We start from the raw sequence: 113609 nt of genomic DNA, 5'->3' as shown, positions 1-113609 counted from the left end.
GCTGGGCGCCCGCACCGAGGTCCTGGGCGGCACCGATCTGGTCGAGGCCGTGGTGCGCTACGCGCGGCGCCACAACATCACCAAGGTGGTGCTGGGCCGCACCGCGCCGGGCGGCCTGCGGCGCCTGCGCCTGTCGCTGTCGGGCCTGCTGTCGCGGCTGCTGGCGCCGGGCTGGATCTGGCACCGCCACAGCTTCGCCGACCTGTTGGCGGCCGCCTGCCCGGAAATCGACGTGATCCGCATCGCCGCGCCACCCCTGCCCGCGCCGGCGCGCGCGGCGGCAACGGCGCGGGCCGGCGAGCGACAGCCGCGCGGCGCCTCCCACCTGCCGGCCTATCTCTGGGCGCTGGTGTATTGCGGCGCCGCGGCCGCGCTGTCCTCGCTGGCCTTCCCGGTGCTGCACCAGACCAACATCGTCATGCTGTTCCTGCTGGCGGTGATCGGGGTGGCGCTGCGCCATGGCCGCGGGCCGGCCGCCCTTGCTTCGCTGGTCAGCGTCGGCCTGTTCGATTTCCTGTTCGTCCAGCCCCTGTGGTCCTTCGCGATCTCCGACATCCAGTATGCGCTGACCTTCCTCGTCCTGCTGGCGGCGGGGCTCGTGGTCGGGCAGTTGACCGCGGGGCTGCGCCTGCAGGCCGAAACCTCGGTCCGCCGCGAGGCCGAGGCGCACGGGCTGTACGAATTCGCGCGCGAGCTGTCGTCGGCGCTGCAGCCGGAACAGATCGTCGAAGCCACGTCCTCGTATGTCCACGCGGCCTTCGACACCCACTGCGTGCTGTACGTCCTGGACACCGCCGACCGGCTGCTGTCCGCGACCCCGGCCGATGCCTCCGCGGGGCTGGAGCCGGCTCTGGCGCAATGGGCCTACGACCACGGGCAGCCCGCCGGCGCCGGCACGGCCACGCTGTCCACCAGCGCCTTCTACTACCTGCCCCTGCAGGCCTCGATGCGCACGCGCGGCGTGCTGGCGATCGCCTGTGGCGGCCGCCCCGACCTGGACGACGCCGAAAGCCGCCGGCAGATGGCGGCCTACGGCACGCTGGTGGCCATCGCGCTCGAACGCCTGCACTATGTGGAAGTCGCCCAGCATGCGCTCTTGAACGTCGAGTCCGAGAAACTGCGCAACTCGCTGTTGTCCGCCGTCTCGCACGACCTGCGCACGCCGCTGACCAGCCTGGTCGGCACATCGGAGACCTTGCAGCGGCAGCATCCCGAACTGCCGCGCGGGGTGCGCGACGCGCTGCACGGGCTGACGGTGCAGGCCCGCCGCATGCACGCCATGGTGGACAACATCCTCGACATGGCCCGGCTGCAGAGCGGCGATGCGCCGCTGCACCGCGAATGGCAGTCCATCGAGGAACTGGTCGGATCGGCGCTGGCCTACATGCGCGATGCCCTGGGCCAACGACGCGTCGCCGTGGGCCGCCTGTCCGACCTGCCATTGGTGGAATGCGACGGCGTCCTGATCGAACGCGTGCTGTGCAACCTGCTCGAGAACGCCATCAAGTACACCCCCGAGTCCAGCACCCTGCGCATCGACGCCGAAATCCGCGGCGACCGGCTTGCCACGCTGGTGACCGACGATGGCCCCGGCGTACCGCCAGACATCGCGGACCGCATCTTCGACAAGTTCGCCCGCGGCGAACGCGAATCGTCCACGCCAGGCGTAGGCCTGGGCCTGGCCGTCTGCCAGGCCATCATCCGCGCCCACGGCGGCGACATCGGGCTCGAAGCCGCGCCGGGCGGACGCGGCGCGCGTTTCGCGTTCACTCTGCCCCTGGGCACGCCGCCGGACATCCATCCCGAACCGGACACGCCATGTTCGACTACCGACCCAACATCCTGATCATCGAAGACGACGCGGCCATCCGCCGCTTCGTTCGCAGCGCGCTGGAGGGCGAAGGCGCCGCGATCTTCGAGGCCGAGACCGTGCAGCGCGGACTGATCGAGGCCGGAACCCGGCACCCCGACCTGGTCATCCTGGACCTGGGCCTGCCCGATGCCGACGGCATGACGCTGATCCCCGAGCTGCGCGGCTGGACCGAAGTGCCGGTACTGGTGCTGTCGGCCCGCGACGCCGAAAGCGACAAGATCGGCGCGCTGGACGCCGGTGCCGACGACTATCTGAGCAAGCCCTTCGGCGTGGGCGAACTCCTGGCGCGGGTGCGGGTCCTGCTGCGCCGGCACGCGCGCGGGGGAGCCGGCCAGCCGGCGGAAATCCATTTCGGCGAAGTCACCCTGGATTTCGCCCGGCGCACCGTGACCCGCGGCGGCGAGGCCGTGCACCTGACCAACCGCGAATACCGCCTGCTCGCCACTTTGGCGGCGCACCGCGGCAAGGTCCTGACGCACCGAGAACTCCTGCGCGAGGTGTGGGGTCCGGCCTACGTCGGCAACAACCATTATCTGCGCATCTACATGGGCCATCTCAGGCAGAAACTCGAGGCCGACCCGGCTCAGCCGGCCTACCTGCTGACGGAGGTCGGCGTCGGCTACCGTTTCGCCGGCTGAACACCCTGGCGGCATCGCGCGCGCAAACGTGAACGATTCTTTACAAGCAGTTTCATTCCTGGGCGTCCCTTCCTAAGATACGGCTACCTGTCCCGGCAAGGCTTCATAGACCGGGTCGTTCAGGAGTGCCAAATTGGACTCGTCCCTGCCACTTACCGCCAGCCAGGCCCTGGCGCTCGGCAATCCCGCGATGTGCCTGCTGTTCGCGCTGGGCTTCGCCTGCCTGTGGGCCCACGAGCGTCCGCGCGCCTATCTGCTGCTGTACGCCGCCGCCTTCGCCGTCTACGCCGCCGGTACCCTGTTGCGCATCTTCGATCACGCCGATATGACGGGCGACGACCTGGCCGCCGCCGTGCTCTACGTGGGCAGCGCGCTGCTGCTTGCCCGCGGCCTGCTCGCGCGCTGCGGCATCGACGCCGACGGATCGCCGCTGGGCGCGCTGGGCATCGCCATCCTGGTCCTGCTGCTGCACTTCCACATCATGCAGAACGACGTCCCCGCGTTCGCCTATACGCTGGGCGTCGGCCTGGGCGCGCTGCTGCTCCTGGCCTGGATGCGGCTGGGCACGCTGCGCCGCGGGGGCATAGCCGACCAGGTCCTGTACTGGATGCTTCCGCTCGTTTGCGCCTGCCTGTTCCTGGGCATTTCCTGGGTCGCGGGCTCGACCCCGCCCCAGTCAGGCGAGTTCGTGCAGCCCAACGCCTGGCTGCTGGCTCTTCCGCCCGCCGCCCTCGTCCTGGTGCTGGGCGGGTCGCTGTTCGCCAGCGCCCTGTCCGACATCATCGCGCCGCTCAAGCACGAACGCGTTACCGACCCGCTCACGCAACTGAAGAACCGCCGCAATTTCGAAGACCTGAGCCTTGGCCGCCCGCAGCGTCACCCGGAGTATCCGTTCAGCCTGGTGCTGCTGGACCTGGACACCTTCAAGGCCATCAACGACACCTATGGCCACGCCGCGGGCGACGCGACGCTGGCCGAGATGGGAAGGATCATCCGCGACTGCACCCGCACCGGCGACATGGCCTGGCGGCTGGGCGGCGACGAGTTCGCGATCCTGATGCCGGGCACCCCGGCGGCCGGGGCGGTCCAGGTGGCCGAGCGCATACGCGCGCAACTGGCGCTGACGCGCCTGGAAAACCCGCGCGGCGATTTTTCCGTGACGGCCAGCTTCGGCATCGCGCAGTCCCGGGTGGACGAACCGCTGTACGAACTTTTCGCCCGCGCCGACATCCTGCTGTACGCCGCCAAGCGGCAGGGACGCGACCGGATCTCCTGTGCATCCGGACAGGAACGGGGGGGCGCCCGCGACGCCGCGGCGCCGCGCGAGGGCGAAGAAATGCTGTCGCTCTAGCCGGCGACCACCCGCCTTCGAAACATCCGATTGTTGGTGAAACTGGAAAAGTCATTTCCAAATCTTCGGTATTTAAAAGGATTCTTGCGCGCCCATCTTCAAAGCACGGCGGTTGACACGACGTCCAGCCGCCCGACACCCCACACTTTGGAGATATGCCATGAAAGCCATTGCCTACACCACCCTGATCGCCGCGACTCTGTTCGGCGCCGCCGCCCATGCCGACCAAGGCAACAACTACGGCAACGATTTTCCGCCCCCCGACATCTCGACCACGTCCCAGTTGACCCGCGCCCAGGTCCTTGAAGAACTGGCGCAGGCCAAGGCCAACGGCGGCATCGTCTACGGCCAGGAAGGCTTCCCCGACCAGACCGTCCAGCAAGCCAGCAAGCCGGTTGACCGCGCGCAGGTCCGGCAGGAGCGCAACGAATACAACGCGGCCAATCGCGTCGGCGGCCCGGGCGAATACCCCGCCAACCTGTAAGCAGACAGCCGCTGTTTCGCAAGGCGTGCCGGGGCAAACCCCCGGCACGCCTTCATTCGGCCCAGAGACTGGCCGGCGCGCCCAGCAGGCGCGACAACGCCCTGCCCTTTTCCCGTAGCGCCCGGACCTGCGTACTGTCCTTGCTCGTGTCCAGCAGCGACATGGGCGACGTGATCGTCAGGCCATAGGCCACCTCGCCGTGCACGTTCCACACGGGCACGCTGACCGCCAGATAGGTCGGCAAGGCACGCAGTTCCACCACCGAATACCCCCGCTCCAGTACCGGGGCACGCATGGCCGCGAGCCTGGCCTCGGCCTCCTGCGGCGTGGGCGCCAGCCCATTCGCCTCCAACTCCCTCTTGAGCACGGGCAGCACCGCCTGGTCGGCAAGATGCGCCGCGAACACATGGCCGGCGGCCGTGTGCAGCATTTCGACCGGGCCGTTGCGCAGCTCGAAGACCCGGCCGCGCACCGCCGACTGGTTGACCAGGATGACCGGGCCGTTGCTCCAGATGACCACCGCCACGCCCAGGCCGGTTTCCTCGCTCAGCGCGACGGCGGCCTCGCGCACCAATTCGAAGTGATCGACGTCGCGGGCGGCGGTCATGCCGAGCGCCGCCAGGCTGGGACCCAGACGGTACAGGCCGCGGCCGTCGCTCTTGACCATGCCGACGCGCACGAAGCTGGCGAGATAGTTGTGGGCCGCGCTGGCCGTGATGTCGGCGCGCGCCGCGATGTCTTTCAAGGCCACCGCGCCGGGGCCCATCTGGATGGCCACCAGGATGCGATAGCCGATTTCCAGGGATTGGATGCCCCGAGGCCCTGGGCCGGGTGCCGGAGCGGTGCCTGCCTTCATGGGTGTCATGGATCCGATAGACCGATCAGGAAATACGCGCCGCGTGGGGCCGAGCGTGGCGCCGATTGTACCTGCCGCCCCCCGGCCCCTCTTGACAGGGGGCCGTCGCGCCGCCTACGATAAATTTAACAATATCAAATTATTCAATAATATTGAATATAGGAGACACCCTAATGGGTATGTCCGACTCCGCAGCCTTCAAGACGGCCATGCGGCGGGTTCCCGCCCCCGTCACGGTCATCAGCGCCGCCCATCGGGGCGAACGCCGGGGCCTGACCGCCACCGCCGTCTGCAGCGTCAGCGCCGAGCCGCCGCAATTGCTCGTATGTGTGAACAAGCGGGTCCGGGCCCACGACGCCATCGGACAGGCGGGCTATTTCGGCGTCAATTACCTCAGCCATGGCCAGGCCGACATCGCGCACGCCTTCTCCTCGCCGTCGGGCGCCCCGGGCGGGCGCTTCGAGACCGGCGACTGGACCGAGGGCGAGACCGGCGCGCCGCTGCTGCGCGATGCGCTGGCCACGTTCGAATGCAGGGTGGTCCAGGCCGTCGACGGCGGCACCCACACGCTCTATATCGGCGAGATCGTCGGCATGACCGACAGGGACGATCTGTCCCTGCTCTACAAGAGCGGCCTGTTCAGCGCCGCCTGACACCCATCTGGAGGAAAGACCGATGACGGTTTCTTCGATACGCATGGGCTACCACGTCGCGCGCGACATGGCCGCCCTGAGCGCCTTCTACCGCGATGCGCTGGGACTGGCTCCCCGTTTCGCCGACGGCTCCCGCTGGGCGGAGTTCCAGGCGGGGGCATCCCGCTTCGCCCTGGCGGCGCCGCAGGAAGCCCCGCCCGATGCACGCGGCGCGGTACTCGTATTCGCCTGCGACGACCTGGACGGCATCCGCGCCCGGGTGCTGGCCCAGGGTGGCCGGGTACTCGATCAACGCGACATGGGCGGCCATGGCCGGGTCGTCACCGCCGCGGATCCCGCGGGCACCGTGTTCCAGCTGTTCGCCCGCTAGGGCCCGTTCTCCCTAGCCTCCGGTTCGAGCCGGCCCGCTTTCCACGCCTACAAGGGAAATCCCATGAAGTTCGCCGTTTTCGATCATATGGACCGCGGTACCGTCCCCCTCGCCCAGCAGTACGAAGAAAGGCTGATCCTGACCGAAGCCTACGACCGGGGCGGCTTCCATGCCTATCATGTCGCCGAGCACCATTCGACGCCTCTGGGCATCGCGCCGTCGCCCAGCGTCTATCTGGCCGCCGTCGCCCAGCGCACCCGCAGGCTGCGCTTCGGCCCGCTGGTCTACACCCTGGGCATGCATCACCCGCTGCGGGTCATGGAAGAAATCTGCATGCTGGACCAGTTGAGCCACGGCCGGCTCGAAGTCGGGTTCGGACGCGGCATCTCGCCCTACGAGCTGGGCTACTACGGCGTCGATCCCGAGCAATCGCAGGGCATCTACCACGAGTCCTACCAGATCATCATGCAGGGACTGACCCAGCCCGTCGTGAATTTCCAGGGCAAGCACTTCGACCTGCGCGACGTACCGGTGGAAATGCAGTGCCTGCAACGGCCCACCCCGCCGATCTGGTACGGCGCCGGCACGCCGGCCGCCACGCAATGGACCGCGGCCAACGCCATCAACATCGTCTGCAACGGCCCCGCGACGCAGGTCCGCGCCATTACCGACCAGTATCGCCTCCACTGGCAGGAACTGGGCCATGCCGCCGAGGCCGTCCCCTGCCTGGGCATGAGCCGGCACGTGGTCGTGGCCGACACCGACGCGCAGGCGATGGACTCGGCCCGGCGCGCGTACCGACGCTGGTACACGCACCTGATGCACCTGTGGGTCAAGCACGGGACCCTGCCCAGAACCCTGTCCTTTCCCGACAACTTCGACGACGCGCAACGCGCCGGCCTTTGCATCGCCGGCTCGCCCGCCACGGTCCGGGACTGGATCGCCGAAGCGGCGGACCAGGCCGGCATCAACTATTTCGTCTGCCGCCTCGCTTTCGGCGATCTCACCCTGGCCGAATCCCTGCGCTCGACGGCACTGATGGCGGAGTTCGTCCTGCCCGCGCTGGCCAGCCCCGTGACCACGGAGGCCTGATCCGATGCCCGCCCTGTCAGCCGTGGACCGGCGCCTGCTCGGATCGGACCTGCCCCCGCTGCGGCACGCGCTTCTGCCTTCGGGAAGCACCCTGGAATACCGCGACACGGGCCATGGCGCCGACGCGGTCCTGCTGCTGCACGGCATCGGATCGAGCTCGGCCGGCTATCGTGCGCAACTGGCCGGCCTGTCCACGCAACTGCGGCTGCTCGCGTGGAACGCTCCCGGCTTCGGCGCCAGCACGCCGCTCGCCTCCCCGGCGCCGGACGTGCATGCCTACGCCGCAGTGCTCGCCGCCCTGCTGGACGCCTTGTCCCTGGACCGCGTGCATCTGGTCGCCAGTTCCTGGGGCACCTTGATCGCCCAGGCCTTCGCCGGGCGATATCCGGAGCGGACACGGGCCATGGTGCTGTCGGTGCCGACCCGGGGCTACGCCCACCTCCCTCTGGACGAGCGCACCCGGCGCATGGCCGAACGGCTTTCGCCCGCGGCCAGGGTCCAGACACCCGAGGAACGCGCCCCCCGCTTCCTGGGCCCCGCCCCGGACACGCTGGTGGTCCGGCGCTTCGGGGAACTGCAGGCGGCGGTGCACCCGGCGGGACTGGCACAGGCCACGCACATGCTGTTCGACTGCGACGCGCTTGCCCTGGCGGCCGCCGTCCATGTGCCCACGTTGATCCTGGCGGGCGGGGAAGACCGCGTCGCACCGCCCGTCGAACATGCCGAGCGCCTGCGCGGCGCCCTGGACGGCGCCGCGCTCGAAACATTCGCGGGTTGCGGCCATCTGCTCAAACTCGAAGCCCCGGACCGATTCAACCGCAGCGTCCACGACTTCCTGCGCCACCATTGATTACACGACGAACACCACCGAGGAGACACCCCATGAAGCATCGCTGGTTCCACCTGACCTGGGCATGCGCCCTGGCCGTCGCCGCCGCTCCCGCCCATGCCCAATCCCAGTCCTGGCCGGACAAGGCGATCCGCATCGTCCTGCCCGGGCCGCCAGGCAGCAGCCCCGACCGGATCACCCGGCTGCTTGCGGACCATCTGAACAAGAAATGGAAACAGCCCGTCGTGGTCGAGAACCGCCCCGGCGGCACGACGCGGATAGGCGCGGAAATCGTCGCCCGCGCCGCCCCGGACGGCTATACCCTGCTGTCGACCTTCGTCTCGCACGGCATGGTCAAGCTGCTGTATCCCGAAACGCCCTACGACCCCATCAAGGACTTCACCCCCGTCGCGCAACTGGTCGACACGGAAACCGTCTTCGTGGTGCGCGCCGACTCCCCCTACAAGACGCTCGCGCAACTGGTCGAAGGCGTGAAGACGCGCGGCAAGCCGCTGGGCGTGGGCAACTTCGGCACCGGCTCGAGCTTTCATTTCTACAGCCTGATCCTTGGCCAGGGAGCCGGCATGGAAGTGCTGCCGGTTCCCTACAAGGGCGAGGCGCTGTCGCTGGCCGACATGCTGGGCGGACACGTGGAATCGAGCTTCAACTCGGTCGGCACCGCCCTGCCGCATATCCGTGAAGGCAAGGTACGCGCCCTGGCGGTGCTGGCGCCCAAGCGCTCGAAGGTCCTGCCCGAAGTCCCGACATTCACCGAGCTGGGCTTCCCCCGCCTGCGCGAGGGGGGCTGGTTCGGCATCCTGGCGCCGGCCGGCACGCCGCGGCCGATTATCGACAAGCTGCACGCCGACATCCAGACGGTGCTGCGCGATCCCGAGGTGACGGCATGGCTGCGCAACCAAGGGCTGGAGCCGGCCTTCGTGAGCGCGGACGCCTTCGGGCAATCGATGCAGCGCGAGGCCGGCGAGTGGGCCAAGCTGATCAAGGAGTTCAACGTTTCGGTGAACTGACGCCCGCCGCGCCGGCGGCCCGCTTCCTCAGCCCGCCGCCGGCGCGGCGCGCGGCACCAGCAGCGTCGCGCGCCGGGGCAGGCGCATGGACAACAGCGCGGCCGCCACCAGCAGCGTGCCGGCCGCGCCGAACGACACCCAGTGCGTACCGAAGGTCTCGTAGCCCCAGCCGCCCAGCCACGAGCTGATCATGCCGCCGAACTGGTGCCCCAGATAGGCCCAGCCGTACAGGATGCCCACCAGCTTCACGCCGTAGATGTCGGCCAGCAAGGCCGACGACAGGGCGATGCTGCCCGACCAGACGATGCCGCCCAGCGTGGCGGCCGTGTACAGCTCCCAATGCGTGCCGACCACGACCAGCGCGAAGAAGCCCAGGCCGCGCACGAGATAGATCGTGGCCAGGATGTCGCGCCGGGGCAGCACGTCGGCCAGGCGTCCCAGCACCAGCGTGCTGAACACGGCCACCGCGCCGATCAGGCCGATGCCCAGCGCGCTGGTCATCGCGTCGAAGCCGTGGTCCATCAGCATGGGCACGCCGTGCGATCCCAGCAGGTTCATGCTGAACCCACAGGCGAAAAGACCCAGCGCGATCTGCCAGAAAGGCGCGGAGCGCAGCGCGTCGCCCACGCGCAGGCTGGCCGCGGCGGGTCCGGGCTGCGTGGCCTTGGCGGTGGCCCGTGCCGCGAGGTCCTCGGGCCGCAGGTCGGACTCGGGCGGGGCATTGTCGCGGAAGATCAGCAGCGCGGCGGGCACCGTGAACAGGGCGAAGGCCGCCGCGAAGACCAGCATGGTCGTGCGCCAGCCCAGCCAGGCGATGAACGACGTGAACACCGGGGTCATCAGCGCGATGCCCGCCATCGACCCGGTGGATAGAAAGAACAGCGCCATGCCGCGCTGGCGCGTGAACCAGCGGGTCAGGATGGGCGTGAGCGCCACCGGGCTGGTCAGTCCCAGCCCCACCGACTGCCCCACTCCGAACGCCAGGAAGAACGCCAGCGGATGGCGCGCCAGGACCGTGGCGATGGATGAAACCACCACCACCACCATGCCCGTCAGCAGCACGAAGCGCGTGCCGCGCGCGGCCACGAGATAACCGGCCAGCGGCATCGCCAGGCCATAGCAGAGCATGCCGATCGCGACCATGCCGGCCAGCATGCTGCGGCTGAAGCCCAGGTCTTCGATGATGGGAAGGAAGAACGGGCCTATGCCCATGCGCATACCGACGGTCAGCAGCGTCAGGCCCGTAGCCGCCGCCACGATGGTCCAGCCGAAATACCAGTTGCCGATGCGTTGCCCAGCCAATTGTGTCCCCTTGCCTTGATTCGAGCCGCCACGGCGCGCTGCCTGGCCTGCCGCAAGGATACCCTCAACCGCCGGGCATTGCCGTCCGCTGTCCGGTCAATGCCTTCTTTCCTAAGGGTGCACCAGCCTGTCTGCCGCGGTGACCAGGGATATCTGGCCGCTGTTGACGATCTGGCCCAGCGGCACCGGACGGCCGAGCAGAAAGCCCTGCACTTCGTCGCAGCCTTCCTTGCGCAGCAGCGACAACTGGCCCGGCGTCTCGATGCCCTCGGCCAGCACGGGAATGTCCAGGCTCTTGCCCAGAGCCAGGACCGCGCGCACGATGGCGCGGGCCTGCGGGCTGGATTCGACCTCGCTCACGAACGAGCAGTCCAGCTTGATCTTGTCGAACGGGAAGGTACGCAACGTCTCGAGCGAGGAATAGCCGGTGCCGAAATCGTCCAGCGCGATGCTGACCCCCAGCGCCTTGATCTCGCGCAGCATGTACAGCGAGCGTTCGCGGTCCGCGAACAGCGTGGACTCGGTCAACTCGAGCTCCAGCCGCTCCGGCGGCAGCCCGGTGTCGGCCAGCACGTCCTGGATCAGCGTCGGCAGGTCGGCGTGGGCGAACTGCGCGCGCGACAGGTTGACCGCCACCTTGTAGGGAGGATCCCACGAAGCGGCCCGCGAGCACGCGTTCCTGAGCACCCATTCTCCCAGTTGCAGGATGAGGCCGTTCTCTTCGGCCAGGGGAATGAACTCGACGGGCGGGACGTAGCCGCGCCGCGGATGCAGCCAGCGCAGCAATGCCTCGTAGCCACGGATCTCGCGGGTTTCGACGGCGGTCTGCACCTGGTAGTGGATGTCGAGCTGGCCGCTTTCGAGCGCCTCGCGCAGTTCGCTGGCCAGGGTACGCCGGGCGCGGATCGCCTCGTCCATCGACGGCTCGTAGAAACAGACGTTCTTCAGCATGTCCGACTTCGCGCGGTACATCGCCAGGTCGGTATTGCCGATCAGCATGCTCTTGTCGCGGGCATCGTCGGGGTAGATCGCCACGCCCAGGCTGGCGCCCGGCACCGCTTCCCAATCCTCGACCTGGATGGGGGCGAACAGCGAGGTTTCCAGCCGCGACAGGAAATCTAGCAGCGAGCCCTCGCGCATGCGGTGGATGGCCACGAACTCGTCGCCGCCCAGCCGCGCCACGAACTCGCCTTCCTGCAACAGGCTGCGCATCCGCTGGGCCAGCACCACCAGGACCCGGTCGCCCGCGGCGTGGCCGTGCAGGTCGTTGATTTCCTTGAAGCGATTCAGGTCGATGCCCACCAGCGCGATGCGTCCGCCCGTCTGGTCGGCCAGGTAGATCTCGTTGTCCAGGCGATCGTTGAAGCTGCTGCGGTTGGGCAGTTCCGTCAGGCTGTCGGTCAGCGCCATGCGGCGCAATCGTTCAAGCGACTCCGAACGCACGCTGTCGTCGATCAGATAGCTGGCCACGCCGGCGCCCACGATCACCAGCGCCACGCCGGCCACCGCCAGGCCCAGCGCCTGCAGCGCCTGCGGCTGCGCGAAGATGCCGTCGACCAGCATGGGCGAGACCTGGAACGCCGTCATGCCGGTGAAGTGCAGGCCGGCGATGGCCAGCCCCAGCAATCCGCCGGCGGCATACCGCATGGCGGGGCGATCGAGACGCGCCGCGGCGTGCAGCGCCAATGCCGCAAATGCCACGGAGATCAAGACGGACGCCACCAGGTAACCCGGATCCCACGACACGAGGCCCTGCACCCGGTACGCCAGCATGCCGATGTAGTGCATGAGCACGATCGCGACACCCACCACCGCGCCACCCAGGGCTGGCGCGAACCTCAGGCGCCGGCTGCAGGCGAGCGCGAAGCCCGGCGCGGCGCCGACGACGGCCACCAGCAGGGACAGCACGGTCAGCACGGGATCGAAGGCGACCGGCGTTCCAGGCTCGAAACCGATCATGGCGATGAAGTGCGTGCACCAGATCGCGGCGCCGGCCGCCACCGCCGTCAGGACATGCCATCCAAGGCGCTGTACGCCCGAGGTGCCAGCCGCCCGCTGGAACAGCCGGACGGTCACCCAGGAGCCCGCGCAGCAGATCAGGACGGCGACGAGCACCAGCCAGGGATTGTGGCTGTAAACGATACATCCCAAGACGGTCATCATGGCGGGTCGCGTTTCCTGCGCGGCGATGGCCGCGCCCAATAAAAAAGCCCATGCGATCACGGGCTGGAACGACGTTGCGACGCAAGGGTTGGCGGGGGCTTCCCCGGGCTCGCATGGCCAGCGATTGTAAGTGATTTTGTCTACCGGACTGCATCGGTTCGCGCCAAATGTCAATAGTTGCAGTTCCGATGACTGTTTGTAAAAACGGTAGGCCGCCAGCTCGACCGGGAATCGTGGCACCGCTCAAGCAAAGGCACGCGCAGCCACTAAAATGGCGCCTCCTCGCCAACGACGGCACCTTGCGCAGCCCTTCATGAGTACCCACGCCTCCACACGCTCCGCCCCCCACCCCGCCTGGGCCATCGCGGTGTTCGCGCTGATCGCGATCGCCGGCCTCTTCTACGTGAAATGGTCGCCCTACTACGACCGCGCCTTCGTGGCGGCCGACACACACTCCATCGGCCAGTCCATCCTGATGGGCAAGCAGTCCGCCCCGCCCGCGCCGTCCATGCACGCGGCGCTGGACTATGCGGTGGCCTACGGCCTGGCCATCTGGAAAGCCATGGTGCTGGGACTGCTGCTGGGATCGGGCGTGCAGGCCCTGCTGCCGCGCGCCTGGATACTGCGCATGCTGGGCGGCACCGGCCTGGGCAGCGTCGTGGCCGGCGGCCTGCTTTCCCTGCCCGGCATGATGTGCACCTGCTGCGCCGCGCCGGTCGTGGCCGGACTGCGCAAGTGCCAGGCCGCGCCCGGCAGCGCGGCCGCGTTCTGGCTGGGCAATACCGTGCTCAATCCGGCCACGCTGATCTTCATGGGCTTCGTGCTGGGCTGGCACTGGATGGGTCTGCGCCTGGGGCTGGGCCTGGTGATGGTGTTCGGCCTGGGCTGGCTGCTCAACCGCATGAGCCGGGGCAGCACCGACACCTTCGACGGCGCGCAAATGCAGGCCATGCAGGCCGCGGGCGGCGCGGACCTGGACGACGCGCACGTCTTGCGCCGCTGGATGCGCATCCTGGCCCGCATGACGCTGCGCCTGCTGCCCGAGTACATCGTGCTGGTCCTGCTGCTGGGCGCCGCGCGCGCCTGGCTGTTCCCGGAAATCGGCGCCGGCGTGGACAACAGCGTGCTGTGGATCGTCGGCCTGGCCGTGGCCGGCATGCTGTTCGTCATTCCCACCGCCGGCGAAGTTCCCATCGTCCAGGCGATGCTGTCGCTGGGCATGGCCGCCGGCCCGGCCGCCGCGCTCATCATGACCTTGCCGCCCATCAGCCTGCCGTCGCTCGCGATGGTGGCGAAGTCGTTCAGGCCGGTCGAGCTGGCCGTGCTCATGGCGGGCGTGGTCGGGATCGGGGTGGTGGGCGGAGGACTGGCGGTGGCGCTGGGGTTCTAGGAAGCGCCACCTTTGCGGCATGCCTGGAGCTCACCAATCCAGCACGAGCTTGGCCGTCATCGACTTGGACACACAGGCGGCCATGAGCCGGTTCGACTTCCGCTCATTGGGCGAGAGAAACGAGTCACGATGATCCGGAACGCCCTCCAGCACCGTCGACAGGCACGAACCGCAGGTACCCTCGAAGCAGGATGCCGGAATGGATACGCCGGCCTCCGCGCAGGCGTCGATGATCGACTGGCCGGGTAGAACGCCAACCTCGACGTTGGAGCGTTCCAGCCGCACGGTGAAAGCCTCGAGCGCTCCGTCTCCGGCTTGACGCGCCCCGGGCCTTGGCGCGAACCACTCGGTGTGGAACGACCGCCCAAGCGCCGTCGCAGCGGCCTCCAGCGCGAGCAGGAAATCCTGCGATCCGCACGCATAGACGGGAGCGGAAGGGTCGGTTCTGCCCAGCAGCTCACCCAGCTCCGGACGCCCGGACTCCGACGTAAAGTGACAATGGACGTCCCCAAGCCCGGAGACCCGGTCGAGATACGCCAACCTTTCCCGGCTTCTGCCTATGTAATCCAGCCTGAATGGCGTTCCCTGAGCGCGCGCGGCTTGCGCCATGGACAAGATGGGTGTGATGCCGATGCCGCTCGCGAAGAAATGATAATTTGGCGCCGCCCGCAGGACGAAGTTGTTCGTCGGCCATCGCACACGCATGGTGTCGCCGGTCTTCATCCGGTGTATGGCGTCCGAACCGCCCCGCCCCGTCGCTTCGCGTAGCACCGCGATCCGCCAGCACGAACGATCGGCCGGAGCACCGACCAGAGAATAGGAACGCCTCAGGTCGCCAGGCAGTACCAGATCGATATGCGCGCCGGGAGTCCATTCCGGAAGCTCCATGCCGGAGGAAGGACGAAGCTCCAGTTCGATGACGTCCGTGGCAACGGGACGGATGCCGCCCACCGCCATGGACAGTTCCTTGTGCCCCGCACGGATGACGGGAGCCCCCGCGGCCTGCGTGGCCGGCTTCAGCCTGACCATCAGCTTCGACGGGCCATTGTGCGACCAACTGCTGAATTCCGGCTCTCCGGTGACGACGACGTCGTCGGTCATCGAAAGCAGTTCTTCCAGCGCCACACGCAACTGGGCACGGGCCAGCGCAGCTCCCACGCAGCGGTGAATGCCATATCCCAGCGCAATGTGCCGATTGGGTTTCCTGTCGAAGTCCACCCTGTCCGCGTCTTCGAAGGCTTCCGGATCCCGGTTCGCCGACGCGATCATCAACCCGACTTTCGAGCCTTTGGGAATCAGCCTGCCCGCGACTTCCACGTCGCAGGTCGTCTTGCGGCCTACCGCCCGTACGGGGCTCCAGACCCGCAGGATCTCTTCGATCGCCTGGGGAATGAGCCCGGGCTTTTCTCTCAGCCGCTTCTGGTCCGCGGGCACGGTACCGACGTAGCGGATGATGCTGCCCAGGGCATGCGTGGTCGTGCCATGGCCCGCCTGGAGGAAAAGACGGATGACTCCCGCGATGTCCGCGTCGGTCAGCGTCCGCCCGCCCACCTTTTCATGGATGAGGGCGCTGATCACATCGTTGGGATCGTATGGGGTCCTGCGCCGTGCGTCGATGATCGACTCGATATATGCGTAGATCTCGTCGTTGGACTTCTTGTGCTCGCTCGCATCCCCCACCGCTCCCGCATGGATGATCCGATTGATGGTGTTCTTGATCCTCTCGCCGTCATCGGGGGAGATGCCCAGGAACGTACACTGGACCTGGATAGGCATGTAGAACGTGAAATTCGCCACGACATCCGTTTCGCCAAGCGCGATGCAGCGGCCCAGCAGGCTCCGGGCGGTGCGCCGGATCACCGGCTCCAGCAACCGTATGCGATCGGGCGTGAAGAAGCGGTTCAGGACGTCGCGGAAATCCCCGTGCACCGGCGGATCCACTTCGACAGGGGCGCGCGGTGGACGGTCCGGTCCCGCGTTATCGGGAATCGTTGCCTTGGCGCTGGAGTAGGTTTCCACGTCGAGCGCGGCCTTCACGACATCGTCGAAGCGGGATATCGCGTAGAAGCCATCGAAACGGTCGCTCCAGGCAACGGGGCATTTCTCCCTCAGGCCGCCGTAGACCTCGGCGGGGTCTCCATGCCGGGCAGGCGCAAGAGGATCCCAATCAGGGGGGGGCGTGGGCATTGCGGATTCCTTGGTTGCGTCAGTCGAGCGATATCTTCAGGGACTTCACCACCTCGCCGATCTGCTTCGAATCGGCTGCGGCCACCCTCTGGAGCTCCGCCGGCTCCGCCGCCCAGGGCAGGAAGGTGACCGCCTCGAGACGCTCTTGAACGTCCGGCTCCATCAGCATGCGGCGAATGTCCGCGTTCATGCGGTTGATGAGCGGCTTGGGCGAACCGGCCGGAGCGAACAAGGCGGTCCAGCCGCGTGCCTCGATGTTCGGGCCGCCCGCCTCGGCAACGGTCGGAACATCCGGATAGCTCGGATGCCGCGACGGCGCCGCCAGCGCGAGGAACCTGACCTTCTTCGACTTGTGGAGCGGCCCCGCGGTCGAGCCGGTGCCATATGCCCATGCCAGGTCGCCGCGCGCGATGGAGACGTAGATCTGGGGCGTTTCCCTGATCGGTATGTGCGTCATCGGCGTATGCAATGCCGATGCGAGCATTTCGGCATTGATGTGAAGCTGGCTGCCGATCCCGGAAGAACCGAACGGCAGCTTGCCCTGGGCCGCCTTCGCGGCTGCCGCCAGATCACGGACATCGCGCCACTTGGAGTCGGTGGCGACAACGATGAAATAGTTGTTCGTGAACAAGGGACTTACCGGTTCGAAGTCCTTGAAGGGATCGAAGGGCAGTTTCTTGTAGACATACGGCTGCACGGTGAAAAACGAAGTGTCCAGCTGAAGCAGCGTGTACCCGTCCGGGGCGGCACGCTTGGCCGCCTCTATCGCGATCCAGCCGTTGCCACCGGTGCGGTTGTCGATGATCACCGGGACGTCCCATGCCCGGGAGAGTTTTTCCCCCAGGAGCCGCATGACGTTGTCCGGCCCGGTGCCCACGGGGAACGGAGTGATGATCTTGACCGGCCTGGCGGTGGGCAGTTGCGCCGCGGCCATGGCCGGAACCGTCGCGGCGGCCGCCAGCAGCAGCCGCCGTTTGCTCTGATCCATGATGTCTCCCGATATGTGTCTTCTGGATTCAGCGGCGGGCTACAGGCCGTCGACGATGCGGACGTCCCGCTCGGCACCGTTGCCCAGGGCCTTCAGGGCCGCCTGGTATCCGGCACCGTCGTGGGCGGCGATCGCCTGCTGCGCGCTGTCGAACTCGATCAGGACGACACGCTCGTTGACTCCGGACTCGTAGGCAACGGCAGGCAGGCCACGGGCGACGAACCTTCCGCCGGCCGCCTGAAGAGCCGGGCCGGCAAGCTTGCCGTACTCCGCCAGTGCGGCGGGATCGTTGATCGAGCGGTAGGTCGCAACCCAATAGGCCTTGGCCATGTCTTGTTCTTCCTCAGTTGAAAGACGGTGGAGAAAAGCGTTCGCGCATCTGCCTGGTCTTGGCGGCCGCTCCAGCCGCCAGGAACGACAGGTCGGTGCCGGTCGACACATAACGGGCGCCCAGCTTGACGAAATCCGCCGCGAGCGCGGGATTCGCGTTCAAGCCTCCTATGCCCAGATGCTTTCCATTCGACGCGCAGGCACGCATGCATGTGGCGTAGGCCTGGCGGATCGTCGGATGGTCCAACTGCCCCGGGATGCCCAGTTCGGCGCACAGGTCATTGGTGCCGATGAACAGCATGTCGACCCCCTCGACGGCCGCGATGGCCTCCGCGGCTTCCAGCGCGGCGGCCGACTCGATCATGATGATCACCATCGTGGCGGCATCGATGGCCGCGCTCACCTCGATGGCGGGAAAGCTCCGAAAACGCACATGCGGCAACGCCCCGGTGAACGAGCGGGAGCCGGACGGCGGGTATTTCGCGGCACGGACCACCCGGGCCGCTTCGTCCGCGCCCTGGACGTGCGGCGCTATGACGCCGAGCGCGCCGCCATCGAGCACGCCTGCGATGCAATCGGGGGAAATCGAAGGCACCCGCACGAACGGCGTCACTCCCAGGCTCAGGCCCGCGATGCACAACTGCGAGGTGGCTTCCAGGGAAAAGCTACTGTGTTCCAGATCCACGTAGAAGGAATCGAAGCCGGCGCTCTGCGCAATGCTGACGATCTCGATCGATCGAACGAGCCGCACCGCCATCGACAGCACGAGCTCGTTTCCCGCCAGCTTTTCCTTGACGCGATTTCGCACCAGGTCACGAGGAGATTCTTCCATATATATATCCGCGGTTTATCCAGCATTGAAAACCGGCCCACATGAATGGACCGCAACGGCCGCACGACGCCATGGTCGTTGCGAGCCCCCGTCAGCGTCAAGAATTTTGCGGCGCCCCGAATCTCCTCCGATAACCTCGAGTTATATCCGTGAAGCGTGGCCGCTTGTTATCGGCCAATCTCGTCTCTAGACTCTGCGGACATTATCGAAAGTCCCTTCAAGAAAACGGCAGGAGGATCCATGAAAATCTCGGAAAAGGCCACGGCGGAATCGGGAGTCGTCGGAACCATGAGAGAAGGCGTGCTGGCCCAGAAATTCCTTCTTACTGGAAAAGATGGATCGCCGAATAACTATCTCTTGAATGTCGGACGCACCGGCGCGGGAGGATGGACCGCGCCGCGCCACCGGCACAATTTCGACCAGATCCGCTACGTCCTGAAGGGAAACTACCCTTATGCCAAGGGCAAGAGCATGCCGGAAGGCTGGGTGGGGTATTTTCCCGAAAGCGTCCATTACGGCCCGCAGGACAGGCCGGAAGGATTGGAAATGGTGGTGTGCCAGTTTGGCGGGGCAAGCGGCCATGGTTTCCTGAGCGTGGAAGAACGCGAAGCGGCCAATAGCGAACTGGCCAAGATCGGCGAATTCAAGGACGGCATCTTCACTTACTACGATGAAAATGGAAAACGCCATAACCAGGATGGTTTCGAAGCTTGCTTCGAAAAAGCCATGGGGCGGAAACTGACATATTCCCGCCCACGGTATGACGACCTGGTCATGATGAATCCGTTCAATTACGAATGGATTCCGACCGAAGATTCCGGGGTTTTCCGAAAGGACCTGGGTTCATTCACGGAACGCAGCGCCAGCGTCGGTTTCATTCACCTGGAAGCCGACGCGATTTATCACGACAGACGCCGCGATTCGATCGAGCTGCTCTTCATAAGCAAAGGCCGCGTCGAACTCGGCGATCTCGAATACGGGCCCCATACGGCCTTCGAACTCGACCCCGATGATGGCTGCGTGCGCTTCGCCGCACGCGAGGAAACGGAATTCTTCCGCATCAATCTGCCGAAATTCTGAATCGGACGAATCCAACTACAAGAATCCAATGGAGACAGCCGTGTACGACACCCGCAAAATCATTGCCCGCCTCGCCATGCTCGCCACGGCCGTCCTGGGCGCCGGTGCGAACGCCGGCGCCGCCGAGGGGTGCGCCGCGCCCTACATCAAGATGGTCGTACCCAATCCCGCCGGCGGGGTCGGCGACGTCATCAGCCGGGCCATCGCCGAAAAGGCAAGCACCTACCTTGGCAAGACCATCGTGATCGAGAATCGGGCGGGAGCCACCACGACCATAGGCACGGACATCGTCGCCAAGGCGGCGCCGGACGGCTGCACCGTGCTGAGTCTGACCACATCCGGTGTGGTGGCATCGATATTGATGCCCAAGCTTGCCTACGATCTGCAGCGGGATTTCGTACCGATTCTCGGTATCGGTTCCTTTCCCATGGTGGCGGTGGTGTCGGTGGGATCGAAGATCCAGTCCTTCGCCGACCTCGAGAAAGCGGCGAAATCCCCGCAAGGCGTCGTCTACGCCTCCGGCGGGGTGGGCACCCTGGCTCACCTGTCCGCCGCCCGCCTGGTCAACGACTGGGGAGGCACGGCACTGCACGTTCCTTTCCGAGGCAGTGCCGACGCGGTCCAGGCGCTGCTGGGCAATCAAGTACAGCTGTTCTTCTCATCGTCGGCCGAGGCAAGCTCGCTGGCCGCGACCGGCAAGGTACGTTTGCTCGCCATCACCTCGGAAAAGCGGCTGGCCTCGCTGCCCGACGTCCCCACGATGGGTGAACTGGGTTACGGCAACTTCAACCCCCGCTTGTGGTATGCCTTCCTTGCGCCCGCCAGGACACCTCCTGAAGTCGTCGCCCGGCTATACGACGCCTTCGCCAAGGCTGTGACGGACAAGGCGGTACAGGAACGTTTCGCGGGACTGGGCTTTGCCACCGACGCCACCAACTCCGCCTCGGCGACGGCATACATGAAGAGCGAAGCGGAGCGTTGGGGCAAGGTCATCAGGGACAACAACATCCAGGCCAGCCAATAGGCGCCCGCCCGGGAGAGACCGCGTGAATGCTGCCAACGGCGTAAGATGGGAAGACCTGGCACATTTTCCCGAGCTCGTTCCGCACGCGAGAGCCGGCATGGACCCTCGAAAGCTGCTGTACCTCGCCACGATCATCGAGCAGGGCAGCCTGGCCAAGGCGGCCCGGCTGCTGGCCATTTCACAGCCTGCGCTGTCGAAGTCGATGAACCGGCTCGAAGAAGATCTCGGGATGAAGCTGCTGGTCAGGAGCCCGGCGGGCATCGAGCCCACGATGCTCGGAGAACTCATCTACTCGCATGCCCGCCACATCCGCGACGAGATGGATCTCGCCTCGACGAGACTGAAAGGCGACAGGGAGCAGTCCCGCATGATCGTCATCGGCGTCCTGCCCAGCCTTGCCAGCACGGTCATTCCGCTCGCGGTCGCACGATGGAGCGCCCAGCGTCCCGACGTATTGCTCCGGGTCGTCGAGAAAATCCAGGTGGAACTGCTGCTGGGGCTGCTGCGCTGCGAGTTCGATTTCATCGTCGGCCAGACCGAGTTCTATGATTTCTTCCTCGACGGCTTGAAGCAGCGTGTACTCTTCCGGGATCGGCTGTGCATCTTTGCCCGTTCAGGCCACGAGTTGTTCGAGCAGCCCGAGCTTACGTGGGCCAACCTCGCCCGCTATCCCTGGGTCTGCACCGTGATCAGCGGTCCGCAGCGAGGCGCGCTGGAAAAACTCCTGGCCTCGGAGGTCGTCGATAATCCCCGGCACCTGGTGGAATGCGGCTCCATCGATTTCATGAAAACCCTGATCAGCGCCAGCGATCATCTGGCCCTGCTACCCGCGCATTCAGCCGTGGACGACGTGAAAGAAGGAACGATCAAGGCCTTGCCGATCACGGTGCCCGCGCTCAAGCGCGACATCGCCGTCATCTTTCGGGAGCGCGCGCCGCTTACGGACGAAAGCCGTTCGCTTCTCGCCCATGTACAGGAAGTGGGCAGCGAGTTTTCCTGCGTTTGACCGGCAGCGGCCTACTTCCTGGAAGCCGCCGTCCCTATCTTCTCCTGCAGATACGCCGCGATCGTCTCGAACACCACCCGGATATGCGGCAGATACTGCATGTCGCGCTGCACGCTGGCGAACAGCGGCACCTCGGAATACCGGTCCTCGATGATCTTGACCAGCCCCAGCGATTCCGCATTGGCGTAGGACGGCAGCATCACGATGCCCAGACCTTCCTGCGCGGCGAACATCTGCGAGAACATGCTGGTCGCGCGAAAGCCTATCCTGGGCTTCTCGATGATGCTCTCCAGCCAGCGCGCGGCGGGCAGGTACATGGGGTCGTCGATATAGCCGATGAAGAGATCCTCGGCCAGGTCCTCGGGACCGGCAATCCGGCGGTCGCCCAGGTAGGCCGGGCTGGCATACAGCTGGAACGGCACCTCGGCCACGCCGTGCGTGGTCAATGAACCCGAAGGCGGTTCGAAGAAGCTGACGAAGATGTCGGCTTCGCGCCGGGCGATGTCGACGAAATTGGACGTGGTGACGAGATGGACCTCGAGCCCGGGATGCCTGTCCAGCAAGGCCTTCGCGGCGCGGGCGATGAGCAGCGCGCCCACGCCTTCCATCGAGGCGATCACGACGCGGCCGCTGACGGACTGCCCCTGCGCCGTGATGCCCTGGATCTCGTGGAGCATGGCTTCCATGCGTTCCAGACGGACCAGGACGTCGCGTCCCATGGGCGTGAGCTGCAAGCCCTTGCGGTCGCGCTTGAACAGCGCGGAGCCGGCGCTGTATTCGACCTGCGCCAGCCTGCGGCTGACCGTGGACTGGTCGACGCCCAGGCGCCTAGCGGCCGATTCCAGCGAACCACCCCGGGCAACCTCGAGCAGGGCACGCAGCTGATCCCAGCCGAGCTGCTCGAATGAGAAAGACTTGGTGGCCATGGTCTCATGCATAGCATTCCCGGATGCCTGGCAGCCACCAGGCAAACCGGCTCGTGTGCCTTACGCTCGATGGAGGCGGCTGCAAGCACAAGGCACGACAGGACGTAGCGGCCTTATGTTATCAGACGCCCTGCGGACCTTCGGTCAATGCGCCGCGGCCTCGGCACCGAAATAGGCGTTGCCCACCTCGGCGCTGTCGCGCAGGCGCTCGCTCGTGCCCTCGACGGCAACGGCGCCCTGGGAGATCACATAGCCGTAGTGCGAGACCTCCAGCGTCTGCTTCACGTTCTGCTCCACCAGCAGGATCGCGCAGTCGTCGCAGCACAGTTCGCGGATCAGCCTGAAGTTCTCCTTGACGAACAAGGGCGACAACCCCAGCGACGGTTCGTCGATCACCAGCAATCGGGGATTGCTCATCAGGCCCCGCCCTATCGACAGCATCGAACGTTCGCCCCCGGACAAGGTGCCGGCGAACTGGCCGCGCCGTTCGGCCAGCCGGGGGAACAAGGCCATGACCCGCTCCAGGCGGGCGGCGATTTTCGCGGGAGACCGCTCCAGGTAGGCGCCCGCCATCAGGTTGTCGAGTACGGACATGCGCGGAAAGACGCGATTGCCTTCCGGAATGGCCGCCAGGCCCTGGGCGACGATGCGGTGGGTGTCCCACCCCGTGATGTCTTGCCCGCGAAAGCGCACCCGGCCCCGGCGGACCGGAACCAGCCCGAAGATGGCCTTGATCAGCGTGCTCTTGCCCACGCCATTGGCCCCGAGCAGGCAGGTGATGCGGCCTTCTTCCGCTTGCACGCAAACGCCTTCGAGCACGTTCGCGCTGCCGTATCCGACGACCAGGTCTTCCACCGCCAAGAGCTGGGTGTTCATGCGTCCTCTCCTAGATACGCCTTGCGGACCTGGGGGTCGGCGACCACGGTGCGATAGCTGCCCTCGCAGATCTTCCTGCCGAAGTTCAGGACCACGCACCGCTGGCTGACCCGCTCGATGACCTGCATCTCGTGTTCGATCAGCACGATGGACAATTCCGGCGACTCGCGCTGGAAACCCGTGACGTCGTCCATCAGGCGGAAGGTCTCGTCGTGCGTCATCCCGGCCGACGGCTCGTCCAGCAGCAGGAGCCGGGGCTCGCCCAGCAGCGCGCGGCACAGTTCGATGCGCCGCCGGTCGATCATGTTGAAGCGGCCCGCGGGCTCGAACAAGTGGTCAGCGATATAAGGATTGAAGCGGGCGCACAGATCGCGCGCCGCGCCCATGAAGGCGGCAAGGGACCGCTGCGCCGCCCCGCGTGCGAACAAGGTGCGGAACAAACCGTTGGGCAGCCGGTTGTGCGCGCCCACCAGCAGGTTGTCGAACACCGACAGCTCCAGCATCAGCCGGCAGCGCTGGAAACTGCGAGCGATTCCGGCGTGGTTGATCTCGCTCGGCGCCTTCCGGAACAAGTCCTTGTCGCCGAAGCGGATGGCACCCGAGGCGGGTTTGTAGAGGCCGGTCACGACGTTGAAGAAGGTCGTCTTGCCGGATCCGTTCGGCCCCAGCAGCCCCACCACCTCTCCCGGGCGCACCTCCAGGCTGAAGGCGTCCAGGGCCACCAGGCCGCCGAAGCGCATGGTCACGTCGCTGCAAACCAGGGTCCGGTCATTCATGAACGTTCCTCCATCACCGAAAAATCGCGCATCCGGCGCGGCACCAGGCCCTTGGGACGGAACAGCAGAACCGCGACGACGAACACCGAGAAGATCAACACGCGATACTCCTGCAGCGAGTGCAGCTTTTCGGGCAGCAGGATCACGAGCACGGCGGCGATCAGCGAGCCCCAGCTGTTGCCGATGCCGCCCAGGATCACGATGGAGATCAGCAGCAGCGACTGCTCGAAGGTGGCGCCGGCCGGGCTGACGAAACTGGTCAGCCCCGCATACACCGCGCCCGCGATGCCGATCAGGAAATTGCCCAGCAGGAAAGCCGTGATCTTCCAGCGCTGCGGATTGACGCCGAAGGTCGAGCCGACCAGTTCGTCGCTGCGCGTGGCGTCCAGGTTCACGCCTATCGCCGACCACTCGATCGCGTGGGCCACCAGCGAAGACAGCAGGAAAACCGCCAGCGCGAGCAGGCCATAGGCGAAGTAGAAGGACACCTCGCGCCCCGCCACCTCGAAGCCGCTGCCCATGTCCCAGCCCAGTATCGTCAACGGCGGAACCTGCAAGCCTTGCGCGCCGCCCAGTTGTTCGTTGACCTGCAGGAAGGAGCTGCAGAGGATGCCGAAGGCGATCGTGACCAGGGCCGAGTAATAGCCGCGGGTCCGCAGCACCGGCAACAGCAGGACCGCGCCGATTGCGGCGGCCACCACGCCGCCGGCCAGGATGGCCAGGAAATGCGGCAGCGCCGTGCTCTTGGCCAGGACCGCCAGCGTGTATCCGCCGCAGGCGAAAAAGGCCGCGCCCGCGAAATTGGCCAGGCCGGTCAGGCCGGTCTGGATGTTGATGCCGGCACAGGCCGCCGCGAACAGCAGCACGGTGGAGATCATCAGCAGCACGTAGTGTTCGCCGTGGAAGGCGACCAAGAGAACCGTCGCGGCCCCGGCAACGACCAGCCGGGCAGCCCATGGGCGCCGGTCCGAGAACGCCCCCGCCTCGCCGATGATCCCGGCGCGCAGGCCCCACCACCAGAGTCCCCCGGCCGCCACCAGCGTGCCGGCCAGGGCAAGCTCCGACTCCAGGGCCAGGATGCAGGCCAGCACGAGCACGCCCGCTACCGCCACCATGAAGAACGCCACGGCCCGGCGATCGGACCGTGATGCCCGCGAGGCGAGCGGTTGGGGAGCCGGCAGGCGCCAGTCGGCTTTCCCGACTTTCCGGGCCGAAAGTTGGTGGTTCATACGCGCTCCTCGAAACGCTCGCGCAGCAGGCCCGTCGGGCGGACAGCGATGATGCAGATCATCATGGCGAAGGCGAACACGTCCTTGTAGGCGCTGGGAATGGGCAGCGCGACGGTCGCCAGGATCTGCAGGCCGGAAAACAGGAAGCCGCCGACCACGGCGCCCATCAGGCTGCCCAGCCCGCCGACCACCGCGGCGCAGAAGCCGATCACGCCCAGCATCAGCCCCATGTTGAACATGACCTGGCGGTAATAGAGCCCGGACATGATGCCGGCCAGCGCGCCCAGGCACGATCCCAGCACGAAGGTCAGGATCACCACCTGTTTGAAGTGGATGCCCATGAAGCGCGCGGTCTCCTCGTCCTGCGCGACGCCGCGCACGGCCAGCCCCAGCCGCGTACGGCTCAGCAGGAAGTGCGTACCGAAGATGGCCAGCACGCCCGCGGCCATGATGATCAGGCTGCTGACCCGCAGGCTGACGCCGGCGAAGGTCATCAGTTCGTCGGGCAGCACCATGGGAAACGGACTGGGGTTGGAGCCGCCGGGCACGAACAGGCGCAGCGCCTCGCGGATCGCGGTGCCGGTCATCAAGGTGATGAGCAGGACGTTGATCGGGGACGCCTGCCGCAGCGGCATGACCAGATAGCGTCCGATCAGCGCGCCGGCGGCGCCGGTGGCCAGCACCGCGAGCGCGATCATGCCCAGGACCGGTCCCACGCCCGTGGCCCCCGCGGCGACGGCCAGCAGGATGCCGGCCAGGCCGGCGTACCCGCCCAATGCCACCACGTCTCCGTGGGCGAACTGGACGACGTCGACCACGCCGAAGTAAAGCGAGAACCCCACGGCAACGATCGAGTAGATCAAGCCCAGCATCAGGAAATTGACGAGATGCTGGAAAGCGAACGAGATTTCCATGTCTTGCGCCTGCCTGTTCCGGTTGATCGGGGGACGCGCTACTTCGCCTCCTTGGCGTACTTGCTGTCGGGCCAGTACACCCACTTTCCGTCCTGCACCACGTACTGGTGGGCATTGGTGATGTTCTGGCGGTGGTCGTCGAAGTTGATGACGCCGACCAGGCTGTCGTAGTTGCGGGTGGCGTTCAGCGTGTCGCGGACCTTCGCGCGGTTCGGCCCCACCTTCTCGATCGCGTCCATCAGCAACTGGGCCGCACTGTAGGCGAAGGGACCGTACGCATCCGGCTCCTCCTTGAATCCCGCGGCGCGATAGGCCGCCAGGAACTCCTTGCCCTTGGCGTACTTGTCGATCGGCGCCCCGTTGTGGAAAGACACGACGCCTTCGGCGACCTTGGGCCCCACGCCGGCGATGAACCCTTCGTTCAGGATGCCCGACACACCGATGAAAGGCGTCGAGATGCCGATGCGCTGCATCTGCGCCCGGATCGCCACGCCCTGCGGCGTCAGCCCGCCGAACCAGATGACGTCCGGCTTGCCGCCGGCGGCCGCGGTCAGCTCCGCCGAGAAATCCTGCTGGGTCACGTCGACGCCGTAGGATCCGGTCACCGTCACGTCCGGGTACTGCTTCAGGAACTCCGTGAAGTGCACGCTCTGGCCCTTGCCGTAGTCGGTCGTGTCGTAGATGACCGCCACCCGCTTGAATCCGGACTTGTGCACGTACTCGGCCGCGAGCTTGCCCTCGTTGATCATCGTCCCGTTGACGCGGTGGATTTCCTTGTGGTTGTTGCCGTAGGTGATCTCGGGCAGGACGGCGCCCCACACCACCATGGGCAGGCCAAAGCGATGGAAGGTGTCCACCGTCACGATGGCGACCGCCGAGCAATAGTGGGCGACGGCACCGATAATGGAACGATCGGTGGCCGCCCGGGTCACCACCTGCACCCCCACGTTGGGCTTGCATTCATCGTCCAGCTTGACCAGCTCCACCCGGTACTTCCTGGACGGATCGGCGTTGTGCTGGTCCACCGCGAGCTGGGCGGAGTTCCTGCCGCCCAGGCCGGTGGACGACACGCCACCGGTCAGCGGCCCGATGAAAGCGATCTTGACGGTGTCCTTGGCCAGGGCGTGCCCCGTGCCCAGGACGAACAGCGCAGCCATGGCGCAGCGCGCCAGCCTGCCGGTGATGCCGGGTTCCTCGCGATTCATGTTGTCTCCTTGGGTGGTCCGGTGCCTGGCCCGTCTGCGCGGGCTGCACCGGTGGGATACGCTCCTTTACTTCCTGATGTCGGCCACGAGCCTGGCGACCTGTTCGGCGCTGGCTCCCCTGACCCGTGCATTGATCCGGACCGTGCCGAAGCCGACGAAAAGCACCAGCTCGTCGGGCAGGGGCGCGCCTGGAACAGATACCACGATCCCGTCCATGGCGTCATAGTCCCAGGCATCCTCGGCGCCGCCGAACACCACGTCGATCGACGCCCCGGCGGACGCGACCTTGGCATTGCCGGGGATCAGCGCCGGGCCCGCGCCCAGGCCCTTGCGCATCGACAGCCCGAGCCGCGGGTGGATCATGGCGGCGCCATGCTCGGACTCGCCGTTCACGCCGACGATGATGGCCTTGCCGTAGGCACGCGGACGCTCCTGGCCCGCGAAGCGCGCCAGCACGCGTTCGGTCAGCAGCGCGCCGATCTCGGTCGAGATGTCCACCAGGTGATCCAGGTCTTCCTTCGAGGCCGCGCCTCGTCCGGCATAGGGATTCTTGAAGACCGCCGCTGCCACCACGTGGCGGGAAGGCCGGCTGGCGCCCTGCCCGGCCTCGCTCAGGATTTCTCGTTCGAATACGTGCAGTTGCCGGATGGTCGGCAAGGCGGAGGGGTGCCCCATGTGTCTCTCCAATTCAGGTTCTGGTCATGGCCGGGAAGGCTGGACAGAACCTTATGCCTGGAGCGGCGAGGCGTCACGCTGCATAGATGCAAGGAAGCTTGCACTTTTCCGCGTATGCGAACGGGCCGTCACGGCAGGTGCGGGCCCTTCTCCAGAAACAGGTCCGCGAAAACGCCGCGCACCCAGCGGGTGCCGGCATCCTGGTGGCTGCGCTCATGCCAGAACTGCTTGACCTCGAACTCCGGCACCTCGAAAGGCAGCGGCAGCATCTTGACGTGACGCCAGGGCATCATGAGACGCGCCACGGTACCGGGGATGACCACCAGCAATTCGGTGGCGGCCAGGATTTCCGGCACGATGGTGAAATGCGGCACGCGCAGGGCGATGTGGCGGCGCAGCCCGTTCTTCTCCAGGTATTGCTCGATCAGCGTCGTGGTCGAGGAATGCAGGGAGGCGCGGCTATACCGCGTCCCCGCCGGTTCGATCATGATGTGCGATTCATCACTGAAGCTCTGGAGGCTGAGCGATGCCCCGATGCGCGGGTGGTCCGACCTCAACAGGCAGACGTGGCGATCGCTGAATAGGCGTTGCTGGTAGAAACCCGCATTCAAGCCGGGCAGGAACCCCACCGCAAGGTCGGCATCCCCGGATTCCAGCGCTTCACGGTAGCTCTCGCGCGGCAGTTGCAGTATGCGCAGCCCGACACCCGGCGCCACCTTCTTCAAATGCTGCATCAAGCGCGGCAGGTAAACCACTTCGCCGATGTCGCTCAACAGGATCTGGAAGATCCGCTCGGACCGCGCCGGATCGAACGCCACGGCCTCCTCCAGCCCCGCGCGCATGATGGCCAGCCCCGCGCGCACGCTGGGAGCGATGCGCTGCGCGAACGGCGTGGGTTCCATTCCGGTCTTGACGCGGACGAACAACGGATCGCCGCACAAGTGCCGCAAGCGGGTCAGGGCATGGCTCATCGACGGCTGGGACAGGCCCACCCGCTGGCCGGCCCGGGTAACGTTGCGCTCCTGCATCATCGCGTCGAAAGCCACCAACAGGTTCAGATCGATGCTCTCGATGTTCATTGCCGCCCTCCGTGGAATGCGATCGATCGCTGGCGGCAACACGGCCTGTTCAAGTCTCGAAGCGATTGGCTCCGTACCGGCCGGACAGCGCTCCCGACGCAATGATCATCCGCTGCATTTCGGAAGAACCCTCGGTAATGGTGCGGCTGCGCGCATCTCGATACATGAGTTCCAGCGGCAATTCGCGGGACAACCCCAAGCCGCCGTGGATCTGGATGGCCCGGTCGACGACGCGTATCAACATTTCGTCCGCGTAGAGCTTCACCGCCGACGCCTCGAGATGATAGTCCAGTCCGCGGTCGGCCTTCCATGCCGCATGCAGCACCATGGACCTGGCGGCATGGAGTTCCACCATGGAATCGGCGATCATCCACTGGATGGCCTGGCGCCGGGCCAGGGGCTGCCCGAACGTACTGCGTTCGTTGGCATAGGCGATCGCCATGTCCAGGGCCCGCTGCGCGCGGCCCAGCGCTTTCGGGCCGTGGATGAGGCGGCCCATGTCGAGGAACTCGCGCGCCAGCTCCCAGCCCTGGCCCGCCGTGCCCACCATCCGGTCCGCCGGGACCCGGACGTTGTCGAATAGCAGTTCCCACGGCCGGTCCGGCGACATCAGCTGGAAGCTCTGGCCCAGCCGCATCCCCGGCGTGTCACGATCGACCAGGAAGCAACTGATGCCCAGTTCCTGCCCGTCCTTGATGGTCCGCGCGAACACCTGCGCGAAATCCGCCTTGTCGGCGCCGGTGATGAAGATCTTGGCGCCGTTGAGGACAAAGTGACCGCCGTCGGCGACCGCGGTCGTCCGCATGCCGGAGGGATCCGATCCCGCTCCCGGTTCGGTCAGCGCGAAACAGGTACGTTTCTCTCCCCGGGCAACGGGCAGCAGGTACGCCTCTTTCTGCTCCTGGCTGCCATGGAACAATACCGGCCCCAGGTAAGGCGTCAGCACCGTGGGAGCGCGGAACGACGGCACGTTGCACCGGGCCAGTTCCTCGAACACGACACACATGCCGACCACGCCGACCCCGCCTCCTCCCACCTCTTCCGGCAGGTCGAAGGCCCAGAAGCCCAGGTCCTTGGCCTTGTCCTGCAGCCGCTGCCGGACGTCGTCGGGAATGTCATGCTCGTTGGCGTAGCTTCCCTCCAGCGGCAACAACTCCTTTTCCACGAAACGGCGCACGGCGTCGCGCAGCATGCGCAGTTCCGGTTCCAGCTCGAAATCCATCGGTCTTCTCCAGCTAGTCCAGTTTCACCTTGGCATTGCGGATGCTCGCCTCGTACTCGGCCCTGTCGCGGGCCAGGAAACGCCCGAACTCCTCGGGTCCCTGGTTCAACGGCTCGAGCCCGACGCCCGTCACGTACTTATCCAGGAAAGCCGGCTGCGAGACCACGGCCGACACGTCGGCGGCGATCCTGCTCACGATGCCGTCCGGCGTGTCCCTGGGCGCGACCAGTCCGAACCAGGCTTGCGAAACCATCTTCGGAAACCCCAGTTCCGCGAACGTCGGCGCGGCGGGAAAAGCGGCGATCCGCCGCGGCGCCGCGACCGCCAGCAGCCTGACCTTGTCCCCCTCGACCATGGGAATGGATGGCGGCACGCCTACCCATGCCACGTCGATCTGGCCGCCAACCAGGGCGGCCATGACGTCGGCGACGCCCTTGTAGGGAACGTGATTCATCCGGATGCCCGCCAGCGAAGAAAAGGTCTCGGCATCGAGCTGTGCCTTGCTTCCCACGCCATACGAGCCGTAGGTCACCTCTCCCGGACGCGCCTTGGCGCGTGCCACGAGCGCCTCCACGCTGGCCAGTCCGGACTTCCTGCTCGCCAGCAGGATTTCCCGCGTCTGCACGAGATTGACCAGCGGCACGAAATCCTTGACCGGATCGTAGGAAAGCTTGCGATAGAGATACTGGTTGGAGGAGAGCGTCGGGTCGTTGGCCATCAGCAGCGTGTAGCCATCCGGCGCCGCCCGGGCCACGTGTTCGGCGGCGATGATGGTGTTGGCGCCGGGCTTGTTCTCGACGATGACCGGCTGCGACCAGCGGGTCGTCAGTTCCTGGGCGACGCCCCGCGCCACGACATCGGCCAGGCCGCCGGCGGTGAAGGGCACGATGATGCGTACCATTCTGGCGGGAAACGCCTCGCCATGCGCCGCTCCGGCTGCCGCGCACCCTACCAGCGCGGCAACGCGCGCGAGAATCCTGCGTACGTTCATGTTCGTCTCCTTGGTCTGTCTGCTCAGGCGACCTGCCTGGCCTTGTCTGCCCAGTACGGCGCGCGCAATGCCTTCTTGTCGATCTTGTTCGTGCTCGGCAGGCGTGGCAGCGCAGCCATGAATTCGATGCTGCGCGGCTTCTTGTAGCTGGCGAGCCGCTGGCGGCAATGTTCGATCAGCGTGCGCTCGTCGGCCTGCCCGCCTGCCTTCAGGGCGACGAAAGCCTTCACCGACTCCCCCCACTTCTCGTCGGGCACGCCGATCACCGCCGCCTCCAGGACCGCGGGGTGAAGCAGCAACGCCTCCTCCACTTCCCGCGAATAGATGTTTTCGCCGCCGGAGATGATCATGTCCTTCTTGCGATCAACGATGAACAGGTAGTGGTCCTCGTCGAAGTAGCCGAGATCGCCCGTCTTCATCCACCCGCCGTCGAGCGCCGCCGCGGTCTCCGCCGGCTTGCCCCAATAGCCTTGCATGATGGCGGCCGAGCGCATCGCGATTTCCCCGATGTCCCCCTGTTCCTGTTCCCGGCCCTGCTCGTCGACGATCCGGATCTCCACTCCGGGTATCGGCTGGCCGGCCGACGCCATGCGGCCAGCCTGCGCCGAGTTTCCCTCCGGCTCGTGCTGGTGTTTCAGGAGCGCGCTGCCGGGCCCGTGCTCGGTCATCCCATAGACCTGCATGAAGATCCGGCCAAGCGCGCGATGCGCCCGCCGGGACAGCGCCACCGACATCGGCGCGGAGGCATAGCAGACCGTGTTCAGGCTGGACAGATCCACGGCCTGCCTTTCCTGCTCGTCCAGCAGGGCCTGGATCATGATCGGCGCGAAGTGGGCGGCCGTCACGCGATGGCGCGCCATGCTGTCCAGGATCTCGCGTGCGTCGAACCGGCGGTGCAGCACGATCGTCGCGCCGCAGATCAGGTAGCTGAGCAACTCGGTGGTGCCCCCTATGTGATAGGCGGGCATGACGATGAGCATGCGATCCGTGGGCTGCGCGCCGTGCGACAGCGCCAGCATGCGGGCCTGCTCCACCTGCCCGGCGTTGCCCAGCATGACCCCCTTGGCGGCGCCGGTGGTGCCGCTGGTATAGATCAGGAACACCGTGTCATCGTCCCGGGCGCGCAGCGGCGGCGGCACGGCGTCCGCGCGGGCGATGGCCGCCTCGTAGCCCGAATCCCCCGCGTCGCCGCCCAATTTCATGATCCGGGCCTGCGCAGGCAAGGCGGTGCGCAGCTCCCGCACCCGTTCCTCGTACTCCGGGTCATAGACCAGCAGGGCGGGAGCGCAATCACGCAGGATGGCCGCCTGATCCGCCGCCGACAGCCGGTAGTTCATCCCGACCGCGATGAATCCGCACAGGCCCGCCACACAGTACATTTCCATGTACTCGGGACAGTTCTGGGCCAGGATCGCAATGCGGTCGCCACGCGCCAGACCCTGGGCGAGCAATGCATTGCCGAGCCGCCTGACCCTTTGCCCGAACTCCCCGTGCGTGATGGCGCGGCCTTCGAAAAGAAAGGCCGGATGGTCGCGCAGACAGCGTGCGTTGTGGTCGACGATGTCGCCGAGAATCATGATTGTTCCCCCCTGGATGAGAGCCGCAGCATGGTTCCTCCATGCCCTTCCTGAAACAACTCCCCGTCCGGGCCGAGCAGCTCGAAGCGCCTGTCCACCACCGCCCGCAGGCCATCGGAAGTCACCCGTTTGCCGCTGATCGTCGCCCGGACGCGCACCGTGTGCCCCACCCGCAACGGCCGCCGGTATCGCCAATCGGCCAGGCCGATCGCGCCGACCACCGGATCCGCGAACGCGGGCAGTTGCGTCGCCATGCCCATCGCCAGCAGGATGCCGTAGGGGCCCTGGAACATCGGTCCCGGCATGCCTGCCGCACGGCAGAACTCGACGTCGGCGTGTATGGGGTGCCAGTCTCCGCTCAACATGCAGGCCAGGGAAAGATCGGTCTGCGTCAACGTGCGGGCGCTTCCCTCGTAGCGCTCGCCCACGACCAGTTCGTCATAGGCGATGGCATGCATGCCCATCCGGATATCGCTCATGACGGCACCTTGAAATCTTTCATGGCTTCCCAGTCCACGAGCTCCGCAACGGACGGCGTCTCGGGCAGGGCCACCACGCCGTCGACGATCGCCGGCACGTGCCCGACGTACTGCTCCCGCATGGACAGGAACCAGCTCAGCTCGGCGGGTAGCGAGCCCGCCGGCAGCGTCGCGGCGAACTGCAGGCCGCTCCACGTGCCCATGGCGCTCTCGCCCATGAGGCCCGCTACCGTGCCGGCCCGTGCCCGGGCGGCAAGATCGCGCATCGCCTGCGCATCCGAAAGGCCGAAGCGCCCCGGTTTCGCGCTCAGGATGCCGGCGCCGCGCTCCAGGAAAAGCCGGGCGTCCCGCGTCGAGGCCATCCCGAAATCGACCAGCAGCGGCAGGCCCGCGTCCCGCTGCAGGGCCTGGAACGCGCCATCCGGGGACAAGGGCGAAGGATCTTCCACGACCTCCACGCCTTCCTGCGCCATGGCCCGCACGTAGTCCGCAGCGTCTTCGAACGGATAGGCGCCATTGGCATCCACATACAGGCGCGTGGCATCGCCCAGTTCCCGGCGTACCGCCGCCAGGCTGGCCCGGTCCAGATGCAGCCCCTGCCCACCCTTGATCTTCAGGGTCCGGAAGCCATGGGCCTGCACCATCGCGGCGGCCTCGCGCGCCATGGCGTCGGGCGCCTGCCGGGTAACGGCCCAGGACAGTTCGACCTCGGACCGCCCTTGCCACAACCGCCACAATGGCCGCCCCTGGCGGGACGCTTCCCAGTCCCAGCATGCGTTGTCGATCAACGCCTTGGCGACGGTGTTTCCCGGGATGGCATCGAGTACGCCGCGCAATGACTGCGGACCTGACAATCCCGTTTGCCGGACCAAGGGCTCGAACACCTCGCGCAGCGTGGCGACGAGACTGGCTGCCGTGGCGCCGACCCACGTCGGCTTGACCACGACCTCGGCCGCCCCCGCCGCGCCGGACTCGGTCTCGATGCGCAGGATCACGAACTGCGCGGCCGCCTCGGTCATGTCGCTCCAGCGGACCTCGCGTCCATAGGCAAGGCTGCGGACGAACACCTCCCAGCGCACGATGCGCTCGGCCCGACGGCTCCCGTCCATCAGTCCACCCTTGCGCCCGACGCCTCGATCAGCGCCTTCCACTTCGGTGATTCGGCCGCGACGTAGGCGGTCAGGTCTTTGGCATCGAGGTAGTGCGGTTCCGCGCCCAGCTGCTGGAGTCTTTCACGCACGTCGGCCTGGGCCAGGATGCGCTCGACCTGCGCACTCAGGCGGTCGACGATCTGCGTGGGCGTATCCTTGGGCGCGAACAGGGCGTACCAGCCCAGCACATCGAATCCCGGATAGCCTGCCTCGGCCACGGTCGGCAGATCGGGAGCGAGCGACGTCCGTGCGCTCGACGTCACGGCCAGCGCGCGCAGGCGGCCCGCCTGCACCTGCTTCATCACGGCAGGCACGGTAAAGAAGGTCATGGAGACGTCGCCGGCGATGACGCTCGTCACCGCGTCCGGTCCGGTCTTGTACGGCACGTGCTTGAAGCGAACTCCGGCCATGCTCTGCAACAAGGCCCCCGCCAGGTGTCCCGACGTGCCGTTGCCGGCCGACGAATAGGTCAGCTCATCGGGCTTCTCGCGCGCCAGCGCCACGAGTTCCGCCACCGATCGCACGGGCAGTTCGCGATTGACGACCAGCAGGTTCGGCGCAATGGCGACCATGGCGGCGGGCGGCACGTCGCGCATCGGGTCATACGGAAGGTTCTTGTACAGATGCGGCCCGACCGAGTGCGTCGGACTACCGCTCATCAGCCATACGTAGCCGTCCGCCGGCGAACGGGCCACCTGGGCCGCACCCACATGCCCGCCCGCCCCCGGCTTGTTCTCGACGATGAACGGCTGGCCGAAGGCCGCCTCCAGTTTTTGCGCGAGCAGGCGGGCGACGATGTCGGCGGTTCCGCCCGCCCCCGACGAGACGACGATGCGTACCGGCCGATCCGGCCACCCGGCCGCGCCCGCCTGGCCGGCGGCAACCGCCAGGCCCAGCGCGCACAGCGCCCCCGTGAAGCGTGCCAACTTCATCGTCATCCCCTTCGTGCGGAAAGATCCGCGTTAGATGATTCGGGCCTGCCTGAGCTCGGTCATGGCGGCTTCGGAAAAACCTGCCTCCCGCAAGACTTCTTCCGTGTGCTCGCCCAGGTCGGGCGGAGGCAGGAAATTGCTGTCGTGGTCGCCGTCGTAACGGATCGCGCGATGCGCGGCGCGCAGCGTGCCGTGGCGCGGATGCTGCTGCGTGTAGAAGACGCCCAGGTGACGCACCTGCGGATCCTCGTCCAGTTCATCCAACGTTCGTTCCGGGGTGAACGGAACGTCATGGGCTTCGAGCCGAGGCAGCCAGTACTCCCGCTCCCGCTGTGCGAACACCTCGGCCAGCGTGCGCGCCAGCTCGTCGTAGCGTTCCACGCGGTCGTGGCGCGCAGGATAGGCCGCGAGCAGGTCCGGGCGGTCGATCGCCTGGACCAGGCCGCGCCAGAACTTGTCGGGCGACGAAAGATGCAGGGCAATGCGGCGCCCGTCCTGGCAGGTCAGGATGTACGACTGCGACATGGCCGCCCGTCCGTACAGGCTGGGCGGCCGGCCCGTTGCCAGCATCGAACCCAGCGGCTCGCAGGCCATGGCGATCATCGCCTCGAGCATGTTGACCTCGACCTTGCGCCCCTGGCCGGTCGATGCCCGCTCCACCAGGGCGCCCAGGATCCCCAGGCAGGCGTAGATGCCCGTCACGGCATCGGACACCGCGGGGCCGGCCACCCGCGGATCCTCGCCGCGGTGGAACATGGACAGCCATCCCGAGACGGCCTGCCCCACGTTGTCGTAGGCTGGCCTGCCGGCATAGGGGCCGCTGGCGCCGAAGCCCGTGATGGCGCAATAAACAAGGCGGGGATTGAGCCGACGCAGACGCTCGGCGCCCAGGCCCAGCCGCTCCTCCACGCCCGGACGCATGTTCAGGAGCAGCACGTCGGCGTCTTCCACCAGCTTGTCCAGCACGGCCCGCCCCTCGGGGCGGGTGTAGTCCAGCGCCAGGCTGCGCTTGTTCCTGTTGTGCGCCTGGAACTGGGGACTGTAGAGCCCCCCCTTGAATGCGCGAAACGGGTCGCCGCTGCCCGGCCGCTCGATCTTCACGACGTCCGCCCCCAGTTCGGCCAGCGACATGCCGGCCAGCGGCGCGGTAATGAAATTCCCCAGGTCGAGCACCCGGATCCCTTGAAGGACTTTCATCGATTGCCTGCCCCCAAGGCAGTCCGCAGGAACGCCGTGGTCCGATCGTGGGCCAGCGCGGCCGCCTCCGGTTCGCCCCGTGTGTAGAAACCGTGACCGACCCCGGGATATCGGTAAAAGCCTCCGCCCGCCGTGGGTGGCAGCGCAGCTTCGATCCTGGCCTGCGCCTGGGCGGACGCGTAGCGGTCCTGGTCGCCGTAGTGCAGCACCACCGGGCAACGCAAGGCGGCCGCCTCGTCCAGATGATCCTCCACCCCCACGCCATAGAACACGGCCGCCGCATCGACCTCGAGCCTGGCGGCGCAGCGGAATGCCAGCTTTCCTCCCAGGCACAGGCCCACCACCGCCACGTGGCCCCGGAAGCCCGGCATCGCACGGATGTGCGCGGCAACCCTGCCGATGTCGGCCAGGCCCGCCTCTTCGTCGAACCGCTCCAGATACTGGAACGCGCGCTCGACGTCGGCCTTGGCATGGCTCAGCTCGATGCCGGGCTCGATGCGCCAATAAAGGTCGGGCGCCAGCGCGAGATAGCCTTCGGCCGCATAGCGATCGGCCACGCCGCGTATCGCATCGGTCACGCCGAATATCTCCTGCAGGACGATCACGGCGTGGCCGTTCGGTTTCTCCGGCCGACTGACATAGGCGGCGAAACCGCGCCCGTCGCCGGCGTCGATGGTGGTCTTTGCTTCTGACATCATGGTCCTCCTGCGCGTCAGGCGTCAGACGAGGTAGCTGCCCTTGAGCAGCTCCCGCGCGATGGAATTTCTATGGATCTCGGTCGTTCCGTAGCCAATGGACATGCCGCGCGCGTCGCGGAAGTAGCGCTCGAAGGGATATTCCTCCGACAGCCCGTATGCGCCGGCAAGCTGCATGGCCTGGTTGGTCACGCGCACCGCCATCTCGTTGGCATAGGTCTTGGCGATGGAAACCTGCGCCACCGACTGCCGCCCCTGGTCAATGGCCTGCGCGGCCCCGTACACCAGCGCGCGCGCCGCCTCGATGTCCATCGCCATGTCGGCCAGCTTCCACTGCAATCCCTGGTTCTCCGCAAGCGGGCGGCCGAACTGGGCACGGTCCTTCAGATGCTGAACGGCATGGCCCAACGCCGCCTGGGCCAACCCCAGGCAGATGGGAGGGTTGCCGGTGATGCGATCGGCGTCCAGCACCTGCAGCAGGTCCTTCATCCGTCCCGCCGGCAGGAGCAGGTTCTCGGCCGGCACGCGGCAGTCCTGGAAGACCAGTTCGGCCATGCCCGTCCCGCGCAAGCCCAGCAGATCCAGATGCTTGCCCACCGAAAACCCGGGTGTGCCACGCTCGACCAGCACCGCCCCCACGCCCTTCATGCCGGGCTCGTCGGTCAGCCGAACCAGGACCAGGAACACGTCGGCCACCTGGGCGGCGGTGCACCAGAGCTTGCTGCCGTTGATCACGTAATGCTGGCCGTCGCTGACGGCGCGGGTCTGGACATTGCCGACGTCGGAGCCCGCATTCGCCTCCGACATGCTCCAGGCCGCATACCGCTGCGCCTGGGCGAAGGCAGGCAGATAGCGCTGCCTGAGCGGTTCGGATCCGATGTGCAGGATGGCTCGCGGCGTCGCGCCGTCGGTGCAGGAATACAGCATGGCCGTGTTGGCGCAGGAACGCGCCAGTTGCTCCACCACCAGCACCGTCTCCAGCAGCCCCAGCCCCGTCCCGCCATAGCATTCGGGCAGAAAGATGCCGGTATAGCCGTGGCCGGCCAGCACCTTCAGGTTGTCGAGCGGAGGCCGATACTGCCGGTCGGCCGCCGCCGCGCCCGGCGCGAACCGTTCGCTTGCCAGCGCATGGACCGTGTCCCGGATCAGCCGTTGTTCCTGAGTCAATTCCACTATTCGCCCTTTGCGCCGGTCAACTTGATGATGTGCTGGTAGTGCGCCGATTCCCTTTGCAGAAAGGCACCGAACTCCTCCGGCGTGGATGGCGCCCCTTCCACGCCCAGCTTCACGAACTGTTCCTTGACCTCGGGGCTCTCCAGCGCCTTGCGGATCTCTTTGCTCAAGCGCCCCACGATCCCCGGCGGCGTGGACGCCGGCGCCACCACCCCGTACCAGGTCATGAAGGAGAACTCCTTCAGGCCGGACTCGGCCACGGTGGGGATCTCCGGCGCGATCGCCGACCGCTCCTTGCCCGAGACGGCCAGCCCCTTGAGCCGGCCCGAACGCACGTGCGGCACGCCCGAGGACATGCCGGTGAACATCACGTCCACCTGTCCGCCCACCACATCGGCCAAGGCCGGAGCGACCCCCTTGTAGGGAACATGGGTCAGATCGATGTCGGCCAGCGCCTTCACCCACTCCATGGCCAGATAGTGCGGCGTACCGTTCCCGATGGAGGCATAGGTGATCTTCCCGGGCCGGGCCTTGGCGGCGGCGATCAGCTCCTGCACGGTGGACACCTGCGCCTTGGGATTGGCCACCAGGATGAAAGGCACGAAGACCAGTTGGCTGACCGGCGCGAAATCCTTGACCGAGTCGTAGGACAGCTTCTGCCCGAAGAAGATCGGGTTCAACGCATGGGAATCCGTCACCAGGCCGATCGTGTAGCCGTCCCCCTCGGCCCGGGCCACCGCCTCGGTACCGATGATGGTGCTGGCCCCGGGCCGGTTCTCGATGATGACGGGCTGGCCCAGGTTCTCCGCCATCTTCTTGCCGACGGCGCGCGCCACGATGTCGGTGCCGCCTCCCGCCGGATAAGGCACGATGAAGCGGATGGGCTTGTCGGGCCATTCCGCATGCGCGGTGGCCGGCCCCCACCCGGCCAGGCCCGCCACCGCAACCGCCAGCCATTGCATCGATAGTCGCCGCATGTCACCCTCCTTGTCGTCCGCCCGCGGGCGGCGTGTCATGTTCGCCAGCTTCTTCCTCGGTGCGCAGCCAGATCTCGGCGGCGACCGGATTCGCCTGCTCCTCGACCAGATGGCCGACCAGCCCCACTGCCCGGCCCATGACCGCGATCCCGCGCGCCGCGCGCCAGGAGATCCCAAGCTCGCAGCACAGCGCGCCGATGGCGCCGGTGGCATTGACGGGCAGGCTCTTGCCATACGCCGCTTCGGCTTCCTGGCCGATGGCGCGCATCAAATCGACATAGCGGCCGGCATGGCCCTCTTCGGCCGCGACCTGGAACAGACGGCTTGTGCGCGGATCAACGGGCTTGTGCAGGTTGTGGCCGATACCCGGAACGGACTGCTTGCGGTTGCGGAAATCCGCGACCACTTCGCGCGCCAACTCCCGCGGCGAGCCCTCCGGCGAGGCGGCCCAGGCGGACTCCAGCATCCGCGCCGCGCCTTCCGCCGTACCCGCGAACGTGGTTCCCATCCCGCACAGCCCCGCGGCCACCGCGGCCTGCAAGGACTCCGGAGCCCCCAGGTAGGTCAGCCGTGCGACGATGGCCATGGGCGTCATGCCGTGTTCGACCAGGGTGACGAGGATGGCGTTGAATACCCGGGACTGCCGCGCGTCGGGCAGGCGTCCGGTCAGTTCCAGATACGCCATGTCGCCGAAGTTGAGGGTACCGATGATGTCCCGGGCCAGGTCCAGGCCCTGGACGAAAATGCGTTCGGGGGTGCTGCGGCCCATGCCGCTGCGTATTGGCCGCTGATTCCGGCTCATGTCGTCTCCTGCTCCACTTCGGTGGATGCTTGTGGGGGCGGCATGCGCCGCCTCTTGGAGACGAAAGATAGGCGCTCCTATCGGCCCGCGTCCAATAGAAGGCGGTCATTCCCTGTATGCGGGAGACTAATAGTGGTGCGCGGAGGAATGAGGGCCTGGCGAGGAAAAACCCGGCCCGGTACGCGCGGCTCTCTGGCGCGCCGGCCCGGCGGCCCGCACCAGGTTGAAAGCGGTATTGACCAGGCCCACGTGCGAAAAAGCCTGAGGGAAATTACCGAGCAACACCCCCGACGCCGGGTCGTATTCCTCCGCCAGCAGGCCGAGGTCGTTGCGTACCGACAGCAGCCGCTCGAACAGCGCCTGGGCCTTGTCCATGCGCTTGGACATGACGTAGGCGTCGGCCAGCCAGAACGAACAGGCCAGGAAGGTACCCTCGGGCTGCTTGCAGGGATCGACGGTGCGCGCGGGGCGATAGCGGAGCACGAATCCGTCCTGCAGCAGATCCCGTTCGACCGCTTCCACGGTCCCCAGGATATGGGGATGATCATCGGGAAGAAAGCCGACCTGGGAAAACAGCAGCAGGCTCGCATCGAGCACCGTCGAACCGTAGGACTGGACGAAGCTGCCGATCCGTGGATCGAAACCCTTGGCGCAGATCTCGGCATGGATGGCGTCGCGCTCCTGGCGCCATCGGTCGACGGGGCCGTCCAGCCCGTATCGTTCCACGGCCTTGACGGCGCGGTCGAACGACACCCAGCACATGAGTTTCGAATGCGTGAAATGCCGCGCCGGTCCCCGCATTTCCCAGATGCCCTGGTCCGGCTTGCGCCAGATGTCGACCAGGTGCTCGAGCATGACCTTCTGCAACTGCCAGGCATCGGGTGCCGCGGCAAGGACGCCCTCCCGCGCCGTATGCAGCGTGTCCAGCACTTCGCCAAAGATGTCGAGCTGCACCTGCTCGGCCGCGCCGTTGCCGATGCGCACGGGCCGGCTGCCGCCATATCCGGCCAGCCAGGGAATCTCATGCTCCGGTAGCCACCGTTCGCCCGCCAGCCCGTACATGATCCGCAACTGATTCGGCTGCCCGGCGATGCTGCGCAGCAGCCAGCGCCGCCACGCTTCGGCCTCCTCGCGATAACCCGCATTCAGCAGGGCATAGAGCGTGAGCGCGGAGTCGCGCAGCCAGCAGTAGCGATAGTCCCAGTTCCTGCCGCCGCCGGGTGTCTCGGGCAGCGACGTGGTCGGTGCCGCGATGATCCCGCCTGTAGGCCGGAATGTCAGCAGCTTGAGCGTGATGAGGGAACGCACCACGGCGTCCCGCCAACCTTCGCGGGCTGGATCGAAGGCGCAGCGCTTCGACCATTCCTGCCACCAGCTCACGGTGTATTTCAACGCCTCTTCGCGGTCGGGCACGAAATGCGGCGTCTGGTGCGACCGGTGGTAGGACAGCGTGAACGGCACGCTCTGCCCTTCCTCGACCTCGAAGCGCGAAACGGTCTTCATGTTCCGCCCTTCCAGCGGCGCCTGCGTATGCAGCTCGACCGCATCGGGGCCGGCCACCGCGCTCAGGCCATAGTCGCGCCGCCGGACCCAGGGCACCACCAGCCCGTAGTTGAAGCGCAGGACCAGCTCCATTTCCACGGACACGCGCCCACGCTTGCCGCGCACGATGCGGACGATGTCGCTGCGCTCCTCGTCGTCGGCCAGCGGCATGAAGTCGATCAGTTCCACGGCGCCGTCTGCGGTCTCGAACGTCGTCTCGATGACGGCCGTTCCGGGAAGATAGCGCCGGCGGCTGCACACCGGCGTTCCCACCGGCGCGATGCGCCAGCGGCCGTTTTCCGAGGTTCCCAGAAGCGATGCGAAACATGCCGGCGAATCGAATCGCGGCAGGCAGAGCCAGTCGATGGCGCCGTCGCGGCCCACCAGCGCGGCCGAGATCATGTTGCCGATCAAGCCATAGTCGGCGATCCGCCGGCCGGGGCTTGCCGGCGCTTCCGAGGTCGAACGATTCAAGGCCATCGCCGTCAGCCGTTCGTCAAGAGGACGTCAGTCCATTCTAGTACGAACCCTCGCGGCGTCCTCGAAGGCCGGCCGCCGGCTCATTCCCCCAGGAAGAGTTCGCCCATGTTCGGCCGGCGCGGGATCAGCCCCTGCTCGTGCGACCAGCGGATCTGCGTCTCGATCATGTCGCGATTGGCCTCGAAGCCGTAGGGCCAGAAGTCCTGCCCCATCAGCGCCTGCGTGCTCTCGGCCTCGGCCTGCATCCACGGCAGCATGATGGGCAGCGCCTGGTGGATGGCCAGGCGGTCCTGCGCCACCTGCTTGGCCTGGTTGAACGCGGCCAGCAGGGCCTTGGGCAGGCCGGGGTTCGCCTCGGCCACGTCGCGCCGCAGCGCGATCACGTGCATGATGGGAAAGCGCCGCGTGCGCGCGTAGTAGTCCTTTTCCACGTCGCGCCAGTCGGGAAACAGCCGGCCCGCGCCCGCGCGGCCGAAGGCCACCGGCGGCGTATAGGCGATCAGCGCATCGAGCTGGCCGGCCTCCATCATCGACGACAGTGTGCGGCCCTGCACGGCCTGGATCTTCACTCCCTCGGGCCAGTTGCGCGGATCGATCGTGTCCCGCTCCACGTGGTCCACGTCGCCGGCAAACCATTCGCAACGGCCCGGATCAAAACCGTACTCGTCCGACAGCATGCCGCGCGCGACCAGCGCCACCGTGTTGGAATACTCGCGCAGACCGATGCGCTTGCCGGCCAGGTCGGCCGGCGTGGCGATGCCGCTGCCGGCCCGCACGTAGATGGCCGAGTGGCGAAACGAGCGCGACGGGAAAATGGGCAAGGCCAGATAAGGGCAGCCGCCGCGCACGCTGGCGATCAGGAAATTGCTGAACGACAGCTCGGTGACCTCGTACTCGGCGGTCTGGAAAGCCTGCGAGAAGATGGCCTCGAGGTCGCCGGTCGCGAACCGGGTCTCGAAGCCCTGGACGCCGACACTGCCGTCGACCAGGGCGCGGGTGCGGTCGTAGTCGCCGACGGCGATGCGAAGAGAAGGTTGGGACATGCGGAGCCTCGTGGCGGGGATGGATCGACGGACTATATCTTGGCGCCGGACGCCTTGATGATCTTTGCCCATTTGACGATCTCCGACTTCGTGAACTCGCCCAGGGCCTGCGGCGTGCCGCCGGCCGGCACGGCGCCCTGCTCGGCCAGCGCCGCCTTCACGTCGGGCATCTGCAGGATCTTCACCATGGCCGCGTTCAGCTTGTCGATCACCGCCCGGGGCGTGCCGGCGGGCGCGTAGATGGCGGACCATGCCGCGGTCTCGAAGCCCGGCAGGGTCTCGGCAATGGTGGGCACGTCCGGCACCTGCGGCGCGCGCTGCGCGCTGGTGACCGCCAGGATGCGCACCTTGCCGCCCTTGACCATGGGCAGCCCGGTGGGCATGTTCACGAACATCATCTCGACCTGGCCGCCGGCCAGATCCACGATGGCCGGCGCCCCGCCCTTGTACGGCACGTGCAGCACGTCGATGCCGGCCACCGACTTGAACAGCTCGGACGACAACTGGCTGGAGGTGCCCAGGCCCGTGGACGCATACGACATCTTCTTGCCCGACTTGGCATACGCGATCAGTTCCTGCGTGGTCTTGACCGGCAGCGAGGGGCTGACCAAGAGGATGTTGGGCACGGTGCCGACCAGCACCACCGGCGCCAGGTCCTTCACCGGGTCGTAGCCCAGCTTCTCGTACAGCGTGATGTTGATCGAGACGATCTCGGACCCCATCAGCAGCGTGTAGCCGTCGGCCGGCGACTTGGCCACCGCCTCGGCCGCGATGTTGCCGCCCGCGCCCGCGCGGTTCTCGATCAGCACCGGCTGGCCCAGCGCCTCGGCCAGCCGCGGGCCCACCGTGCGGGCGAAGAAATCCACCGTGCCGCCCGCGGGAAACGGCACCAGCATCTTGATGGGCTTGGCGGGATAGGTGTCGGCGCGGGCGGCGCCCGACAGCAAGGCAAAGGCAGCGATCCCGAAGAATACGGTCAAGCGTTTCATGGACAGGCTCCTGGCGTCAGTGCGGCAAGGGAAAATCAGGCGTAGTTGATGACCATCAGGCGGATCTCGGACATCTCGTCCATGGCGTAGCGCGTGCCTTCGCGGCCGGTGCCGGACTCCTTCCACCCGCCGAAGGGCATGTTGTCGATACGGTAGATGGGCACGTCGTTGATCATCAGGCCGCCGACCTCCCAGTCCTCGATCGCGCGGAACGCGCGGCGCAGGTCCTGCGTGAAGATGCCGCCCTGCAGTCCGTACTTCGAATCGGCGGCACGCCGCACGGCCTGGTCGAAATCCTGGTAGCGATTCACGGTGACGACAGGCCCGAAGATCTCCTCGTCCTCCACCTTCATGCCGGGCCGCGTGTCGGTCAGTACCGTCGGCATGACCACCGCGCGTTCGCGCGAACCGCCCGCCAGCACGCGCGCGCCCTGCGCCAAGGCCTCGTCCACCCACGACTGGATGCGCCGGGCCGAGTTCTCGTCGATCACCGGGCCGACGTCGACGCCCTCTTCCATCGGATTGCCCACGCGGCAGGCCTCGACCTTCGCGACCAGCTTCTCGATGAAGGCATCGGCCACCGACTCCTGCACCAGGATGCGCTGCACCCCTATGCAGTACTGGCCGCCGTACACCACCCCGCCCCGCACGCAGCGCGCGGCAGCCAGGTCCAGGTCCGCATCCTCGGCCACGATCACCGCGCCGTTGCCGCCCAGTTCCAGCGCCACCTTCTTGCGGCCGGCGATGGCCTTGATGTGCCAGCCCACCTTGGCGCTGCCGGTGAAGGTCACCATCGCGAAACGCTCGTCGCGCACCATGGCCTCGGCCAGGTCCACCGGGCAATGGACGACCTCCAGCGCGCCTGCGGGCAGCCCCGCGTCGGCCAGCAGCTTTTGCAGCAGCAGCGCGGTCAGCGGCGTCTGGGGCGCCGGCTTGAGCACCACGCTGTTGCCCACCGCGATCGCCGGGGCGACCTTGTGCATCACCAGATTCAGCGGGAAATTGAAGGGCGCGATGGCCAGGATCGTCCCGATCGGAAAGCGGCGCGCGATCCCCACGCGGCGGCGCATCGACGCCAGCGCCGCGTGGTCCAGGTCCGCCAGCGAAGCCGGACGGCCATCGGCGTCCGTGGTCTGGTACTCGAACACCCCGGCGTCCGCGTCCAGCGGCACCTCGTCGCCATGCTGGAGCCGGGCCTCCGCCGCCGCGTTGGTCAGGTTGAAGATCGCCCGCGACACCTCGCCGCGCGCATCGAACAGCGGCTTGCCCGCCTCGGCCGCGATGGTGCGCACGAACTCGTCCCGGCGCGCCTTCAGCAGTTCCGCCGCCCGCGCCAGGATGTCGGCGCGCGCGAAACGCGGCAGCTTGCGCATGATCTCGAAGGCGCGCTGCGCCCGGCCTATGGCCTGCTCCACGTCGGCGGGGCCGGCAACCGGCATTTCGCCCACCACGCTGCCGTCATAGGGAGACAGGATTTTCTCTAGGGTCATGCGGCAGGCTCCAGGCGTTCCATGAAAGTGCTTTCATTAAACGCGGCGGGACTGTCACACGGAAGCGGGAAAAAGTGATGGCAGCATTCTGAAAAACAGAACACTCGGGGTGAGATCACCGCCCCTTGCACATCCCCAGCAGGGGCTCGAGAAAAGCCCGGGCCGCGGCCGAGAGCTTGTGATGGCGCGCCGTAATGATGTCCAGGCTGGCCTGCCGGCACGACTTGTCCGAAACCGGCACCCCGGCCAGCAGCCCGGCCGCTTCTTCATTCGCGAACGTCAGCGGCGGCATGCACGAGATCACATCCGACCCCGCCACCAGCGTCTTGAGCAATTGCAGCGAATTGGCCACGCAATGAACCGACAGCGCGACGCCGGCCCGCGCGGCGGCGTGATCGATCAGATAGCGGGTGCCGAAGGTCTCGTCGGGCAACACCATCCGCTCGCCGGCAAGATCCGCCATGCGCAGCGACTTGCGGCGCGCCAGCGGATGCGACGGACGGCAGATCACCTGCAACGGCTGCGCCAGCCGGCCTTGCAGCACCAGGTCCTCGCGGCTCAGCACGTCGAACGCCAGCCCGATCTCGGCCGACTCCTCGACCACCCGGTCGGCGATCTGGTGCGTGCCGCACACCTCCACGTGGAAATCGATGCCCGGGTAGGAAGCGCTGAAACGCGTCATCAGCGCCGGCAGGAAATCCCCGGTCACGGCCTCGATCACCGCCAGCCGGACCGTGCCGCGCCGCAGGTCGGTCAGGTCGTGCAGATCCGAGCGGATGCGCTCGATGCGATGGTCGCTGTCGCGGACGAACTCGAACAGCATCCGTCCCGCCTCGGTAGGCAGCATGCCGCGCGGCGAACGCTCGAACAGCGGCGCGCCCAGCTCCTGCTCCAGGTTCACGATCTGGCGGCTGATGGCGCTGGGGGCGACGAAGAAGAGTTCGGACGCCCGGCGCAAGGAGCCGGTGCGGACGACTTCGGCGAAGTAGCGAAGGGCCTGGGGCTGGAGCATGGAGCGGCGGGGAGTGGCGGTTTCGGAAGGATGATTGCACATCCATTGCCCGCTTGGCTCCATGGCCATCCGCGTTTCGTTACACACGATACGCCTTGACGGCGGGAGCCTCAGGACCGATAGTGGCGGAAGATCTTCAAGTGTTGCGATTTCTGCGGTTGTGTGCGGTCCGATGATGCGCCATAAATTGTTCTAGTCCCTCCTTGATCGTCTCGTCCCGGGCATGAGCCCATCTCTCCATCAAGGAAACAATTATGGAAACCGGTATCGTCAAGTGGTTCAACGCTGAAAAGGGCTTCGGCTTCATCATGCCGGACAACGGCGGCAAGGACCTGTTCGCGCATTTCTCCGAAATCCAGGGCAACGGCTACAAGTCGCTGCAGGAAAACCAGCGCGTCAGCTTCGTCTCTGGCCAGGGCCCCAAGGGTCCCCAGGCGACCAAGATCACGCCGCTGTAATTTGCGGAATACGCCGGTTGCTCCCGGCGTAGCTTCAAAACAACAAGCCCTCTTTCCGAGGGCTTGTTTGTTATGGGCAGAGTTTGAGCCTCGATTCAGATCCCAAGGAATTTGAAAGGCGCCGCCGGCTTGAACCCGCCGTTGGCCATACCCGAATAGATGTTCGCCTGATTCGGGCCAAGGTCGAGTTTCATCACTTTTCCGGTTTCGCGCGAAAAATCCAGCTTCGTCAGGTCGACCCAGAAGACGTTGGGCGTCAGCGCCGATTCGAAGAAGTAGCGCTTGTGCTTGTGGTCGGCGACGGTGCGCCAGCGGGTCGAGGAAATATTGGGCTGGTCCGGCGTGGTGATGCCCAGGGGCACCGAGACATTGCGGATGACGCTGAAGACGCTGGCGATCGTTTCCCGCGGATCTTCCGCCTTGGGAATCGCGTTGACGTAGAAAGCCGCCCGGGCAAACCGGTCGGATGCCCGGTTCGTGCCGGGCAGCATGACCGTCCCGCCGATCTGCTTCCAGTATTCCTCCATCGCCAGCTGTTTGTCGAAGGTCGGCGAGTTGGTCATGACCTGGTAGTCGCGGCTGTGGTGGATGACTTGCTTGCCGTCGATGTACTCGATGATGGCGCTGTCGCCGCCGGCATCCGAGAGCGAGAGGTGCAGGGTCGCCAGACGGGCTTCGCCGGGCACGTTGTCGGTAACGACGGTGAAGGGCTCTTTCGCCAAAGTATCGACCGCCTCCTGGACGGTGGCGAAGTTGTCGAGCGCGTATTGCGCCCAGGCCGCAAGCGTCAGGCCGGGCGTCTTGCCGTCGTAGGCCGGGTAAGAGGATTCGACCAGCCACAGGACATTGGCCACCAGCCCTGCTTCGTTCATCCCGTCCGTTGTCGAGATGTCATAGCCCGAGGCGATGACGCTTCCGTATTTCGAGGTCCATTGGGCGGAGTTCGGGCCGGCTTCGCCGGATCGCTTCATGCCGCGCGGAAACACCCACAGGTTGGTGCCGACGTCGACCTTCCAGTCCATCGAGCGCGCCGTGACGACTTGGCCGCCGGCGCCGAGATAGACAAAGCGGGTGCAGGCTTGCGCCGTCGAAACAGCCAGCATGCTTGCGCAGGCAAGCAAGGCGGCGCAGGCGGACGCGTAAAGGGGCATGCTCGGGTTCATCAAACGCTCCATCCGAAGTGTCGATGGACTTTACCGCATCGGAACCGGAAGCAGGCCCCGATGCGGCGGTCGGATGGCGTGTCAGAAGGGAAATCTACTGCGGTTCTATTCCCGCGTCCTGAACGATCTTGGCCCAGGTCGGAATATCCGATTGGATCAACCTGGCGAAATCCGCTTGCGAGCCGGGCATCATTTCTATACCGACAGGCGCGAATTTCTCGTGCGTGGAAGGCAGTTTCAGCATGGCCTGCACGGCGGCGTTCAGCTTGTCCGCGATCGGCTGGGGTATGCCGCTCGGCGCGACCAGGCCGATCCAGACCGTCATCGAGAACCCGGGGATGATTTCGTTCAGCGCCGGCAGATCGGGCATGGCTTCGCTCCGCGTTTTGCCGGTGGAGGCCAGGGCCCGCAGCCGGCCGGCCTGGACGTAGGGAAGCGTCGAGGTTCCGCCTTCGAACATCATGTCGATCTGACCGCCCAACAAGTCGTTCATGGCCGGGGCGCTGCCCTTGTACGGCACGTGCAGGATATTCGTGCCGGTGCGGCGCGTAAGCATTTCGCCCGCCAGATGGTGGGTGCCGCCGCGGCCCAAAGAACCGTAGGTGAGTTTGCCGGGTTTGGATTTCGCCAGCGCGACCAGTTCCTGGACGGATTTCACCGGCAGGGAACTGTTGACCACGAGATAGAACGGCGTGGAGAACATCGTGGCGACAGGCGTGAAATCCTTCGCCGGATCGACGAGCAGACCCTTGGTCGTCAGCGGGTTCAGGATCATGCCGGTTTGCGAGCTGACGAATAAGGTGTAGCCGTCGGGCGCGGCGCGGGCGGCGGCATTGGCCCCGATGGCCTGGTTGGCGCCCGGGCGGTTCTCCACAACCACGGGTTGCCCCAGCCGGCTGGCCATGTCGTCGGCCAGGGCACGGGTGAACGTGTCCACCAGGCCGCCGGGTGTATAGGGCACGATGAGCTTGATCATGCGGTCAGGGTACCGGCCGGCCTGGTCCTGGGCGGACGCGGCAGCCGGCGCCAGCGCCACGGCAGCCAGGGCCAGCCAGGTCCTGACTCTTGTTCCAAAGCGTGTCTTCATATCGTCTCCTCCTAGTGCAAGGCGGGCGCTTCATGCGCGTCGCGGTTACGCCGCCATCTGCGGATGGTCGTGGCATTTCTCTGTTGCCGAGATTAATATAAGCATATTTTATATAAAGAAAGTTTACAAATATTCCATCGCGACAAGGAGGAGAAACATGAACGCATCCCTTTCCCGGTCAGAGAGCCGTCCCGATCTACAGCGATTCGGCCTGCGTACCTTTCTTGCGTCCCTGCCCGCCGACGAACTGGAACGACATACCGCGCCCGTCGCGCTTGCCGATGTCGCCGCCGGCCTGGAGGGCAATCCGCGCGCGGCATGGTTCGAAAACATCGAAGGGAGCCGCTTCGCCTTGTGCGGCAACGTCGCGGGCAGCCGGGCCCGCCTGGCCGCCGCCTTCGGGACCACGGCGGACAAGGTGCTGTCCGAAGTGCTCGCGCGGCTGCGCAAGCCGGGCGAACTGGTGGAAGTGCCGCGCGCGCATGCCCCGGTCCAGGAGGTCGTGCTGACCGGCGACGAATGCGACTTGACCGCCCTGCCGGTGCATCTGCAGCACGAGTTCGACGGCGCGCCGTACATATCGGCGTCGATCGACTTCGTCCACGATCCCTTCGCCGGGCATACGAACGTGGGCATGCGCCGCCTCATGCTGCGCGGCCGCCGGTCGGCCGGCGTGGATCTGGTCGCGCCTTCCGATTTGCGCGCCATCTACATGGCGCGCGCGGAACGCGGCGAGCGCACGCCGGTGGCGTTCGCCATCGGCAGCCATCCCATCGATCAACTCGCCGCCACGCTCCGCTTTCCCGGCGACGAACTGGCGCTTATCGCGGCCTTGCGGGCCCAGCCTTTGGGCGTCGTCAAGTGCGTGACCAACGATCTGATGGTGCCCGCCGATGCCCAGTTCATCCTAGAAGGCTATTTCGACGAGCGCGGCCATGTGGAACCCGAAGGTCCCTTCGGCGAGTTTCTTGGTTACTACGGCGCGGTAAAACGCAATCCGCTCTTCCACTTGACCGCGATCACCCACCGCCGGGACGCCATCTTCCAAACCTCCTCCATCGGCGGGCCGAGCATGCACTGCACGGATACGGCGCAGCTTTGCTCCCTGCGCACGGAGGTCCTCGTCTGGAAAGCGCTCGAGTCCGCCGTGCGCGAAGTGCGGGCGGTCTACGCGCCCCCCGCGGCGGGAGGATCGTTCAACGTCCGTATCGCTTTGCAGCAACGCGTGCCGGGCGAAGCGCGCAATGCCATCGCGGCCGCATTCGGCTGCCTGGGCAACGTCAAGAATGTGTTCGTGGTCGATCCGGACATCGATATCTATTCCGACGCCCAGATGGAGTGGGCGCTGGCGACGCGTTTTCAGGCGAGCAGGGACTTGGTCGTCCAAAGCGGCTTGAGGACGGTTCCCTTGGATCCTTCGTTGGAGGGCTCGCGAACGACCGACAAGGCTGGATTCGACTTGACGCTGCCATGGCTGGCGCCTGGGGCCAGGCGTCCCATCGAGCATGAGGTTCCGCATCCCCCAAGGCTCGACGCTTCAAGCCCTGCTTCCCTGGAGGCTGCGCTGGAGAGCGGGCCCAAGTTTTTTGCGGAGCTCATGGCGGCGGTCGGGACGCGCGATGGGCGGGAGCTTGTCCGGGTGCTGGAAGATATCACCGCCCAACGCGCGATTGTGCGTGATGATCAGGGGCGCTATCGGTTTGGTTGATAGCGGGTCGCGTGATGCCGTGATTATTTTGATCGTGGCAACAAAAAACCCCTTGATCGATGAAATCAAGGGGTTCTTGCAAACTGGCGGAGGGTGTCATTCCTATCGGAATAATAACCTATTGAAGATGCAGGGTTTTCTTAAAAACCGAAAACCAAGATACCCCTTTACTACCCCCAAAGGTGTTGGCTTCAGTCGGAGCGCTCCGGACAAAGTCCACACACACGCTATCAGGCTTGAAATCTTGGGAACGCATTTTACGCGACCAACCATCCGTTACTCAGGTGCAACGGATGGCTTAGCGAAGTCAATTCTTCCTGTTGACCTTGACCAAGCTGGGGAATTCTTGGATGACATATCGCCTGTCACATTTCTTTGCTTCATGAAATAATTGATTCATTTAGCAACAAGAACAACGAAGTCAGCGACCTAGCAGTTGTGTAACTCGCTGTGGTCACGATCCATGCCTAAACGATCAGATATGACGCTATGACCTTGCCAAGCGTATCCACTTTCGGGGCCGCCGCCTCGATGGTGGGTTATCTATACCAAGTCCGGATCGCACTGCTGTGGGCAATACGACGCAGCCGCGTTAGCGACTTTACCGTCAGCATCGAAACTCTGGACGACGTGAGCTTCGAAGTAGGCGGCGAGCCCGCTGCCGTTCTGCAGACCAAACACTCGCTGAACACCTCCGCCACTCTGACCGACCTGTGCCCCGAGTTGTGGAAGACACTGCGCATCTGGATGGTAGGGCTTGCAAGCGGCGAAGTGCCTCCAGAAACAGCTCGTTTCCTGATTGCAACGGCCGAGGCGCCACAGGGAAGTGCCTGCTCAGCTTTGGGCATCGATGGTCCTGATCGAGATACCGTTGAGGCCGTCAATCGACTCAAACACGCGGCTACCACCTCGACCAACAGCGAACTCAAGTCCGCGTTCGACAGCTACCTTGCCTTGGACGACAGCGAGCGGGAACAGCTACTGTCACGCATCTACGTCATCTCTGCGCAACCCGACGCGGCAGCGATCCTCAATCAATTGCAGGCTGAGCTCTACCACGTCTCGATGCACCATCAAGACCTGTCGGTGCAGATGCTGGAGGGCTGGTGGTTTAAGCGCGTACTGAACGAATTGGTGCATCCAGACGGCGGAATCCCGCGCGCCGAGATCGATGCACAGATCTCCGAGATCCAGGAGTCGATCAAACCGGATTCGTTACCGATCGATGAAGAGCTTGATGCATTGATGGTAGCGCTCGACCAGCTACCGGAGTTCGCGAATCGCCCCTTCTACCGGCAAGTAGTACTGGTTGGAGGAAGCCAGCTGCGCATCCGCAACGCGATAACCAGCTACCTGCAGGCCTTTCGGCAACGCTCAGCATGGACGCGCAACGACTTGTTGTTCGACGCAGATCTGCAGAAGTACGATCAGCGGCTGCATGCGGAATGGGAGCTGCAATATGCCCAAGTCTGCGACGAGCTCGGTTCGCAGGCCACCGAGGAGGCGATGGCCCGAGCCGGGCGCGCCATCCTGAAGTGGGCTGAGGACGCTCATCTTCCGATCCGATCCGGCGTCAACGTCCCATGGGTATGTCGCGGCTCATTACATATGCTGGCCGAAGACCGACGGCTTGGGTGGCACCCAGATTTCGAAGCTCGGCTCAAGGCCATCTTCGATGCGCCGCCCCAAGAGAATGTGGCATGACAGCCTGGCAGGAGCGCACCATTGAGCAGCGCAATTTGCTCAATCCGGCCTTCTGTGCCGTAGCCGTTTGGCACCTAGCACGAGGTTACCGAACCGAATCGATGGCACCCGCAAACGAGCCGGCCGGCTTGCCGCTCGAACTTGCGTTTGTGGGGGCCAGCCTTGTGCTGCGCGGTCACACGCGCGATCAGTTGCCGAGTTCGGTCTCCACATCACTTGCGACCTGGGTGCATGACCACCCATTGGAGCGGTCGGCGGTCGCCAAGGGCGTGATCGTGCTGCGGGAGCCCGTGCGCGAGGCCCTGCTCTTCGGCGCTCAGTACGGGATGCTGTCGCTAGACGGCCGACGGCTCGACGCAACCGACGAGCATTCCAAGAAGATCAAGAGCTACCTCCGTACTTCCAGTGCCGAGGTGAGGGAGTGCATGCGGCGGGCCGAGTTCGTTGGCCGCTGGCTATGCAAAGCGGGAGCGCCCCCGACCGTGCTGGCGCTGTTGGGAGTACAAGCATGATCCAGATCCGCGCCATCGTCACCTACAGCCACGATGGCCGCCACCGTTTTGTCCCGTTTGAACCGGGTCGTGTCAACATCATTTCGGGCGACTCGCGCACGGGCAAGTCGGCAATTCTCGGCATCATCGAATACTGCTTCGGCGCCCCTGAAATCGACGTCCCCGAGGGCAAGGTCCGGCGCAACGTCGCATGGTTCGGCCTGCTATTGCAGACGCACCGCGGCCAGGCATTCGTTGCCCGCCAGTTGCCAAAGGGCGACGGCAAGTCCAACGAGGTGGTCTATATACAAACCGATACGGAAGTTGCCATTCCACCCGCAAGCGCGCTGCGCCAGACGACCAACCGCGAGGGGCTGCGCTCACTGCTCGCCTCGTGGGTCGGGCTTTCGGACTATCTGCACGAGCCACCAGCGGGGCATACTCGCGCGCCGCTGGCGGCTACCATCAGCCATGCCCTCACTTTCTGCTTGCAGTCGCAGAACGAGATTGCGCAACGGCGGCACCTGTTCCACGGAGCAAGTGACCGCTTTGTCGCGCAGGCGATCAAGGATACGTTGCCGTACTTCCTTGGGGCCGTCACCGATGACTACGTAGCCCAGCAGCAAGAGCTCAAACGCGTACGCACCGAGATCCGGCAGATCGAGCGCAGGCTCGCCGAGGCAGCCTCGATCCGAGGTGATGGCATTGGTCGATCCGACACGCTGCTTGCCGAAGCCAAGGCCGTGGGTCTGACCACACTTGGAGACGGAGCCACTTGGCAGGAAAAGATCGACACCCTGCGCGCAATCCAGAGCAAGCCTGTACCATCGGCAGCAGAGGAGGCCGGCGAAGACGCAGAGTTCAAGCGGCTTTCCATCGTTCGCAGCGAACTGGTGCTTGAGCAACGGGCACTGCAGTCGACGCTAGAGCGTGCACGGGGCTTCGAGGGCAGCTCCAAGGGATATTCGGCTGAGGCGCGCGAGCATGCCGCCCGGCTCAACGCCGTGACGGTCTTCGAGCATGATACCCCCGGGCACTCGTGCCCACTGTGCCTGCAGAACCTACCCGAAGTCTCACAGGTCCCATCCATCGGCGATCTTCGCGCGGCCCAGGATTACATTGGCGAGCGAAGCGGAGCGATGGACTCCGCAACGCCGCGCATCGCAACGGCAATTCAGGAGGTCGAGAGCCGACTTGCCGACGTACGACGGCGTCTTGAAGACAATCGCGCCCTGCTCACAGCAGTCAAACGCACGAACGAGCGGCTCCAACTTGCTACAGACACCGAGGCTCGGCGGGCAATGGTCTTGGGGCGCATCAGCCTATATGTGGAGAATATCCCGCAGATGCCTGACGTCAGTGAGCAGCAAGAGCGGCTTGCCGTTCTACGGAAACAGGAGACGACGCTCGACGAAGCAGTCAGCGCCGACACTATCCAGGCGAAGATGGAATCGTGCCTGTCTAACGTCAACCGCCACTTGTCGGACTATGCTCAGCGCATCGACCTTGAATACTCGGACGCTCCATTACGTCTCGATCCCCGTAATCTGACCATCGTCGCAGACACGCCTGAGCGACCGGTCCCGATGCGCGAAATTGGTAGTGGTGAGAACCATGTTGGTTATCACATCGTTGCGCATCTGGCACTACACACTTGGTTTGCGAATAGAGATCGTCCAGTACCTGCTTTCCTGCTGCTCGACCAGTTGTCCCAGGCACACTTCTCTCCAGACACGGTGCCGGGAGAGGGAAGGACCCAAGAAAAGATCGACGCGGATCGCAAGGCGGTCAAGCGTCTTTTTAGCCTTATCTTCGATGTCGTCGCAAGCTTAGACGGAAAGTTCCAGGTGATCATCACTGACCACCCAGATTTCAGTGACGATGTTCGATTTCAGAAAGCATTACGCGAGCGCTGGCGCGATGGGCTAAAACTTGTTCCCGACGACTGGCCTCCTGGCCCTTGACGGTGCATTCGGCAGGGGTATCCGCTTCGACGGTAACTATGTACGGCGGAAAAGGTACGACGATTGCCTATTTCATGGCGATATAAAAGCCCGTGCTAGAAATCACATTTCCCTGACGCTGGCTTCGATCCACGTCGGCGCGGATGTCCATGCCAGAGATGATGCGCCAATTAAGCTTGGTGCAAAAACAGGTGGTCTGAAGGTTGTTCAGTGTTTGCTTGAAGCTGGTGCCAATGTCGATCTGGCAATCGAACATGGTGCCGCTGATGTGAAGGAATAGGCTATCAAGTGGAAAGAAACCAAAGAGCTAAAAGTAAAACTTGAAAGCAAGTTGCCCGTATCCGCTGAAATCAAAAACAAGGGCAAGATATAACGTTAATTCGTACTTTCGCTTTCGTCTTCAAACATACTCTTAATCTCTTCTTCACGCCATCGCGTGGATAGCGCTGGAGACTCATAAAGGAAGTCCTCCATTTCAGGGTGATAGCGGCGAAGCTTAAACGTCTTGGTATCTTCACTCATCCGATAGAACTTAGGTTCGTAGGGTGAGCCTTGGAATAGCTTCACAATCATGCTCTCTACGGAAGCCTCGCACCTCACGCCAAAGTAGATGGCGGATATCTTGTAGGGGCTACCATCTACACCATTGCCCTTTCGCACTACGCGCCATTCCTTCTCATAGCGCCACTGTCGAGCCTTATGATAGAAGTAGCCATCAAAGACACGCTCTCGTGCTGCCTGAAGGTGCTCCACATAGAACCCATGTAGATCACTGGCTTTGATGTTTCGGTTGCCTGAATAGTCAACGGGCTTAGGGGTTTCAAATCGGCAATCTGATGTGTCGTATTCAATGCAGATACCTTTATGCTGATCAGCATAGTGGCTCCACATCAAAGGGCAATCCCATTTCTGTGCCAATGAAAGAACACCATGACGTGACATCTGACGAACAAGTGATTCTTCTATGGCTCCTTTGAGATACCAGCGATAATTGCGCTCCACATTGGCTGGGCTACCATCTTCATTGGGTTCGGTGGCGTTATAGCGAAATCGCTTGAGATCAGCATCAACCTTTGGCTTACCTATCTCCTCACCATACTTTTCAAGCAGCATGCGGGCGCAAAGCGTTTCCAGCATCTCAGTTGAAACATCAACATCGATGACTGGACTACAATCCAATGGATCATTGAAGCTCTTTGGATTGGCATAGTAGACCTCATTGCGCTCTATCTCCGTCACACTATAAGTGCTAAACGGACGGTATTTGTAGAGTTTTTGGGGAATGACTGGCATGGGGGTCTATTTGCTATTGGCTCGCTCTTCAGGCACTTTCTTATGATTCTCACGCCGTTGTTTGATGAGCAATTTTTGCTTTGTTGCTTTAACGATAAGATCACGCGGATAGGGAATCTTATCGAAATCCACATCAAAACTGAGCTTGCTTGCGGCATGCTCAAGAAAATAAGCCACATTGTGATCCTCGGAATAGACCGTTGAATTCACAGTGTCATGCTCATGCCCAATGAATTGGCAGCGCGTTTCCTCAGCCACACCTTGTTGCTTCAATCGATTGTTGGACGTTGAGCGGAAAGAGTGAAAGACCTTGCGCTTATCGGTGATGCCCAATGTATCGAGATAATTGCCAAAGCGCTCGCTCGGTGTTCCACTGAAATTTTGCTTCTTGGTGTCTTGCGTCAGGTAAGGGAACAACATGCCACCAAAAGGCACGCCTTGCAGCCGATGATTTGAGGCGCTGGGACTCATCCTCATCATTGATGGAAATTGACCAGATATCGCCAATCTTTTCGATGTCGGTGGTTGCCATCAATTGGCAAAGCTCATTGATACCCCGCCAGTGAACAATCCAAGCAATGGAAGCCAATAGTCCGTGGGGTTCTTCTGAGCCAAAAACGTTTCGGGGTTGAAGATGCTCTTCAAGTCCTCTTCGGTAAAAGGTTTCCTACTGGTCTTGTCCTGCACCTTTTTCGCTTCACGCTTGGTGAGCAAATTGTGCCCATGGGATGACAACGTGATGTTGTCAGGAAATGACCCCTCAGACCTTCCCAGCACGAACAAGCCAGAGACGGCTGCAAGATACTTTTCCTTGATGGTCTTGTGGGCAAGTCCTTCTGCCAACAGGTCATCAATGAAGGCTGAGAGATCCTGACGTATCACTTCACGAATGGGAATGTGCTCACGCTTATGGCGCTTGTTGATCCATTCCTTGAAGAGCCGATGGTAGTTCCCGTATTCATAGAACGTGCTGGGGGCAAGCTTGGGACCTTGCCGCGTGGCATAACGCTTGATCGATTCCTCGTTGGTCATGCCACCAGTAGCGATAGCAGGCTGTGCCACTGGTGCTTGAATGGGCACTGGTGCAGCCGCAATAGATGGTTGCTGTGCTACCTCAGATGAAGGCACAACAGGTGCTGCCTGAGGCGTCAGGACATGCTTGAAGGATTGCCCAAGCTCACTGCTCAGGAAGTCCTTTCCGACCCTCAAAAGAGCTTCTACGGCGCCCGGAACATTGGGATCAGCCTTCATCCTGAGGGTGCCGTTCTCAAACACCACTTCCAGATTGCGTGCATCGTCCCCAATCTTGTCCAGCACCTGTTTAATGTTCACGTCATCGTGTGCCATAGCTATCCCAGACCTGTTCGCTATAAGCATAGCGGAAACAAGTAGTGACCCTTGCTTGGCAGTGGCTGGATTCTTGGTGTTCAGTGAGAACCGCTTTTCGCGGCGCGTCCCAGCCTCGGTGAACTGGTGGCGATAGTAATAAACACCATGCCGTCACTGAACGATGCGAGTGGAACGCTTTATGGGACCATCTTCCAGAGGAAGAGGTACCCCAATGAGTGACCCCAAGTAGAGGGCACTAAGAAAAAAGCCCCTGAAGAATCAGGGACTTACATGTGTCTGGCGGAGAGGGTGGGATTCGAACCCACGGTACGGGGTTACCGTACGCCTGATTTCGAGTCAGGTACATTCGACCACTCTGCCACCTCTCCGTGCACCTTTCAGTGCTTGCCTGGCCCGTGGCCGGAACCAGACAACAGCCCGCAACTATAGCACAGAAATTTGCGCTGTGTCCTGCCGTCGCTAATCCGTGATTTTCTTGTACACCGTGAGCCCCAGCACCAGAAAGATCACGAACAGGATCAGGAACAGGAAGAACAGGAACTTGGCGATGGCGGCCGCGCCGGCGGCGATGCCGGTGAATCCGAACAACGCGGCGATGATCGAGACCACGAAAAAGATCAGTGCCCACTTCAACATGGCTGGCTCCTCCGGGATGTAGGTTTTTCAACCGTAACGCACCCCGGGGGATCAGGCAGGCGACGAATGTTACGGAGTGAGTCGCTCTACCCCGCCCATGTAGGGCCGCAGGGCCTCGGGCACGACGATGCTGCCATCGGCCTGCTGGTAGTTCTCCAAAACCGCGACCAGCGCCCGTCCCACGGCCAAGCCGGAACCGTTGAGCGTATGCAGCAGTTCGGGCTTGCCCTGGGCGTTGCGGAAGCGCGCCTGCAGGCGGCGGGCCTGGAACGCCTCACAGTTGGACACGGAAGAAATCTCGCGATACGCGGCTTGGGCCGGCAGCCAGACTTCCAGGTCGTAGGTCTTGGCGGCGCCGAAACCCATGTCGCCGGTGCAGAGCAGGACGACGCGGTACGGCAGGCCGAGCTTGCGCAGCACGGCTTCGGCGTGGCCGACCATTTCCTCGAGGGCGTCGTAGGAGCGCTCGGGATGGACGATCTGCACCATCTCGACCTTGTCGAACTGGTGCTGGCGGATCATGCCGCGGGTGTCGCGGCCGGCGCTGCCCGCCTCGGAGCGGAAGCACGGGGTGTGGGCGGTCAGCTTGATGGGCAGCGATTCGGCGCTGACGATCTCGCCGCGCACGGTATTGGTCAGGGTGATCTCGGAGGTGGAGATCAGGTAGAGGTCTTCGCGCGGCACGGCGTCGCCGTTCTCGTCGACCGATTCGCCGCCCTTGGTGACCCAGAACATGTCGTCCTTGAACTTGGGCAGCTGGCCGGTGCCGACCAGGGTGGCGGTGTTGACGATGTAGGGCGTGTAGCACTCGGTGTAGCCGTGCTCGCCGGTCTGGACGTCCAGCATGAATTGCGCCAGGGCCCGGTGCAGGCGGGCGATGGGGCCGCGCATCAGGGTGAAGCGCGAGCCGGACAGTTTGACGGCGGTCTCGAAGTCCAGGCCCAGCGGTTCGCCCAGGGCGACGTGGTCCCTGGCCTCGAAGGGCAACGGCGCGGGGTCGTTGCCGTCGCGGCTCCAGCGGCGCACCTCGACGTTGTCGTCGCTGGAGGCGCCGCCGGGCACGCTGGCGTGCGGCAGGTTGGGCACGGCCAACAGCAGGTCCTGCAAATCGCGCTGGATGCCGGCCAGGTCTTCCTCGAGCGCTTTCAGGCGGGCCGGGATGGCCTGGGATTCGGCCAGCACGGCGGAGGCGTCCTCGCCCTTGGCCTTGAGCATGCCGATCTGCTTGGCCAGCGCATTGCGGCGGGCCTGCAGGGTTTCGGTCTCCGTCTGCACCGACTTACGCCGCGACTCGAGCGAGTTGAAGCCGTCGAGGTCTAGCGTGTAGCCCCGGTCCTTGAGCCGGGCGGCCACAGCCTGGGTGTCTTTGCGCAGCAGAGCGATATCGAGCATGGGAAAAAGCCGTGTTGGGAGGAGGAAAAAAGGTCGCCCCGGCGGGCGGCGCGCGAGGCGGCCCGGCCGGGGTATTCCGATTTTAGCCTCCCCGGCCCGCCTTCACCCCACGGGGGCCTCCAGCCCGGGCAGGCTCGCTGCCGCCCCGGTGTTCTGCTCGAGGGTCAGCAGGCGCCGGAGGGTGTCGCGCAGCGCCGGTCCGGCGGCGCCCTCGGCCTGCGCCGGCAGGCGGCGCGCGACGAATCCGTCGGGCCGCACGAGCACGGCGCCGCCGTCCGCCACCGGATACAGCCGGCCGAACTTGGGTTCGTCGGCCCGGTAGTGGCCCTCGGGGCCGACGAGCACGACGCGCAGGGCCACGCCCAGTTCCCGCCCCACGGCGCGGGCGGCCTGGGTCCAGGCCTGGGCATCGCGCTGCACGACCAGCGAGAAGGCGGTGCCCCACAGGTCGACGGTGGACAGCCTGCGACCGGCGGAGTCGTACAGCCAGACGTGGGGTGCGCGCACGCCGGGCACGGTGCTTTCCTCGTAGTGTTCCAGGGTGGCGCGCGGCGGCTCGTCGCCATCGCGGATCACGGCGGCGGAGTCGTAGACCGTGCCGAGCTGGAAGCCGGTATGCAGCACGCTGTTGTCGCCGTGCGGCGCGACGCATTCGCTCAGGAAGGCGATGGCTTGCGGGCTGAAGGTCCCGTTCAGGCTGACGCCGGGCTCGCCCACGGCGATGGCCGCCGCGATGGCCTGGAAGTTGAGCGAGTTGTAGGTGGCCGCCTTGACGGTAAGCAAGGCCTTGCCCTTGCGCTCGACCTCGTAGGTGTCGAGCAGGGTATCGGGCGCGGCGCCGCGCAGCACCAGGCCCAGCTTCCAGGCCAGGTTGTTGGCGTCCTGCACGCCGGTATTGGCGCCGAATCCGCCCCAGGGCGAATGCCAATGGGCCGCGTCGCCCGCGAACAGGACGTGGCCTTCGCGCCACTTGCGCAGCAGGCCCGTCGTGTAGTCGAAGCGGTAGACGCGGACGATCTCGACGGGCAGGCCCGGCATGCCCAGCGCGCCGCGTATCCGCTCAAGCAGGGCATCTGTATCGGGCAGCGGATCCTCGTCGTGGCGGAAGCTGTACCGCCACAGCCCCGTGTCCGGATGCTTGCTGCCGAACCAGCCGGCGTAGCGCGGATCCAGCACGAAGGAATGGAAGTAGCCGTCGCGCCCCAGGGTGTCGTCCAGGTCGGCGCGAAACTCGGCCAGCACCTGGTTGCCGAAGGTGGGCCCGTGGTCCTCGCCCCGGCCGATGCGGTTGCGCACGAAGCTGCGAGCACCGTCGCAGGCCACGAGGTAGCGCGCGCCAACCTCGCGCTGCGTGCCCGCTTCGAGTTCCTTCACCGACAGCCGCACGCCGCCGCCCAGGTCCTCGACGCCCACCACCTGGGTGCCGAAGTGCAGCGCGACGCTTTGCCAGGCGGCCGCCTGGTGGCGCAGCGCGGCCTCGTAGTCGGAGGCCGGGACCTTGCGCGGATAGACGGGCGCGAGCTGCGCCCACTTGTGTTCGTATTCCGCGTCGGTGCCCAGCGAGGAGCGGACGTCGGCCACCGGCCCCTGGGCCACGCGCACGTAGAAACCCTGGCCATTGGAACGAGGAATGGACCACCCCTTGCCTTCCAGCAGTTCCCAGACTCCCCATTGCCGGTAAAGCTCGGCGGTGGAAGCATGGACGTACTGGCCCTTGGGCAGCACGGTTGTGCTGGGGCGCTTCTCGAACAGCGCGACACGCAGCCCTTCCCTGCCCAGCAGATAGGCCAGCGCGAGGCCGACGGGGCCGCCGCCGCAGATGGCGACGTCGACCTGCATCACGGACGCGCTCATGCTTGTTCTCCCACCGCGCTGCGGCGCATGCGTTCCGGGTCCTTGTTCCATTCGGACCACGATCCGACGTACAGCCGGGGCCGGATACCGGCTTCGGCCATGATCATCGCGACCAGGGCGGACAGGACGCCGCCGCCGCAGTACACCACGGCCTCGCCGTCGGGCTCGAGGCCGGCCTGCGCCAGCAGGCGGGCCCGTTCGCTGGCGGGCCGCAGCCGGCCCGATGGGGTCCAGAACTCGGAGGCGGCCAGATGCCGGGCGCCGGGAATATGCCCGGCCAGGTAAGACGCCTCGTCCCGCGCATCGACCAGCACGGCGCCGTCCGGCAGTTGCTCGACCTCGTCCACCTCGATCTGCGGCAGATCTCCTCCGGCCAGGGCCAGGACTTCGGGCAACCGGCGCCGATGGGGTTCGTCGCCGCGCGCCAGCGCGCCGCCGGCGGCGATCCAGGCCTTCAGTCCGCCATCGAGCAGGAACACCTTGGCGAGTCCGGCCCAGCGCAACACCCACCAGCCGCGGGCGGCCAGCGCCGGGGTGGGGCCGTAGACGACGATCTCGGTGTCTCGGCCCACGCCCCAGTTCCGCAGGGTGTCGGCCAGTTGCCCAAGGCCGGGCAGCGGCAGGTTGCCGCTCGCCGGGGTGGGTTCCGCCGCGAATGCATCGCGGATCTGGCCATGGACGGCGCCGAAGATGTGGCCATCGCGGTACGCGCGGTATTCGATGTCCGGGTCGCCCAGGCGGACATCGACGAACAGCCTGTCGTCGTTCGGGCAGGCCAGCAGATCCTCGGCCTGCACGAAGGCCGGCTCGAGGACGTGTCCGCCGCGAACCGATACGTGAGTCATATCCATAGTTGGAAAAGTCATTGGCATGTTGTTGGAAACGGCCCGAGCATTGTTGGCGAGCGCCCGGCCCGGGGCGTTACCGCCCGCTGAACAGCGGGGCCGGACGCGAATGGGGGTAAATGCTGCCCACCTGTTCAGTCCAGGGTAAGCCCGCCGCGGCGGCCGCTCCTAGAATGAAACCGCCCCATACGGCCCCCATCGAACAACCGCCAGGAGACAACGACAAGTGGTGCCGCTCCGCCTTCTCCCGACCCGCCCCCACGCCTGGGTGGCCGCCGCCCTGCTTGCGCTATGGCTGCCCCAGCCGGCCGCCGCCCAGCCCTATCCCAACCGCCCCATCAAGGTGGTGATGGCCTGGAGCGACGGCTTCCCCGCCAACTCCACGCGCCTGTTCGCCAAGGAACTGTCGGAACGCCTGAAGCAGCCCGTCGTGGTCGAGATCCAGCAGGGCGCGGGCGGCGAAGTGGCGGCCCGGCACGTGAAGAACGCCGCCCGTGACGGCTACACGCTGCTGGCCACGGGCACCTCGGTCACGACCTCGTGGGCGCTGCGCCCGGGCAACGTCGATCCGGGGGCCGACCTGCAGCCCATCGCGCAACTGGTCGCCACGCCGTACGTCATCGTCGCACGCGCGGGCGCCTACGCCGATTTCGACAAGTTCCTGGAAGGCGCCCGCAACAGCCGGAAGAAGCTCAACTATGCGTCGCCCGGCGTGGGCTCGGGCATGCATTTCCTGGGCGAGATGATCAAGACCTCGGCCGGCATCGACATGGTCCACATTCCCTACGCCTCGGGCGCGCGCCAGTTGCAGGCCCTGCTGGCGGGCGACGTGGACATCGCCATCATCTCGCTGGTGACGGCGCTGCCGCAGATCAAGATCGGCAAGCTGGACGCGCTGGCGGTCAGCACCGCGGCGCGCAGCCCGGAGCTGCCCGCGGTACCGACGCTGACCGAGAAGAAGCTGCGCGGCGTGCCCGCCATCTCGTCCTGGATCGCACTGTTCGGTCCGGCCGGCCTGCCCGCCGATATACTGGATGCGCTGTCCTCGCAGATCACCGCCGCCGCGGGCAACGACGACGTGCGCAAGCTCGTCGCCTCGTGGGGCGCCGAGGTCCCGGACACGCGGCGGGCCAGCCTCGAACAGGTCGTGCAGACAGAGAAGACGCTTTGGTCGAAGGTGGCGAAGGAGAAGAATATTGTCGATCCCAACTGACGCCCACGATTCGCCCCACCTTTGCTATTGCGGCGGGGACTACGGCCGGGTCTCGGTCATGGCGTCGGGCGTCGAGCTGGCGGACCACGCCCGCGACTGCGTGCAGGTGCTGGTGAACATGCACCAGGAACCGCTGCCGGTCCGCCTGAACGGCGGCTTGCACCGCCTGGACCAGTTCCGCGCGCTGGTCATCCATCCCCGGCAGACCTATGCCATCCCGCCCGCGCCGGGACGCGCGCGGCATCCGGGACAGGTCGGATCCATCCTGATCAAGGCCTCGCCGCTGTTGAACGACAGCGCCGGGCCCGTCGGCCATGCCGGGGACGACGATCCGGTCGACATGATCACCTTGCCCGGTCCGCTGCGCACCGACGCCATGCAACTGGTGGCGGAACTGTTCCGCGCCGGCCCCGACCCACGAACGGTGTCGCAGGGCGTCCGGACGCTGTACCAGGCGGCCGTGGTCCGTTCGCTGGAGAAACGGACGCGCGACGCCTCCCGCAACGTGGCATTCCAGGCCGACAGCCTGGAAGAACGCGTGGGCCGCGACGCCCGAGCCGGCCAGTTGCGCGACCTGGAGGACTTCGCCGCGTTCCGGCGCGGCGCGGACACCTATGGCGTGTCCGAGCGCTACTTCTACACCCTGTTCCGGCGCGCGACGCGGATGACGCCCCGCGCCTACTACAACATGCGGCGCCTGGACGCCGCCTTCGCGCTGCTGGCCGGCGAAGCGAAAAGCATCTTCGAGATCACCTACGATCTGGGCTTCAGCGCCCCGCCCCACTTCACGCGCTTCATGAAAAGCAACACGGGCTGGACACCGTCGGAGTACCGGCGCCGGGTGCGGGGCATGCCGCCGTCGCTACGGCCGCATTTCGCCTGCGGGGCGGCAGCCTAGCCCTTCTTCGCGTCCTTGTCCAACTCGCGCAGGAAGGCGAGCTTCTGGCCGATCTTGGCTTCCAACCCCCGGTCGGTGGGCTGGTAGAACTTCGCGCGCACGCCGTCCGGAAAGTAATCGACGCCGGCCGCATAGGCATGCGGTTCGTCGTGCGCGTAGCGATACTGCTTGCCGTGCCCCAATTGCTTGAGCAGCTTGGTGGGTGCGTTGCGCAGGTGCATGGGCACGGGCGCGCTGCCGTTGTCGGCGGCGAAGCGCCGGGCCATGTTGTAGGCGTTGTAGACGGCGTTGGACTTGGCGGCGCAGGCCAGGTAGACCACCGCCTGCGCCAGCGCCAGCTCGCCCTCGGGCGACCCCAGGCGCTCGTATACGTCCGCCCCCGCCGTGGCGATGTCCAGCGCGCGCGGATCGGCCAGGCCGATGTCCTCGACCGCCATGCGGATCAGCCGGCGCGAGAGATAGCGCGGGTCCGCGCCGCCGTCCAGCATGCGGCAGAACCAGTACAGCGACCCATCCGGATCCGAGCCGCGCACGGCCTTGTGCAGGGCGCTGATCTGGTCGTAGAAGGCGTCGCCGCCCTTGTCGAAGCGGCGCAGGTTCTGCGACAGCGCGGTCTCCAGCCATTCGGCGTCGACCTGCGTGCGCCCTGCCCCGCGCGCCGAATCGGCCACCACCTCGACCGCGTTGATGACCCGGCGGGCATCACCGTCGGCCCAGGCCGCCAGTTGCGCCTGCGAGGCTTCGTCGAACTCGATGTCGCCCAGCATGGCGATGGCCTTGGCGATCAGCAGCCGCAATTCATCGGCGGTGAGCGATTGCAGCACGTAGACCCGCGCCCGCGACAACAGGGCGGAGTTCACCTCGAAGGACGGGTTCTCGGTGGTGGCGCCAATGAAGGTGAACAGGCCGCTTTCCACATAGGGCAGGAAGGCGTCCTGCTGGGCCTTGTTGAAGCGGTGCACTTCATCGACGAAAAGAATGGTGCGGCGCCCCTTCAACTGCGCGGCCTGGGCGGCGACCACCGCGTCGCGGATGTCCTTGACCCCGCCCAGCACGGCCGACATCGCGATGAACTGGGCATCGAAGGAGTTGGCCATGAGCCGCGCCAGCGTGGTCTTGCCCACGCCCGGCGGCCCCCAGAAGATCATCGAATGCGGCCGCCCCGACTGGAAGGCCACGCGCAGCGGCTTGCCCGGTCCCAACAGATGGCTCTGCCCGACCACCTCGTCCAGCGTGCGCGGCCGCAGCCGCTCGGCCAGCGGCGCGGCGGCGTCGGGCACCTTGGCGGCCGGGGGCGTATCGTCGGGGAACAGGTCGGACATGGATGAAAAAAACGCCGGTCAGCGGCCGCCGGCAGGCGCCTGTCCGCCCATGCGCACCACGTCCACGCCGGCGGGCGCCGTGAAGTGGAAGCTGTCCTGCGGCAGTTGCGGATTGCGGGCGATGCCGCTGAAGGTGATGGCGGTGGTCTGGCCGAAGGCGTCCAGCAGCTCCAGGCGGGCCGGCAGGCCGTCCTTGAAGGCGATGTCCACGCGCGAGAAGCCCGCGTCCGGGGTCTTGGGCGTGGCGCGCAGCCACTGCAGGCCGTCGCGCTCGGGCTGCTCGGCCACGTTGAAGGATTGCTCCAGCGAGCCCGATCCGAACAGGATCTGCGCCGGCGAGGAACCGATGGCCTGGCCCACGTCGCGAACGGTGACCTGGCTCAGGTCGGGGTCGTACTGAAACAACTGCTTGCCATCCGAGACAATCAGTTGTTCGTACGGCTTGGCCACTTCCCAGCGGAAGCGCCCGGGGCGCTGGAACGAGAAGCTGCCGGACTGCGCCGGCGCCGCCTGCCCCGAGGATCCGCGCGTGACCTGCGAGAAGCTGCCGCGCGCGGACTGGGTCTTGCTTGCGAAGGCATGCAACTGGTCGATGGCGCCCGCCAGCGCGGCGCCCGGCAGGGCCAGGGCCGCGGCCAGGCCGGCGCCGGCAGCGGCGCGGGCCAGGAAGGCGGTGGTCTTGGAAACAAACGTCATAGGGGACTCTCCGTAGCGCAGCGCGGCAGGACCGGTCATTCGTCCTGGCTGGCGGGGGCGAGGATTTCCCGGTTGCCGTTGGACTGCATGGCGGAAACCATACCCGAACGCTCCATCTGTTCGAGTAAGCGGGCGGCACGGTTGTAACCGATGCGCAGGTGGCGCTGCACCAGCGATATCGAGGCGCGGCGGTGCTTGAGCACCACTTCCACCGCCTGGTCGTACATGGGGTCGGATTCCGCGTCGCCCATGCCGGTCACGCTGCCCAGGCCATCGCCGGTCTCGCCCTCGATGGAGCCTTCCAGGATGCTTTCCTCGTAGTTGGGCTCGCCCTGCGACTTCAACTGCTCGACCACCCGGTGCACTTCGTCGTCGGTCACGAACGCGCCATGGACGCGGGTGGGCAGGCCCGAGCCCGGCGGCATGTACAGCATGTCGCCCTGGCCCAGCAGCGCCTCGGCGCCCATCTGGTCGAGGATGGTGCGCGAATCGATCTTGGACGAGACCTGGAACGAGATCCGGGTCGGAATGTTGGCCTTGATCAGGCCGGTGATCACGTCCACGCTGGGCCGCTGGGTGGCCAGGATCAGGTGGATGCCGGCGGCGCGGGCCTTCTGCGCCAGGCGGGCGATCAGTTCCTCGATCTTCTTGCCCACCACCATCATCAGGTCGGCCAGCTCGTCGATCACCACCACCACCATGGGCAGCGGCTGGAGCGGCTCGGGCGAATCGGGCGTGAGCGAGAACGGATTGGGGATGGGCTCCTCGCGCTTGATGGCGTCGTGGATCTTGGTGTTGTAGCCGGCCAGGTTGCGCACGCCCATCTTGCTCATCAGCCGGTAGCGCTTGTCCATCTCGGCCACGCACCAGTTCAGCGCGTTGGCGGCCTGGCGCATGTCGGTCACGACCGGCGCCAGGAGGTGCGGGATGCCTTCGTAGACGCTCATTTCGAGCATCTTCGGATCGATCAGGATCAGGCGCACCTGGCTGGGGTCGGCCTTGTACAGCAGCGACAGGATCATGGCGTTGATCCCCACCGACTTGCCCGAACCGGTCGTGCCGGCCACCAGCAGGTGGGGCATCTTGGCCAGGTCGGCCACCACCGGCTTGCCGGCGATGTCCTTGCCCAGCGCCATGGTCAGCACCGACGAGCTGCCGTGGTAGGTTTGCGAGCCCAGGATCTCGGACAGCTTGACGGTCTGGCGCCGCAGGTTGGGCAGTTCCAGGCCCATCAGGTTCTTGCCGGGGATGGTCTCGACCACCCGGATGCTGACCAGGCTCAGCGCCCGCGCCAGGTCCTTGGCCAGGTTGACGATCTGGCTGCCCTTGACGCCCACCGCCGGCTCGATCTCGTAGCGGGTGATGACCGGGCCGGCCTGCGCGGTAACGACGGAGACCTGGACGCCGAAGTCGGCCAGCTTCTTCTCGATCAGGCGCGAGGTGAACTCCAGGGTCTCGGTGGAAACGGTTTCCTGGGCCGGCGGCGGCGGATCGAGCAGGCTGAGCGGCGGCAACTGGCTGTCGGTGATCTCGGCGAACAGAGCCTGCTGCTTTTCCTTCTCGACGCGCTCGGACTTGGGTACCACGGTAACCGCCGGCTCGATGCGCACCGGCTGCTCGTGGACCAGTTTTTCCTGCTTGGCGACCACGACCTCGGCGCGGGCCTGCACGGCCACCTCTCCCACCTTGCGGTCTTCGCGGGCCTGCCAGGAGTTCCTGACGCCGCGCAGCCCCAGCTCCAGCCAGGAGCCGATCTTCTCGGCCACCACCAGCCACGAGAAGCCGAAGAACAGGCTGGCGCCGATGGCGAACAGGACCAGCAGCAGCAGGGTCGCGCCGGTATAGCCGAACGAGGACGAGGCGTACTTGGCGATGCTCTCGCCTATCATGCCGCCGCTGCCGTGCGGCAAGGATTCGCCGAAGGACCGCAGGCGCAGCGCCTCGAGCCCGACCGAGCCGGTCATCAGGGCGCAAAATCCCAGGCCCTGCTCCCAGCGCACCCGCTGGGGCACGTCGGATTCGGAGCCGCCGCGCAGGAACTGGTGGGCCAGGCGCAGGTAGCTGGCGTAGACTCGCTGCAACAACAGCACGACGAACCACCAGGCCGAGGCGCCGATCAGGAACAGGATGAGATCCGCCAGCCAGGCGCCGAAACGGCCCCCGCTGTTGTGGACATGGTCGATCTGCACGGCGTGCGACCACCCCGGATCGCCCGAGTTGTAGGTAGCCAGCACCAGGGTCAGATAGACCGCCAGGGCGGCGAACAGGATCCAGCGCGCCTCGCGGAACAGGCGGGACAGGCGGCCGGGCAAGGCACCGGTCGAATTGCCGGTGTTCTGCGAATTGCGGGTATTCCCCGCGGTAGCGGTACGTGCCATGGGCTGATTATAAGTGGCAGGCGCCCGGTCAAGCTCCCCGGGCGCTATCGCAGCCATAGAAATATACAATTCCGTTCGCCCCGCCCCCGGCAGGCTCCGGGGTTGAAAACGCGCCGGGGCGGGATCACCTATGATGACGGTTGCAAATCGGGCGCTCGGCGCCAGGAAATTGTTGAGATCATGAGCCAAGACAAACACGCCAAAGTCCTCGTCCTCGGGTCGGGGCCGGCCGGGTATACCGCCGCCGTCTACGCCGCCCGGGCCAACCTCTCGCCCATGCTGATCACCGGTGTCGAACAGGGTGGCCAGCTGATGACGACGACCGAGGTGGACAACTGGCCCGCCGACGTCAATGGCGTCCAGGGGCCGGAACTGATGCAGCGCTTCCAGCAGCATGCCGAGCGCTTCAACACCGACATCGTCTTCGACCACATCCATACCGCGCACCTGGACCAGCGGCCGTTCAAGCTGGAGGGCGACTCGGGCACCTATACCTGCGACGCGCTGGTCATCGCCACCGGCGCCTCGGCCAAGTACCTGGGCCTGCCGTCGGAAGAGAACTACAAGGGCCGCGGCGTCTCGGGCTGCGCGACCTGCGACGGGTTCTTCTACAAGAACCAGGACGTCGCCGTGGTCGGCGGCGGCAACACGGCCGTGGAAGAGGCGTTGTACCTGGCCAACATCTGCCGCACCGTCACCCTGATCCACCGCCGCGACAAGTTCCGCGCCGAGCCCATCATGGTCGACAAGCTCAACGAGAAGGTCCAGGAAGGCCGCGTGATCCTGAAGCTCTTCAACGAGCTGCAGGAGGTGCTGGGCGACGATTCGGGCGTGACCGGGGCGCGCCTGCGCGACAACCAGACCGGCCAGACCGAGGACATCGCCGTCACCGGCGTGTTCATCGCCATCGGCCACCAGCCCAACACCGGCATCTTCAAGGGCCAGGTGGAAATGAAGGACGACTACATCATCACCCGCAGCGGCCTGAACGGGCTGGCCACGATGACCTCGGTCCCCGGCGTGTTCGCCGCCGGCGACGTGCAGGACCACGTGTACCGCCAGGCCATCACCAGCGCCGGCACTGGCTGCATGGCGGCCCTGGACGCCCAGCGCTGGCTGGATGGCGAAGCTGTATAACCCCCCCTACGCGCTTACGCGCGCCCCCCAGGGGGCGATGCCAGCGGACCGGCGGAGCCGGATCCGCGGCATCCTGGAGTAAACATCGGCTGGCGGACGATGGGGCAGTAAAAAGGGGGCTGAAATGGGCAAATCCAGTAGCGGTAGCGGCCTCTCAGGTCTGAAGGCGTTGCAGCGGGAATTGCAGGAGCGGCGGCTGGCGGCGGAGGCCGCTGAGCGGGAAGCTCGGCAGAGGGCCGAGGAAGCCCGGCGGGCGGCGGTCGAATTTCGGGCGCTGGTGGGCGGGGTGGTGCCGCTGAAGGACACGGGCAGGGTCGATCCCTCGCCGGTCGCGCCCGCCCCCCTTCCCTACAAACGCTGGGAAGACGACTCCGAGGTGCTGCGGGAATCCATTTCCGACGACTACGGCGCCGACTGGCTGATCGATACCGACGACACGCTGTCCTACCGCCGCACCGGCCTGGGACAGGACATCGTGCGCAAGCTGCGGCGCGGCCAGTGGACGGTGCAGGCCCAGCTCGACCTGCACGGCCACCGGGTCGACGAGGCTCGCGAGGCGCTGGGGGAATTCCTGCGCGCCTGCGTGAAGCAGGAGATGCGCTGCGTGCGCATCATCCACGGCAAGGGGCTGGGGTCGAAGAACCGCACGCCCATCCTGAAGGAAAAGGTGCGGCGCTGGCTGGTGCAGAAGGAAGAAGTGCTGGCCTTCGTCGAGGCCCGGGCCAACGATGGCGGTTCGGGCGTGGTGCTGGTGCTGCTGCGGGGCCCGGACCGGCCGGCCTGACCCCGAAGGTTTTCAACGCTTGGGCATTGCCTCGGGCGAGAAATGCGCCGGTGCGTCGTCGCGGCGCTTCTGGCGCCATTCCATGATGGTCTTGAGCAACAGCGTCAGCATGGCCATGCAGGCCAGCAGCGCCGCGGCCGTGAAGGCGGCGGCGGTCTTGTAGTCGTTGTTGAGCTGCTCCACCAGCAGCGGCAGCGTCAGGGTCTGGTTCATGATGGTGCCGGACACCACCGACACCGCGCCGAACTCGCCCACCGCCCGGGCATTGGTGATGACGATGCCGTACAGCAGCGCCCACTTGATGTTGGGCAGGGTCACGCGCCGGAAGATCTGCCAGCCGGACGCGCCCAGCGACAGGGCCGCGATTTCCTCGTCGGCGCCCTGGGCCTGCATCAGCGGGATCAGGATACGGGCCACGTAGGGCGAGGTCACGAACACCGTCACCATGATGATGCCGGGCCAGGCGAACATCAGCTGGATGTCGTGGCTGTACAGCCACTTGCCCAGCGTGCTTTCCAGCCCGTAGACGACCAGATAGCACAGGCCCGCCACCACGGGCGAAGTCGCGTAGGGAATGTCGACCAGCGTGGTCAGCAGCCGCCGGCCGAAGAAGTCGTAGTGGGTCACGCACCAGGCCAGCAGGATGCCGAACACCAGGTTGATCGGCACCGTCGCCAGCGTGGTCAGCACGGTCAGGCCGATCGCGTGCTTCATGAAGTCTTCGTCCAGGTTCTGGGCCAGCAGGCTCCAGCCGCCCGACAGCGCCTGCGAGAAGATCAGCGCCAGCGGCACGACCAGGATCAGCAGCGTCAGCACGACGCCCAGCGCGATCAGCAACCATTGATGGACGAGAGTGGGCCGTTTGTTGGTCATGGCAGTCGTGTCAAGTACGGCGAAGTAGTCGTCCCTGGACGACTTGTAGCAGGAACAGCAGCAGCAGCGAGGCGATCAGCACCACCGAGGCGATGGCGGCCGCGGCGGGATAGTCGAACTCCTGCAGGCGCACGAAAATCATCAGCGACGTGATCTCGGTCTGGAACGGGATGTTGCCGGCGATCATGATGACCGCGCCGAACTCGCCCAGGCTGCGGATGAAGGCCTGCGAAGCGCCGGAGATCAGCGCCGGCACCAGGCTGGGCAGCAGCACGCGCCAGAATGTCTGCCAGCGCGTGGCGCCCAGCGTGGAAGCGGCTTCCTCGAACTCGGGCTCGAGGTCTTCCAGCACGGGCTGGAGCGAGCGCACGATGAACGGCAGGCTGGTGAAGATCATGGCCACCACCAGCCCTGGGTAGGCATAGGAAATCTTGATACCCAGCGGCTCGAACCAGCGCCCGAGCCAGCCGTTGGGCACGAACAGCGCCGACAGCGTGATGCCGGCCACCGCCGTGGGCAGGGCGAACGGCAGGTCGACCAGCGCGTCGATCAGCCGCCGGCCGGGAAAATCGTAGCGGGAGATGATCCAGGCCAGCACGAAACCCACGCCGGAGACGATGACGGTCGAGTAGAACGCCCCCGACACCGTGATCTTGTAGCTCTGTACCACGCGGGGATCGGAGATGGCACGCCAGTACTGGGCCCAGGTCATGTCGCCGACGTACAGCAGCAGGGCCGACAAGGGCACCAGGATGACCAGGCTCAGGAACAGCACCGAGAAGCCGAAACTCGGCACGAAGCCGGGCAGGACCGGCGGACGGCGGAAAAAGCGGAAGGACGGATTCACGGCGTAGGCGGCGGGATCGGGGGCGGAAGCGAAGAAGCGCGGCCCCCCTGCGGGGTGGCCGCGCCTTGCCGGGAAGGATTGTACGGCACCGGCCCGGCCGCCGGTGCCGCCATGATCAGCGCTTGGCCAGCAACTGGTCCAGCACCCCGTTGGAACCGAAATGGTTCTTGGTGATGTCGCTCCAGGGACCCAGCACCTTGGTCGGATCGATCAGGCGCACCTTGGCGTAGCGGTCGGCCACGACCTTGGCGACGTCGGGGTGGTTGACCCGGTAGTTGAAGGTGGTCAGCAGCAGCTGGATCTCGCGGGTGTACTGGTAGTTCAGGTATTCGGTGGCGAGCTGGCGGGTGCCCTTCTCGTCCACGACCTTGTCCACCACGGCCACGGGGAACTCGGCCAGCACGGACACCGGCGGCACCACGACTTCATAGCCGCCCGCCTTGAATTCCTCGCCCTTGGCGATGTTGATCACTTCCGACTCGAAGGTCAGCAGCACGTCGCCCTGACCGTTCTGCGCGAACGCCACGGTCGCGCCGCGCCCGCCGGTGGGGAAGTTGACGACGTTGTGCAGGACCTTGCCGACGAACTGCTTGATCTTCTCCTGGTCGCCGCCGAACTTCTCGTTGGCGTACAGCCAGGCGCCCAGGTAGGTGTAGCGCGCGTTGCCCGAGGTCTTGGGGTTGGGGAACACCAGCTTCACGTCATCGCGCGCCAGGTCGTCCCAGTTCTTGACGTTCTTGGGATTGCCCTTGCGCACCAGAAAGGCGATGGTGCTGTAGTACGGCGAACTGTTGTTCGGAAAGGCCTTCTGCCAGTCCTTGCGCAGCAATCCGCGCTGGGCCAGGATGTCGACGTCGGGAACCTGGTTGAAGGTCACGACGTCGACCTTCTTGCCCTGGATGATGTCCTGCGCCTGACGCGAGGTGCCGGCGAACGACTGGTCGATCTTGACGTCGTGGCCGTTCTTGGCCTTCCAGTACGCCTGGAACTTGGGATTGACCGCGGCGAACACCTCGCGGGCAACGTCGTACGAGGCGTTCAGCAGCGGCTTGTCCTGGGCTTGCGCCGTCCCCGTCACTGCCGTGAGCAGCGCGGCCGACGTGGCCGCGAGCACGATGATCTTCTTGAACATGAAACGGCGTCCTTCTTCTGACTATGTGGATGCGAAAGACGTAAACGTAACAAATCCACATATGTCATCAAACCATATATTCATCATTTCTTTATTCTTGTGAGAAATATATGGCGAACGCCGGCGGGCGGCGACTGCCGCCCGGCCGGTCAGACCGCGGCTTCGCCGGTCTCGCCGGTGCGGATGCGGATGACCTGCTCGACGGGCGTGACGAAGATCTTGCCGTCGCCGATCTTGCCCGTGCGCGCCACGCGGATGATGGCCTCCACGGCCTGGTCGACCAGTTCGTCGGCGATCACCAGCTCGATGCGGATCTTGGGCAGGAAGTCCACCACGTATTCGGCGCCGCGATAGAGTTCGGTATGCCCCTTCTGGCGGCCGAAGCCCTTGACTTCCGTCACGGTCAGACCATTGACGCCGACCTGGGCCAGCGCTTCGCGGACCTCGTCGAGCTTGAACGGTTTGATGATGGCGGTGACTTGCTTCATGGCTGGACCTTTGTGGAAACGCTGGCGGAAATGGCGAAGATGCGATAAGGGGGATTGTAGCCGGCCGGGCGCCCGCCCTCAGGCGTCCGGCGCGGAGTCGGGAATGTTCGCGAGGTCGGCCTTCCAGACGACTTCCTCGGAATCGCTGGGGGCGCGCCAGTCGCCGCGCGGCGACAGCGAGCCGCCCGAGCCGACCTTGGGCGCGTTGGGCACGCACGAACGCTTGAACTGGCTGGTCTTGAAGAACCGGTGCACGAAGATGCCCAGGTTGCGCTTGATGGCGGCCAGTTCGTACTGGTTGCGCGGCACGTGCGCTTCCTCGGGCCAGTCGCCGCGCTCGCGGTCGTGCCAGGCGGCCAGCGCCAGGAAAGCGACCTTCGAAGGCGCGAAGCCATAGCGCAGGATGTAGTACAGGTTGAAGTCCTGCAGTTCGTAGGGCCCGATGAACTGCTCGGTCCGCTGCGCCGGCGCGCCATCGGTCTTGCCCGGCACCAGCTCCGGGCTGATCTCGGTGCCCAGGATGTCCAGCAGCACCTGGCTGCCGTCGCCCACCTTGCCCGTCTCGGCCACCCAGCGCACCAGGTGGGTGATCAGGGTCTTGGGCACGCTGGCGTTGACGTTGTAGTGCGACATGTGGTCGCCCACGCCATAGGTGCACCAGCCCAGCGCCAGTTCGCTCAGGTCGCCGGTGCCGATCACGATGGCATTGTGGAAATTGGCCAGCCGGAACAGGTGGCTGGTGCGCTCGCCGGCCTGCACGTTCTCGAAGGTGATGTCGTAGACCTCCTGGCCCGAGGCGTACGGGTGCCCGATGTCCTGGAGCATCTGCGTGCAGCTGGGCCGGATGTCGATCTCCATGGCCGTGCAGCCGACCACGCGCATCAGCGCGCGTGCCTGCTGCAGGGTACGCCCGCTGGTGGCGAAGCCCGGCATGGTCACGCCGATGATGTTCGCCCGCGGCAGGTTCAGGCGGTCCATGGCCTTGGCGCAGACCAGCAGCGCATGGGTCGAGTCCAGTCCCCCGGACACGCCGATCACCACCTTGTCCATGCCTATGGCCGACAGCCGCTGCACCAGCGCCTGGACCTGGATGTTGTAGACCTCGTCGCAGCGTTCGTCGCGGCGCCGGCGGTCGGCCGGCACGTAGGGGAAGCGCTCGACCCGGCGCCGCAGCGCCAGGGGCTGGTCCGCGGCCAGGCCGATCTCGAAGGAAACGGTCTGGAACCGCTCGGCCTCGGCCTTGTGGCGCAGCACCGACTGGCCGAACGTGGTCTGCCGCATGCGCTCGTGCGACAGGCGCTCGAGATCGACGTCGGCCAGGATCAGATGCGAGTCGTCCAGGAAACGGCCGGACTCGGCCAGCAGCTCGCCGTTCTCGTAGATGATGGACTGGCCGTCCCAGGCCAGGTCGGTGGACGATTCGCCCCGGCCCGCCGACGTGTACAGGTAGGCGGCCAGGCAGCGCGCCGACTGCTGGCTGACCAGTTGGTGGCGGTATCCCGACTTGCCCACCACGATGTTCGACGCCGACAGGTTCACCAGCACGCTGGCCCCCGCCAGCGCCGCGAAGGACGACGGCGGGATCGGCACCCACACGTCCTCGCAGATTTCCACGTGAAAGCGCAGCCCCGGCACGTCGGCCACCTCGAACAGCTGGGCCGGCCCGAAAGGTGCCCGCTGGCCGGCCAGTTCGACCTGGGTGGCCACCGTGCAGTCGCCGGAGGTGAACTGGCGCGCTTCGTAGAACTCGCCGTAGTTGGGCAGGTAGGTCTTGGGCACGACGCCCAGGATGCGTCCCCGCGCCACCACCACGGCGCAGTTGAACAGGGAATGGTTCACCCTTAGGGGCAGCCCCACGATCAGCGCGGCGGACAGCCCGGCGGACCCGGCCACGATGTCGCCCAGCGCCTGTTCGCAGGCCTCCAGCAGCGCCCCCTGGTGGAACAGGTCGTCGCAGGTATAGGCGGAAAGGCCCAGTTCGGGAAACGCCACCAGCGCCGCTCCCTGCGCGACCGCCTGCCGCGCCAGGTCCAGCGTCTGCGCCGCGTTGAACGCGGGATCGGCCACCTTGCAGCGGGGCACGCCCACCGCCACCCGCGCGAATCCGTGCGCGTAGAGGTTGAAGAAATTGCCTTTCATCGTGTAAGTCAGTGCCGAGGAGTAGCTCACATCATAAGGCCGATGGCCCGCCGACGTCCCGGGCAGCCGCCCTGCCCCGTCAGTCGGCCGGCGCCTTGAAGGGTGTGTGCGACTCCAGCTCGTCCAGGTACCGGTTCATGCCGCGGGTCTCGCGATCCAGGAAATCGGCGATGGCGGCGGCGAAGCGTTCATCGGCCACCCAGTGCGCCGACCAGGTGGGCACCGGCAGCAGGCCGCGCGACATCTTGTGCACGCCCTGGGCGCCGCCCTCGAAATGGGCGATCCCGTGGGCGATGCAATAGTCGATCGCCTGCAGGTAGCAGGTCTCGAAGTGCAGGCCCGACACGAAGTCCACGCAGCCCCAGTAGCGGCCGTACAAGGTGTCGCCGGCGGCCACGTTCAGCGCGCAGGCGACCGGCTCGCCCTGCCGCTCGGCCATGACCAGCAACAGCGCCTCGGGCATGGCCGCGTGCAGCGCCTCGAAGAAGGCCGGCTTCAGGTAGGGCGAGGACCAATGATTGGCATAGGTGGCGGCGTAGCAGCGGTAGAAGAAAGCCAGGTCGTCGGCGGAGATGGCCGCGCCGCGCAGGTGCCGGAAGCGTATGCCCGCCTGTTCGACCTTCTTGCGGTCCTGGCGGACCTTCTTGCGCTTGTCATGGTTCATGGCGCCCAGGAAGGCGTCGAAGCTGGCGTAGCCGTCGTTGCGCCAGTGGAACTGGACCCCTTCGCGCAGCATGTAGCCGGCCTCGCGCAGCGCCCGCAGGTCTTCGTCGCGGGGAAACAGCACGTGCAGGGAAGAGACGCCCGCCTGCCGCGCGACCTCGATCGCGGCGCGGGCCAGCAGCACACGGTCCTCGTGGGCCGCCGCCAGCAGTCGCGGACCGCCCACGGGGGTGAACGGCACGGCGCACAGCAGCTTGGGGTAGTACGGCAGGCCATGACGCTCGAAGGCTTCCGCCCAGGCCTGGTCGAACACGTATTCGCCCCGGGAATGGGACTTCACGTACAGCGGCATGGCGCCCACCAGTTCGCCCTCCCGCCGCAGCACCAGGCAGGTGGGCTGCCAGCCCGTGCGCCGGGCGGCGCAGCCGGTGGCCTGCAGCCCGTGCAGGTAGGCGTGCGCGACGAAGGGGTTGCCGGCGGCCAGGACATCCCAGGCGGCCGGATCGAGGCTGCCCAGGTCGTCGATCAATTCGACGGCGGTATCGGTCAAATCGCCTCCGGGGAAAGGAACTGGGCCGCCCGGCCTTGCGGCAGGCAGCGCCGCACCAGCGGCCAGCGCCGGCGCGCCACCGCGATACGGTCGGGCACGCCATGCAGCAGCAGTTCCCAGTAGGGATCGGCATCCCCCCCGGTAAGTTCCGGGGTGACCAGGCGCGCGCCGGCGATGGCCGAGCGGGCCACCAGCGCGTTGCGATGGGCCTGGACGAAGCGTTCGGGAAAGGCGCGCGACAGGTCGGCCAGCGCGCGATCGGTCAGGAATTCGCCCTGGCGGGTGCGCAGGCTGACGTATTTGCCGTCGGCGCGCAGGTAGAGCACCTCGTCCACCGGCACCGCCACCGTGCCCTCGCGTCCCTGGGCCATCAGGGCGTCGGGCGAGTACCCGGTGCCCAGCGCGCGCCGCAGCGCCTGCTCCAGCCGGTCGATACGTATGGGCGGCACCAGCCGGTCGGCCGCGCGCAGTTGCTCGGCCTGGGGGAGACTGTCGAGCGAGGGCAGCAGCAGCACCAATCGCGGGCCCGACCGTTCCCAGGCCCGGGCCAGCGCGTAGCCCTGGGCATCCGGCAGGTCCAGGTCGAGCAGCGCCACGCCAGGAGCCGGTTCGACCCGCCGCGCCTGGTCGGCGCCCACGGCGGGCGGCAGCAGATGCAGCGGCAAACGCCTGGCCAGCGTCCTGAGCTGCGCCGACAGGCGACGGCAGAACGCCGCGTCCCGCCCCACCACCAGCACCCCGGGCGAGCCCGTTCCCGATACAGTAACCGCCATAACCCGCTTTATAATCCGCGCCATGTCCAAATCGACCGACCCCCGCCCCCAAGACCAGTTCGCCAAGAAGGCCGAAGCTTGGTCAGCCCGGTTCTCCGAACCGGTGTCCGACCTCGTCAAACGGTACACCGCTTCGGTGGACTTCGACAAACGCCTGGCCAAGTTCGACATCCAGGGTTCGCTGGCGCATGCCGACATGCTGCACGCCGTCGGCATCCTGACCCAGCAGGACCTTGCCGACATCCGCCGCGGCATGGCCGCCATCGAAACCGAGATCGACGCCGGCCGCTTCGAATGGCTGCTCGACCTGGAAGACGTGCACCTGAACATCGAACGCCGCCTGACCGAGCTGGTGGGCGACGCCGGCAAGCGCCTGCACACGGGCCGCTCGCGCAACGACCAGGTCGCCACCGACATCCGGCTGTGGCTGCGCGCCGAGATCGACACGCTGACCGACCTGCTGCGCCAGCTGCGCCACGCGCTGGCCACGCTCGCGCTGCAGCACGCCGACACCATCCTGCCCGGCTTCACCCACCTGCAGGTCGCGCAGCCCGTCACCTTCGGCCACCACCTGCTGGCCTATGCCGAAATGTTCGGCCGCGACGCCGAGCGCCTGGCCGACTGCCGCAAGCGGGTCAACCGCCTGCCGCTGGGCGCCGCCGCGCTGGCCGGCACCTCCTACCCCATCGACCGCGAACGCGTGGCCCGCACGCTGGGCTTCGACGGCGTGTGCCGCAACTCGCTGGACGCCGTGTCCGACCGCGACTTCGCGATCGAGTTCTGCGCCGCCGGCGCGCTGGTCATGACGCACATCTCGCGCCTGTCGGAAGAGCTGGTGCTGTGGATGAGCCCGCGCGTGGGCTTCATCGACCTGGCCGACCGCTTCTGCACCGGCAGCTCCATCATGCCGCAGAAGAAGAACCCCGACGTGCCCGAACTGGCGCGCGGCAAGACCGGACGCGTGAACGGCCACCTGGTGGCGCTGCTGACCCTGATGAAGGGCCAGCCCCTGGCCTACAACAAGGACAACCAGGAAGACAAGGAAGGCCTGTTCGACACCGCCGACACCGTGCGCGACACCCTGCGCATCTTCGTCGACATGGCCGGCGGCATCCAGGTCAAGCCCGACGCCATGCGCGCCGCCGCGCTGCAAGGCTTCTCCACCGCCACCGACCTGGCCGACTACCTGGTCAAGAAGGGCGTGCCCTTCCGCGACGCGCACGAAGCGGTCGCGCTGGCCGTGCGTGCCTGCGTGGAACGCGGCTGCGACCTGGCCGACCTGTCGGTGGACGAGCTGCGCGCCTTCCATCCGCTGGTGGGCGAGGACATCCACGCGGTGCTAACGCTGGAAGGTTCCGTGGCGTCGCGCTCGCACATAGGCGGCACCGCTCCGGTGCGCGTGCGCGAGGAAGCGCAGCGCGTGCTGGACGAGACGCGCGGCTGACGCTCGCGGGGTGCGGCCCGCGCCGCATCCGCTTCATGGGCCGGTGCGCATCGGCGTCGATACGCGGCGCCGGCCCGCTCGTTCCCCCTCCTTCCACCCCAGCCTCGCGGCTTCTCCGGCCGCCAGTTCCAGCACCCCCCACGCGCGCCAGCAACAGGCCGCCCGTCCCGGGCGCAGTGCCGGCACGATGCGCAGCACCCTGCCCCGCCGATCCACGAACACGGCATCGACGGGCCAAGCCATGCCGACAGTATGTATGGCCCGGCACGGAACGATCCACAGGCCCTCGCCCGGTCCCGGCGGCGCCCGCCCCAGCCATCCCCGCAGCCGGTCCAGGCACGTGGTCGCACGGCGCCAGCCCATGCCGCTACCCGCCCATGTCCATGAGCTTGACCGCGATCGGAAAGCCGATCACGACGAAGGAGCACGGGAAGATGCAGGCGATCAGCGGCAGCAGCATCTTGACCGGCGCCTCCAGCGCCAGGCGCTCGGCACGCAGGAAGCGTTCGGCGCGGCGCTGGTCGGACTGCCCGCGCAGGATGGGCGCGAGGTTCATGCCCAGTGCGTCGGCCTGGGCCAATGTGCCGGTCCAGGCGCGTATCTCGGGGATCTCCAGGCGTTCGGCCATGTCCTTGAGCGCGCGCGTGCGCGGTACGCCGGTACGCACGTCGCCCAGCACCCGGCGCAGTTCGTCGCGCAGCGGTCCGGGCGGCCCTTTCAGGACCGCCTGCTGCAAGGCCGCGCCCACATGCAGGCCGGCCTCGACGCACAGGGTCGTCATGTCGAGCACGAACGGCAAGGCCCGCAGGATGTCCCGCCGCCTGCCGCGCACGCGGTCGCGCAGCCAGAAACGCGGGTAGGCCGCGCCTGCCGCCGCGCCGGCCGCGCTCCATGCGGCCAGCGCGGCAACGCCGGTCCACGGCGCCGCCAGCAGCGCGGCGGCCAGCCCGCCGGCGCAGGCGCACAGCACCTGCGCCCCGAGGATGTGGATGGGCGCCAGGCCGTGACGCAAACCGGCCTGGACGAGTTGGGATTCGATGCGGCGCCGGCGCTGCCACGAGAGCCACGGCCGGCCGTAGTGGGCCGCCGCCGAGACCAGGGGCCAGGCCAGCCGGAACGCGCGCGGCGGCGCCTCGGCCGTCCGGTCCGGCAAGGCGGGCGGATCGATGACCAGCAGGCAGGCCAGGGCCGCGAGCGCCGCCACGGCCACGCCGATCAGCAGCGCGGTCATGTCCATGCCGACCTCGCGGCGGCCTCTTTGGCGAATTTCCACTTTCGCTTCATATGTCGATCCGGACGATGCGGGCGATCATCCACAACCCGAGGAGGTCCAGCGCCGCGACCAGGGCCAGCACGGCCCATCCCTCGGGGGTGGTCCACAGACGCTCCATGGCCTCGGGCTCCAGGCGGTGCAGCGCGGCCAGCAACAGCCACGGCAGCACCCCCACCACCCTGGCCTGCAACCGGCCCTGGGCCGTCAGCGCCCGCACCCGCCCTTCCATGTGCAGCCGCGCGCGCACGGTCGTGCCTATCCGCTCCAGCGTCTCGGCCAGGTTGCCGCCCGTGTCGGCGGCGATCCGCAGCGCCGAAGCGACCAGGCTGGCCGCCTCGGTGGGCATGCGCGCATGCAGGTTCGCCAGCGACTGGTCCATGCCGACACCGAAGCGCTGCTCGCGCATCAGCAGCGTGAACTCCTGGGCCAGCGGCGCTTCGCCTTCGGCCGCGATCTGGCGCAGGCCGGCCTGCAGACTGGCGCCGGCGCGCAAGGCGCTGGCCAGGGCCAGCAGCGCGTCGGGCAGTTGCGCATCGAACCTGCGCATGCGGCGCGCGCGCAGGTGGCGGGCGGCCTGGCGCGGCAGCCACGCCCCGGCCGCCGCGCCGGCGGCGGCAAAGACCCAGCTTTGCGCGAACCATCCACAGGCGGCGGCCAGGAGGCCGATCACCGCCACGTGCGCCACCCACAGCTGGTTCACATCGACGAACAGGAAGAACTCGCTCATGCGGACGCGCGCAGTCTCGGTGAACACCGCCCGATAGCGGGCAAGGCTGTCGCGCACCAGCCCGCAGGCGATCCAGACCAGCAGCGATACGCAGACCACTACCGCGCCGGCGATGACCGCGTCGATGGCGTTCATGCAAGGCTCCGGGGCCGATCCGGCGCCGGCGTGCGCTCGCAGAACCATTGCGGCGAAATGGCGACGCCCCCGGCCCGCCATTCGTCCAGGAAACTGGGCATCAGTTCGCAGCCCTGGAAGTACCCTGCGCCGTCGGACGCGCCGGCATCCGGCCGCTCGAAGCGGAACAGCTCCTGCAACTGGATGCGGCCGCTCTCGATGCCGCTGACCTCGACGATGGCGGTCACCCGCCGCTGCCCTGCGGCGCTGCGGCCCTGCTGGACCACGATGTCGATCGCCGAGGCGATCTGCTCGCGTATGGCCCCCAGCGGCAGGTCCATGCCCGCCATCAGCACCAGGGTCTCGAGCCGCGACATCGCGTCGCGCGGCGTATTGGCGTGGAGCGTGGTCAACGAACCCTCGTGGCCGGTGTTCATCGCCTGCAGCATGTCCAGAGCTTCAGCGCCCCGGCACTCGCCCACGACGATGCGATCCGGCCGCATGCGCAGCGCATTGCGCACCAGGTCGCGGATGGACACCGCGCCCCGGCCTTCCAGGTTGGACGGCCGCGCCTCCAGCGCGACCAGATGCTCGTGCGCCAGGCGCAGTTCGGCGGCATCCTCGATGGTGATGACGCGCTCGGCAGGCGGAATGAAATTCGACAGGATGTTGAGCAGGGTCGTCTTGCCCGAACCGGTCCCGCCCGAGACGACGACGTTCTTGCGCCGCTCCACGCACAGCCGCAGAAACCCCGCCATGTGCGCATCCAGCGACCCGCCGTCCACCAGGTCCGCCATCCGCAGGCGGCGGGTGGGAAACTTGCGAATGGTCAGGGCCGGCCCCTTGAGCGCCAGCGGCGCAATGATGGCATTCACCCGCGAGCCGTCGCGCAGCCGGGCATCGACCATGGGCGAACTCTCGTCGATGCGGCGGCCCAGCGGCGAAACGATGCGCTCGATCACGCCCAGGACCGACTGATCGCTGCTGAACACCGCCGGATGCCGGCGCAGGACGCCGCCGCGTTCGACATACAGCTCATCGTGCCGGTTGACCATGATCTCGGAAATGTCCGGGTCGGCCAGCAAGGACTCCAGCGGCCCCAGCCCGACCGCCTCGTCCACGACCTGCCGGCGCAGCGCGCCGCGGTCCAGGTCCGGGGGAATCTCGCCGTGGGCCTCCAGCACCAGCGCCTCCAGCAGCCGGTCGGCCTCTAGCCGCAAGGCCGCATCGCTCATGGCGGACACGTCCCGGCGACGCAGGTCCAGGGCCTCCAGCAGGCGCGCGTGCAGCCGGCGCCGCCATTCGACCATCGCCGCCTCACGGGCGTGGACCTCCGTGGGCCGCACGGCCGGCATGCCCGCCGACACGGGGGCGGGCGGCCCGCCTTCCCGCAAGGCATCGTGCCCCAGGGGATCCACGGCCCGCACGCGCAGCATCACTGCGCCCACGACGATCTCGTCCTCGGGCAACAGCGGTCCGTATTGCAGGATGCGGCGGCCGTTGACCAAGGTGCCGCCCAGCGACCCCAGGTCTTCCACGAACACCCCTTCGGCCCGCTCGTCCAACCGGGCATGCCGGCGCGCGACCCGCCAGTGGCGCAGGCGGATCTCGCATCCGTCCCCGCGCCCGATCACCGCGGGCGGCGCCACGCTCAGCGAGGTCCCATGGTCCCCGTCGGTCAGGATTTCCACGTCCAGCATCATTGCTCCATGAAAGATGGGTCGGGCCGCACGGGCACGTTCAGCCGTTCCGGCCCGAAGGTCTCGTCCAGCACCCGACGTCCTCGGTCGATGCGTTCCAGCAGATCGGGATTGCGCTGGGTGACGACGGTCGGGGTCACGAAGATGGCCAGTTCGGTCTCGCGCCGCTGGAACCTGCGCGACCCGAACAGCGGCCCCAGGATGGGCAGGCTGGACAGGCCGGGCAGGCCGTCCAGGTCCTGGGACTGCTCGCGCGACAGGAAGCCGCTCAGGACCAGCGTCTCGCCCGAGCGCACGTTGAATTCCGTGGCGGTCCTGCGCACCTTGAGCGCGGGGCCGCCCGTGGCCATCACGGAGGGATCCACGGCGCTGACCTCGACGTCGATCACGGACCGCACCGTGCCGCCGGCATCGACCCGGGGCGCGATCTGCAAGGTGACGCCGTAGGGCTTGAAGGTGGTGTTCGACGCGCCGTTCCTGTCCACCGTCGCGTAGGGCACTTCGCCGCCGGCAAGGAAACGCGCGGTGGAACCGCTGCGCGCCGACAATTGCGGCTGGGCCAGGATGACCGCCTCGCCGCTCTGGGCCATGGCCTGGATGCGCGCCGACAGCAAGGCGTTCATGCCCAGGTATCCCGCCGGGGACGTGGCCGGGAACGGCAGCACGATGGGGCCGTCTCCGGGACGCTGCGCGGCGTCGCCAGCGGCCACCCTCAAGGGCCGCCCCACGGCGGCGTCCCAGGCCAGCCCCGCGTTCAGGCCCCCGGTGCTCGCGCCGTCCCAGCGCACGCCCAGTTCGCGCAGCCGCGAGCGCGGCATCTCGACCACCTTGACGTCCATCATCACCATGCGTTCCCAGCCGAGCCGCCCGGTGAAATCGACGACCTGCGGATAGCGGCGGGCCAGCAGCGCGATGCGCGCCTGGTCCGCGTCGCTCAGGTCGTCGCCTTCCACGATGACCTTGTCGCCGACGAGCCGGCTGCGCACCGAAGGCATGGTGGCGAGAAAGGCTTCGATCTCGCGCTGCACCCGCGAGGACTGGCCCGGCACCACGGTGATGCGCATGCGCCGCATCGCGCCCTCGCGGTCCCAGATGACCAGCGACGACGTGCCGGCCGCGTTGGCGAATACCACCACCTCCCGGTCGTCGGCCGTGGCGGCGTTGATGACGCGGCCATTGCCCACGGCTACCCGCGCCACGCCCGGCGCCGGGAACACCTGGGTCTCGCCGATGTACATCTCGACGTCCGGGAGATCCTGGCCTGCGGGGAAGGCCGGTGCCGGCGTGGACACCACCTCCTGCTCGAGCCAGGCAGGCCAGTCGGCGGAGGACGGCTCGGCCGCCCGCGCCCCACCCTCCGGAAGGACACACGCCATGCCGAGACCGCCCAACAGGAGTTGCCTCACCACGGCGGCCCTCATGGCTGGACTCCCTGCTCCGCCCCGGTTTCCGCCAAGCCCGGAATGCGGCGCGGCGCCCGGTCCCCATAGATGATCGTCGCGCCCGCGTGCCTGCGCGGCTGGGGCGGCTCGCCTTCTCCCAGCCCCAGCAAGGACGCCAGCCCGCCCGTCACGCGTCCGGGAGCCGGGCTGCCATCCCCCGGACGGCGCAGCATGGCGGTCAGGACACCGCCATCGCGGGCGATGATGAGCTTGACCGCCTCTTCCGGCGCCGCATCCAGCGTTACGGTGGAAAACGCGCCGCGCGGCGCCTCGCCCCCAGCGCCCGGCATCTCGGTCTGGCGCCCCGTGGCCAGCACGCGCATCCGTTGCAGCAGGGGCATGGTGGTCCGCTTTCCGCGATGGTCGAAAGACACGTACAGGTCGATGAGGTCTCCGGGTTGCACCAGGCCCGACACCGAACTGATCTCATCCACCGGTATGGTCACCGCCCGGCGCCCCTCGCTCAGGCGCTCGGCCAGCGGGGCCGCCCGCACCGCCTCCAGGTGCAGGGACAGCAGGGGTTCGCCGGCCCGCACCGGATGGGCCAGCACCCCTCCGTCGAAGTCGCCGAACCGGTCGGGATCGATGGCGCCGGACGGCGCCCACTCGGCCGGGATCTCGCGCACCGCCGCCAGGTCCGCCGACAGGCGCTGGCCGGCATGCAGATCGGCCGCGGCCACCACCACCGCGATCCGCGCCGTGCGCGCCTCGGCCTCGATGGCATCGATGCGCCCCTGGATCTGGCGCTGGCCGAGCCATGCGGCCAGGCCTCCGGCGGCCAGCGCCACGGCCAGCACCCACCATTTCCGATCCACGCGCAAACGGGGCAGGCGCGGCATCATAGCGGCAGGGCCAGCGAACCGGCGAAACGCTGATGGAAACCGCGCAAGGCGTCGAGCAGCCACGCCAGCAGTCCGCCTCCTTCGCCGAACCAGCCCGCGCCGGCCACACCAGCCAGCAGCATGGCCACGACGAGATATTCCGCCGCGGACTGCCCGCGCTGCCTGCGCGTGCTCCGCATCCTGCCGGCCACGATCATGCTTCTTCGCTCCTTCATTCGTCCGCCTCGATCTCGACCGCCAGCAGGCCGCTGCCCTGCTCCCGTGGCACCACCACGAGCTGCAATATCCGCCGCGCGCGATGCCACTCCATCAAGCCGCCACCGGCCCCGGCACGCCACCCGAGCGCGGTCAACCGGGCTTGCAGCAACCGGGAGAAGGTCGCGGTATCGGCCGCATGGGCGTAGAGTTGGTGGGCCACCTTCCCCCGTTCGTCCCGGGTCTGCAAATCGAGCAGCAGCGTCGCGCCCGGCGGCGTCCATTCGGCGGGCAAGGCGCGCGTACCCACGCTGGCATCGAGGCCGACGGCCAGGACGCCCTGCGTCACCCCGGGCCTGGACTGGCGAAGCTGCATCAGCCAGGGACGGCCGTCCCGGACGCCGCTCAGCATCACGCCATCGGGCAAGGGCAGCAGCCAGGGATCCAGCCCCGGCTGCCTGGCCACGCCGCCGGCGACCTCGATCGGCGGTTGCCGGACCTCGAACAAGCGGATGTCCATGCGCACGCCGTTCACGCGCACGCGGCCTCCCCAGCCCCGGTCCACGGCACCGGGCGGCATGCTGGGCTGGGCCGCCGCCGCGTGGCTCCATAGCAGGCCCATGGCAAGCACGACGCAGCCGCGCACCGGCGCGCGGCACCATCCCCTTTCCTTCATCGCGCGCCTCCCGCAAGATGCGCCGGCAGCAGCCCCTTCCAGGCCGAGAGCCAATCGAACTGCGGAGGCGGGCGGCCCCAGGGCCGGTCGACGCGCGACAGCACCGACAAGGCCCGGCCCGCCCGCTCCGTACGCTGCGCGGCGTCGCTCCATGCCCGGGGCGCGCCGGCGATGCGCGCCTGGGCATCCCCGTCGTCGCGGGCGTGGCCGGCATCCACCAGGATCACGAACCGGCTGGACAGCGGTGCCACGGTTCGCCACCCGCCCAGCCTGGCCACCGGCGCGAGATCGGGTCGCACCGACACCCGCCCCGCCACCAGCCCCGGATGCGCAGGCAGCAATTCCCCCCTGAGCATGCGCGCGGGCTCGGTATTGCCCCCAGGCTGTGCCTGCTCGGGCAACCGGCCGGCCTCCTGCCGGACCTGCATGGAAAACCGCCCGGGCTGGTCCGGCAGCAAGGCGGAACCATCGTGGTTGCGCCAGCGATGGCGCGCCGGCTGGAAGAAATAGGCGTGCGTGCGCTCGCGGACGTCCTGCGGCGCCTCCTGCACCACCGCGAAGGCAAGGTGGCGTCCCGCGAATTCGGTCTGCAGCGCGAGGTCCTGCAATCGCCCCAAGGCCGAACCCAGCACCCACAATGCCCCGAACGCCCCCAGCGCGAGCAGGGCCTCGGCCATGGCCTGCCCGCGCTGGCGCCCCATGCGCGCCATCACCATGCCACCCCCTGCCGGCGCCATGCCTGCTCGCGCTCCGCCGCCGCGACGGGGCTCAGGCTGGCTTGCCAGTAAGGCATGAACAGGTTGGGCCGCTCCGCGTTCCCATCGGCGCGCCCCACGGGCCGGCGATAGTAGGTCGACGCGGCACTGACCGCGGCCAACCCGCCCGCGCCCAGCCCGGCGCCGAACGCCAGCCGACCCGTTCCGCCTCGTGGGCCCGCGGCATCCGTTGTCCGCATGGCCGCCGCGGCGCGGGTGGCCCTGACCGCGAAGCGCAGGGTCGGATCTGCGGCCCGCTTGCCGGCGATCCCGGCGTACGGCGGCAACCCCCTGCCCTGCCACGCCACGCCCTGCGACAACGCGAACGAATTGGCAAGCGGATTGGCCGTGCCATCCAGCAGGCTCCAGTCGGTATGCGCACCCACCCAGCGCCAGAAATCCTGGTCGGAGAAGTCCTCGGGAGGTTCGTCGATGTGCGGCAGATCATCGTCCGCCAGCGCGGCATCGCCCTTGGCGCTGCCCCAGCCCATGGGATATTCGCGGTAATAGCAGCCTATCCATCGATTCGATCGCAGCGCGTGGAAGGACAGCGTGTCGACCGACCGCCAGGCATCCAGTCCCATGAGCGAGGTCGCGCCACGGCGCCGCAGCTCGTGCCGCAGCCAGGGACACCTCCACTCCGTTGGCAACAAACTGCGACGATCGTGATCGCGCGGCGCAAGAAAGCCGTAATGCGCGTTGGCCTCTTCCACCATGTCCTTGAGCCGGCCCCGGGCCTCGCCGCCGTGCCGGACCACGAATCCCGGCAGCGTATCGGCCAGCAGGGCCTCGTCCAGACGCGTCGCGCCGTCGTCATAGTGGGCGGCCAGCACCGCCTGCATCGTCCGCATGCGGGCATCGACCAGCGATTGCTGCACGGCCGCCTGGGCCCGCACCAGGACGTCGTGCACGACGCGATCATGTTCGGCGAAGGCCCGCGCCAGCGCGCCCTCGCTCCAGTCGGCGGCGCTGCCCGCGCCGGCCGCTCCCGCTGCGCTGCGGTAGGCGCGGCCATGCGCGGCGCCGAACAAACCGCCGATCAGGCTGGCGGGCGGATTGGACGACGCCAGCCGGCGGGCCTGTGTATCGCCGAACCGGGCCCACGAGGCCAGCGTGATGGCATGCGCCATGCCCACCTGGTGAGCCACCAGCGCGCGATTGGCATAGGCAAGGAAATTCAGGCTCCGGGCCTGGACCAGCGCGCCGCTATAGGCCGCGGCGTCCAGCGCGCGGGCCAGCCGGACCTTCTCGCGCAGCAGTTGCCCGCCGTCGAAGAGCTGCACCAGCCCTGCCGCCACGGCGGCGAGCAGCGCCACCGCCAGCACCAGGGCCTGTCCGGCCTGCGAGCGATACGGGGCGCGCATCTAGTTCCCGCCAGCCTGGGCGGCATTGCCGGTGAAGGACTTGAGCGAGCGCGCAGAAGTCTGGGACCGGGCCCCCTTGGCCGCGGTCTGCGCGGCGCGCGACTCGGTCGAACCGTCCTCGCCCGCAAGTTCGCGCGCCATCGCGGCCGTCTGGGAACGGACCACCTGCCCGAACAACTGGTAGACGGCGATCGCGGCCACCGCCACGAGCGCGACGATGATGACGTACTCCACCATCGATTGGCCGCGCTGCCGACGCCGCCGGGCGGAGAAAACATGAAGAGACATGGGCGGGACTCCACCCCCGCGCGCCTGGCGCCGTGCCCGGCCGTCCACGAGGGTGCCGCCAGTTTCCGGGGGCGGCCTCGCACCGGCAATGCGAGGATCCCGCGACGGACAGGAAGGTCATCCCCGTCCGCCGACCCGGCACCGCTATAGATTGAGCTTGGAAATCTTGGTGCCTTCCACCGTCAGGCCGGCCATCAGGCCCGCGTTGGTCAGCGCGAAGGCCACGACCGGGGCGCGGGCGGTATTGGTGTCGACGCCGGCGTTGACGCCCGCCTTGACCACCGCCACCGAACCATCCACGCCGGCGGTCCAGCCGTTGCTGGACTTGAAGCGGTCGAGCTCGGCCTGGTTCATGAACATGAACACCAGCGCCTTGGACTGCGCGCCGGCCTGGAAGCCGAACGAGCCGCTGGCCGTGCTGTAGTAGCCGGTGGTGCGTCCGCCTTCGCGCAGCGCGCCTTCGCCGTATTCGCCGCCGACGATGAAGCCGGCGTTGATCACGCTGGGAAATACCAGGATGCCGCGGGCCTTGTTGCCCAGTTCGCGCGAGCCGTTGACCGTGGAATACAGCCGGTTCAGCGTTTCGTTGACCCCGGAATCGATCCGGCTGCGCTTGGCGGCGGGCGAGCTGTCGCCGCTCTTGTTGGGATCGGTCGTGGTGCAACCCGCGGCGACCAGCAGGCCTGCGGTGGCGGTGGCGTAGAGGAACTGACGACGTTTCATGCTCTCTCTCCTTGAGTGGGCTTGCCGGCAGGCAGCTTCCGAGGAAGGGGCGTGGCCCGCCGCGGCAAGCACAGCCATTCTGCCGGATATACGTCAAAACAGCGAATGCAAACGTAACCGGGTTGTTGCCGCCAGCCGTCGCCCCGCACGCGCCCCGGGGAAGGACGGAAAACCACCAAGTATGCGAAGATCGGGGCGTAACGATCACACAGGACGTCCGCCCTCCCAGGCGAGCCCCGCCCATGTCCGGATTCGACGTGCAAGACCTGGAGTTCCCCGCCTTCGACGGCCAGGCACTGCCGGGGCGCCTGTACCGTCCCCGCTGCCACGCTCCCGTCCCCCTGCTGGTCGACGTGCACGGCGGTGCCTGGATCCGGGGCAACCGCCTGAACAACGCCTCCATGCACGAGGCGCTGGCCGACGAGGGCATCGCCACCTTCGCGCTGGATTTCCGCATGCCGCCGCAGGCCGGGGCCGGAACCACCTTCGCCGACGTCCATGCCGGCCTGGCCTGGGCCCGCCGGCACGCGGGCGAGCTGGGCAGCCGCCCCGGATGGGTGGGCGGCCTGGGCACGTCCAGCGGCGGCCATCTGCTGATGCTGAACGCGCTGCTGGGGGGCGCCCCCGGCGCGGCGGCGGATCCCGAGCCCCTGGTCGGCTACGCGGTGGCCTGCTGGCCCATCCTGGATCCGCTGGCGCGCTACCGAATGGCCCGCGAACGCCGTCTCGCGCCGCTGCTGGACGCGCACCACGCGTTCTGGCCGGACGAAGCCGCCATGGAACGGGACAATCCCCGGTCGATCGTGGAGCGTGGCGACGCCCGCCACCTGCCGCCCGTGCTGCTGATACAGGGCACCGCCGACGCCAACGTCGACCATTTCCGCGCCGATGCCTTCGGCGAACAGTACCGGCGGGCCGGCGGCGCGATCGACGTCCTGAAATACGACGACGAACCCCACATGTTCATCACCGTCGAACCGGATTCCCCCGCGTCCCTGCATGCCATGGACCGGATCCGGCACTTCGTGCGCAGCCAGTGCCGCGCCGCCGGCTGAGAACCGCGGCGGGGAATGTAAACCGTAAACCATCCTCAAAACGTACAAAATGTTGCGTTTCCCGGTCACATGGAAGGGCTAACATCAGCCAGGCTAAAGCGTCGTGAATACATAACGACGCCCCTGCCCAGTCCACTCCAGGAGGTCAACATGAAAACCAACACTCTCTCCAAAATTGCTCTGGTCGCGGCGCTTGGCGTCTTCGTCGCCGGTTGCGCCAACCAGCAGCAGACCAACACGGCCATCGGCGCCGGCGGCGGCGCCGCCCTGGGAGCCGGGCTGGGAGCACTGCTGGGCAACTCCAAGGGCGCGGCCATCGGCGCCGGCCTGGGCGCCGTGGCGGGCGGGCTGGTCGGCTACAACTGGAAGACCGTCAAGCAGGACGTCGAGAAGTCCGGCTCCAAGGACCTGGGCATCGACATGACCGAGCAGAACGACGGCTCGCTGAAGGTCAACGTGCCCAGCAGCGTCTCGTTCGACACCGGCAGCTACGCGCTCAAGCCGGCCCTGCTGCCCGTGCTGGACAGCGTCGCCAAGACCCTGAACGAGCACCCCGAGCTGCGCGCCAAGGCCGTCGGCCATACCGACAACACCGGCCAGATGTCGCTCAACCAGACCCTGTCGCAGAACCGCGCGCAGGCGGTGGCCAACTACCTGGCGAACAAGGGCGTCTCGTCGGCGCGCCTGACCACCGAAGGCCGCGGTCCCAACGACCCGATCGCCAGCAACGACACGGTGGAAGGCCGCGCCGCCAACCGCCGCACCGAGATCTACCTGTACGCCACCAAGAACTGACCGGCGACTCCGCCGCCCCCCCTGCGGGGCGGCGGCGTTCTTGGGTAAAGTAATGGCTTGCTGCCGGCCGCGGCCGGCCCCCAGGAATCGCCATGTCCAGCCCCGCTCCCCTTCCCTCGTCCACGCTCGTCGTCCGCGACGCCTGCGATACCGACCTGCCTGCCATCCAGGCCATCTACGCCTTCCATGTCCTGAACGGGGTGGCCAGCTTCGAGGAAGTCCCGCCCACGGTGGAAGACATGCGCGCCCGCCGCGCCGCCGTGCTCGGGCAGGGCCTGCCCTATCTGGTGGCCGAACAGGACGGGGTGGTCGTCGGCTACAGCTATGCCGGCAGCTATCGCCCTCGTCCGGCTTACCGCCACACCATAGAAAACTCCGTCTACGTCGCCGATGGCACGGGCGGGCGCGGCATCGGGATCGCCCTGATGCGGGAACTGATCGCGCGCTGCCAGAACGGGCCGTGGCGCCAGATGGTGGCCGTCATCGGCAACAGCGGCAACGCCGCCTCCATCGCCCTGCACCGCAAGGTCGGGTTCGAGCACGCCGGCGTGCTGCGCAGCGTCGGCTTCAAGCACGGCCGCTGGGTCGATACCGTCATGATGCAGTTGCCGCTGGGCCAGGGCGACCGCAGTCTTCCCGGCGGTCCTTGAAACCATGGGCGACATGCGCGTGGGCATCTCCGGCTGGCGCTATCCTCCCTGGCGGGGCAAGTTCTATCCGGACGACCTGCCGCAGCGGCTGGAGCTGGCCTACGCGTCGCGCGAGTTCTCGACCATAGAGCTGAACGGTTCGTTCTATGCGCTGCAGACGCCGGAACGCTACGCGCGCTGGCATGCCGACACGCCCAAGGGCTTCCTGTTCAGCGTGAAGGCGCCGCGCTACATGACCCACATCCTGCGCCTCAAGGAAGTGGAGCGGCCGCTGGCCAATTTCCTGGCTTCGGGCATCTTCGAACTCAAGGACAAGCTGGGTCCCATCCTGTGGCAGTTCCCGCCCGGCATGCGTTTCGACCCGGCACGATTCGAAGCCTTCTTCAAGGCCTTGCCGCGCGACATGCACCACGCGATCGAGATCCGCCACGACAGTTTCATCGACCCGGCCTTCACCGACATGCTTCGGCACTACGGCATGGCGCTGGTGGTGGCGGACACGGCGGGCAAGTGGCCCTATCGCGAAGACGTCACCGCCGACTTCGTCTACATCCGCCTGCACGGCGACCGGGAACTGTACGTCAGCGGCTACACCGACACGGCGCTGGACGACTGGGCCCGGCGCATCCGGGCCTGGGCGCGCGGGGGCGAACCGCGCGGCGCCCGCCGCATCGACGGCAAGGCGCAGCGCCGTGCCAGCGGACGCCACGTGTACTGCTACTTCGACAATGACGCCAAGGTGGAAGCGCCGCGCAACGCCAAGACCCTGATGGACAAGCTGGGGCTGCCCATGCGGGCGTCCTGAGACTTTCCACGAGACATCGCCGTGAACATCGACAGCCGACGCAACCGCAGCGACCAGCTACGCATCAAGCACCTGCGCCTGCTGGAGCTGGTGGCCGAGCACCATTCGCTGGCCGCGGTGGCGCAGGCCCTGCACCTGAGCCAGCCCACCGTGACGAGCATGGTGCAGACGCTGGAGGAAGTCTTCGGCACCACGCTGATCGAACGCAGCGCGCGCGGGGGCAGCCTGACCGACGCCGGCAATCTGGCGCTGCGGCAACTGCGCATCGCGCTGGCATCGTTCGACACGGCGCTGGAAAGCGTGGTCCGGGGCAGCACCCCGCTGGTGCGCGTCGGCGTCCTGCCGCTGCTCGACGCCTGGCTGCTGCCGCAGGCCATGGCGCGGATGGAAGCCACCGGTACCCTGCCCCGCATCGCCATCACGCACGGCGGCATCAACGTGCTGTACGGCGGCCTGGACCGCAGCGAGATCGATTGCGCGATCTGCCACCTGGACGAACTGCCCGTGCAGGGCGGCCACCTGACCGACCTGCACATCGAACCCCTGCACGAGGAAAGCCGGCTGTTCGCCTGCGCGACGGACCATCCGCTCGCGCGGCATGCCACGCTGCGGCTGGGCGATCTGGCGAACCAGGAATGGATCGTCCCGCCCAAGGCATCCCAGGCCCGGCGGGTGCTGGAGCGCGTGTTCCTGGGAGCCGGCCTGGTGCCACCGGAGCCCCGCATCGAGTCTTTCCCTTATCACACGAACCTGGAAGTCGTGGCGGCCACCCGCATGCTGACTTTCGCGCCGTCGTCGCCGGTCCGCCATTATGCGGAGATGGGCCGCGTGCACGTCCTGCCCGTCGCCGACGACATCCCCGTCAGCCGGCTGGCCTTCCTGGCGCGCCAACCCGTGATGCAGTTGCCCGGTGTCGAACCGCTGCGGCAGGCCGTCGTCTGGGCGGCCCGGCAGATGGCCGCCGCACGGGCGGCCTGACCCGGCTCAGGCCCAGGCCCGAAAGCCCAGTCCCGGCACCGTCGCGCTGTCCTCGCCATCCCTGAGCACCACCGGCTCCAGCGCGCCGCTGGCGACGGCGTCGGCGGCGAATTCGGCCACCGACCGGACCTTGGAGGCCGGCACGCCGGCCTGGGCCAACCGCTGTTCAAGCCGCACCGCCTCCCACCCCGCGATCCGTTCCCGCAGGCGCGACTTGAGCAGCACGGGGTCCTTCGCCCTGAGGAAGGACACCTGTTCGCCTGGCTCGGCCGCCCCATCGAACAAGGCCGGATCGGCGGCCAGTTCGCCCAGCTCCAGCACATCCAGCAGGCGGGCGAACTGCGCGGGCGTATTGGCGCCCAGCGCGATCCAGCCATCGCGGGTCTGGAAGAAATCGGCGGCGGGGCTGCCCGAATAGCCCTGGTTACCGACCCGTCGGGGCGACACGCCCTTGGTCAGGGCCTCGACCGCATAGCTGTACATCAGCTGCATGGACGCCGCCGCCATGGACACGTCGAGCAGGATGCTGCGGCCGTCGCGATTGCGCTGGTGCAAGGCGCTGACGATGGCCAGCGCGCCCAGCATGCCCGTGGCCGCGTCCACCACCGGAAAGCCGGTCTTGATGGGATCGTCGCCTTCGACACCGCCCATCATCGCCATGCCCGTCATCGCCTGCACGACGTGGTCGTAGGCCGGCCGGTCGGCCCAGGGCCCGGTCCGCCCGAAGCCGGAGATCGAGCAATAGACGATGCGTGGATTGACCGCGCGGATGGCCTCATAGCCGAGCCCGTGCCGCTCGAGCGACCCGGGTCGGAAGTTGTCCACGAACACATCGGCGTCGCGCGCCATCGCCAGGATCTCGGCCCGTCCTTCCTCGGTGCGAAAGTCCAGCGCCACGCAGCGTTTGCCGCCATTGAGCGACAGAAAGGCCGATGGCCCCCGCTCGGACCGGCGCAGCACGTCGCCGCCGGCGGGTTTCTCGATCTTGACGACGTCGGCGCCCATCTGGGCCAGGTAGAAGGTCGCCAGGGGGCCGGCGATGACGTGCGAGAAGTCCAGCACGCGCACGCCCGCCAGCGGCAGGAAAGCTTGGGTCATAGGATGGCCATGCGCCTAGAATTGAACGATCTTGGAAGCGCGCACGATGCGCGAGAACTTGGCGGTTTCCTTCGTGAGGAAGTCGGCGAAATCGTCTGCCGTGGGCGACAGCTCGACCGGCGATCCGTTCTTGTCGAAGAACGCGTTCAGGTCCCCGCGCTTGAAGGTCTCGTGGATCGAGCGGTTCAGCTTGGCCACGATGTCCGCGGGCATGCCCGCCGGCCCCCAGACGCCGTTCCACGATTCGATCACCGTGTCGTCGTTGCCCAGCGCCTCCTTCAGCGTCGGTACGCCGGGAAGAATCGGCAGGCGCCTGGCCGAGGTCACGCCCAGCACGCGCACGGCGCCCGACTCGACCTGCGGCAGCGCCGCCGTCACCACGGGGAAGCAGAACTGCGTCTGGCCGCCCAGCAGCGAAGGCACCAGGTCCACCGAGCCGCGATAAGGCACGTGGACCACGTCGATGCCGGTGGCCGTGGCCAGCGCGGCGCCCGCCAGGTGCGAGCCCGTGCCCACGCCGCCCGAGGCGAAGTTCAGCTTGCCCGGGGACTGGCGGGCGGCCGCCAGGATGTCCTGGATCGACCGATAGGGCGAGGTCCCCGCCACGGCCAGCACGAACGGGTTCATGTTGATCAGCGACACGGGCGCCAGGTTCTTCAGCACGTCCACGCCCACGGCGGGATTGATCAGCTTGTTCGTGATCATGGGCGAGCCGCCGAACAGCAGCGTGTAGCCGTCCGCCTTCGCCTGCGAGACCGACACCGCGCCCAGCGTGCCGCCCGCGCCCACCTTGTTCTCGACGAACACGCTCTGCCCCACCTGGTTGCCCAGCGCCTCGGCGAATTTCCTGGCCAGCAGGTCGACGCCGCCACCGGCGGCATAGGGCACCACGAGCCGGATCGGACGGTCGGGATAGGTATCGGCCGGGGCGGCCTGGCTTGCTGCCGGAACGAGGCAGCAAGCCAGCGCCGCGGCAAGAATGCGTGCGCGCATGGCGGGTCTCCTGTTATGGGTATGGGCATGGATGCCGGATGACCGCGATTGTGGCCGCGCTCGCCCCCCGCAACAATTCGAAAATCGGGAACCCGCCTTCGGCTTTTTCTATGGGCCGCGGCGCGCGGCGCTCAGCGCCGGGGAAACGGCTTGCTCAGGAAGCGCGAGCCGGCCATCCCGAAGCGCCAGGGCACGTCCAGCGCCTTCGAGATGCCGATGCGCGGACCGATGGCGATGTCCGGCTCGCCCTCGCGCGCCACCAGCTCGAACGGCGGGCGATCGAGCCGCTTGCCGTCGAAGCCGCGATCGATGCCCAGGGCCTGTCCCACGCGCCCCGGCCCCGAGCACAGCAGCCTCGGATCGTCCACGCCGCGCCGCGCGCGCATGACATCCAGGCCATGGGTTGGTTCCAGCGCGCGTATCAGCACCCCCGCGCCATGGCCGGATTCGCGGCAGACCAGGTTCAGGCACCAGTGGATGCCATACGACCGGTAGACATAGGCCCGGCCCGGTTCGCCGAACATGGAGGCGTTGCGCGGCGTCGGCCCCGAGAAGCTGTGCGAGGCGGGATCTTCCCTGTCGTAGGCCTCGGCCTCCACGATGCGTCCGCCCACGCCGTCCACCAGCAGGGTCACGCCGATCAGCAGCGGACCGACCTCGGCCGACGGCGCATGGAAATCGATATGGGCAAGGTGAGGCATGGGCACATCCGTTCTCGCAGCGAGAACAGAGTGTATCCGCTGGGACGATTGCCGCCCGGCGCCGATCTCCCGATACTTTTGCCAACACCCGCGTGCATCTCGGCACGAAGCGGGGCCCATCCTCCCTTGCTCGAAAGGAACCGCACTCATGGATAGACGCCAGGCCCTACAGACGATGGCCGGCGCGGCAAGCTGCGCGCTGCTGCCCGCGATGCCCGCCCACGCCCAGTCCTACCCCGCCCGCCCCGTGCGCTGGCTGGTGCCCTTCCCGCCGGGCGGCACCATGGACCAGGTGGTGCGCGCCGTCGCGCAAGGCATGCAGGGCCGGTTCGGCCAGACCCTGGTCATCGAGAACAAGCCCGGCGCGGGCACGGTCATCGCCGTCGATCAGGTGGCGAAGTCCGCTCCCGACGGCTACACGCTGGTCACGGTGGCAAACAGCTTCACCATCAATCCCTCGCTTTACGCCAAGCTGCCCTACGACACCGAGCACGCCTTCACGCCGGTCGCCCTGCTGGGCGCCACCGCCAACATCCTGGTGGGCCGGCCCGGGCTCGAGCCCAAGACGCTGCCGCAGCTGATCGCCTATGCCAAGCGGCACCCGGGCAAGCTGACCTATGCCTCGTTCGGCACGGGCACCTCGGCCCACCTGGCGGGCGAGATGCTCAAGCAGATGGCGGGCGTGGACATCCTGCACGTGCCCTACAAGGGCGGCGTGCCGGCGCTGACCGACATCCTGGGCGGACAGGTGGACCTGATGATCAACAACCTGCCCGACATGCTGCCCTACCTGGCCAACGGCAAGCTGCGCGGCTATGGCGTCACGTCCAAGACGCGCTCCGCGCTGGCGCCCGACCTGCCCACCATCGCCGAACAGGGCTATCCGGATTTCGAGACCAACTCGTGGTACGGCGTGCTCGCCCCCGCCGGCACGCCGGCCGCGGTGGTCGCGTACCTGAACCAGGCGATCAATGGGTCGCTGGAGGCTTCCTCCACGCGGACCACGCTGGGCGGCATGGGCTTTGACGTCGCCCCCGGCGCCCCGTCTCAACTGGGCGCGCTGATCGCGAAGGACTTGAAACTCAACGCGAAGCTGGTCCGCGACGCGAACATCAAGCTCGATTAGGCGCCGCCCTACAGCAGCCGGTTCCGCGCCGAGAAATCGATGGCCTGGCGGGCGATGGCCAGCATGCCGGGCACCACCGGCCGCGTATCGTCCCGCCGCCAGCGGAACGAATAAGGCAAGGGTCCCAGCGCGGGTGAACTCTTGAGCACGCGGATGCGGCCGCGCCTGGCCAGCTCGGCGGCCCAGGCGGCGGGCAGCATCCCCACGCCCACGCCTTCGCTGACCAGGCCGGCGATCGCGCCCCAGTTGTTGCAGATCAGGCGCTGGCGGACATCCAGTCCGCTGTCGTTCAGCCAGTCGTCCAGCAGCCGCGTGGTGCCGGCGCCCAGCGCCAGCGTGATCAGGGGATAGGCATCCAGCAGGCGGTCGCTCATCGCGTTCGCACCGGGCTCGGTGTCCGACGCGATCACCCACGAGAAGCGGGCCTCGCCTATCCGTTCGGAGCAGATGTCCGGCCGGGGCGAGCGGCCCGCGATCACGGCGCAATCGAGCTGGCCGCTTTCCAGCCCGTGCTCCAGCGCCGCACCCACTTCCACCATGGGCTCGACCACCAGGTCGGGATGCTCGTGCCGGGCGAGCTTCAGCAGCCGGGGCAGCCAGGTCAGTGCCGTCAGTTCTCCCACGCCTATCCGGCAGCGGCCGGCCAGGCCGGTGTCCACCGCCACGCAGCGCCGCACGGCTTCGGCTTCCTGCAACAGGTTCCACGCCCGGGGAACCAGCCTGCGCCCGGCCTCGCTCAGTTCCGCCTTGTGGCCGGAACGGTCGAACAGGCCCACGCCGAGCGACTGTTCGAGTTCGTTGATGCGCTTGGACAGCGAGGAAATGGACAGATGCAGCCGCTCCGCCGCGATGGCGAAGCTGGCGCAGGTGGCTGCCCAGTAGAAGGCCTCGAGTTGCTTGAGCGTCATGGCATGGAGGGCGGATCTAGTTTCGAAAAAGCGAAATAGCTTATTAGGATTTTATCGCTTTCTTCATACAACCCGGGTCCGTAGAGTGGCGTCGACTGGAACTTCCGCACGCCGCGATCCCGATGAGCGCCAACGCCGACCCCACGCCTACGTCCCTGCCCCTGGGCGCCACGCCGGCCCAGCCGTCCTCGCGGCCGGCCGGACTGGACGAGCCGCGCATCCTGCGCGAGGCCCTGTGCCTGGACGACTTCGAGGAACTGGCCCGGCGGCGCCTGCCCCGCCCCATCTTCGGCTACGTCGCCGGTGCCGCCGAGCGCAACAGCTCGCTGCGCGACAACGCCTCGGCCTTCGCCGAATACGGATTCGTTCCCCGTACCCTGGTCGACGTGTCCCGGCGCAGCCAATCCATCACGCTGTTCGGCACGCGCTATGCGCGTCCCTTCGGCATCGCCCCCATGGGCATCAACGCGCTGTCGGCCTACCGTGGCGACATCGTGCTGGCCGCTGGCGCCGCCGAGGCGGACATGCCGTCGATCATGAGCGGCAGCTCGCTGATCCCGCTCGAAGACGTCGCCCGGCATGCGCCGGGCACGTGGTTCCAGGCCTACCTGCCTGGCGACACCACGCGCATCGATCCGCTGATCGACCGCGTGGCGCAGGCCGGCTACCGCACCCTGGTGCTGACCGTGGACATCCCGGTCATGGCCAATCGGGAGAACAACCTGCGCACGGGTTTCTCCACGCCGCTGCGTCCCAGCCTGCGGCTGGCCTGGGACGGCGTGAGCCATCCGCGCTGGCTGTGCGGCACCTTCCTGCGCACGCTTGCCCGGCACGGCATGCCGCACTTCGAGAACTCGTTCGCCACCCGCGGCGCCCCCATCCTGTCCGCCCGCGTCATGCGCGACTTCACCGCGCGCGACCACCTGAACTGGGAACACGTGGCCCGCATCCGCCGGCGCTGGCAAGGGCACCTGGTACTCAAGGGCATCCTGCACCCCGTCGATGCCTCGCGCGCCCGCGAACAGGGCGTGGACGGCGTCATCGTGTCCAACCACGGCGGCCGGCAACTGGACGGCGCGGTGTCGCCGCTGCGCGTCCTGCCCGCCATCGTCGAGGCGGCGGGCGGCCTGGCGGTCATGATGGACGGCGGCGTGCGCCGCGGCACCGACGTGCTCAAGGCGCTGGCGCTGGGCGCCCGCTGCGTGTTCGTGGGCCGGCCCTTCAATTACGCGATGGCGGTGGCCGGTGATGCGGGCGTGCGACATGCCGTCCGGCTGCTGGGCGACGAAGTGGACCGCGGCATGGCCATGCTGGGCGTCAACACGCTGGACGAACTGGACGCCGGCTTCCTCGCGCCCATCGGTGCAGGCAGCCGCGCCGCCTGAAGGACAAGAACCAACTTTTCGCGACGGGCCCCGCGCCCGCCGACTCCTCAACCCCTGAACCATCGAACACGGAGATTTCCGCCATGGCCAAGACCGTCATCTACAGCCCCAACGTCACCCGCACCAAGGCGCCCCACGCCCATGCCGTGCGCACCGGCAACCTCGTCTTCGTGTCGGGCTGCCCCGCCTACTTCGGCGAAATGCAATTGGCCAAGGGCGACTTTCCGGCCCAGATGCGGCAATGCCTGACCAACCTGAAGAACATTCTGGAAGAAGCCGGTTCCAGCCTGGAGAAGGTGGTCAAGGTCAATATCTTCCTGGACCGCCGGGCCGACTTCGACGAGATGAACGAGGTCTATCGCGAGTTCTTCGGCAACGACCCCATGCAGTGGCCCGCCCGCACCACCGTCGAGGCCCGCCTGCCCCGCAAGGACTTCCTGCTCGAGATCGAATGCGTGGCGGAAGTCTGATCCGCTTCCCCGCCTCCCTTCCCATCGCAAGGACCACCCCATGCCCGCACCCATCCTAGACGTCCATGCCGGAGGCCAGGAATACCTCCTGCCTCCCGATTTCCTCTGGCCCGGCGGCAAGCGCATCGCCGTGTTCTTCCGCGTCGCCTGCGAAGGGTGGTCGGACGGCGCCTGGCCATCGCTGGGGCCGATGGGCAATCCGCTCAAGCCCGGCGTGCCGGACCTGAACGCGCTGGGGTGGGTGGAATACGGCATGCGGCGCGGCATCCACCGCATCCTGGACATCCTGGAACAGCACGACATCCGCAGCACGATGATCATCTGCGGCGTGCTGGCCGAGCGCTATCCCGAAGTGGTACGCCGCATCGCCGATGCCGGACATGAAATCGTCGCCCATTCGTACGGCATGGACGTGATCCCCGCCTACCTGGACGAGGAACAGGAACGCGCCAACCTGGCGCGCACCACGGCGCTGTTCGAAAAAGCCACCGGCCGCCGGCCGCAGGGCTGGATCAGCCCGCGCGCCACGCCCAGCCCGCGCACCGCGCGCATGCTGGCCGAGGCGGGCTACGAATGGCATGGCGACACCATGAACGACGACCTGCCCTACCTGGTCCGGTTCGGCGACCGCGAGATCGCCGCGTTCCCCGGCGGCATGGAGTTGAACGACACGCCCATGTACATCCGCTACGGCAACTCGCCGCGGATGATGGTCGAGATGTTCGACGACTGGCTGGACTACGTGCGCACCCGGGAAAAAGGCGCCGTGCGCATCGACCCGTCCATCCACGCCCACGTGTTCGGCCGCATCACGGGCATCCACGTGTTCGAGCAGTTGATCGAGAAGGCCAAGGCCGCCGACGACATCTGGATAGGCACGCGCCAGGAAGCCATCGCCCACGTGCGCGCCGCCATCCGGCGCTGATCCCCTTCCCACCCCGGAGGTTTCCATGAGCACCCGCCACTCCCGCACCCGGCGCGTCCTGCTGGCCGCCACGCTGTCGACGCTGGCCAGCGCCGGCACGCCCGCCCTCGCGCAGGCCCCCTTTCCCGACCGGCCGCTGAAGCTGGTCATCGGCTTCGCACCCGGCGGCTCGACCGACGTCGTGGGCCGGATGATCGCGCAGAAGATGTCCGTCGAACTCGGCAAGCCCGTGGTCGTCATCAACCGCCCCGGCGCCTCGGGCGCCATCGGCACCACCGAGGTGGCGCGCGCCGAACCCGACGGCTACACGGTGCTGGTAAACATCGTGACCACGGCGGTCATCAATCCGCTGACGCAGAAGAACCTGCAATACGACCCCATCAAGGACCTGCAGCCGGTCGCCATGGTGGGCAAGCTGCCCAACGTGATCATCCTGAACAAGAACGTTCCCGCTCACAACCTGCGGGAGTTCATCGCCTGGGCCAAGGCCAACCCCGGCAAGGTGACCTTCGGCACGGGCGGCGCCGGCGGCGTGCAGCACCTGTCGGGCGAACTGCTGGCCAAGATGGCCGGCATCCAGATGACGCACGTGCCCTACAAGGGCGCCGCGCCCGCCATCCAGGACCTGCTGGCCGGCAACATCGACGCCGTGTTCGACAACGTGACCGGTCCGATCAGCCTGATCAAGGCGGGACAGGTCACGGCCCTGGGCGTGACCACGGAAGAGCGCATCGCCGTGCTGCCCGACGTGCCGACCATCGCCGAATCCGGCCTGCCGGCGTTCAAGAACTCGAGCTGGATCTCCATCTTCACCCGCGCGGGCGTCCCGCCCGCCGTGCTCGCCCGCCTGGAGTCGGCCGTGCTGGCCGCCGCCCGGGACCCGGAAACGGTGGCCAAGCTCAAGGAGCTGGGCGCCGTTCCCGCGCCCATGAACACCGCCGAACTCGACCGGTTCTGGCGGTCCGAATTCACCTATTGGCGCGACGCCATCAAGGCCGCCAACATCTCCCTCGAATGACAAGGAAGCAACGACCATGTCCGCGATCGAAACCCGTCTGAAGGAACTGGGCATCACGCTGCCCGACGCGCCCGTCATCAAGGCCAACCCGGCCCTGGTCCCCGGCGTGGCCGCCGGCGGCCTGTTCTTCTGCCAGGGCACCCTGGGCCATACCAACGGCGACTTCCCCTACCTGGGCAAGGTCGGCGACAAGGTCACGGTGGAAGAGGCCTACCAGTCGGCCCGGCTGTGCGCGATCAACCACCTGGCCCAGGCCAAGGCGGTGCTCAAGGATCTCGATCGCATCGTACGGGTCGTGCAACTGGTGGTCTACGTGAACGGCGCGCCCGGCTTCGAGCGCGCGCCCTATGTGTCCAACGGCGCCTCCGACCTGTTCGTCGAAGTCTTCGGCCCGGAACGCGCCGCCATGGCCCGCGCCAGCCTGAGCGTGCCGGACCTGATCTACACCGCGCCGGTCGAGACCTTGTGCACCTTCGAAATCACGCCGGCGTAACCGCCCCACGCGACAGGACTCCCTCATGAAATCCCCCCTACGCATCGCGGCCGCCGCCGGCCTCATGGCGGCCGCGGCCTGCGCCGCCGCCCAGGACTACCCGGCCAAGCCCATCCGCCTGATCAGCGCGTGGACGCCCGGCGGCGCCAACGACATCCTGGCCCGCGCGCTGGGCCAGGTCATCTCGCAGCGCTTCGGCCAGCCGGTGGTGATCGAGAACCGCCCCGGCGCGTCGGGCACGATAGGCACCGCGCACGTCGCCCAGTCCCCTCCGGACGGCTACACGATCACGCTGGGCAGCATGCCTTCGTACTCCACGGCGCCCAGCATGTTCCCCGACCTGCGCTACGACCCCATCAAGGACCTGGTGCCCATTGCCTTCGTGGCCATCGTCCCCAACGTGCTCGTGGTCAATCCGTCGCTGCCGGTCAAGTCCGTGCCCGAGCTGCTGGCCTACGCCAAGGCCAATCCGGGCAAGCTGGCGTTCTCGTCCGTCGGCAACGGCTCGTCGTCGCACCTGGGCGGCGAACTGTTCAAGCTGATGGGCCACGTGGACATGACGCACGTGCCGTACAAGGGCACGGCGCCGGCGCTGGTCGACCTGGTGGGCGGCCGCGTGCAGCTCGCCTTCGAGAACATGCCCGCGCTGCTGCCCCTGATCAACGGTGGCCAGTTGCGTGCCCTCGCGGTCACGTCCCGCGCTCGCTCGGCGCTGCTGCCCCAGGTTCCCACCGTGGACGAGGCGGGACTGAAAGGCTACGAGATCGGCGCCTGGTACATGATGTTCGCGCCCGCCGGCACCCCGCGCAAGATCGTCGACAAGCTGAACGAGGCGGTCAACGCCGGGCTGCAGCAACCCGACATCCGCCAGCGCCTGAAGGATCTCGGCGCCGAGATCGTCGGAGGCACGCCCGAACAGGCCGCGGACTTCCTGAAACGCGACCTGGCGCGCTGGACGGACGTCATCAAGCAGGCCCACATCGTCTTCAACTAGGACCCGCCCATGAACGCTTCGCTGTGGAACACCATGCGGCTGGATGGCCGCACCGCGCTGGTCACGGGCGCCGGCAAGGGCCTGGGCCGGGCCATCGCGATGGGGCTGGCGCAGGCCGGCGCCAACGTGGCGCTGCTGGCGCGCACGGCGCGCGACGTAGAAGCCGCCTGCGAGGAAATCCGCGCGACCGGCGCCCGCGCGCTGCCGCTGGCCGCCGACGCGACCGACTCCGCCCAGGTCGATCGCGCCGTCTCGGCCGTGCTCGATGAATTCGGCACGCTGGACATCCTGGTGCATTCGGCCGGGGGCAGCCAGCGCAAGCCCGTGCTGGAGCTGGCCGACGACGAATGGAAGCGCCTGATCGGCGCCAACCTGGACTCGACCTTCTACGTCTGCCGCGCGGCGGGACGGGCCATGCACGCGCAGGGCCGCGGCTCCATCATCAACATCGCCTCGGCCGCCGGGCTGCGCGGCCGGCCCAACAATTCCCCCTACAGCGCGGCCAAGGCGGCCATGATCAACTTCTCGCGCGCGCTGGCCATGGAGTGGGCGCCGCAAGGCATCCGCGTCAACACCCTGGCGCCGGGACGCTTCCTGACGCCGCTGACCGAAGCGGAGATGAGCGATCCGGCCAAGCACGCCGCCTTCGTCAGGAACGTGCCGCTGGGCCGGATCGGGCGTCCCGAGGAATTGAAGGAGATCGTGGTCTGGCTGGCCTCCGATGCCTCGGCGTTCGTGACCGGCTCGACCATCGTGATCGATGGGGGGCAGACGTTACTTTAGAACCGCACACCCAACTTCAAGCTGGCCGTCTGCGCCACCAGGTGCTCGCCCGCCTGGATCCCGTACTCCGCGCGCAGCGACCACGCATCGGCCGACATCACCTCGATGCCGGCCGTCGCGCTGCCGAATACCCCCGGCACACGGGTCGACAACGTGAACGCATCCTGCGGCGCCACCGCCAGCCGGACGTCGGTCGAGACCTTGCGCCCCGCCACCAGCCCCACGCCCAGCGCGAGATAGGGACGCGCGACCGCCTTGCCCATACTGACCTTGCCGCCGAACTCGATGCTGGGCGTCAGCACCGCGCTCCACCGGTCGCTGGCGTCGTGGGCCAGATCGAAGGGCCCCGCGCCCGACTCCCTGTAGCCCGGCGTGCGATCGTAGATGAGGTCCAGGTCCGCATAGGGCTTGGCGTACCAGTCGCCGAACGAGAACTGATAGGCGGCCCGGGCGCGCGCCGCCAGCTGGTAGGAATCGGGCTTGCTGGTCGCCCGCGCCGCCATGCCGGGCAGCACGATGTTGCGCGCCTGGTCCGATTCCTCGTAGCCGCCCATCAGCGCGCCCGCGAACTGCCAGGCCCCCATCTGCCGCTTCAGCGTCAGGCCGGCGTGGAAGCTGTCGCTGGCGATGCGCACGGTGTTGTCCGCGGAATAGGTGTTGGTGCGGCTGTAGCTGGCCGAGGCCCCCAGGAACCAGTCCGGTGCCAACTGGCGCTGCACGCCGAACTGCACCGTGGTCTGACGGTTGTCGTAGCCCGCGCCGTCGGCGGACGCCGAACGGTCGAAGCGGCCGCCTATCACGCGCGCCCACGCGCATTCGCCCTCGGCCAGCTGGATGCCTTGATCGCTGAAGTAGGGACAGCTCATCATCCGGTCCAGCGCCGAGTGCAGCTCGTAGGTGCGATTGCTCGCGCGGCTCAGCGCCGCGTCGGAGGCCACCGCACCCAGCGCCTTCACGTAGGCATCCGTGCCTTCCAGCCGCGCGAAGGGATCGAACAGCGTCGTCAGGCTACGGTCGCCCCGGTCCCACAGGGTCTGCAGGTAGCCGGCGATGCTGGCCTGGTTGGCGGTCAGGCCCAGGCTTTGCGGACGGAAGTTCGCCTTGGGCGTGACCCATAGCTGGCCGTCGCCGGTCAGCGACACGTCGTAGTTGACCACCGGCGATTGCCCGGCAAGATTGAACGAGCCCGTCGGCGTGACGTCGAACTGGGCGATCAGCATGGGCTGGCCGCCTGCCAGGTTGTGGCCCAGCACGAGCAGGCTGCCGCCCAGTTGCGCCGGCCCGCTCACGCCGATCACGTCGGCCAGTCCGCCCGCGCTGAAATCGACATCGGCCTGGAAGACCCCTCCCGAGCCTTGCGTGAAACCCTGCATGAACGTCGTCTGGTACGCGCCATGCTGGTCGACCGGTCCGCCCGGATTGAACACGCCCTGGTTGACCAGGGAGGCGTCCAGCCGCTGGCCGCTGGCCAGCACCGCGTCCGGGTGATTGACGAAGGAGCTGTGGGCCGCGTCGCCGCTCGTGACGTTGCCGATGAACAGGCCATGGTTGTCCACGGCCACCCGGCCGGAGGCTTCGATCGCGGTCGCGCCGGCGATCAGGCCCTGGTTGGCGACCGAGGTGGCGTTGTCGGTAACCGTGCGGATGGCGGTACCGCTGGCGGTGTCCGCGTATACGGCCGACGACGCCCCCACGCCTATCGTGACGGGGCCGCCGCTGTTCTGCGCCGCGCTGCCGGCGCTTACCGCCAGGATGGCCGGCGCGCCGCCGCCCTGCGCGGTGACCAGGGACCCGGTGCCCAGTCCGATGTTGATCGTCCCGCCCGCGCTGCCCGTTCCGCCGCCGCTGCCGCGAACCTGGATGCCGGCCTCCGAGAAGACGGCGCCGCCGCCCAGGCTGAGCGCGGCGATCGCGGGCGCATTCCGGCCCTGCGTGGCGACCATGACGCCCACCTGCACGTCGACCGCGCCGCCGTTGCCGCTCCCTCCCGTCACGTCGACGGTCTTGACCAGATTGTCGTCGTAGCTGACCGAGGAAAAGTCCCCGGCCAGGCCTCCGCCGCCGCCCACGCTCTGGGCCAGCACACCGATGGCGCCGGCGCCCTCGGTCAGCACCGAGCCTTCGACGTTCACGTTGACCGCGCCGCCCGCGCCCGAGCCCTGCGACGCCGGCGCGGCCAGCGTCGTCCTGCCCGCGGCCGTAGACAGGCCGGCGATGCCGCCTCCGCCGCCCACGCTTTGCGCCAGCACGCCCACGGCATTCCTGCCCCGGGTGTTGACGGAACTGTTGGCCACCACGTGCGCATCGACCTGGCCGCCGTCGCCCGTCGCGCCGCCCAGCGCCCCCAGCGCGACGCTGGCCGGGGCCTGCGCCTGCCCGCCATTGAGCAGGGCCACGTATCCGCCGCCCGCACCCACGCTTTGCGCCAGCACGCCGAAGGCCAGGTCGCCCGAGGTCTGGACCATCGTATGAGCGATCGTGCTCGATCCTTCGTCATATTTGCCGGTGGTCACGGAAACATGTCCGCCGTCGGTCCGCATGGCCTCCTGGTTCGACGCATCCATCCCCAGCGTCACCTGCGCCGGCGCCAGCAGCGGCGCCGCCGCCGCGCTGCTGGCCAGCGTCGCCGCGCCGCCCCCGCCGCCTATGCTCTGGGCCATCAAGCCGTGGGACAACGCGCCGGACGTGACGATGTTGCCGCCGGTCGTGGTGACCGTCGCGTCGCCGGCATCGATGGGAGGGATCGAGAATCCGTCCACCACGCTGATCTTCCCACCCAGCGAAATGACCGGCGCCTGTGCCGCGTGGCCGGCCCCCAGCCCCGCCGCGTCCAGGCCGTCGATGCTGATCGAGGCCAGTCCACCACCGCCGCTCACGCTCTGCGCGATCACCGCCGGCGCATCGTCGCCCTGGGTGCGGACCTGTCCGGTCGTGACCGAGGCGCCGCCGCCGCTCATCACCGCCGACTCCGACACGAAGCCCGACAGGATCCGGCTGCCTCCCATCGTGATCGTCAGCGGCGCGTCCGTGTGCCCGGCCGGCGTGGCCAGCCCGCCGGCCCCGACCAGGAAGCTCGACACCTCGGCCTTGCCGCCGCCTCCCCCCACGCTTTGCGCCACGATGCCCGGCGCATGATCGCCCATCGTCGTCACGACGCTGCCCGCCGCGCTGGCATCGACGGTGGCCAGGCCGCCATTGCCGCCGCCCCCTCCGCCGCCGCCCACGGTCACGTTGATGTTGCGGCTCAGGGACAGGCCCTTGGACGCGAGCAGTTCGGCGATCTTGTTGATCTTCTCCAGGATCTCGGCGGCCTGGTCCGCGCCGTGCTCCTTCACCAGCTCGGCCAGATCCTGCTCGGATACCGTACCCACGCCCCCGCCGCCGCCCACGCTCTGCGCCAGGATGGCGGGCGCGGCCTTGCCGGCGGTCGAGACCGTGCCGGTGTTGGTCACCTGCACCGTGCCCCCCCGCCCGCCGTCGCCGGCATTCCCGCCCACCGACAGGTTGGTGCCTATCGAAGGCGCCAGCGAGACCACGTTGCTGACGCCTTCATTCGCGGCCTTCAGCAGGGAATCTATCGCGGACAGCAGGCTGGACGCTCCCGCCGAGCCGATGGCCCCGGACCGCCCGCCGCTGCCGGCGATGCTTTGCGCGAGGATGCCCGCCGACGCCAGGCCCTGCGTCGCGATGGCGCCGTCGTTGGCGACCGTGACATCGCCGCCGTTGCCGCCGCTCCCGCCGTTGCCGCCGACCCGGGCGTCGATCGCGTAGCTCAGCCCTCCGAACGAGATCGAGTTCGGCGCCTCCTCCAGCCACTCGGAAACCTTGGTCAGCGTCTCCAGGAATGCCGTGGGCGAGCTGACCACGGGTTCGAACGAACGCTCGGTCTCCTGCTGGACGAGGCCGCCGTTGCCGCCTCCGCCGCCCACGCTCTGTGCCAGCACGGCCACGGCATGGTCGCCGGCAGTGGTGACCGCGCCGCCGCTCTGGTTGCGCACCGAGATCGTCCCGCCATGCCCCCCGCTGCCGCCTTCGCCGCCGGTCGTGACGCCATAGCTGATGGTGAAGCTGGACGCGCCTATCGTCGTCGGCCGCAGCGGCGCGGCCGCCACGCCGCCGTTGCCGCCCCCGCCGCCACTGCTCTGCGCGAAGATGCCATGACTCTCGTGTCCCAAGGTGGCCACGGTGCCGGCATTGGAGACGTCGACCTCTCCGGCATTGCCCGCCGAGCCGCCGCGGCCGCCCACCGTGACCTGGATGCTGCCCGTACCCGATGGAATGTCCGGTCCCAGTTCCGGCGCGATGGTCGCCTGAACGGATTCCGCGAAAGCGCCGTTGCCGCCTCCACCCCCGACCGACCGGCCGACCACCGCGCTGCTGACGGCGCCGGCGGTCGTGACCGAGCCGACCGGATCGAGTTCGATGGAGACATGCCCGCCCGCGCCGCCCGCGCCGCCGTCGCCGCCGGTGGCAAGCGCGACCCCGACCAGCACGCCCACCGAGGCCGCCTGGGCCGATCCGCCGTGCCCGCCGCCCCCGCCTATGCTTTGCAGCAGCACGCCGGTGGAGCCGGCGCCCTGCGTGGAAATCCGGCCGGACGACATCAGCGACAGATCGCCGCCGTCGCCCGCGACGCCCCCGCGGCCGCCCACCGCCATCGACACGATCAGGCCCGCGCTGTCGGCATCGCCGCCCACGCCGCTGCCACCGCCGGCGCTCTGCATGATCACGGCGCCGCTCTGGTCGCGCGTGGTGGAAATGCTGCCGGTGTTGGTCACGCGGCCGGCGCCGCCATTGCCTCCCCCGCCGCCGTTGCCGCCCACGACGAACCACCCCGCCGCCTCGGCGCCGTCGCCGCCCTGGCCGCCCGAGGCCTGGGCGACGATGCCGAAGGATCCCGTGCCCGTGGTCCCGCTGTCGTCTCCGGCGCCCGCGCCGGCGATCTCGATCGAACCGCTGTTGGTGATGTCATAGGCCAGCGCGCCCACGCCGCCGCCGGCACCGCCGCTGCCGCTGTGGCCCGACAGGCCGCCCTCTCCGCCCTTGCCGCCGTCGCCGCCGGCGACCCGGACCTGGATGCCGTTGGAGTAATCGCCGTAGGTGGCGATCCGGCCCGAATTGGTGATGGAGACGCCGCTGGCCGAGCCGCCGTCGCCACCATCGTGCCCATAAGACCAGGATCCGGCCCCGCCATCGCCGCCCCGACCGCCCTGGCTGCCGGCCAGGATGGCCGCGGACGACCTGCCGCGCGTCGTGATGGCGCCCGCGTTCGAGACGGTGACGTGCCCGGCGTTTCCGCCGCGATTGGCGCGCACGTCCTGCGCGGGTTCGCCCTCCTCGCCGCCTTCCGCGCCTCCGCCCTGGCCGCCCTGGGTACGCGCGATCACGCCCGCCGTTCCCGTGCCGTTGGTGGTGACGGAACTGCTGTCGTCGATGCTGACGCTGACATCGCCGGTGTCGCCGCCCTGCCCCGCCGTGCTGTGCCCGCCGCCGACGCCGCCGTGAAAGCCGTCCCCGCCCTCGCCCCCCACGGACTGGACCAGGATGCCGGCAGTCTCCGACTGCCCCGTGCTGCCGGACACCGTCACGGACGATCCGTAGCTCAGGCTTACGCTGGCCGCGCCCGCATTGCCCCCGCGTCCGGAATCGCCAGACGGCAGGACGTCCCGGATCGAGGGTTCCCGCCCCACGCCGCCCACGGAATCGACCCATATGCCGTAGACCCCGGCGGTGATTCCCGTGCCCGAGACCACGACGTCCGCGTCGTGGCCGTCTCCGGCATCGCCGTAGCGCCGCCCCCCGCTCTGGATCGCCCACCTGCCGCCATCGCCGCCATGCGAGGCGGCGCGCAGCCCGACTCCGCCGCTGCTCAGGGTGCTGTACAGCAGGTCATAACCCAGCGTCGCGCCGTCCCCGCCGTTGCCGCCCCAGTGGTTGTAGTTCGGATCGTCCGGATCGGTGGATCCTTCGCCGTTGCCGCCATGGCCGCCGCTCACGTCCACGAAGACCGCGGTGCCGGCGCCGATCGAGACGTTCAGCGACGAGTCGGAAGCGCCGACGAAATCGGTGCCGTTGCTGCCGTCCGAGCCGTTATGGCTATAGCAGCAAGTACCATCGGTACCCCGGTAGTCGCGAACGACCTGGGCCTGCGCGGTCCCGGCCAGCGACGACAGAGCGGCAAGCACGGCCGCCGCCACGAGGTTCGGCCGGAACGACGGCCGGGTGCAGCCGCCAGCGGCGGCCGGGATCGGGAAATACGGAGACGTCGTCATATGCGTAAAGATCCCATGCGAGAGAACTCGGCAAACGACCGAAACCGTGCGTTTGTCGTACGCGAACGATCTTATTTGTCAGGATCCCGACACCGCAACCCCGGCGGCCGAATCGACATTCCCAGCCGACGAATGGCCCCCCGGCCATCAGCCGGCCACCGTCTCCCCCTGCCTGTCCGCCGGCGTCACCGCGCGGATCGCATCCTCGACCGTCTCCAGGAAAATGAACTGGAGCTGCTGGCGCGATTCCTCGGGGATGTCGTCGACGTCCTTGCGGTTGCGCGCCGGCAACAGCACGGTCTTGATGCCGGCCCGCAACGCAGCCAGTACCTTTTCCTTGATGCCCCCGACCGGCAGCACCAATCCGCGCAGGCTGATCTCGCCCGTCATCGCCCGGTCCGAGGGGACCGGCTTGTCGGTCATCAGCGAGGTCAGCGCGACGAACATCGCCACCCCGGCGCTGGGACCGTCCTTGGGAATCGCGCCCGCCGGCACGTGGACGTGGATGTCGTTGTGCTCGAACAGCGCGGGATCGACGTTCATCGAAGCCGCCCGGCCCTTGAGCAGCGTCAGGGCCGCCTGCACGCTTTCGCGCATCACTTCGCCCAGTTGCCCGGTCAGGATCAGCCTGCCGTTGCCTGGCGTGCGGCTGGCCTCGATGAACAGGATGTCGCCTCCGACCGGCGTCCAGGCCAGGCCCGTGGCCACGCCCGGCATGCCGGTGCGCATGGCGATCTCGCTTTCGAAGCGCGGCGCGCCCAGGATCGCGTGCACCTCGTCCACGTCGATGCGCACGTGCTGCGCGGTTCCTTCGGCCACGCTCATGGCGGCATGGCGGAAGGTACTGCCGATTTCCCGCTCGAGATTGCGCACGCCGGCTTCGCGGGTATAGCCGTTGATCACCTCGTGGATGGCCGCGTCGGTGATCTCGCCCTGCGCGGGCGTCAGGCCATTGGCCTCGAGCTGGCGCGGCACCAGGTAGCGGCGCGCGATCTGGGCCTTCTCTTCCTCGGTGTAGCCCGGCAGCGTGATGATCTCCATGCGATCGCGCAGCGGGCCGGGGATGGCGTCGAGCACGTTGGCCGTCGCGATGAACAGCACCTTGGACAGATCGAACGGCACGCCCAGGTAGTTGTCGCGGAAGGTGTCGTGCTGCTCGGGATCGAGCACCTCCAGCAGCGCGGCGGCGGGATCGCCCTGCGCGCTGGCGCCCAGCTTGTCCACCTCGTCCAGCATCATCACGCAGTTGTTCGAACCGGCCTTGTGGATGGCCTGGATCACGTTGCCCGGCAACGCGCCGATATAGGTGCGCCGATGGCCGCGTATCTCGGCCTCGTCGTGCACGCCCCCCAGGCTCAGCCGCACGAACTTGCGTCCGGTGGCCTTGGCGATGCTCTGGCCCAGCGAGGTCTTGCCCACCCCGGGCGGCCCCGAGAAGCACAGCACCGGACTCTTGCCGGCGGGATTGAGCTTGCGCACGGCCAGGTATTCCAGGATGCGGCGCTTGATCTTGTCCAGCCCGTAGTGGTCCTCGTCCAGGATCCGGCGGGCCTCGGCGATGTCGATGCGGTCGTCGGTGGATACCGACCAGGGCAGCTCGATCAGCCAGTCCAGGTAGGTACGGATCATCGAGTATTCGCCCGATGCCTCGGGTATGCCCTCGAGCCTCTTGAGTTCCTTGCGCGCCTGCTTCTCGGCTTCTTCCGGCATCCCCGCCTTGGCGATGCGCTCGCCCAGCTCGGCCAGTTCGGCGCCGTTGCCCTCGGTCTCGCCCAGTTCCTGCTGGATGGTCTTGAGCTGCTCGCGCAGCATCACCTCGCGCTGGCGGTCCTCGAAGCGCGCCTTGGTCTGCTGGTCGATGTCGCGGCTGA

The 113609-nt window shown here is 67.3% G+C and carries 105 protein-coding genes and 1 tRNA gene (2 of these 106 only partly in view); 37 read left to right on the top strand and 69 right to left on the bottom strand.

Features of this window, described 5'->3' with window-relative positions; genetic code table 11:
• The 4 genes from EGT29_RS08240 to EGT29_RS08225 all read left to right on the top strand — a co-directional run.
• On the top strand, positions 1 to 1846 hold the 3' portion of the coding sequence (locus EGT29_RS08240; RefSeq protein WP_124688566.1) for a sensor histidine kinase KdpD. The gene continues 944 nt to the left of window position 1, outside the view; only the last 1846 of its 2790 coding nucleotides appear in the window; the start codon falls outside the window, past its left edge; the stop codon is at positions 1844 to 1846.
• Positions 1819 to 2511: a two-component system response regulator KdpE gene (gene kdpE / locus EGT29_RS08235; protein WP_124688565.1), complete on the top strand. Its 693-nt coding sequence runs from the start codon at positions 1819 to 1821 to the stop codon at positions 2509 to 2511. The genes EGT29_RS08240 and kdpE overlap by 28 nt, the downstream gene beginning before the upstream one ends.
• Before the next feature lie 133 nt (positions 2512 to 2644).
• Complete coding sequence (locus EGT29_RS08230; protein ID WP_124688564.1) at positions 2645 to 3862, top strand: GGDEF domain-containing protein; 1218 nt, start codon at positions 2645 to 2647, stop codon at positions 3860 to 3862.
• 160 nt (positions 3863 to 4022) lie between these two features.
• Positions 4023 to 4346, top strand: coding sequence for a DUF4148 domain-containing protein (locus EGT29_RS08225; RefSeq protein WP_124688563.1), 324 nt, complete (start codon positions 4023 to 4025; stop codon positions 4344 to 4346).
• A gap of 52 nt (positions 4347 to 4398) precedes the next feature.
• On the opposite strand, the gene EGT29_RS08220 is transcribed toward EGT29_RS08225, so the two are convergent.
• Positions 4399 to 5202: an IclR family transcriptional regulator gene (locus EGT29_RS08220; RefSeq protein WP_161567744.1), complete on the bottom strand. Its 804-nt coding sequence runs from the start codon at positions 5200 to 5202 to the stop codon at positions 4399 to 4401.
• A 179-nt stretch (positions 5203 to 5381) separates the two neighbouring features.
• Between EGT29_RS08220 and EGT29_RS08215 the strand changes: the two genes are divergently transcribed.
• The 5 genes from EGT29_RS08215 to EGT29_RS08195 all read left to right on the top strand — a co-directional run bounded on the left by EGT29_RS08215 (position 5382) and on the right by EGT29_RS08195 (position 9174).
• On the top strand, positions 5382 to 5855 hold the full coding sequence (locus EGT29_RS08215; protein ID WP_161567743.1) for a flavin reductase family protein: 474 nt from the start codon (positions 5382 to 5384) through the stop codon (positions 5853 to 5855).
• A gap of 22 nt (positions 5856 to 5877) precedes the next feature.
• Positions 5878 to 6225 (top strand): VOC family protein, encoded by a 348-nt coding sequence (locus EGT29_RS08210; protein ID WP_124688560.1) that lies wholly within the window; start codon positions 5878 to 5880, stop codon positions 6223 to 6225.
• 63 nt (positions 6226 to 6288) lie between these two features.
• Entirely contained in the window at positions 6289 to 7317 is a 1029-nt protein-coding gene (locus tag EGT29_RS08205; RefSeq protein WP_124688559.1) for an LLM class flavin-dependent oxidoreductase, read from the top strand.
• A gap of 4 nt (positions 7318 to 7321) precedes the next feature.
• Complete coding sequence (locus EGT29_RS08200; protein WP_124688558.1) at positions 7322 to 8167, top strand: alpha/beta fold hydrolase; 846 nt, start codon at positions 7322 to 7324, stop codon at positions 8165 to 8167.
• A 32-nt stretch (positions 8168 to 8199) separates the two neighbouring features.
• Positions 8200 to 9174 (top strand): tripartite tricarboxylate transporter substrate binding protein, encoded by a 975-nt coding sequence (locus EGT29_RS08195; RefSeq protein ID WP_124688557.1) that lies wholly within the window; start codon positions 8200 to 8202, stop codon positions 9172 to 9174.
• A gap of 27 nt (positions 9175 to 9201) precedes the next feature.
• Here the strand turns inward: EGT29_RS08195 and EGT29_RS08190 are convergent, their stop codons facing one another.
• Together EGT29_RS08190 and EGT29_RS08185 are read right to left on the bottom strand one after the other, a co-directional pair.
• A complete protein-coding gene (locus tag EGT29_RS08190; RefSeq protein WP_124688556.1) occupies positions 9202 to 10476 on the bottom strand; it encodes an MFS transporter in 1275 nt (424 codons plus the stop codon).
• A 111-nt stretch (positions 10477 to 10587) separates the two neighbouring features.
• The gene (locus EGT29_RS08185; protein WP_124688555.1) at positions 10588 to 12639 is read right to left on the bottom strand and encodes a bifunctional diguanylate cyclase/phosphodiesterase; all 2052 of its coding nucleotides are present in this window, start codon (positions 12637 to 12639) and stop codon (positions 10588 to 10590) included.
• A 313-nt stretch (positions 12640 to 12952) separates the two neighbouring features.
• Here EGT29_RS08185 and EGT29_RS08180 point away from each other — a divergent pair, with 313 nt between their 5' ends.
• Positions 12953 to 14029, top strand: a complete 1077-nt coding sequence (locus EGT29_RS08180) for a permease (protein WP_124688554.1) — start codon at positions 12953 to 12955, stop codon at positions 14027 to 14029.
• Between the two features lie 30 nt (positions 14030 to 14059).
• On the opposite strand, the gene EGT29_RS08175 is transcribed toward EGT29_RS08180, so the two are convergent.
• Genes EGT29_RS08175 through EGT29_RS08160 form a run of 4 tightly spaced genes read right to left on the bottom strand, consistent with a single transcriptional unit; the run spans position 14060 to position 18366 of the window.
• Complete coding sequence (locus EGT29_RS08175; RefSeq protein ID WP_124688553.1) at positions 14060 to 16216, bottom strand: cytochrome P450; 2157 nt, start codon at positions 16214 to 16216, stop codon at positions 14060 to 14062.
• 19 nt (positions 16217 to 16235) lie between these two features.
• The gene (locus EGT29_RS08170; RefSeq protein WP_124688552.1) at positions 16236 to 17204 is read right to left on the bottom strand and encodes a tripartite tricarboxylate transporter substrate binding protein; all 969 of its coding nucleotides are present in this window, start codon (positions 17202 to 17204) and stop codon (positions 16236 to 16238) included.
• Between the two features lie 39 nt (positions 17205 to 17243).
• A complete protein-coding gene (locus EGT29_RS08165) occupies positions 17244 to 17534 on the bottom strand; it encodes a DUF1330 domain-containing protein (protein WP_124688551.1) in 291 nt (96 codons plus the stop codon).
• A gap of 13 nt (positions 17535 to 17547) precedes the next feature.
• Entirely contained in the window at positions 17548 to 18366 is an 819-nt protein-coding gene (locus EGT29_RS08160; protein WP_124688550.1) for an HpcH/HpaI aldolase/citrate lyase family protein, read from the bottom strand.
• Positions 18367 to 18606: 240 nt separating this feature from the next.
• On the opposite strand from EGT29_RS08160, the gene EGT29_RS08155 reads away from it, so the two are divergent.
• Genes EGT29_RS08155 through EGT29_RS08145 form a run of 3 tightly spaced genes read left to right on the top strand, consistent with a single transcriptional unit; the run spans position 18607 to position 21476 of the window.
• Positions 18607 to 19446 (top strand): hypothetical protein, encoded by an 840-nt coding sequence (locus EGT29_RS08155; protein ID WP_124688549.1) that lies wholly within the window; start codon positions 18607 to 18609, stop codon positions 19444 to 19446.
• Positions 19447 to 19486: 40 nt separating this feature from the next.
• On the top strand, positions 19487 to 20470 hold the full coding sequence (locus EGT29_RS08150; protein ID WP_124688548.1) for a tripartite tricarboxylate transporter substrate binding protein: 984 nt from the start codon (positions 19487 to 19489) through the stop codon (positions 20468 to 20470).
• 22 nt (positions 20471 to 20492) lie between these two features.
• Positions 20493 to 21476, top strand: a complete 984-nt coding sequence (locus EGT29_RS08145; protein ID WP_124688547.1) for a LysR family transcriptional regulator — start codon at positions 20493 to 20495, stop codon at positions 21474 to 21476.
• A gap of 11 nt (positions 21477 to 21487) precedes the next feature.
• On the opposite strand, the gene EGT29_RS08140 is transcribed toward EGT29_RS08145, so the two are convergent.
• From EGT29_RS08140 to EGT29_RS08025, 24 genes are all read right to left on the bottom strand, one after another.
• Positions 21488 to 22402, bottom strand: coding sequence for a LysR family transcriptional regulator (locus tag EGT29_RS08140; protein WP_124688546.1), 915 nt, complete (start codon positions 22400 to 22402; stop codon positions 21488 to 21490).
• A 144-nt stretch (positions 22403 to 22546) separates the two neighbouring features.
• The gene (locus tag EGT29_RS08135) at positions 22547 to 23278 is read right to left on the bottom strand and encodes an ABC transporter ATP-binding protein (protein WP_124688545.1); all 732 of its coding nucleotides are present in this window, start codon (positions 23276 to 23278) and stop codon (positions 22547 to 22549) included.
• Complete coding sequence (locus tag EGT29_RS08130; RefSeq protein WP_124688544.1) at positions 23275 to 24054, bottom strand: ABC transporter ATP-binding protein; 780 nt, start codon at positions 24052 to 24054, stop codon at positions 23275 to 23277. Before EGT29_RS08130 ends, EGT29_RS08135 begins: the two co-directional genes overlap by 4 nt.
• Entirely contained in the window at positions 24051 to 25283 is a 1233-nt protein-coding gene (locus EGT29_RS08125) for a branched-chain amino acid ABC transporter permease (RefSeq protein WP_124688543.1), read from the bottom strand. The genes EGT29_RS08130 and EGT29_RS08125 overlap by 4 nt, the downstream gene beginning before the upstream one ends.
• A complete protein-coding gene (locus EGT29_RS08120) occupies positions 25280 to 26197 on the bottom strand; it encodes a branched-chain amino acid ABC transporter permease (RefSeq protein WP_192901803.1) in 918 nt (305 codons plus the stop codon). Before EGT29_RS08120 ends, EGT29_RS08125 begins: the two co-directional genes overlap by 4 nt.
• Before the next feature lie 38 nt (positions 26198 to 26235).
• Positions 26236 to 27402, bottom strand: coding sequence for a branched-chain amino acid ABC transporter substrate-binding protein (locus tag EGT29_RS08115; protein WP_124688542.1), 1167 nt, complete (start codon positions 27400 to 27402; stop codon positions 26236 to 26238).
• 66 nt (positions 27403 to 27468) lie between these two features.
• The gene (locus tag EGT29_RS08110) at positions 27469 to 28077 is read right to left on the bottom strand and encodes an amino acid synthesis family protein (RefSeq protein WP_124688541.1); all 609 of its coding nucleotides are present in this window, start codon (positions 28075 to 28077) and stop codon (positions 27469 to 27471) included.
• 128 nt (positions 28078 to 28205) lie between these two features.
• Positions 28206 to 29156, bottom strand: coding sequence for a LysR family transcriptional regulator (locus tag EGT29_RS08105; RefSeq protein ID WP_124688540.1), 951 nt, complete (start codon positions 29154 to 29156; stop codon positions 28206 to 28208).
• Between the two features lie 49 nt (positions 29157 to 29205).
• On the bottom strand, positions 29206 to 30378 hold the full coding sequence (locus tag EGT29_RS08100) for an acyl-CoA dehydrogenase family protein (protein ID WP_124688539.1): 1173 nt from the start codon (positions 30376 to 30378) through the stop codon (positions 29206 to 29208).
• Positions 30379 to 30391: 13 nt separating this feature from the next.
• Positions 30392 to 31369, bottom strand: a complete 978-nt coding sequence (locus EGT29_RS08095; protein WP_124688538.1) for a tripartite tricarboxylate transporter substrate binding protein — start codon at positions 31367 to 31369, stop codon at positions 30392 to 30394.
• 23 nt (positions 31370 to 31392) lie between these two features.
• On the bottom strand, positions 31393 to 32946 hold the full coding sequence (locus EGT29_RS08090; RefSeq protein WP_124688537.1) for a long-chain-fatty-acid--CoA ligase: 1554 nt from the start codon (positions 32944 to 32946) through the stop codon (positions 31393 to 31395).
• Positions 32943 to 33425 (bottom strand): MaoC/PaaZ C-terminal domain-containing protein, encoded by a 483-nt coding sequence (locus tag EGT29_RS08085; RefSeq protein ID WP_124688536.1) that lies wholly within the window; start codon positions 33423 to 33425, stop codon positions 32943 to 32945. Before EGT29_RS08085 ends, EGT29_RS08090 begins: the two co-directional genes overlap by 4 nt.
• Positions 33422 to 34534: a mandelate racemase/muconate lactonizing enzyme family protein gene (locus EGT29_RS08080; protein ID WP_124688535.1), complete on the bottom strand. Its 1113-nt coding sequence runs from the start codon at positions 34532 to 34534 to the stop codon at positions 33422 to 33424. The genes EGT29_RS08085 and EGT29_RS08080 overlap by 4 nt, the downstream gene beginning before the upstream one ends.
• Positions 34534 to 35508: a tripartite tricarboxylate transporter substrate binding protein gene (locus tag EGT29_RS08075; RefSeq protein WP_161567742.1), complete on the bottom strand. Its 975-nt coding sequence runs from the start codon at positions 35506 to 35508 to the stop codon at positions 34534 to 34536. The genes EGT29_RS08080 and EGT29_RS08075 overlap by 1 nt, the downstream gene beginning before the upstream one ends.
• Before the next feature lie 30 nt (positions 35509 to 35538).
• Positions 35539 to 36705, bottom strand: coding sequence for a CaiB/BaiF CoA-transferase family protein (locus EGT29_RS08070; RefSeq protein WP_124688533.1), 1167 nt, complete (start codon positions 36703 to 36705; stop codon positions 35539 to 35541).
• Entirely contained in the window at positions 36702 to 37403 is a 702-nt protein-coding gene (locus EGT29_RS08065; RefSeq protein ID WP_124688532.1) for a dienelactone hydrolase family protein, read from the bottom strand. The genes EGT29_RS08070 and EGT29_RS08065 overlap by 4 nt, the downstream gene beginning before the upstream one ends.
• 21 nt (positions 37404 to 37424) lie before the next feature.
• Positions 37425 to 38567: an acyl-CoA dehydrogenase family protein gene (locus EGT29_RS08060; RefSeq protein ID WP_161567741.1), complete on the bottom strand. Its 1143-nt coding sequence runs from the start codon at positions 38565 to 38567 to the stop codon at positions 37425 to 37427.
• 5 nt (positions 38568 to 38572) lie between these two features.
• Complete coding sequence (locus EGT29_RS08055) at positions 38573 to 39550, bottom strand: tripartite tricarboxylate transporter substrate binding protein (protein ID WP_161567740.1); 978 nt, start codon at positions 39548 to 39550, stop codon at positions 38573 to 38575.
• A 1-nt stretch (position 39551) separates the two neighbouring features.
• A complete protein-coding gene (locus EGT29_RS08050) occupies positions 39552 to 40352 on the bottom strand; it encodes a citryl-CoA lyase (RefSeq protein ID WP_124688529.1) in 801 nt (266 codons plus the stop codon).
• Between the two features lie 126 nt (positions 40353 to 40478).
• Positions 40479 to 42368 (bottom strand): glycoside hydrolase family 15 protein, encoded by a 1890-nt coding sequence (locus EGT29_RS08045; protein ID WP_255465722.1) that lies wholly within the window; start codon positions 42366 to 42368, stop codon positions 40479 to 40481.
• A gap of 86 nt (positions 42369 to 42454) precedes the next feature.
• Positions 42455 to 43417, bottom strand: coding sequence for an ABC transporter substrate-binding protein (locus EGT29_RS08040; RefSeq protein WP_124688527.1), 963 nt, complete (start codon positions 43415 to 43417; stop codon positions 42455 to 42457).
• Between the two features lie 32 nt (positions 43418 to 43449).
• Positions 43450 to 44406, bottom strand: a complete 957-nt coding sequence (locus EGT29_RS08035; protein ID WP_124688526.1) for a tripartite tricarboxylate transporter substrate binding protein — start codon at positions 44404 to 44406, stop codon at positions 43450 to 43452.
• A 35-nt stretch (positions 44407 to 44441) separates the two neighbouring features.
• Positions 44442 to 45896 (bottom strand): aldehyde dehydrogenase family protein, encoded by a 1455-nt coding sequence (locus tag EGT29_RS08030; protein ID WP_124688525.1) that lies wholly within the window; start codon positions 45894 to 45896, stop codon positions 44442 to 44444.
• Between the two features lie 115 nt (positions 45897 to 46011).
• Positions 46012 to 46977, bottom strand: coding sequence for a LysR family transcriptional regulator (locus EGT29_RS08025; protein WP_124688524.1), 966 nt, complete (start codon positions 46975 to 46977; stop codon positions 46012 to 46014).
• A 185-nt stretch (positions 46978 to 47162) separates the two neighbouring features.
• On the opposite strand from EGT29_RS08025, the gene EGT29_RS08020 reads away from it, so the two are divergent.
• Positions 47163 to 47366, top strand: coding sequence for a cold-shock protein (locus EGT29_RS08020; RefSeq protein ID WP_124688523.1), 204 nt, complete (start codon positions 47163 to 47165; stop codon positions 47364 to 47366).
• Between the two features lie 95 nt (positions 47367 to 47461).
• On the opposite strand, the gene EGT29_RS08015 is transcribed toward EGT29_RS08020, so the two are convergent.
• Positions 47462 to 48529 carry a linear amide C-N hydrolase gene (locus tag EGT29_RS08015; RefSeq protein WP_124688522.1) on the bottom strand — a complete coding sequence of 356 codons (1068 nt, stop codon included), beginning with the start codon at positions 48527 to 48529 and terminating at the stop codon, positions 47462 to 47464.
• Between the two features lie 94 nt (positions 48530 to 48623).
• The gene (locus tag EGT29_RS08010) at positions 48624 to 49616 is read right to left on the bottom strand and encodes a tripartite tricarboxylate transporter substrate binding protein (protein ID WP_124688521.1); all 993 of its coding nucleotides are present in this window, start codon (positions 49614 to 49616) and stop codon (positions 48624 to 48626) included.
• A gap of 157 nt (positions 49617 to 49773) precedes the next feature.
• Between EGT29_RS08010 and EGT29_RS08005 the strand changes: the two genes are divergently transcribed.
• From EGT29_RS08005 to EGT29_RS07985, 5 genes are all read left to right on the top strand, one after another.
• Positions 49774 to 51324 (top strand): UbiD family decarboxylase, encoded by a 1551-nt coding sequence (locus tag EGT29_RS08005; RefSeq protein ID WP_124688520.1) that lies wholly within the window; start codon positions 49774 to 49776, stop codon positions 51322 to 51324.
• Positions 51325 to 51813: 489 nt separating this feature from the next.
• Positions 51814 to 53028 (top strand): ABC-three component system protein, encoded by a 1215-nt coding sequence (locus EGT29_RS08000; RefSeq protein ID WP_124688519.1) that lies wholly within the window; start codon positions 51814 to 51816, stop codon positions 53026 to 53028.
• Positions 53025 to 53540 carry a three component ABC system middle component gene (locus tag EGT29_RS07995; RefSeq protein WP_124688518.1) on the top strand — a complete coding sequence of 172 codons (516 nt, stop codon included), beginning with the start codon at positions 53025 to 53027 and terminating at the stop codon, positions 53538 to 53540. Before EGT29_RS08000 ends, EGT29_RS07995 begins: the two co-directional genes overlap by 4 nt.
• The gene (locus EGT29_RS07990) at positions 53537 to 55483 is read left to right on the top strand and encodes a DUF3732 domain-containing protein (RefSeq protein ID WP_161567739.1); all 1947 of its coding nucleotides are present in this window, start codon (positions 53537 to 53539) and stop codon (positions 55481 to 55483) included. The genes EGT29_RS07995 and EGT29_RS07990 overlap by 4 nt, the downstream gene beginning before the upstream one ends.
• Entirely contained in the window at positions 55452 to 55763 is a 312-nt protein-coding gene (locus EGT29_RS07985) for a hypothetical protein (RefSeq protein WP_124688516.1), read from the top strand. Before EGT29_RS07990 ends, EGT29_RS07985 begins: the two co-directional genes overlap by 32 nt.
• A gap of 95 nt (positions 55764 to 55858) precedes the next feature.
• On the opposite strand, the gene EGT29_RS07980 is transcribed toward EGT29_RS07985, so the two are convergent.
• The 8 genes from EGT29_RS07980 to EGT29_RS07945 all read right to left on the bottom strand — a co-directional run bounded on the left by EGT29_RS07980 (position 55859) and on the right by EGT29_RS07945 (position 62859).
• Positions 55859 to 56776: a DUF2971 domain-containing protein gene (locus tag EGT29_RS07980; RefSeq protein WP_124688515.1), complete on the bottom strand. Its 918-nt coding sequence runs from the start codon at positions 56774 to 56776 to the stop codon at positions 55859 to 55861.
• Between the two features lie 6 nt (positions 56777 to 56782).
• Positions 56783 to 57247, bottom strand: a complete 465-nt coding sequence (locus EGT29_RS07975) for a hypothetical protein (RefSeq protein WP_124688514.1) — start codon at positions 57245 to 57247, stop codon at positions 56783 to 56785.
• Between the two features lie 60 nt (positions 57248 to 57307).
• On the bottom strand, positions 57308 to 58123 hold the full coding sequence (locus EGT29_RS07970; RefSeq protein WP_124688513.1) for a hypothetical protein: 816 nt from the start codon (positions 58121 to 58123) through the stop codon (positions 57308 to 57310).
• A gap of 280 nt (positions 58124 to 58403) precedes the next feature.
• Positions 58404 to 58494: transfer RNA gene (locus EGT29_RS07965), tRNA-Ser, on the bottom strand.
• A gap of 91 nt (positions 58495 to 58585) precedes the next feature.
• Positions 58586 to 58762: a DUF1328 family protein gene (locus EGT29_RS07960; protein ID WP_124688512.1), complete on the bottom strand. Its 177-nt coding sequence runs from the start codon at positions 58760 to 58762 to the stop codon at positions 58586 to 58588.
• 69 nt (positions 58763 to 58831) lie between these two features.
• Positions 58832 to 60154 carry a serine--tRNA ligase gene (gene serS / locus EGT29_RS07955; RefSeq protein WP_124688511.1) on the bottom strand — a complete coding sequence of 441 codons (1323 nt, stop codon included), beginning with the start codon at positions 60152 to 60154 and terminating at the stop codon, positions 58832 to 58834.
• 102 nt (positions 60155 to 60256) lie between these two features.
• Complete coding sequence (locus tag EGT29_RS07950) at positions 60257 to 62008, bottom strand: FAD-dependent oxidoreductase (protein WP_161567738.1); 1752 nt, start codon at positions 62006 to 62008, stop codon at positions 60257 to 60259.
• Positions 62005 to 62859 carry a sulfurtransferase gene (locus EGT29_RS07945; RefSeq protein WP_161567737.1) on the bottom strand — a complete coding sequence of 285 codons (855 nt, stop codon included), beginning with the start codon at positions 62857 to 62859 and terminating at the stop codon, positions 62005 to 62007. The genes EGT29_RS07950 and EGT29_RS07945 overlap by 4 nt, the downstream gene beginning before the upstream one ends.
• A gap of 223 nt (positions 62860 to 63082) precedes the next feature.
• On the opposite strand from EGT29_RS07945, the gene EGT29_RS07940 reads away from it, so the two are divergent.
• The gene (locus EGT29_RS07940) at positions 63083 to 64066 is read left to right on the top strand and encodes a tripartite tricarboxylate transporter substrate binding protein (protein WP_124688508.1); all 984 of its coding nucleotides are present in this window, start codon (positions 63083 to 63085) and stop codon (positions 64064 to 64066) included.
• On the top strand, positions 64050 to 64964 hold the full coding sequence (locus EGT29_RS07935) for a helix-turn-helix transcriptional regulator (protein WP_124688507.1): 915 nt from the start codon (positions 64050 to 64052) through the stop codon (positions 64962 to 64964). The genes EGT29_RS07940 and EGT29_RS07935 overlap by 17 nt, the downstream gene beginning before the upstream one ends.
• On the opposite strand, the gene EGT29_RS07930 is transcribed toward EGT29_RS07935, so the two are convergent.
• The 3 genes from EGT29_RS07930 to EGT29_RS07920 are packed head-to-tail and all read right to left on the bottom strand — an operon-like array spanning position 64961 to position 69360.
• A complete protein-coding gene (locus EGT29_RS07930; protein ID WP_124688506.1) occupies positions 64961 to 66286 on the bottom strand; it encodes a replication-associated recombination protein A in 1326 nt (441 codons plus the stop codon). The genes EGT29_RS07935 and EGT29_RS07930 overlap by 4 nt on opposite strands.
• A gap of 18 nt (positions 66287 to 66304) precedes the next feature.
• Positions 66305 to 66982 (bottom strand): outer membrane lipoprotein chaperone LolA, encoded by a 678-nt coding sequence (gene lolA / locus EGT29_RS07925; RefSeq protein ID WP_124688505.1) that lies wholly within the window; start codon positions 66980 to 66982, stop codon positions 66305 to 66307.
• Between the two features lie 35 nt (positions 66983 to 67017).
• Positions 67018 to 69360 carry a DNA translocase FtsK gene (locus tag EGT29_RS07920; protein WP_124688504.1) on the bottom strand — a complete coding sequence of 781 codons (2343 nt, stop codon included), beginning with the start codon at positions 69358 to 69360 and terminating at the stop codon, positions 67018 to 67020.
• A gap of 180 nt (positions 69361 to 69540) precedes the next feature.
• Here EGT29_RS07920 and trxB point away from each other — a divergent pair, with 180 nt between their 5' ends.
• A complete protein-coding gene (gene trxB / locus EGT29_RS07915) occupies positions 69541 to 70497 on the top strand; it encodes a thioredoxin-disulfide reductase (RefSeq protein WP_124688503.1) in 957 nt (318 codons plus the stop codon).
• A gap of 124 nt (positions 70498 to 70621) precedes the next feature.
• The gene (locus EGT29_RS07910; protein WP_124688502.1) at positions 70622 to 71281 is read left to right on the top strand and encodes a Smr/MutS family protein; all 660 of its coding nucleotides are present in this window, start codon (positions 70622 to 70624) and stop codon (positions 71279 to 71281) included.
• A gap of 12 nt (positions 71282 to 71293) precedes the next feature.
• On the opposite strand, the gene cysW is transcribed toward EGT29_RS07910, so the two are convergent.
• From cysW to EGT29_RS07875, 7 genes are all read right to left on the bottom strand, one after another.
• Positions 71294 to 72154 (bottom strand): sulfate ABC transporter permease subunit CysW, encoded by an 861-nt coding sequence (gene cysW, locus EGT29_RS07905; RefSeq protein ID WP_124688501.1) that lies wholly within the window; start codon positions 72152 to 72154, stop codon positions 71294 to 71296.
• Between the two features lie 10 nt (positions 72155 to 72164).
• On the bottom strand, positions 72165 to 73001 hold the full coding sequence (gene cysT, locus EGT29_RS07900) for a sulfate ABC transporter permease subunit CysT (RefSeq protein WP_124688500.1): 837 nt from the start codon (positions 72999 to 73001) through the stop codon (positions 72165 to 72167).
• Between the two features lie 115 nt (positions 73002 to 73116).
• Entirely contained in the window at positions 73117 to 74133 is a 1017-nt protein-coding gene (cysP, locus tag EGT29_RS07895) for a thiosulfate ABC transporter substrate-binding protein CysP (RefSeq protein ID WP_124688499.1), read from the bottom strand.
• A 149-nt stretch (positions 74134 to 74282) separates the two neighbouring features.
• Positions 74283 to 74621 (bottom strand): P-II family nitrogen regulator, encoded by a 339-nt coding sequence (locus EGT29_RS07890; protein WP_124688498.1) that lies wholly within the window; start codon positions 74619 to 74621, stop codon positions 74283 to 74285.
• 78 nt (positions 74622 to 74699) lie between these two features.
• Positions 74700 to 76760: an NAD(+) synthase gene (locus tag EGT29_RS07885; protein WP_124688497.1), complete on the bottom strand. Its 2061-nt coding sequence runs from the start codon at positions 76758 to 76760 to the stop codon at positions 74700 to 74702.
• A gap of 79 nt (positions 76761 to 76839) precedes the next feature.
• Positions 76840 to 77973 carry a GNAT family N-acetyltransferase gene (locus EGT29_RS07880; RefSeq protein ID WP_124688496.1) on the bottom strand — a complete coding sequence of 378 codons (1134 nt, stop codon included), beginning with the start codon at positions 77971 to 77973 and terminating at the stop codon, positions 76840 to 76842.
• On the bottom strand, positions 77970 to 78746 hold the full coding sequence (locus EGT29_RS07875) for a LytTR family transcriptional regulator DNA-binding domain-containing protein (RefSeq protein ID WP_161567736.1): 777 nt from the start codon (positions 78744 to 78746) through the stop codon (positions 77970 to 77972). Before EGT29_RS07875 ends, EGT29_RS07880 begins: the two co-directional genes overlap by 4 nt.
• 22 nt (positions 78747 to 78768) lie before the next feature.
• Between EGT29_RS07875 and argH the strand changes: the two genes are divergently transcribed.
• On the top strand, positions 78769 to 80190 hold the full coding sequence (gene argH / locus EGT29_RS07870; RefSeq protein WP_124688494.1) for an argininosuccinate lyase: 1422 nt from the start codon (positions 78769 to 78771) through the stop codon (positions 80188 to 80190).
• Between the two features lie 33 nt (positions 80191 to 80223).
• Here the strand turns inward: argH and EGT29_RS07865 are convergent, their stop codons facing one another.
• From EGT29_RS07865 to EGT29_RS07810, 12 genes are all read right to left on the bottom strand, one after another.
• The gene (locus EGT29_RS07865; protein ID WP_124688493.1) at positions 80224 to 80553 is read right to left on the bottom strand and encodes a DUF192 domain-containing protein; all 330 of its coding nucleotides are present in this window, start codon (positions 80551 to 80553) and stop codon (positions 80224 to 80226) included.
• Positions 80554 to 80557: 4 nt separating this feature from the next.
• Positions 80558 to 81427 (bottom strand): type II secretion system F family protein, encoded by an 870-nt coding sequence (locus EGT29_RS07860; protein WP_238160327.1) that lies wholly within the window; start codon positions 81425 to 81427, stop codon positions 80558 to 80560.
• Positions 81428 to 81470: 43 nt separating this feature from the next.
• Entirely contained in the window at positions 81471 to 82325 is an 855-nt protein-coding gene (locus EGT29_RS07855; RefSeq protein ID WP_238160326.1) for a type II secretion system F family protein, read from the bottom strand.
• Positions 82322 to 84004 carry an ATPase, T2SS/T4P/T4SS family gene (locus EGT29_RS07850; RefSeq protein WP_124692265.1) on the bottom strand — a complete coding sequence of 561 codons (1683 nt, stop codon included), beginning with the start codon at positions 84002 to 84004 and terminating at the stop codon, positions 82322 to 82324. Before EGT29_RS07850 ends, EGT29_RS07855 begins: the two co-directional genes overlap by 4 nt.
• Positions 84004 to 85380: a type II and III secretion system protein family protein gene (locus EGT29_RS07845; protein ID WP_161567735.1), complete on the bottom strand. Its 1377-nt coding sequence runs from the start codon at positions 85378 to 85380 to the stop codon at positions 84004 to 84006. The genes EGT29_RS07850 and EGT29_RS07845 overlap by 1 nt, the downstream gene beginning before the upstream one ends.
• Positions 85381 to 85421: 41 nt before the next feature.
• Positions 85422 to 86261, bottom strand: a complete 840-nt coding sequence (cpaB, locus tag EGT29_RS07840; protein ID WP_161567734.1) for a Flp pilus assembly protein CpaB — start codon at positions 86259 to 86261, stop codon at positions 85422 to 85424.
• A gap of 23 nt (positions 86262 to 86284) precedes the next feature.
• Entirely contained in the window at positions 86285 to 86503 is a 219-nt protein-coding gene (locus EGT29_RS07835) for a hypothetical protein (protein WP_124688490.1), read from the bottom strand.
• A complete protein-coding gene (locus EGT29_RS07830; RefSeq protein WP_124688489.1) occupies positions 86500 to 87159 on the bottom strand; it encodes a hypothetical protein in 660 nt (219 codons plus the stop codon). Before EGT29_RS07830 ends, EGT29_RS07835 begins: the two co-directional genes overlap by 4 nt.
• Positions 87156 to 87896, bottom strand: coding sequence for a hypothetical protein (locus EGT29_RS07825; protein ID WP_124688488.1), 741 nt, complete (start codon positions 87894 to 87896; stop codon positions 87156 to 87158). The genes EGT29_RS07830 and EGT29_RS07825 overlap by 4 nt, the downstream gene beginning before the upstream one ends.
• Positions 87869 to 89278, bottom strand: a complete 1410-nt coding sequence (locus EGT29_RS07820; protein WP_124688487.1) for a hypothetical protein — start codon at positions 89276 to 89278, stop codon at positions 87869 to 87871. Before EGT29_RS07820 ends, EGT29_RS07825 begins: the two co-directional genes overlap by 28 nt.
• Entirely contained in the window at positions 89279 to 89566 is a 288-nt protein-coding gene (locus tag EGT29_RS07815) for a hypothetical protein (RefSeq protein WP_124688486.1), read from the bottom strand. It abuts the gene before it with no gap.
• A 144-nt stretch (positions 89567 to 89710) separates the two neighbouring features.
• Positions 89711 to 90289, bottom strand: a complete 579-nt coding sequence (locus tag EGT29_RS07810) for a YSC84-related protein (RefSeq protein WP_124688485.1) — start codon at positions 90287 to 90289, stop codon at positions 89711 to 89713.
• A 242-nt stretch (positions 90290 to 90531) separates the two neighbouring features.
• Between EGT29_RS07810 and EGT29_RS07805 the strand changes: the two genes are divergently transcribed.
• From EGT29_RS07805 to EGT29_RS07785, 5 genes are all read left to right on the top strand, one after another.
• A complete protein-coding gene (locus tag EGT29_RS07805) occupies positions 90532 to 91344 on the top strand; it encodes an alpha/beta hydrolase (protein WP_124688484.1) in 813 nt (270 codons plus the stop codon).
• A 150-nt stretch (positions 91345 to 91494) separates the two neighbouring features.
• Positions 91495 to 92139 carry an OmpA family protein gene (locus EGT29_RS07800; protein WP_124688483.1) on the top strand — a complete coding sequence of 215 codons (645 nt, stop codon included), beginning with the start codon at positions 91495 to 91497 and terminating at the stop codon, positions 92137 to 92139.
• Between the two features lie 92 nt (positions 92140 to 92231).
• The gene (locus EGT29_RS07795) at positions 92232 to 92789 is read left to right on the top strand and encodes a GNAT family N-acetyltransferase (protein WP_124688482.1); all 558 of its coding nucleotides are present in this window, start codon (positions 92232 to 92234) and stop codon (positions 92787 to 92789) included.
• A gap of 4 nt (positions 92790 to 92793) precedes the next feature.
• Positions 92794 to 93594, top strand: coding sequence for a DUF72 domain-containing protein (locus tag EGT29_RS07790; RefSeq protein ID WP_124688481.1), 801 nt, complete (start codon positions 92794 to 92796; stop codon positions 93592 to 93594).
• Positions 93595 to 93615: 21 nt separating this feature from the next.
• A complete protein-coding gene (locus EGT29_RS07785; RefSeq protein ID WP_124688480.1) occupies positions 93616 to 94572 on the top strand; it encodes a LysR family transcriptional regulator in 957 nt (318 codons plus the stop codon).
• Positions 94573 to 94578: 6 nt separating this feature from the next.
• On the opposite strand, the gene EGT29_RS07780 is transcribed toward EGT29_RS07785, so the two are convergent.
• The 3 genes from EGT29_RS07780 to EGT29_RS07770 all read right to left on the bottom strand — a co-directional run bounded on the left by EGT29_RS07780 (position 94579) and on the right by EGT29_RS07770 (position 97364).
• Positions 94579 to 95670, bottom strand: coding sequence for a CaiB/BaiF CoA-transferase family protein (locus EGT29_RS07780; RefSeq protein WP_124688479.1), 1092 nt, complete (start codon positions 95668 to 95670; stop codon positions 94579 to 94581).
• Positions 95671 to 95685: 15 nt separating this feature from the next.
• On the bottom strand, positions 95686 to 96663 hold the full coding sequence (locus EGT29_RS07775; protein WP_124688478.1) for a tripartite tricarboxylate transporter substrate binding protein: 978 nt from the start codon (positions 96661 to 96663) through the stop codon (positions 95686 to 95688).
• 131 nt (positions 96664 to 96794) lie between these two features.
• On the bottom strand, positions 96795 to 97364 hold the full coding sequence (locus tag EGT29_RS07770) for a DNA-3-methyladenine glycosylase (protein WP_124688477.1): 570 nt from the start codon (positions 97362 to 97364) through the stop codon (positions 96795 to 96797).
• A 148-nt stretch (positions 97365 to 97512) separates the two neighbouring features.
• Between EGT29_RS07770 and EGT29_RS07765 the strand changes: the two genes are divergently transcribed.
• The gene (locus tag EGT29_RS07765) at positions 97513 to 98490 is read left to right on the top strand and encodes a tripartite tricarboxylate transporter substrate binding protein (protein ID WP_161567733.1); all 978 of its coding nucleotides are present in this window, start codon (positions 97513 to 97515) and stop codon (positions 98488 to 98490) included.
• An 8-nt stretch (positions 98491 to 98498) separates the two neighbouring features.
• Here the strand turns inward: EGT29_RS07765 and EGT29_RS07760 are convergent, their stop codons facing one another.
• Positions 98499 to 99398, bottom strand: coding sequence for a LysR family transcriptional regulator (locus EGT29_RS07760; RefSeq protein ID WP_124688475.1), 900 nt, complete (start codon positions 99396 to 99398; stop codon positions 98499 to 98501).
• A 122-nt stretch (positions 99399 to 99520) separates the two neighbouring features.
• On the opposite strand from EGT29_RS07760, the gene EGT29_RS07755 reads away from it, so the two are divergent.
• From EGT29_RS07755 to EGT29_RS07725, 7 genes are all read left to right on the top strand, one after another.
• On the top strand, positions 99521 to 100783 hold the full coding sequence (locus EGT29_RS07755) for an alpha-hydroxy acid oxidase (protein WP_124688474.1): 1263 nt from the start codon (positions 99521 to 99523) through the stop codon (positions 100781 to 100783).
• 83 nt (positions 100784 to 100866) lie between these two features.
• Positions 100867 to 101253 carry a RidA family protein gene (locus EGT29_RS07750; protein WP_124688473.1) on the top strand — a complete coding sequence of 129 codons (387 nt, stop codon included), beginning with the start codon at positions 100867 to 100869 and terminating at the stop codon, positions 101251 to 101253.
• Positions 101254 to 101293: 40 nt separating this feature from the next.
• Entirely contained in the window at positions 101294 to 102178 is an 885-nt protein-coding gene (locus EGT29_RS07745) for a polysaccharide deacetylase family protein (RefSeq protein WP_124688472.1), read from the top strand.
• Positions 102179 to 102203: 25 nt separating this feature from the next.
• Entirely contained in the window at positions 102204 to 103196 is a 993-nt protein-coding gene (locus tag EGT29_RS07740; RefSeq protein ID WP_124688471.1) for a tripartite tricarboxylate transporter substrate binding protein, read from the top strand.
• A gap of 16 nt (positions 103197 to 103212) precedes the next feature.
• On the top strand, positions 103213 to 103689 hold the full coding sequence (locus EGT29_RS07735; protein WP_124688470.1) for a RidA family protein: 477 nt from the start codon (positions 103213 to 103215) through the stop codon (positions 103687 to 103689).
• Positions 103690 to 103714: 25 nt separating this feature from the next.
• Entirely contained in the window at positions 103715 to 104683 is a 969-nt protein-coding gene (locus EGT29_RS07730) for a tripartite tricarboxylate transporter substrate binding protein (protein WP_124688469.1), read from the top strand.
• A gap of 9 nt (positions 104684 to 104692) precedes the next feature.
• Positions 104693 to 105466 carry an SDR family NAD(P)-dependent oxidoreductase gene (locus EGT29_RS07725; RefSeq protein WP_202865600.1) on the top strand — a complete coding sequence of 258 codons (774 nt, stop codon included), beginning with the start codon at positions 104693 to 104695 and terminating at the stop codon, positions 105464 to 105466.
• On the opposite strand, the gene EGT29_RS07720 is transcribed toward EGT29_RS07725, so the two are convergent.
• Complete coding sequence (locus EGT29_RS07720) at positions 105463 to 111738, bottom strand: autotransporter outer membrane beta-barrel domain-containing protein (RefSeq protein ID WP_161567732.1); 6276 nt, start codon at positions 111736 to 111738, stop codon at positions 105463 to 105465. The genes EGT29_RS07725 and EGT29_RS07720 overlap by 4 nt on opposite strands.
• Before the next feature lie 147 nt (positions 111739 to 111885).
• Positions 111886 to 113609 carry the 3' portion of an endopeptidase La gene (gene lon / locus EGT29_RS07715; RefSeq protein WP_124688467.1) on the bottom strand. Its footprint extends 706 nt past the window's final position, so 1724 of the gene's 2430 nt are visible here — the last part of the coding sequence; the start codon falls outside the window, past its right edge; the stop codon is at positions 111886 to 111888.

The sequence above is a fragment of the Pigmentiphaga sp. H8 genome, assembly GCF_003854895.1.
Classification (GTDB): domain Bacteria; phylum Pseudomonadota; class Gammaproteobacteria; order Burkholderiales; family Burkholderiaceae_B; genus Pigmentiphaga.
Note: the sequence above shows the minus strand (reverse complement) of the source record. Positions and strands in the feature narration are given on the sequence as shown.

Excerpts from the sequence above, each read along its gene's own strand:
- kdpE (WP_124688565.1), top strand. The coding sequence starts at position 1,819 with ATGTTCGACTACCGACCCAACATCCTGATCATCGAAGACGACGCGGCC.
- EGT29_RS08225 (WP_124688563.1), top strand. The coding sequence starts at position 4,023 with ATGAAAGCCATTGCCTACACCACCCTGATCGCCGCGACTCTGTTCGGC.
- EGT29_RS08220 (WP_161567744.1), bottom strand. The coding sequence starts at position 5,202 with ATGAAGGCAGGCACCGCTCCGGCACCCGGCCCAGGGCCTCGGGGCATC.
- EGT29_RS08215 (WP_161567743.1), top strand. The coding sequence starts at position 5,382 with ATGTCCGACTCCGCAGCCTTCAAGACGGCCATGCGGCGGGTTCCCGCC.
- EGT29_RS08210 (WP_124688560.1), top strand. The coding sequence starts at position 5,878 with ATGACGGTTTCTTCGATACGCATGGGCTACCACGTCGCGCGCGACATG.
- EGT29_RS08205 (WP_124688559.1), top strand. The coding sequence starts at position 6,289 with ATGAAGTTCGCCGTTTTCGATCATATGGACCGCGGTACCGTCCCCCTC.
- EGT29_RS08200 (WP_124688558.1), top strand. The coding sequence starts at position 7,322 with ATGCCCGCCCTGTCAGCCGTGGACCGGCGCCTGCTCGGATCGGACCTG.
- EGT29_RS08195 (WP_124688557.1), top strand. The coding sequence starts at position 8,200 with ATGAAGCATCGCTGGTTCCACCTGACCTGGGCATGCGCCCTGGCCGTC.
- EGT29_RS08185 (WP_124688555.1), bottom strand. The coding sequence starts at position 12,639 with ATGATGACCGTCTTGGGATGTATCGTTTACAGCCACAATCCCTGGCTG.
- EGT29_RS08180 (WP_124688554.1), top strand. The coding sequence starts at position 12,953 with ATGAGTACCCACGCCTCCACACGCTCCGCCCCCCACCCCGCCTGGGCC.
- EGT29_RS08175 (WP_124688553.1), bottom strand. The coding sequence starts at position 16,216 with ATGCCCACGCCCCCCCCTGATTGGGATCCTCTTGCGCCTGCCCGGCAT.
- EGT29_RS08170 (WP_124688552.1), bottom strand. The coding sequence starts at position 17,204 with ATGGATCAGAGCAAACGGCGGCTGCTGCTGGCGGCCGCCGCGACGGTT.
- EGT29_RS08165 (WP_124688551.1), bottom strand. The coding sequence starts at position 17,534 with ATGGCCAAGGCCTATTGGGTTGCGACCTACCGCTCGATCAACGATCCC.
- EGT29_RS08160 (WP_124688550.1), bottom strand. The coding sequence starts at position 18,366 with ATGGAAGAATCTCCTCGTGACCTGGTGCGAAATCGCGTCAAGGAAAAG.
- EGT29_RS08155 (WP_124688549.1), top strand. The coding sequence starts at position 18,607 with ATGAAAATCTCGGAAAAGGCCACGGCGGAATCGGGAGTCGTCGGAACC.
- EGT29_RS08140 (WP_124688546.1), bottom strand. The coding sequence starts at position 22,402 with ATGGCCACCAAGTCTTTCTCATTCGAGCAGCTCGGCTGGGATCAGCTG.
- EGT29_RS08135 (WP_124688545.1), bottom strand. The coding sequence starts at position 23,278 with ATGAACACCCAGCTCTTGGCGGTGGAAGACCTGGTCGTCGGATACGGC.
- EGT29_RS08130 (WP_124688544.1), bottom strand. The coding sequence starts at position 24,054 with ATGAATGACCGGACCCTGGTTTGCAGCGACGTGACCATGCGCTTCGGC.
- EGT29_RS08125 (WP_124688543.1), bottom strand. The coding sequence starts at position 25,283 with ATGAACCACCAACTTTCGGCCCGGAAAGTCGGGAAAGCCGACTGGCGC.
- EGT29_RS08120 (WP_192901803.1), bottom strand. The coding sequence starts at position 26,197 with ATGGAAATCTCGTTCGCTTTCCAGCATCTCGTCAATTTCCTGATGCTG.
- EGT29_RS08115 (WP_124688542.1), bottom strand. The coding sequence starts at position 27,402 with ATGAATCGCGAGGAACCCGGCATCACCGGCAGGCTGGCGCGCTGCGCC.
- EGT29_RS08110 (WP_124688541.1), bottom strand. The coding sequence starts at position 28,077 with ATGGGGCACCCCTCCGCCTTGCCGACCATCCGGCAACTGCACGTATTC.
- EGT29_RS08105 (WP_124688540.1), bottom strand. The coding sequence starts at position 29,156 with ATGAACATCGAGAGCATCGATCTGAACCTGTTGGTGGCTTTCGACGCG.
- EGT29_RS08100 (WP_124688539.1), bottom strand. The coding sequence starts at position 30,378 with ATGGATTTCGAGCTGGAACCGGAACTGCGCATGCTGCGCGACGCCGTG.
- EGT29_RS08095 (WP_124688538.1), bottom strand. The coding sequence starts at position 31,369 with ATGAACGTACGCAGGATTCTCGCGCGCGTTGCCGCGCTGGTAGGGTGC.
- EGT29_RS08090 (WP_124688537.1), bottom strand. The coding sequence starts at position 32,946 with ATGATTCTCGGCGACATCGTCGACCACAACGCACGCTGTCTGCGCGAC.
- EGT29_RS08085 (WP_124688536.1), bottom strand. The coding sequence starts at position 33,425 with ATGAGCGATATCCGGATGGGCATGCATGCCATCGCCTATGACGAACTG.
- EGT29_RS08080 (WP_124688535.1), bottom strand. The coding sequence starts at position 34,534 with ATGGACGGGAGCCGTCGGGCCGAGCGCATCGTGCGCTGGGAGGTGTTC.
- EGT29_RS08075 (WP_161567742.1), bottom strand. The coding sequence starts at position 35,508 with ATGAAGTTGGCACGCTTCACGGGGGCGCTGTGCGCGCTGGGCCTGGCG.
- EGT29_RS08070 (WP_124688533.1), bottom strand. The coding sequence starts at position 36,705 with ATGAAAGTCCTTCAAGGGATCCGGGTGCTCGACCTGGGGAATTTCATT.
- EGT29_RS08065 (WP_124688532.1), bottom strand. The coding sequence starts at position 37,403 with ATGATGTCAGAAGCAAAGACCACCATCGACGCCGGCGACGGGCGCGGT.
- EGT29_RS08055 (WP_161567740.1), bottom strand. The coding sequence starts at position 39,550 with ATGCGGCGACTATCGATGCAATGGCTGGCGGTTGCGGTGGCGGGCCTG.
- EGT29_RS08050 (WP_124688529.1), bottom strand. The coding sequence starts at position 40,352 with ATGAGCCGGAATCAGCGGCCAATACGCAGCGGCATGGGCCGCAGCACC.
- EGT29_RS08040 (WP_124688527.1), bottom strand. The coding sequence starts at position 43,417 with ATGTCCCAACCTTCTCTTCGCATCGCCGTCGGCGACTACGACCGCACC.
- EGT29_RS08035 (WP_124688526.1), bottom strand. The coding sequence starts at position 44,406 with ATGAAACGCTTGACCGTATTCTTCGGGATCGCTGCCTTTGCCTTGCTG.
- EGT29_RS08030 (WP_124688525.1), bottom strand. The coding sequence starts at position 45,896 with ATGACCCTAGAGAAAATCCTGTCTCCCTATGACGGCAGCGTGGTGGGC.
- EGT29_RS08025 (WP_124688524.1), bottom strand. The coding sequence starts at position 46,977 with ATGGCCATGGAGCCAAGCGGGCAATGGATGTGCAATCATCCTTCCGAA.
- EGT29_RS08020 (WP_124688523.1), top strand. The coding sequence starts at position 47,163 with ATGGAAACCGGTATCGTCAAGTGGTTCAACGCTGAAAAGGGCTTCGGC.
- EGT29_RS08015 (WP_124688522.1), bottom strand. The coding sequence starts at position 48,529 with ATGAACCCGAGCATGCCCCTTTACGCGTCCGCCTGCGCCGCCTTGCTT.
- EGT29_RS08010 (WP_124688521.1), bottom strand. The coding sequence starts at position 49,616 with ATGAAGACACGCTTTGGAACAAGAGTCAGGACCTGGCTGGCCCTGGCT.
- EGT29_RS08005 (WP_124688520.1), top strand. The coding sequence starts at position 49,774 with ATGAACGCATCCCTTTCCCGGTCAGAGAGCCGTCCCGATCTACAGCGA.
- EGT29_RS08000 (WP_124688519.1), top strand. The coding sequence starts at position 51,814 with ATGACCTTGCCAAGCGTATCCACTTTCGGGGCCGCCGCCTCGATGGTG.
- EGT29_RS07995 (WP_124688518.1), top strand. The coding sequence starts at position 53,025 with ATGACAGCCTGGCAGGAGCGCACCATTGAGCAGCGCAATTTGCTCAAT.
- EGT29_RS07990 (WP_161567739.1), top strand. The coding sequence starts at position 53,537 with ATGATCCAGATCCGCGCCATCGTCACCTACAGCCACGATGGCCGCCAC.
- EGT29_RS07980 (WP_124688515.1), bottom strand. The coding sequence starts at position 56,776 with ATGCCAGTCATTCCCCAAAAACTCTACAAATACCGTCCGTTTAGCACT.
- EGT29_RS07975 (WP_124688514.1), bottom strand. The coding sequence starts at position 57,247 with ATGAGTCCCAGCGCCTCAAATCATCGGCTGCAAGGCGTGCCTTTTGGT.
- EGT29_RS07970 (WP_124688513.1), bottom strand. The coding sequence starts at position 58,123 with ATGGCACACGATGACGTGAACATTAAACAGGTGCTGGACAAGATTGGG.
- EGT29_RS07960 (WP_124688512.1), bottom strand. The coding sequence starts at position 58,762 with ATGTTGAAGTGGGCACTGATCTTTTTCGTGGTCTCGATCATCGCCGCG.
- serS (WP_124688511.1), bottom strand. The coding sequence starts at position 60,154 with ATGCTCGATATCGCTCTGCTGCGCAAAGACACCCAGGCTGTGGCCGCC.
- EGT29_RS07950 (WP_161567738.1), bottom strand. The coding sequence starts at position 62,008 with ATGAGCGCGTCCGTGATGCAGGTCGACGTCGCCATCTGCGGCGGCGGC.
- EGT29_RS07945 (WP_161567737.1), bottom strand. The coding sequence starts at position 62,859 with ATGGATATGACTCACGTATCGGTTCGCGGCGGACACGTCCTCGAGCCG.
- EGT29_RS07930 (WP_124688506.1), bottom strand. The coding sequence starts at position 66,286 with ATGTCCGACCTGTTCCCCGACGATACGCCCCCGGCCGCCAAGGTGCCC.
- lolA (WP_124688505.1), bottom strand. The coding sequence starts at position 66,982 with ATGACGTTTGTTTCCAAGACCACCGCCTTCCTGGCCCGCGCCGCTGCC.
- EGT29_RS07920 (WP_124688504.1), bottom strand. The coding sequence starts at position 69,360 with ATGGCACGTACCGCTACCGCGGGGAATACCCGCAATTCGCAGAACACC.
- trxB (WP_124688503.1), top strand. The coding sequence starts at position 69,541 with ATGAGCCAAGACAAACACGCCAAAGTCCTCGTCCTCGGGTCGGGGCCG.
- EGT29_RS07910 (WP_124688502.1), top strand. The coding sequence starts at position 70,622 with ATGGGCAAATCCAGTAGCGGTAGCGGCCTCTCAGGTCTGAAGGCGTTG.
- cysW (WP_124688501.1), bottom strand. The coding sequence starts at position 72,154 with ATGACCAACAAACGGCCCACTCTCGTCCATCAATGGTTGCTGATCGCG.
- cysP (WP_124688499.1), bottom strand. The coding sequence starts at position 74,133 with ATGTTCAAGAAGATCATCGTGCTCGCGGCCACGTCGGCCGCGCTGCTC.
- EGT29_RS07890 (WP_124688498.1), bottom strand. The coding sequence starts at position 74,621 with ATGAAGCAAGTCACCGCCATCATCAAACCGTTCAAGCTCGACGAGGTC.
- EGT29_RS07885 (WP_124688497.1), bottom strand. The coding sequence starts at position 76,760 with ATGAAAGGCAATTTCTTCAACCTCTACGCGCACGGATTCGCGCGGGTG.
- EGT29_RS07875 (WP_161567736.1), bottom strand. The coding sequence starts at position 78,746 with ATGGCGGTTACTGTATCGGGAACGGGCTCGCCCGGGGTGCTGGTGGTG.
- argH (WP_124688494.1), top strand. The coding sequence starts at position 78,769 with ATGTCCAAATCGACCGACCCCCGCCCCCAAGACCAGTTCGCCAAGAAG.
- EGT29_RS07865 (WP_124688493.1), bottom strand. The coding sequence starts at position 80,553 with ATGGGCTGGCGCCGTGCGACCACGTGCCTGGACCGGCTGCGGGGATGG.
- EGT29_RS07860 (WP_238160327.1), bottom strand. The coding sequence starts at position 81,427 with ATGGACATGACCGCGCTGCTGATCGGCGTGGCCGTGGCGGCGCTCGCG.
- EGT29_RS07855 (WP_238160326.1), bottom strand. The coding sequence starts at position 82,325 with ATGAACGCCATCGACGCGGTCATCGCCGGCGCGGTAGTGGTCTGCGTA.
- EGT29_RS07850 (WP_124692265.1), bottom strand. The coding sequence starts at position 84,004 with ATGCTGGACGTGGAAATCCTGACCGACGGGGACCATGGGACCTCGCTG.
- EGT29_RS07845 (WP_161567735.1), bottom strand. The coding sequence starts at position 85,380 with ATGGCGTGTGTCCTTCCGGAGGGTGGGGCGCGGGCGGCCGAGCCGTCC.
- EGT29_RS07835 (WP_124688490.1), bottom strand. The coding sequence starts at position 86,503 with ATGAAGGAGCGAAGAAGCATGATCGTGGCCGGCAGGATGCGGAGCACG.
- EGT29_RS07830 (WP_124688489.1), bottom strand. The coding sequence starts at position 87,159 with ATGAAGGAAAGGGGATGGTGCCGCGCGCCGGTGCGCGGCTGCGTCGTG.
- EGT29_RS07825 (WP_124688488.1), bottom strand. The coding sequence starts at position 87,896 with ATGGCGCCGGCAGGGGGTGGCATGGTGATGGCGCGCATGGGGCGCCAG.
- EGT29_RS07820 (WP_124688487.1), bottom strand. The coding sequence starts at position 89,278 with ATGCGCGCCCCGTATCGCTCGCAGGCCGGACAGGCCCTGGTGCTGGCG.
- EGT29_RS07815 (WP_124688486.1), bottom strand. The coding sequence starts at position 89,566 with ATGTCTCTTCATGTTTTCTCCGCCCGGCGGCGTCGGCAGCGCGGCCAA.
- EGT29_RS07810 (WP_124688485.1), bottom strand. The coding sequence starts at position 90,289 with ATGAAACGTCGTCAGTTCCTCTACGCCACCGCCACCGCAGGCCTGCTG.
- EGT29_RS07805 (WP_124688484.1), top strand. The coding sequence starts at position 90,532 with ATGTCCGGATTCGACGTGCAAGACCTGGAGTTCCCCGCCTTCGACGGC.
- EGT29_RS07800 (WP_124688483.1), top strand. The coding sequence starts at position 91,495 with ATGAAAACCAACACTCTCTCCAAAATTGCTCTGGTCGCGGCGCTTGGC.
- EGT29_RS07795 (WP_124688482.1), top strand. The coding sequence starts at position 92,232 with ATGTCCAGCCCCGCTCCCCTTCCCTCGTCCACGCTCGTCGTCCGCGAC.
- EGT29_RS07790 (WP_124688481.1), top strand. The coding sequence starts at position 92,794 with ATGGGCGACATGCGCGTGGGCATCTCCGGCTGGCGCTATCCTCCCTGG.
- EGT29_RS07780 (WP_124688479.1), bottom strand. The coding sequence starts at position 95,670 with ATGACCCAAGCTTTCCTGCCGCTGGCGGGCGTGCGCGTGCTGGACTTC.
- EGT29_RS07775 (WP_124688478.1), bottom strand. The coding sequence starts at position 96,663 with ATGCGCGCACGCATTCTTGCCGCGGCGCTGGCTTGCTGCCTCGTTCCG.
- EGT29_RS07770 (WP_124688477.1), bottom strand. The coding sequence starts at position 97,364 with ATGCCTCACCTTGCCCATATCGATTTCCATGCGCCGTCGGCCGAGGTC.
- EGT29_RS07765 (WP_161567733.1), top strand. The coding sequence starts at position 97,513 with ATGGATAGACGCCAGGCCCTACAGACGATGGCCGGCGCGGCAAGCTGC.
- EGT29_RS07760 (WP_124688475.1), bottom strand. The coding sequence starts at position 99,398 with ATGACGCTCAAGCAACTCGAGGCCTTCTACTGGGCAGCCACCTGCGCC.
- EGT29_RS07755 (WP_124688474.1), top strand. The coding sequence starts at position 99,521 with ATGAGCGCCAACGCCGACCCCACGCCTACGTCCCTGCCCCTGGGCGCC.
- EGT29_RS07750 (WP_124688473.1), top strand. The coding sequence starts at position 100,867 with ATGGCCAAGACCGTCATCTACAGCCCCAACGTCACCCGCACCAAGGCG.
- EGT29_RS07745 (WP_124688472.1), top strand. The coding sequence starts at position 101,294 with ATGCCCGCACCCATCCTAGACGTCCATGCCGGAGGCCAGGAATACCTC.
- EGT29_RS07740 (WP_124688471.1), top strand. The coding sequence starts at position 102,204 with ATGAGCACCCGCCACTCCCGCACCCGGCGCGTCCTGCTGGCCGCCACG.
- EGT29_RS07735 (WP_124688470.1), top strand. The coding sequence starts at position 103,213 with ATGTCCGCGATCGAAACCCGTCTGAAGGAACTGGGCATCACGCTGCCC.
- EGT29_RS07730 (WP_124688469.1), top strand. The coding sequence starts at position 103,715 with ATGAAATCCCCCCTACGCATCGCGGCCGCCGCCGGCCTCATGGCGGCC.
- EGT29_RS07725 (WP_202865600.1), top strand. The coding sequence starts at position 104,693 with ATGAACGCTTCGCTGTGGAACACCATGCGGCTGGATGGCCGCACCGCG.
- EGT29_RS07720 (WP_161567732.1), bottom strand. The coding sequence starts at position 111,738 with ATGACGACGTCTCCGTATTTCCCGATCCCGGCCGCCGCTGGCGGCTGC.